General features: G+C 63.2%; 114 protein-coding genes (2 of these 114 cut by a window edge). 69 read left to right on the top strand and 45 right to left on the bottom strand.

Going from position 1 to position 113952, the window contains the following annotated elements; all coding sequences use genetic code 11:
* A protein-coding gene (locus tag SKZ59_RS04925) for a beta strand repeat-containing protein (protein ID WP_319990968.1) crosses the window boundary here: on the bottom strand, positions 1–1463 show its beginning. It extends 4045 nt beyond the left edge of the window; the window shows 1463 of its 5508 coding nt (coding positions 1–1463); it begins with the start codon at positions 1461–1463; its stop codon lies beyond the left edge, outside the window.
* 208 nt (positions 1464–1671) lie between these two features.
* The gene (gene kdsA, locus SKZ59_RS04920; RefSeq protein WP_128142254.1) at positions 1672–2517 is read right to left on the bottom strand and encodes a 3-deoxy-8-phosphooctulonate synthase; all 846 of its coding nucleotides are present in this window, start codon (positions 2515–2517) and stop codon (positions 1672–1674) included.
* 219 nt (positions 2518–2736) lie between these two features.
* Between kdsA and SKZ59_RS04915 the strand changes: the two genes are divergently transcribed.
* Both SKZ59_RS04915 and SKZ59_RS04910 read left to right on the top strand, forming a co-directional pair.
* Positions 2737–3009 carry an oxidative damage protection protein gene (locus tag SKZ59_RS04915; protein WP_034750797.1) on the top strand — a complete coding sequence of 91 codons (273 nt, stop codon included), beginning with the start codon at positions 2737–2739 and terminating at the stop codon, positions 3007–3009.
* A gap of 167 nt (positions 3010–3176) precedes the next feature.
* On the top strand, positions 3177–3701 hold the full coding sequence (locus tag SKZ59_RS04910; RefSeq protein WP_070303476.1) for a DUF6622 family protein: 525 nt from the start codon (positions 3177–3179) through the stop codon (positions 3699–3701).
* A 20-nt stretch (positions 3702–3721) separates the two neighbouring features.
* Here the strand turns inward: SKZ59_RS04910 and rpiA are convergent, their stop codons facing one another.
* Complete coding sequence (rpiA, locus tag SKZ59_RS04905; protein ID WP_034750801.1) at positions 3722–4399, bottom strand: ribose-5-phosphate isomerase RpiA; 678 nt, start codon at positions 4397–4399, stop codon at positions 3722–3724.
* Between the two features lie 207 nt (positions 4400–4606).
* Between rpiA and SKZ59_RS04900 the strand changes: the two genes are divergently transcribed.
* The 23 genes from SKZ59_RS04900 (at position 4607) to SKZ59_RS04790 (ending at position 24648) form a co-directional block, all read left to right on the top strand.
* Positions 4607–4975, top strand: coding sequence for a response regulator (locus SKZ59_RS04900; RefSeq protein WP_070303475.1), 369 nt, complete (start codon positions 4607–4609; stop codon positions 4973–4975).
* Between the two features lie 2 nt (positions 4976–4977).
* Entirely contained in the window at positions 4978–5604 is a 627-nt protein-coding gene (locus tag SKZ59_RS04895) for a chemotaxis protein CheC (protein ID WP_034750807.1), read from the top strand.
* Positions 5605–5609: 5 nt separating this feature from the next.
* Positions 5610–6569 (top strand): sensor domain-containing diguanylate cyclase, encoded by a 960-nt coding sequence (locus SKZ59_RS04890; protein ID WP_034750954.1) that lies wholly within the window; start codon positions 5610–5612, stop codon positions 6567–6569.
* A gap of 149 nt (positions 6570–6718) precedes the next feature.
* On the top strand, positions 6719–8386 hold the full coding sequence (locus tag SKZ59_RS04885) for a sensor histidine kinase (RefSeq protein WP_139143401.1): 1668 nt from the start codon (positions 6719–6721) through the stop codon (positions 8384–8386).
* On the top strand, positions 8383–9084 hold the full coding sequence (locus tag SKZ59_RS04880) for a response regulator (RefSeq protein ID WP_235194204.1): 702 nt from the start codon (positions 8383–8385) through the stop codon (positions 9082–9084). Before SKZ59_RS04885 ends, SKZ59_RS04880 begins: the two co-directional genes overlap by 4 nt.
* 251 nt (positions 9085–9335) lie before the next feature.
* Positions 9336–9482 (top strand): hypothetical protein, encoded by a 147-nt coding sequence (locus tag SKZ59_RS04875; RefSeq protein ID WP_161781479.1) that lies wholly within the window; start codon positions 9336–9338, stop codon positions 9480–9482.
* Between the two features lie 82 nt (positions 9483–9564).
* Positions 9565–9735, top strand: a complete 171-nt coding sequence (locus SKZ59_RS04870; protein ID WP_070303472.1) for a Flp family type IVb pilin — start codon at positions 9565–9567, stop codon at positions 9733–9735.
* 95 nt (positions 9736–9830) lie between these two features.
* Positions 9831–10004, top strand: a complete 174-nt coding sequence (locus SKZ59_RS04865; protein ID WP_080698528.1) for a Flp family type IVb pilin — start codon at positions 9831–9833, stop codon at positions 10002–10004.
* On the top strand, positions 10001–11071 hold the full coding sequence (locus SKZ59_RS04860; protein ID WP_319990967.1) for a phosphatase PAP2 family protein: 1071 nt from the start codon (positions 10001–10003) through the stop codon (positions 11069–11071). The genes SKZ59_RS04865 and SKZ59_RS04860 overlap by 4 nt, the downstream gene beginning before the upstream one ends.
* Positions 11068–11655 carry a prepilin peptidase gene (locus SKZ59_RS04855; protein ID WP_051991107.1) on the top strand — a complete coding sequence of 196 codons (588 nt, stop codon included), beginning with the start codon at positions 11068–11070 and terminating at the stop codon, positions 11653–11655. Before SKZ59_RS04860 ends, SKZ59_RS04855 begins: the two co-directional genes overlap by 4 nt.
* Positions 11656–11695: 40 nt before the next feature.
* On the top strand, positions 11696–12316 hold the full coding sequence (locus SKZ59_RS04850) for a methyltransferase family protein (RefSeq protein ID WP_034750813.1): 621 nt from the start codon (positions 11696–11698) through the stop codon (positions 12314–12316).
* A 31-nt stretch (positions 12317–12347) separates the two neighbouring features.
* The gene (locus SKZ59_RS04845; RefSeq protein WP_319990966.1) at positions 12348–13694 is read left to right on the top strand and encodes an ATP-binding protein; all 1347 of its coding nucleotides are present in this window, start codon (positions 12348–12350) and stop codon (positions 13692–13694) included.
* A complete protein-coding gene (gene cpaB, locus SKZ59_RS04840) occupies positions 13691–14539 on the top strand; it encodes a Flp pilus assembly protein CpaB (protein ID WP_319990965.1) in 849 nt (282 codons plus the stop codon). The genes SKZ59_RS04845 and cpaB overlap by 4 nt, the downstream gene beginning before the upstream one ends.
* A gap of 22 nt (positions 14540–14561) precedes the next feature.
* On the top strand, positions 14562–16157 hold the full coding sequence (locus SKZ59_RS04835) for a type II and III secretion system protein family protein (protein WP_319990964.1): 1596 nt from the start codon (positions 14562–14564) through the stop codon (positions 16155–16157).
* Positions 16158–16166: 9 nt separating this feature from the next.
* A complete protein-coding gene (locus tag SKZ59_RS04830; RefSeq protein ID WP_319990963.1) occupies positions 16167–16454 on the top strand; it encodes a hypothetical protein in 288 nt (95 codons plus the stop codon).
* Between the two features lie 46 nt (positions 16455–16500).
* Positions 16501–18051 (top strand): Tad domain-containing protein, encoded by a 1551-nt coding sequence (locus tag SKZ59_RS04825; protein ID WP_319990962.1) that lies wholly within the window; start codon positions 16501–16503, stop codon positions 18049–18051.
* Between the two features lie 7 nt (positions 18052–18058).
* A complete protein-coding gene (locus SKZ59_RS04820) occupies positions 18059–18526 on the top strand; it encodes a TadE/TadG family type IV pilus assembly protein (protein ID WP_034750833.1) in 468 nt (155 codons plus the stop codon).
* Between the two features lie 10 nt (positions 18527–18536).
* Entirely contained in the window at positions 18537–19055 is a 519-nt protein-coding gene (locus SKZ59_RS04815; RefSeq protein WP_219327606.1) for a TadE/TadG family type IV pilus assembly protein, read from the top strand.
* Positions 19056–19091: 36 nt separating this feature from the next.
* Positions 19092–20243, top strand: a complete 1152-nt coding sequence (locus SKZ59_RS04810) for an AAA family ATPase (RefSeq protein ID WP_034750836.1) — start codon at positions 19092–19094, stop codon at positions 20241–20243.
* A 46-nt stretch (positions 20244–20289) separates the two neighbouring features.
* On the top strand, positions 20290–21657 hold the full coding sequence (locus SKZ59_RS04805) for a CpaF family protein (protein WP_034750845.1): 1368 nt from the start codon (positions 20290–20292) through the stop codon (positions 21655–21657).
* A gap of 10 nt (positions 21658–21667) precedes the next feature.
* Positions 21668–22642 (top strand): type II secretion system F family protein, encoded by a 975-nt coding sequence (locus tag SKZ59_RS04800; RefSeq protein WP_072455317.1) that lies wholly within the window; start codon positions 21668–21670, stop codon positions 22640–22642.
* A gap of 19 nt (positions 22643–22661) precedes the next feature.
* The gene (locus SKZ59_RS04795) at positions 22662–23609 is read left to right on the top strand and encodes a type II secretion system F family protein (protein WP_319990961.1); all 948 of its coding nucleotides are present in this window, start codon (positions 22662–22664) and stop codon (positions 23607–23609) included.
* Positions 23610–23622: 13 nt separating this feature from the next.
* Positions 23623–24648 carry a tetratricopeptide repeat protein gene (locus SKZ59_RS04790; protein WP_319990960.1) on the top strand — a complete coding sequence of 342 codons (1026 nt, stop codon included), beginning with the start codon at positions 23623–23625 and terminating at the stop codon, positions 24646–24648.
* Between the two features lie 8 nt (positions 24649–24656).
* On the opposite strand, the gene SKZ59_RS04785 is transcribed toward SKZ59_RS04790, so the two are convergent.
* The 3 genes from SKZ59_RS04785 to edd all read right to left on the bottom strand — a co-directional run bounded on the left by SKZ59_RS04785 (position 24657) and on the right by edd (position 27906).
* Positions 24657–25178, bottom strand: a complete 522-nt coding sequence (locus SKZ59_RS04785) for a Rhs element Vgr protein (protein ID WP_319990959.1) — start codon at positions 25176–25178, stop codon at positions 24657–24659.
* Positions 25179–25359: 181 nt separating this feature from the next.
* A complete protein-coding gene (locus SKZ59_RS04780; RefSeq protein WP_128142236.1) occupies positions 25360–25989 on the bottom strand; it encodes a bifunctional 4-hydroxy-2-oxoglutarate aldolase/2-dehydro-3-deoxy-phosphogluconate aldolase in 630 nt (209 codons plus the stop codon).
* A gap of 3 nt (positions 25990–25992) precedes the next feature.
* Positions 25993–27906: a phosphogluconate dehydratase gene (edd, locus tag SKZ59_RS04775; RefSeq protein ID WP_319990958.1), complete on the bottom strand. Its 1914-nt coding sequence runs from the start codon at positions 27904–27906 to the stop codon at positions 25993–25995.
* A 336-nt stretch (positions 27907–28242) separates the two neighbouring features.
* Between edd and pgi the strand changes: the two genes are divergently transcribed.
* Together pgi and SKZ59_RS04765 are read left to right on the top strand one after the other, a co-directional pair.
* Complete coding sequence (gene pgi, locus SKZ59_RS04770; protein WP_319990957.1) at positions 28243–29907, top strand: glucose-6-phosphate isomerase; 1665 nt, start codon at positions 28243–28245, stop codon at positions 29905–29907.
* 14 nt (positions 29908–29921) lie between these two features.
* Positions 29922–30818: an SMP-30/gluconolactonase/LRE family protein gene (locus tag SKZ59_RS04765; RefSeq protein WP_319990956.1), complete on the top strand. Its 897-nt coding sequence runs from the start codon at positions 29922–29924 to the stop codon at positions 30816–30818.
* Between the two features lie 240 nt (positions 30819–31058).
* Here the strand turns inward: SKZ59_RS04765 and SKZ59_RS04760 are convergent, their stop codons facing one another.
* On the bottom strand, positions 31059–32012 hold the full coding sequence (locus SKZ59_RS04760) for a chemotaxis protein (protein WP_034750860.1): 954 nt from the start codon (positions 32010–32012) through the stop codon (positions 31059–31061).
* Between the two features lie 563 nt (positions 32013–32575).
* Between SKZ59_RS04760 and zwf the strand changes: the two genes are divergently transcribed.
* Together zwf and SKZ59_RS04750 are read left to right on the top strand one after the other, a co-directional pair.
* On the top strand, positions 32576–34048 hold the full coding sequence (gene zwf, locus SKZ59_RS04755) for a glucose-6-phosphate dehydrogenase (RefSeq protein WP_034750861.1): 1473 nt from the start codon (positions 32576–32578) through the stop codon (positions 34046–34048).
* A gap of 87 nt (positions 34049–34135) precedes the next feature.
* Positions 34136–34990 carry an SIS domain-containing protein gene (locus SKZ59_RS04750; protein ID WP_034750862.1) on the top strand — a complete coding sequence of 285 codons (855 nt, stop codon included), beginning with the start codon at positions 34136–34138 and terminating at the stop codon, positions 34988–34990.
* A gap of 178 nt (positions 34991–35168) precedes the next feature.
* Here SKZ59_RS04750 and SKZ59_RS04745 read toward each other — a convergent pair whose 3' ends face one another.
* From SKZ59_RS04745 to SKZ59_RS04730, 4 genes are read right to left on the bottom strand one after another with little or no spacing between them, the layout of a single operon-like run.
* Complete coding sequence (locus SKZ59_RS04745) at positions 35169–37271, bottom strand: T6SS phospholipase effector Tle1-like catalytic domain-containing protein (RefSeq protein WP_083292739.1); 2103 nt, start codon at positions 37269–37271, stop codon at positions 35169–35171.
* Positions 37268–37891 carry a DUF3304 domain-containing protein gene (locus tag SKZ59_RS04740; RefSeq protein ID WP_219327614.1) on the bottom strand — a complete coding sequence of 208 codons (624 nt, stop codon included), beginning with the start codon at positions 37889–37891 and terminating at the stop codon, positions 37268–37270. Before SKZ59_RS04740 ends, SKZ59_RS04745 begins: the two co-directional genes overlap by 4 nt.
* Entirely contained in the window at positions 37888–38799 is a 912-nt protein-coding gene (locus tag SKZ59_RS04735; RefSeq protein ID WP_319990955.1) for a DUF4123 domain-containing protein, read from the bottom strand. Before SKZ59_RS04735 ends, SKZ59_RS04740 begins: the two co-directional genes overlap by 4 nt.
* Before the next feature lie 35 nt (positions 38800–38834).
* The gene (locus tag SKZ59_RS04730) at positions 38835–41696 is read right to left on the bottom strand and encodes a type VI secretion system Vgr family protein (RefSeq protein WP_319990954.1); all 2862 of its coding nucleotides are present in this window, start codon (positions 41694–41696) and stop codon (positions 38835–38837) included.
* Positions 41697–41903: 207 nt separating this feature from the next.
* Between SKZ59_RS04730 and tal the strand changes: the two genes are divergently transcribed.
* Positions 41904–42839, top strand: coding sequence for a transaldolase (gene tal / locus SKZ59_RS04725; RefSeq protein ID WP_319990953.1), 936 nt, complete (start codon positions 41904–41906; stop codon positions 42837–42839).
* 68 nt (positions 42840–42907) lie between these two features.
* Here tal and SKZ59_RS04720 read toward each other — a convergent pair whose 3' ends face one another.
* Positions 42908–43777: a hypothetical protein gene (locus SKZ59_RS04720; RefSeq protein ID WP_319990952.1), complete on the bottom strand. Its 870-nt coding sequence runs from the start codon at positions 43775–43777 to the stop codon at positions 42908–42910.
* Positions 43778–43981: 204 nt separating this feature from the next.
* On the opposite strand from SKZ59_RS04720, the gene SKZ59_RS04715 reads away from it, so the two are divergent.
* The 3 genes from SKZ59_RS04715 to SKZ59_RS04705 all read left to right on the top strand — a co-directional run bounded on the left by SKZ59_RS04715 (position 43982) and on the right by SKZ59_RS04705 (position 48250).
* Positions 43982–45055 (top strand): patatin-like phospholipase family protein, encoded by a 1074-nt coding sequence (locus SKZ59_RS04715; RefSeq protein ID WP_319990951.1) that lies wholly within the window; start codon positions 43982–43984, stop codon positions 45053–45055.
* Between the two features lie 121 nt (positions 45056–45176).
* Positions 45177–46907: a methyl-accepting chemotaxis protein gene (locus SKZ59_RS04710; RefSeq protein ID WP_072455348.1), complete on the top strand. Its 1731-nt coding sequence runs from the start codon at positions 45177–45179 to the stop codon at positions 46905–46907.
* Positions 46908–47074: 167 nt separating this feature from the next.
* A complete protein-coding gene (locus tag SKZ59_RS04705) occupies positions 47075–48250 on the top strand; it encodes a tetratricopeptide repeat protein (RefSeq protein ID WP_319990950.1) in 1176 nt (391 codons plus the stop codon).
* Here the strand turns inward: SKZ59_RS04705 and hemW are convergent.
* The 3 genes from hemW to rph all read right to left on the bottom strand — a co-directional run bounded on the left by hemW (position 48247) and on the right by rph (position 50969).
* On the bottom strand, positions 48247–49521 hold the full coding sequence (gene hemW, locus SKZ59_RS04700) for a radical SAM family heme chaperone HemW (RefSeq protein WP_034753981.1): 1275 nt from the start codon (positions 49519–49521) through the stop codon (positions 48247–48249). The two genes, SKZ59_RS04705 and hemW, sit on opposite strands and share 4 nt — an antisense overlap.
* Positions 49518–50102 carry an RdgB/HAM1 family non-canonical purine NTP pyrophosphatase gene (gene rdgB, locus SKZ59_RS04695; RefSeq protein ID WP_034753983.1) on the bottom strand — a complete coding sequence of 195 codons (585 nt, stop codon included), beginning with the start codon at positions 50100–50102 and terminating at the stop codon, positions 49518–49520. Before rdgB ends, hemW begins: the two co-directional genes overlap by 4 nt.
* Positions 50103–50240: 138 nt before the next feature.
* Complete coding sequence (gene rph / locus SKZ59_RS04690; protein ID WP_034753984.1) at positions 50241–50969, bottom strand: ribonuclease PH; 729 nt, start codon at positions 50967–50969, stop codon at positions 50241–50243.
* A gap of 302 nt (positions 50970–51271) precedes the next feature.
* Here rph and SKZ59_RS04685 point away from each other — a divergent pair, with 302 nt between their 5' ends.
* The 4 genes from SKZ59_RS04685 to SKZ59_RS04670 all read left to right on the top strand — a co-directional run bounded on the left by SKZ59_RS04685 (position 51272) and on the right by SKZ59_RS04670 (position 55559).
* Positions 51272–52162, top strand: coding sequence for a YicC/YloC family endoribonuclease (locus tag SKZ59_RS04685; RefSeq protein WP_034753986.1), 891 nt, complete (start codon positions 51272–51274; stop codon positions 52160–52162).
* A 135-nt stretch (positions 52163–52297) separates the two neighbouring features.
* Entirely contained in the window at positions 52298–52936 is a 639-nt protein-coding gene (gene gmk / locus SKZ59_RS04680; protein WP_080753685.1) for a guanylate kinase, read from the top strand.
* A gap of 54 nt (positions 52937–52990) precedes the next feature.
* The gene (gene rpoZ, locus SKZ59_RS04675; RefSeq protein WP_010400723.1) at positions 52991–53194 is read left to right on the top strand and encodes a DNA-directed RNA polymerase subunit omega; all 204 of its coding nucleotides are present in this window, start codon (positions 52991–52993) and stop codon (positions 53192–53194) included.
* Between the two features lie 82 nt (positions 53195–53276).
* Positions 53277–55559, top strand: a complete 2283-nt coding sequence (locus SKZ59_RS04670; RefSeq protein WP_319990949.1) for a bifunctional (p)ppGpp synthetase/guanosine-3',5'-bis(diphosphate) 3'-pyrophosphohydrolase — start codon at positions 53277–53279, stop codon at positions 55557–55559.
* Positions 55560–55615: 56 nt separating this feature from the next.
* Here SKZ59_RS04670 and greB read toward each other — a convergent pair whose 3' ends face one another.
* Positions 55616–56182 carry a transcription elongation factor GreB gene (greB, locus tag SKZ59_RS04665; RefSeq protein ID WP_072455356.1) on the bottom strand — a complete coding sequence of 189 codons (567 nt, stop codon included), beginning with the start codon at positions 56180–56182 and terminating at the stop codon, positions 55616–55618.
* A gap of 115 nt (positions 56183–56297) precedes the next feature.
* Here greB and SKZ59_RS04660 point away from each other — a divergent pair, with 115 nt between their 5' ends.
* The 13 genes from SKZ59_RS04660 (at position 56298) to SKZ59_RS04600 (ending at position 70159) form a co-directional block, all read left to right on the top strand.
* The gene (locus SKZ59_RS04660; protein WP_034753995.1) at positions 56298–56885 is read left to right on the top strand and encodes a membrane protein; all 588 of its coding nucleotides are present in this window, start codon (positions 56298–56300) and stop codon (positions 56883–56885) included.
* Between the two features lie 17 nt (positions 56886–56902).
* Complete coding sequence (locus tag SKZ59_RS04655) at positions 56903–58405, top strand: sensor histidine kinase (RefSeq protein WP_319990948.1); 1503 nt, start codon at positions 56903–56905, stop codon at positions 58403–58405.
* A gap of 30 nt (positions 58406–58435) precedes the next feature.
* Positions 58436–59083 (top strand): response regulator transcription factor, encoded by a 648-nt coding sequence (locus tag SKZ59_RS04650; RefSeq protein ID WP_034753998.1) that lies wholly within the window; start codon positions 58436–58438, stop codon positions 59081–59083.
* 198 nt (positions 59084–59281) lie between these two features.
* On the top strand, positions 59282–60853 hold the full coding sequence (locus SKZ59_RS04645; RefSeq protein ID WP_070303640.1) for a diguanylate cyclase: 1572 nt from the start codon (positions 59282–59284) through the stop codon (positions 60851–60853).
* Between the two features lie 285 nt (positions 60854–61138).
* Positions 61139–61732, top strand: a complete 594-nt coding sequence (locus tag SKZ59_RS04640; RefSeq protein ID WP_219327623.1) for a PEP-CTERM sorting domain-containing protein — start codon at positions 61139–61141, stop codon at positions 61730–61732.
* A gap of 482 nt (positions 61733–62214) precedes the next feature.
* Entirely contained in the window at positions 62215–63699 is a 1485-nt protein-coding gene (locus SKZ59_RS04635) for a flagellin (RefSeq protein ID WP_072455362.1), read from the top strand.
* An 84-nt stretch (positions 63700–63783) separates the two neighbouring features.
* Positions 63784–64149, top strand: a complete 366-nt coding sequence (locus SKZ59_RS04630) for a flagellar protein FlaG (protein ID WP_070303638.1) — start codon at positions 63784–63786, stop codon at positions 64147–64149.
* A gap of 233 nt (positions 64150–64382) precedes the next feature.
* Positions 64383–67061 carry a flagellar filament capping protein FliD gene (gene fliD / locus SKZ59_RS04625; RefSeq protein ID WP_252867337.1) on the top strand — a complete coding sequence of 893 codons (2679 nt, stop codon included), beginning with the start codon at positions 64383–64385 and terminating at the stop codon, positions 67059–67061.
* A gap of 22 nt (positions 67062–67083) precedes the next feature.
* The gene (gene fliS, locus SKZ59_RS04620) at positions 67084–67530 is read left to right on the top strand and encodes a flagellar export chaperone FliS (RefSeq protein WP_034754008.1); all 447 of its coding nucleotides are present in this window, start codon (positions 67084–67086) and stop codon (positions 67528–67530) included.
* A 3-nt stretch (positions 67531–67533) separates the two neighbouring features.
* Entirely contained in the window at positions 67534–67860 is a 327-nt protein-coding gene (locus SKZ59_RS04615; protein WP_070303636.1) for a flagellar protein FliT, read from the top strand.
* Between the two features lie 26 nt (positions 67861–67886).
* Positions 67887–69068: a flagellar hook-length control protein FliK gene (locus tag SKZ59_RS04610; protein WP_319990947.1), complete on the top strand. Its 1182-nt coding sequence runs from the start codon at positions 67887–67889 to the stop codon at positions 69066–69068.
* On the top strand, positions 69061–69387 hold the full coding sequence (locus tag SKZ59_RS04605; RefSeq protein ID WP_034754014.1) for an EscU/YscU/HrcU family type III secretion system export apparatus switch protein: 327 nt from the start codon (positions 69061–69063) through the stop codon (positions 69385–69387). Before SKZ59_RS04610 ends, SKZ59_RS04605 begins: the two co-directional genes overlap by 8 nt.
* Positions 69388–69412: 25 nt before the next feature.
* A complete protein-coding gene (locus SKZ59_RS04600) occupies positions 69413–70159 on the top strand; it encodes a flagellar brake protein (RefSeq protein WP_080698661.1) in 747 nt (248 codons plus the stop codon).
* A gap of 41 nt (positions 70160–70200) precedes the next feature.
* Here SKZ59_RS04600 and fliE read toward each other — a convergent pair whose 3' ends face one another.
* Entirely contained in the window at positions 70201–70503 is a 303-nt protein-coding gene (gene fliE, locus SKZ59_RS04595; RefSeq protein WP_230517249.1) for a flagellar hook-basal body complex protein FliE, read from the bottom strand.
* Positions 70504–70831: 328 nt separating this feature from the next.
* Between fliE and fliF the strand changes: the two genes are divergently transcribed.
* The 13 genes from fliF (at position 70832) to fliR (ending at position 82247) form a co-directional block, all read left to right on the top strand.
* The gene (fliF, locus tag SKZ59_RS04590; RefSeq protein WP_034754020.1) at positions 70832–72547 is read left to right on the top strand and encodes a flagellar basal-body MS-ring/collar protein FliF; all 1716 of its coding nucleotides are present in this window, start codon (positions 70832–70834) and stop codon (positions 72545–72547) included.
* The gene (gene fliG, locus SKZ59_RS04585) at positions 72540–73538 is read left to right on the top strand and encodes a flagellar motor switch protein FliG (protein WP_034754023.1); all 999 of its coding nucleotides are present in this window, start codon (positions 72540–72542) and stop codon (positions 73536–73538) included. The genes fliF and fliG overlap by 8 nt, the downstream gene beginning before the upstream one ends.
* Positions 73539–73581: 43 nt before the next feature.
* Entirely contained in the window at positions 73582–74283 is a 702-nt protein-coding gene (locus tag SKZ59_RS04580) for a flagellar assembly protein FliH (RefSeq protein WP_070303646.1), read from the top strand.
* 89 nt (positions 74284–74372) lie between these two features.
* Positions 74373–75689, top strand: a complete 1317-nt coding sequence (fliI, locus tag SKZ59_RS04575) for a flagellar protein export ATPase FliI (protein ID WP_235194273.1) — start codon at positions 74373–74375, stop codon at positions 75687–75689.
* 32 nt (positions 75690–75721) lie between these two features.
* Positions 75722–76162 carry a flagellar export protein FliJ gene (gene fliJ / locus SKZ59_RS04570; protein WP_070303632.1) on the top strand — a complete coding sequence of 147 codons (441 nt, stop codon included), beginning with the start codon at positions 75722–75724 and terminating at the stop codon, positions 76160–76162.
* Positions 76163–76181: 19 nt separating this feature from the next.
* Positions 76182–77432: a flagellar hook-length control protein FliK gene (locus SKZ59_RS04565; protein WP_319990946.1), complete on the top strand. Its 1251-nt coding sequence runs from the start codon at positions 76182–76184 to the stop codon at positions 77430–77432.
* Positions 77433–77618: 186 nt separating this feature from the next.
* Positions 77619–78131 carry a flagellar basal body-associated protein FliL gene (gene fliL / locus SKZ59_RS04560; RefSeq protein WP_034754032.1) on the top strand — a complete coding sequence of 171 codons (513 nt, stop codon included), beginning with the start codon at positions 77619–77621 and terminating at the stop codon, positions 78129–78131.
* A gap of 6 nt (positions 78132–78137) precedes the next feature.
* Entirely contained in the window at positions 78138–79124 is a 987-nt protein-coding gene (fliM, locus tag SKZ59_RS04555) for a flagellar motor switch protein FliM (protein WP_034754035.1), read from the top strand.
* 176 nt (positions 79125–79300) lie between these two features.
* Positions 79301–79735: a flagellar motor switch protein FliN gene (fliN, locus tag SKZ59_RS04550; protein ID WP_034754038.1), complete on the top strand. Its 435-nt coding sequence runs from the start codon at positions 79301–79303 to the stop codon at positions 79733–79735.
* Complete coding sequence (gene fliO / locus SKZ59_RS04545) at positions 79732–80319, top strand: flagellar biosynthetic protein FliO (RefSeq protein ID WP_319990945.1); 588 nt, start codon at positions 79732–79734, stop codon at positions 80317–80319. The genes fliN and fliO overlap by 4 nt, the downstream gene beginning before the upstream one ends.
* The gene (fliP, locus tag SKZ59_RS04540) at positions 80309–81085 is read left to right on the top strand and encodes a flagellar type III secretion system pore protein FliP (protein ID WP_034754042.1); all 777 of its coding nucleotides are present in this window, start codon (positions 80309–80311) and stop codon (positions 81083–81085) included. The genes fliO and fliP overlap by 11 nt, the downstream gene beginning before the upstream one ends.
* 9 nt (positions 81086–81094) lie before the next feature.
* Positions 81095–81364 carry a flagellar biosynthesis protein FliQ gene (gene fliQ / locus SKZ59_RS04535; protein ID WP_034754044.1) on the top strand — a complete coding sequence of 90 codons (270 nt, stop codon included), beginning with the start codon at positions 81095–81097 and terminating at the stop codon, positions 81362–81364.
* 16 nt (positions 81365–81380) lie between these two features.
* Positions 81381–82247 carry a flagellar biosynthetic protein FliR gene (gene fliR / locus SKZ59_RS04530; protein ID WP_070303629.1) on the top strand — a complete coding sequence of 289 codons (867 nt, stop codon included), beginning with the start codon at positions 81381–81383 and terminating at the stop codon, positions 82245–82247.
* Between the two features lie 9 nt (positions 82248–82256).
* On the opposite strand, the gene SKZ59_RS04525 is transcribed toward fliR, so the two are convergent.
* A complete protein-coding gene (locus tag SKZ59_RS04525; RefSeq protein WP_319990944.1) occupies positions 82257–82901 on the bottom strand; it encodes a LysE/ArgO family amino acid transporter in 645 nt (214 codons plus the stop codon).
* A 73-nt stretch (positions 82902–82974) separates the two neighbouring features.
* Between SKZ59_RS04525 and SKZ59_RS04520 the strand changes: the two genes are divergently transcribed.
* Positions 82975–83871, top strand: a complete 897-nt coding sequence (locus SKZ59_RS04520) for a LysR family transcriptional regulator ArgP (RefSeq protein ID WP_319990943.1) — start codon at positions 82975–82977, stop codon at positions 83869–83871.
* 9 nt (positions 83872–83880) lie between these two features.
* Here SKZ59_RS04520 and SKZ59_RS04515 read toward each other — a convergent pair whose 3' ends face one another.
* From SKZ59_RS04515 to flgB, 13 genes are all read right to left on the bottom strand, one after another.
* Complete coding sequence (locus SKZ59_RS04515; protein WP_319990942.1) at positions 83881–85140, bottom strand: MFS transporter; 1260 nt, start codon at positions 85138–85140, stop codon at positions 83881–83883.
* A 48-nt stretch (positions 85141–85188) separates the two neighbouring features.
* Complete coding sequence (locus SKZ59_RS04510; protein WP_319990941.1) at positions 85189–85632, bottom strand: MarR family winged helix-turn-helix transcriptional regulator; 444 nt, start codon at positions 85630–85632, stop codon at positions 85189–85191.
* A gap of 166 nt (positions 85633–85798) precedes the next feature.
* Positions 85799–87040: a flagellar hook-associated protein FlgL gene (gene flgL, locus SKZ59_RS04505; protein ID WP_034754058.1), complete on the bottom strand. Its 1242-nt coding sequence runs from the start codon at positions 87038–87040 to the stop codon at positions 85799–85801.
* Positions 87041–87091: 51 nt separating this feature from the next.
* Entirely contained in the window at positions 87092–89059 is a 1968-nt protein-coding gene (gene flgK, locus SKZ59_RS04500; RefSeq protein WP_051991489.1) for a flagellar hook-associated protein FlgK, read from the bottom strand.
* An 88-nt stretch (positions 89060–89147) separates the two neighbouring features.
* Positions 89148–90074 (bottom strand): flagellar assembly peptidoglycan hydrolase FlgJ, encoded by a 927-nt coding sequence (gene flgJ / locus SKZ59_RS04495; protein ID WP_070303623.1) that lies wholly within the window; start codon positions 90072–90074, stop codon positions 89148–89150.
* 10 nt (positions 90075–90084) lie between these two features.
* Complete coding sequence (locus SKZ59_RS04490) at positions 90085–91200, bottom strand: flagellar basal body P-ring protein FlgI (protein ID WP_034754065.1); 1116 nt, start codon at positions 91198–91200, stop codon at positions 90085–90087.
* A 2-nt stretch (positions 91201–91202) separates the two neighbouring features.
* A complete protein-coding gene (locus SKZ59_RS04485) occupies positions 91203–91853 on the bottom strand; it encodes a flagellar basal body L-ring protein FlgH (RefSeq protein WP_319990940.1) in 651 nt (216 codons plus the stop codon).
* A gap of 50 nt (positions 91854–91903) precedes the next feature.
* Positions 91904–92686: a flagellar basal-body rod protein FlgG gene (gene flgG / locus SKZ59_RS04480; protein WP_034754070.1), complete on the bottom strand. Its 783-nt coding sequence runs from the start codon at positions 92684–92686 to the stop codon at positions 91904–91906.
* A gap of 72 nt (positions 92687–92758) precedes the next feature.
* Positions 92759–93502, bottom strand: coding sequence for a flagellar basal body rod protein FlgF (locus SKZ59_RS04475; protein WP_034787153.1), 744 nt, complete (start codon positions 93500–93502; stop codon positions 92759–92761).
* A 60-nt stretch (positions 93503–93562) separates the two neighbouring features.
* A complete protein-coding gene (locus SKZ59_RS04470; protein ID WP_034754076.1) occupies positions 93563–95110 on the bottom strand; it encodes a flagellar hook protein FlgE in 1548 nt (515 codons plus the stop codon).
* Between the two features lie 58 nt (positions 95111–95168).
* On the bottom strand, positions 95169–95867 hold the full coding sequence (locus tag SKZ59_RS04465; RefSeq protein ID WP_070303621.1) for a flagellar hook assembly protein FlgD: 699 nt from the start codon (positions 95865–95867) through the stop codon (positions 95169–95171).
* Between the two features lie 15 nt (positions 95868–95882).
* The gene (flgC, locus tag SKZ59_RS04460; RefSeq protein WP_034754081.1) at positions 95883–96284 is read right to left on the bottom strand and encodes a flagellar basal body rod protein FlgC; all 402 of its coding nucleotides are present in this window, start codon (positions 96282–96284) and stop codon (positions 95883–95885) included.
* Between the two features lie 2 nt (positions 96285–96286).
* The gene (flgB, locus tag SKZ59_RS04455) at positions 96287–96739 is read right to left on the bottom strand and encodes a flagellar basal body rod protein FlgB (protein WP_131687745.1); all 453 of its coding nucleotides are present in this window, start codon (positions 96737–96739) and stop codon (positions 96287–96289) included.
* A 191-nt stretch (positions 96740–96930) separates the two neighbouring features.
* On the opposite strand from flgB, the gene flgA reads away from it, so the two are divergent.
* From flgA to SKZ59_RS04435, 4 genes are all read left to right on the top strand, one after another.
* Entirely contained in the window at positions 96931–97626 is a 696-nt protein-coding gene (flgA, locus tag SKZ59_RS04450; protein ID WP_034754087.1) for a flagellar basal body P-ring formation chaperone FlgA, read from the top strand.
* A 111-nt stretch (positions 97627–97737) separates the two neighbouring features.
* Positions 97738–98046, top strand: a complete 309-nt coding sequence (gene flgM, locus SKZ59_RS04445) for a flagellar biosynthesis anti-sigma factor FlgM (RefSeq protein WP_034787161.1) — start codon at positions 97738–97740, stop codon at positions 98044–98046.
* A gap of 8 nt (positions 98047–98054) precedes the next feature.
* The gene (locus SKZ59_RS04440) at positions 98055–98522 is read left to right on the top strand and encodes a flagella synthesis protein FlgN (protein ID WP_070303619.1); all 468 of its coding nucleotides are present in this window, start codon (positions 98055–98057) and stop codon (positions 98520–98522) included.
* Positions 98523–98921: 399 nt separating this feature from the next.
* Complete coding sequence (locus SKZ59_RS04435) at positions 98922–99485, top strand: FxDxF family PEP-CTERM protein (protein WP_072455392.1); 564 nt, start codon at positions 98922–98924, stop codon at positions 99483–99485.
* Between the two features lie 118 nt (positions 99486–99603).
* Here SKZ59_RS04435 and SKZ59_RS04430 read toward each other — a convergent pair whose 3' ends face one another.
* From SKZ59_RS04430 to SKZ59_RS04380, 11 genes are all read right to left on the bottom strand, one after another.
* Positions 99604–100467 carry a hypothetical protein gene (locus tag SKZ59_RS04430; RefSeq protein WP_319990939.1) on the bottom strand — a complete coding sequence of 288 codons (864 nt, stop codon included), beginning with the start codon at positions 100465–100467 and terminating at the stop codon, positions 99604–99606.
* Between the two features lie 82 nt (positions 100468–100549).
* Positions 100550–100912: a translation initiation factor Sui1 gene (locus SKZ59_RS04425; RefSeq protein ID WP_319990938.1), complete on the bottom strand. Its 363-nt coding sequence runs from the start codon at positions 100910–100912 to the stop codon at positions 100550–100552.
* Between the two features lie 64 nt (positions 100913–100976).
* Entirely contained in the window at positions 100977–101771 is a 795-nt protein-coding gene (gene motD, locus SKZ59_RS04420; protein WP_072455728.1) for a flagellar motor protein MotD, read from the bottom strand.
* 5 nt (positions 101772–101776) lie between these two features.
* Positions 101777–102523, bottom strand: a complete 747-nt coding sequence (locus tag SKZ59_RS04415; RefSeq protein ID WP_034785295.1) for a flagellar motor protein — start codon at positions 102521–102523, stop codon at positions 101777–101779.
* Positions 102505–103236, bottom strand: a complete 732-nt coding sequence (locus tag SKZ59_RS04410) for an RNA polymerase sigma factor FliA (RefSeq protein WP_319990937.1) — start codon at positions 103234–103236, stop codon at positions 102505–102507. The genes SKZ59_RS04415 and SKZ59_RS04410 overlap by 19 nt, the downstream gene beginning before the upstream one ends.
* A gap of 45 nt (positions 103237–103281) precedes the next feature.
* Positions 103282–104145: a MinD/ParA family protein gene (locus SKZ59_RS04405; protein WP_034754231.1), complete on the bottom strand. Its 864-nt coding sequence runs from the start codon at positions 104143–104145 to the stop codon at positions 103282–103284.
* Positions 104138–105466 carry a flagellar biosynthesis protein FlhF gene (gene flhF / locus SKZ59_RS04400; protein WP_034754102.1) on the bottom strand — a complete coding sequence of 443 codons (1329 nt, stop codon included), beginning with the start codon at positions 105464–105466 and terminating at the stop codon, positions 104138–104140. The genes SKZ59_RS04405 and flhF overlap by 8 nt, the downstream gene beginning before the upstream one ends.
* Positions 105467–105771: 305 nt before the next feature.
* A complete protein-coding gene (gene flhA, locus SKZ59_RS04395) occupies positions 105772–107868 on the bottom strand; it encodes a flagellar biosynthesis protein FlhA (RefSeq protein WP_319990936.1) in 2097 nt (698 codons plus the stop codon).
* Complete coding sequence (gene flhB, locus SKZ59_RS04390; protein WP_034754106.1) at positions 107865–109058, bottom strand: flagellar biosynthesis protein FlhB; 1194 nt, start codon at positions 109056–109058, stop codon at positions 107865–107867. The genes flhA and flhB overlap by 4 nt, the downstream gene beginning before the upstream one ends.
* Before the next feature lie 259 nt (positions 109059–109317).
* Entirely contained in the window at positions 109318–110316 is a 999-nt protein-coding gene (locus tag SKZ59_RS04385; protein ID WP_319990935.1) for a fumarylacetoacetate hydrolase family protein, read from the bottom strand.
* Between the two features lie 88 nt (positions 110317–110404).
* Positions 110405–111115 carry a 16S rRNA pseudouridine(516) synthase gene (locus SKZ59_RS04380; protein ID WP_319990934.1) on the bottom strand — a complete coding sequence of 237 codons (711 nt, stop codon included), beginning with the start codon at positions 111113–111115 and terminating at the stop codon, positions 110405–110407.
* Positions 111116–111371: 256 nt separating this feature from the next.
* Here SKZ59_RS04380 and SKZ59_RS04375 point away from each other — a divergent pair, with 256 nt between their 5' ends.
* A complete protein-coding gene (locus SKZ59_RS04375) occupies positions 111372–111761 on the top strand; it encodes a hypothetical protein (protein WP_072455400.1) in 390 nt (129 codons plus the stop codon).
* Between the two features lie 380 nt (positions 111762–112141).
* On the opposite strand, the gene SKZ59_RS04370 is transcribed toward SKZ59_RS04375, so the two are convergent.
* The 3 genes in view from SKZ59_RS04370 to SKZ59_RS04360 are tightly spaced (at most 40 nt apart) and all read right to left on the bottom strand, a layout consistent with a single transcriptional unit that may run on beyond the window.
* Positions 112142–113143, bottom strand: a complete 1002-nt coding sequence (locus SKZ59_RS04370) for a S49 family peptidase (RefSeq protein WP_072455402.1) — start codon at positions 113141–113143, stop codon at positions 112142–112144.
* 40 nt (positions 113144–113183) lie between these two features.
* Positions 113184–113561, bottom strand: coding sequence for a Rieske (2Fe-2S) protein (locus SKZ59_RS04365; protein ID WP_319990933.1), 378 nt, complete (start codon positions 113559–113561; stop codon positions 113184–113186).
* Positions 113558–113952, bottom strand: the 3' portion of a protein-coding gene (locus SKZ59_RS04360; protein WP_046685951.1) for an HAD-IIIA family hydrolase. 265 nt of this gene lie beyond the right edge of the window; only the last 395 of its 660 coding nucleotides appear in the window; the start codon falls outside the window, past its right edge; it ends in the stop codon at positions 113558–113560. Before SKZ59_RS04360 ends, SKZ59_RS04365 begins: the two co-directional genes overlap by 4 nt.

Genomic DNA, 113952 nt, shown 5'->3' with positions numbered 1-113952 from the left:
AGGGTGTAGCCGGCGCCATTGATCGCCAGCAACCCCGTGCCGGCGCGGTCAAAATCGATGCGGCCCTTGAAGACGCCCGCGTCATCGATACCCACCAGCACATTCTTGGCGACGTTAAACGTCAGGCTGCCGGGATTGAAGTTGTAGCCTGTCTTCATGTCCAGGGTCGAAGTGCCGGTAGCGCTCATGACGGCGTTGACATGGATGTCGCCATGCGCTTCCAGGGTCAGCTGGTTGGCGTTCCACGCCAGCGGCGCGTTCACATGGATATCGCCTGCCTCGCTGCCGCCCGTTTGCGTCTGGATAGTGACATTGCCGGCGGCCAGCGCCGTTTGCAGGGTATCGACGCCGATGCCGCTCGCCCCTTGCGCGGCGCTGCCGCTGCCGATCGTGAAATCGATGGGGTCGATCAGCCAGGAACCGCTGCGGCCCGCTGCCGCGCCGGTGTCGACGTGCGTGCCGTCGGCCACGCGCAGCACCGGTCCCGAAGTTTCGATGAAGCCGCCATTGCCGCCCTGCGGCGCACTGGCGTCGAGCTTGCCGGCCACCTCGACGGCGCCGCCCTCGCCCAGCAGGAAAATCCTCCCGGCATGTTCCTGAATGGTGCGCGCGCGCACTTCGCCCGTATTGTTGACAACAGTATTGAGCAAGCCGTCGGCGCCTTTCGCCGTCAGCACCACCAGGCCGCCATCGGCATGCACGGCATTGCCATTGGCCACCAGCGCGGCCAGCGCCGCCTCGTCGATGGCCACGCCGACCAGCGCGCCGCCGTCGAAAGTCAGGCTGACCTTGTTGCCGGCCGCCAGCGCCACCGTGCCCAGCCTGGCGCTGATCACGCCCTCATTGCGCACTTGCGCTCCCAGCAGCGCGATGTACCCGCCATCGTTGGCGTTCAAGCTGCCCAGATTGGTGACGGCGCCGCCCTTGCCGCTGAAGCTGGTCTTGCCGGCCAGGAAATCGGCATCGCCGAGATTGAGCGTACTGGCCACCAGGCCCGCCGTATCGACCCTGGCGCCCTTGCCGAACAGCACACCGTTGGGATTCAGGATGAACACCTGGCCATTCGCTTTGAGCGCGCCGTCGATCACGGAGCCTTCATTGCCCTTGATCCTGTTGAGCGTGACGGAGGCGGCATTCGGTTGGACGAAATTGACCTTGGCATCCTTGCCGATCGAAAAACTATTCCACTCGATGGCCGCCTTGCCCGTGGCTTGGGTCACGGTCATCGCCGCACCGCTTTGTCCTATGTGCGCCTGGCCGGCCGTCACCACGGCGCCGCTGGGCAAGGCCGTTGCGGCAAGGTCTGCCGCCTGCGCCGCACCTCCCAGCATCACGCCAGTCAACACGCTGGCCAGCAGCGCCCCCGTGGTGCCGGAGCGCTTGCCCCCGCTGCCGGCATTTTCTGCCACGACCATGACCGCGTTGCGGCGGTGGTTCCATACTGTACGGTGAATTCGGTTCATGTGATGCTCCGGAGTGACGTGACGTCATGATGTGCTTGCCAACGTTTTTCAGCGCGAGCAGGACCTCCAGTATTCTAGGGCGGGATGAATAAGTCGTTTCTATGGAATTATCACAACGTGCAATAAAGCAACACATTTGTGCGAGCCCAAAAAAAACACCACCCGAAGAAAAGGTGGTGTTTTTTTACTGACAGCCTGCAAAAAGGCGCTACCGGATATTCAGCGGCGCAAACGATTTGACCAGGTCGTCGAGCGCCTTCAATTGCGCCAGGAATGGTTCCAGCTGGTCCAGCGGCAAGGCGCTGGGGCCATCGCAGCGAGCGTTGTCGGGGTCAGGATGAGCTTCCAGGAACAGGCCGGCGATGCCGACGGCCAGGCCGGCGCGGGCCAGATCCGCCACTTGCTGGCGGCGGCCGCCCGAAGCGGCGCCACCGGGGTCGCGCTGCTGCAGCGCGTGCGTGACGTCGAAGATGATGGGCAAGTCGTCGCACGTCTTCTTCATGACGCCAAAGCCCAGCATGTCGACCACCAGGTTGTCGTAGCCGAGGCAGGTGCCGCGGTCGCACAGGATCAGCTGATCGTTGCCCGCTTCCTTGAATTTCTCGACGATATTGGCCATCTGGCCAGGGCTCAAAAATTGCGGCTTCTTGATGTTGATGACTTTGCCTGTTTTCGCCAGGGCCACGACGAGGTCCGTCTGGCGCGCGAGGAAAGCGGGCAGTTGCAGCACGTCGACCACTTCGGCCACCTGCTGCGCCTGCCATGGTTCATGCACGTCGGTAATCACGGGCACGCCGAACGCCGCCTTGACGTCCTGGAAGATGCGCATGCCTTCTTCCAGGCCCGGGCCGCGGTAGGAATGGATCGATGAACGGTTGGCCTTGTCGAAGCTGGCCTTGAACACATAGGGAATGCCCAGTTTTTGCGTCACGCGCACATATTCTTCGCAGGCGCGCATGGCAAGATCGCGCGATTCGAGCACGTTGATGCCGCCAAACAGCGCAAAGCTGCCCGTATTGCTGACGTCGATGCCATGGACTTTCACTGAGGTCATAGGGATTCCATATTGGTTAATTGTTACTACTTGCTTGGAAGAGGCGCAGCCAGCGGCTGGCGCGATAAGGCATCTTACTAGCTGGGGCGGCGCAGATCAAATTTGATCCAGCGCAAGGGCGCGGCAAACGGCGTGTCGCCAGGCCGCGACGGCCCCGCGAGGGCAGGCGCAAAGTGCCTTATAATCACGCTTTATCTCTACACTGATTCAGGAGCACAGATGGCCCGCACGATCCACTGCATCAAACTCAACAAGGAAGCCGAAGGATTGGATTTCCCGCCGTACCCGGGCGAACTGGGCAAGAAGATTTACGAATCCGTGTCGAAGGAAGCATGGGCTGCCTGGCTCAAGCACCAGACCATGCTGGTCAATGAAAACCGGCTGAACCTGGCCGACGCGCGCGCCCGCAAATACCTGGCCACGCAGATGGAAAAGCATTTCTTCGGCGATGGCGCCGATGCCGCCATGGGCTACGTGCCGCCAACGGAATAAGTTTTATCGCTTGCCCGTGACCACGTCACGGGCAGTTTCGCCTGCGTTTCACGCCCGCCTCCGCCGTTTCACGGCACCGCCTCCCCGTTTCGTCGCACACCGCTCGCCGCCCATGCCGCCGGCTGGCACAGTACGTCCATCGACAACCTCATTCCAAGGCGGACACCATGTTGCAGCAAATCTTCAGCCACACTCCCCTCTACGTCTGGGCCATCCTGGGCTTTCTCGTCTACCGGGGCGTGCTGGCCAGCCGCGCGCGCGAAGTGACCTTGCGCAAGCTGTGCATCATTCCCATGGTGATGCTGGCGCTGTCGCTGAGCGGCGTGCATGGCAGTTTCGGCTTCGATGGCGTGGCGCCGTTCGCCTGGGCAATCGGCGCCCTGGCCGGTGCAGCGCTGGCGTGGACGCTGACCGATGCGCGCAAGATCGTCGCCATTCCCGAACGGAGCAGCGTGCAGCGTCCCGGCAGCTGGGTGCCGTTGATCTTGATGATGAGTATCTTCTGCATGAAATATGCGGTGGCCGTGACCCTGGCCATCGCGCCAGCCTATGCCCACGCGACCGGCTTCACCGCACCTGTGTGCCTCGCCTATGGCTGCTTCAGCGGCCTCTTCATCGGCGGCTTGCTGCGCACTGTGGCCGTGTACCGGGCGGTGCAAATGGAAGGCTGGGGTCAGACCCGGCGGGTCTGACCCCGGATTTCTGCTGCGTATCAGTAGGCCAAAGTACGCACGCCTTCCGGCATGCCCAGCAGGCAGACATTCGCGCCGCGCACGGCGAACAGGCCGACGGCGATGACGCCGACGATCTGGTTGATCTGCTGTTCCAGCGCCACCGGGTCGGCAATTTTCAAGCCCAGCACGTCGATGATCTCGCCGCCGTTATCCGTAATGAACGCTTGATCGCTGCCAGCCTTCAGGCGCAAGCGGGGCGTGCCGCCCAGCGCGGCCAGCTGACGCGAGACGGCGGCGCGCGCCATCGGCACCACTTCCACCGGCAGCGGGAAGGCGCCCAGGGTTTCCACCAGCTTGGAGCCGTCGGCGATGCAGACGAACTGTTTCGCGACGGAGGCAACGATCTTTTCACGCGTCAATGCCGCGCCGCCGCCCTTGATCATGGCGCCGCTGGCCGTGATTTCATCGGCGCCGTCGATGTAGACGGCGATCGATTCGACGTCGTTCAAGTCGAAGACGGGAATGCCATGGCCTGCCAGGCGCGCGGCCGTCGCTTCGGACGACGCGACCGTCCCCTTGATACGGTCCTTGATCTTGGCCAGTTCATCGATGAAAAAGTTGGCGGTGGAACCGGTGCCGACACCGATGATTTCACCGTCCACCACATAGTTAATGGCGGCGCGGGCTACGGCTTGCTTCAATTCGTCTTGGGTCATGGCAAAAAAAGGCTAAAGTGGGGAATGCCGCTATTTTAACGGATTGCCAGCCCGGCCAGCCGGCCATGATGACGGGCCATGCGATGGAATACAACAGCCAAGCTGGAAACCTTTGCCCCAGGGCAATTCCCAGCCAATTACTCTCTATGCACTCTAAAATATGCGAAAATGGCACGATTGCCCGATATGACGTTCCAGGAATAGCACATGAATCACAGTAAACAGGTACTTGTTGTCGATGACAGCCGGGTTTCACGTTTGATGTCGCATCAGTTCATCCTCAGCAAACATGCCGACTGGCAAGTGATTGAGGCGGCGACCGGTGAAGAAGCCCTGGAAAAAGTCAAGACCATCAGCCCTGTGCTGATATTACTGGATGTCAACATGCCCGGCATGGGCGGCGTGGCGGCGGCGGAACAATTGCGCGCGCTGTGCCCGCAAACGCACATCATTCTCGTCACGGCCAACGTGCAAAACGCCATCCGCAACCGCGCCACTGAGCTCGGCGTCGGCTTCATGGAAAAACCGATCACGGAAACGCGCATCCACCAGCTGATCGCGTCACTGGGACTGTGAGCATGGTCAATCTCTCCGAACTCGAAAACGATGCCCTCGTAGAGATATTCAACATCGGGGTGGGCCATGCGGCCGCCGCGATGAGCGAAATCGTCAATGAAGAAGTCACCATGTCGGTGCCGTCGATCACCTTCCTGAACCGTGCCGACGCGGCTGCGTTGCTGGGCAGCAAGAAGGATGGCGAACGCATCTGTGGCGTCAGCCAGCATTACGATGGCGCCTTCGCCACCGAAGCCATATTGATGTTCCCCGAGGACAAGAGCCTGGAAATCGTGCGCCTGATGGTGGGCGACGCCATGCCGCTGCAGGAACTGACGGAAATGGAACAGGAGGCGATGAGCGAAATCGGCAACATCATCCTCAATTCCTGCGTGGGAACTTTGGCCAACCTGTTCGACAGTGAACTGCATGGCTCGCTGCCCCTGTACCACGTGGGCACCAGCGCGGAAATCCTGTCCTCGTTCGGCGGCGACGATGACGACGCCGTCGTGCTGATGCTGCATATCGACTTCGTGCTGTCCAAGCACCAGATCCACGGTTATGTGGCATTCGTGCTCGACCTGTCCGCCTTGCACGACCTGAAGCAGCAGGTCAGCCGCTATCTGGCCAAGGTCCTGGGACAGGCGTGACGATCATGCCGGAGGCCTTGCACCGACTCGCCCTGCTCGAGAGCATACTCGGCGCCGTCAACCTGGGCGCCATCGTGCTCGACGAACAGCACCGCATCGTGCTGTGGAACCACTGGATGGCGCGCCACTCGGCGTGCCAGGCCGACGCCGTGCTGGGCCAGGATTTCTTTGCCGTCTATCCTGAACTGCGCCACAAGCGCATAGCCTCGGCCATCACCCAGGCCCTGCGCGACAATTTCCAGTCGCTGCTGTCGCAAACCCTGCACAAGGCGCCATTCCCCCTGTACACGCATGGCGCGGCCGAAGGCCGGGAGCGCATGCAGCAGGCGATTGCCGTCACGCCGATCAATTTGCCCGGTTCGCCGCGCCACTGCCTGATCCAGATCAATGATGTGACCATCGCCGTGGGCCGCGAAAAGCTGCTGCGCGAACAAACCATGGTGTTGCGTTCACAAACCTTTGCCGACGGCTTGACGGGCATCGCCAACCGCCGCCACTTCGACGTGGCGATCGAAAAGGAAATGCGGCGCGCCATGCGCACGGGCAGCCCCCTGTCGCTGCTGATGATCGACATCGACCATTTCAAGGATTACAACGACCATTACGGTCACCAGCAAGGTGATGATTGCCTGATACGAGTGGCGGCCGAACTGGCCGCCATGCTGCAGCGCCCCACCGACTTGCTGGCGCGCTATGGCGGCGAGGAATTTGCCGCCATCCTGCCCGACACGGACGCGGCGCAGGCGCTGCGCATGGCCGAGGCGATCCGCGAACGGGCGGCCGGGCTGCGCATTCCGCATGCCAAGACGGGCAATGAGGTCAAGCACATTACGGTCAGCATCGGCATCGCCACCCAGCACCCGCAGCAGCAGCCGACCATCGCCGCCCTGATCGGCGCCGCCGACCGCGCCCTGTACCTGGCCAAGGGCGCGGGGCGCAACCGCGTGATGGTGCAGCCGCTATAAAAAAAGCAACGCCGGACAAAGGATTCCAGTAGACATCTTTACGGCGTGTGCGTAGACTCGTCAGTGATTGCAGCAACAACAACAAGAATTTATCTGTGGTATCTATCCCTGCGCATGGCTCACCATGCGGGACACGGCCAGGAGCGCTTGTGAAACTCGATCCTCCCCTCAAATCCGGCTTGCCGGGTGCTGGCATGGATACGACCATGGTGAACGGCATGCGCCTGCTGCTGTCGAGCGCCACCTTGCTGACCCTGTTCATCGATCCCGAAAGCGCCGGCAAGCTGAGCAAGATTACCTGGCTGATCTTTTCCGCCTACACCATGCACAGCCTGCTGCTCTACGTGCTGGCCGTGCTGGGCCTCAGCCTGCCCCAGGATATCTTGCTGTACTGGCTCGACGTGGCCTGGTATGCGCTGATCGTGTTTTCCACCAGCAGCCACAACACTTTATTCTTCCTGTTTTTTTTCTTTGCCATCCTGACCTCGTCGTTCCAGCGTGGCTTCGAGGAAGGCGCGCGCGTCACCCTCGCTTCGGCCGGCCTGTTCGCCGCGACTGCCCTGTTCGGCGAAACGGATGCGGAACTGTCGCGCCTGCTGCTGCGCACCACCTTCCTGCTGGCGCTCGGCTACATGATCGCCTACTGGGGCGGTTCGGCCATCACGCAGCGCAGCCACCTGGCGCTGCTGCGCGATGTCAGCCAGCTGTCCAATCCGCGCTTCGGCGTCGACCAGACCATTACCTCGGTGCTGGAAAAAACCCGCAGTTATTTCAACGGCCGCAGCTGCCTGCTGATCATGCAGGACAAGGGCACGCGGGTCTGGTCGCTGCGCAGCGTGCTGCAAACGGCAACGGGCGTCGTACACACCAGCTCGCTCCTCAGCGACGACGCGGCCAGTCCCCTGCTCGCTTTCCCGCACGATAAAATCGCGCTGTACAACCAGCCCGCCGGCCCCTGGCTGCCGTGGATAGGCGGCGCGCGCATGCTCGAGCCCGACAGCGGACGCTGGCTGCGGCATGACGACGCGGCGGGCGCCCGCCTGGCCGAGCTGCTCGAAGCGCACGCCTTCATCAGCGCGCCGCTGCCCCTGCGCAATGGCAAAGGCCGCATCTTTATCGTCTCCGCCACCAGCATGAGCAAGACGGACGCCCTGTTTCTCAGCCATATCGGCGCGCAGGCGTTTCCCGTCATCGAAAACATCAACCTGCTCGACCGGCTGGCGTCGCAGGCGGCCTCGCGCGAACGCGAAAAGATCGCGCGCGACCTGCATGACACGGCCGTGCAGCCGTATATCGGCTTGCGCCACGGCCTGGCCGCCTTGCGCAACGAAGCCACGCCGGGCAATCCGCTGCTGCCGGAACTGGAAAAACTGATCATCATGTCGGGCCAGGTGATCGCCGACCTGCGCAGCTACGCGCGCACGTTCAAGAACGGGCAAGTGCAAAGCGAGCCGGAACTGCTGGTGGCGCTGCGCCGCCAGGCCACGCAGATCCGCGAATTCTATGGCATCGACATCGCCCTGCAGATCGAAGGCGACCTGCACATCAACGACCGCCTGGCGGCCGAGGTGTTCCAGATCGTCAACGAGGGCATGAGCAATATCCGCAAGCATACGTCGGCGCGCCACGGCGCCGTCAAGCTGACCTGCGTGCAGGGCGCGCTGCACATCAGCATCGACAACGAATGCGCCGCCGCGCACGTCCCCGATTTCCTGCCCGACTCGCTGGCCGAGCGCGCCGCCGCCCTCGGCGGCACGGCCCGCGTCACGCATGGCATGCTGGGCAACACCTCCGTGCAGATCGAGATCCCCATATGAATGACTTACGCCACATGCCACCGGCCAGCCATGTCATCAGCGTCATGCTGGTGGACGATCACAAGACCATGCTGTGGGGCCTGGAGCGGCTGATCGGCGGTGAGCACTCGGGCATGCGCGTGGTCGCCACGGCCTCCGACGGCACCGAGGCGCTGGAGCAGGCAAAAGCGTTGCAACCCGATGTGATCGTGCTGGACCTGGACCTGGGCGGCATCAGCTCGCTGTCCATCCTGCCCGCGCTGGCGCAGAGCGGCGGCACGCGCGTGCTGGTGCTGACGGCCAGCCACGACCAGGCCGTCCTGGACCAGACGGTGCTCAAGGGCGCGCGCGGCATCGTCAGCAAGGATGCGCCGGCGGAGATGGTCCTGAAGGCCATCGAAAAGGTCTACCAGGGCGAGCTGTGGCTGGAACACGCGATACTGGGACGCATGCTGACGCAGCTGACCCAGCCCGGTGGCGGCTCGGCGCAAGCGATCGCCATCGCCAGCCTGACCCTCAAGGAAAGAAAGATCATCGCCGCGCTGGTGCACGGCAGCGGCACGCCGGCCAAGCTGCTGGCGGACCAGCTGTTCATCTCCGAACACACCTTGCGCAATCACCTGACGTCGATCTACCGCAAGCTGGGCGTGTACAACCGCCTGGAACTGTACGCCTACGCCACCAAGCACCAGCTGGGCCAATTGCCGCCCGGCGCCTGAGTCCGCCGTCCCCCGCGCGGCCACGGCCGCGCACACCCTTCCCGCCTCCCCTGCGCCAGCCTTCGAAACGGCCTGCGCCCCTGCGCCCGCCTGCGCGCCAGACTCGACCATGACAATTGTCACGAAAAAAACAAGCAGTTCCTCCTTGCAATAAAAGGATGTTCTTCTGATGTAGATCAAGGTGCCAACTTCTATAGTGGATTTACCGGAGTGCAAATCACCGCACGGCCCACCACGACACGGAGCACAGCATGCGCCTTGACAAGTATCTTCCGACAGCCCTGATCACCTATTTGCAGGGCAAGGAAAAGGCTGCGTTCTACCGCTATGCCCTGGTGGCGGCCCTCATGGCGGTGGTATGCATCATCGGACTGCTGGCACTGGGCGAAAGCCCATGAGAACGCCAGGTCGTAGCAGCAGGAAGCAACACCGTCATGCCGTTTCATCCACCGCCGTACCTTAACCACACCAGGAGTTGTCATGAACCTCATCAAAAACTTTATCCGCGAAGAAGATGGCGTCACCGCAATCGAGTACGGCCTGATCGCTGCCCTGATTGCCGTCGTGATCATCGCCGCCATCACCATCGTCGGCACGCAGCTGAAAAAAACCTTCAGCACCATCGGCACCAAGCTCACCGCTGCGAACTGATGCGGTGCTGTCCGGACCGGCCCTGCGCCGGCCCGGACTACGCTTTCCAGTCTCCCCCGGCACACCCACCTTGACGACGCATAGCGAGGCCCATCGTGAAATCTCTCTTCAGCCGTGTATCCGACGAGTCCGCCGTCACAGCGATCGAATACGCGCTGCTGGCGGGCCTGATCGCGGTCGTGCTGGTCATCACGATCACCGTGCTTGGCGACCAGGTCAAGCTGCTGTTTGTCTACGTCAAGGACCAAGTGGTCCTGGCCCTGTCATGAATACCCTGCGCCTCTCGCTGCGCACCCACCGCGCCCTGCTGCTGATCGTGCTGCCGTACGCCGCCGCGGCGATGCTGCTGGCCGGCGGCCTGCCCAGCGCAGCGGACATCCTCAACGTGCTGGCCGGCTTCCTCGTGGCCATCCTCACGGGCCCCGTCTTCATCCTGTGCGGCTACACCATCCACGTCATGGTGATGAAACGCCCGCACCGCCTGTGCCATTATCTGTACCACGATCTGCGCCGCTACCTGAGCAACGAGCGCCTGCTGCACGCGCTGCCGGCCATGCTGCTGATCCCCGTCTTCGCGTCCAGCTTCACCGTCATCAAGGGCGCCATCCCGCGCCTGCACCCCTACACCTGGGATGCCACCCTGTCCGCCTGGGACGTCGCGCTGCATGGCGGCATGGCGCCGTGGGAAAGGCTGCAGCCGCTGCTGGGCCACCCGCTCGTCACGGGCTTGCTCAACTTCAGCTACCACTTCTGGTTCTTCCTGTTCTACGCCATCCTGTACTGGCTCATCCTCGACACCCGGCGCCCGCTGCTGCGCATGCAGTTCCTGCTCAGCTTTGCGCTGACGTGGATCGTCCTGGGCAGCATCATGGCCGTGCTGTTTGCCTCGGTCGGCCCCTGCTACTACGGCCACCTGCACGCCAGCGACCCGTATGCGCCGCTGATGGCTTACCTGCATGAGGCCAACGGGCACGTCCCCGTCTGGGCCCTGCAGGTGCAGGAGATGCTGTGGCAAGGCTATCAAAGCAAGGGCGCGAACGGTGAGCTGGGCATCTCCGCCATGCCCAGCATGCATGTGGCCACGGCCGTGCTGATGGCCATCGTGGGCTGGAACGTCAACCGCGCCGCCGGGATCGCCCTGTCCGCCTTCGCCGTGCTGATCCTGCTCGGCTCCATCCACCTGGGCTGGCACTATGCGCTCGACGGCTATGTCGGCGCGGCCGGCGCGGCGCTCGTGTGGCACCTGGTGGGACGGCTGCTGGGCAGCCAGGCCGCGGCGCCGGCCGTGCACATGGCCACGGCGCCCTGCATGGGCAAGGAAGGACTGACATCATGAACGCCCACCTGCCCATGCTGCTGTGCCTGGCCGTGCTGGCCACCCTGCTCGCTGCCGCCCTGTGGCACGACCTGCGCACGCGCCGCATCCCGAACCGGCTGGTGCTGTGGGGCACCCTGGCGGGACTGATCCTGAACAGCTTCGTGCCATCGGGCGCCGGCCTGTTCGACGCGGCCTTCGGCGGCCTGGGACTGCTGCAGGCGCTGGCCGGCGCCGCCGCCGGACTGGCCCTGCTGCTGCCCATGTATCTGCTGCGCGCCCTGGGCGCCGGCGACGTCAAGCTGATGGCCATGTGCGGCGCCTTCCTCGGCCCCGACGCCGTGCTCGAAGCGGCCCTGCTGACCTTCCTGTGCGGCGGCGTGCTGGCCCTGGCCGCCGCGCTGGTGGGACAGCGCCTGCGCCAGGTGCTGAAAAACACCTACCACATGATGCTGGGCGCGCTGCTGCACAGCCTTGCCGGCGGCGCCGCCACGATCGCCGAACCGCCGCCCGCCACCGGCAAGCTGGCCTACGCCTTCGCCATTGCCAGCGGCACCCTGCTGCAGGTATTCCTGCACTACACCCACCTGTGGAGCTTGCGCTGAAACGCGCCGCTCCGACGACCAGCCACCATAGGAACTGACCATGGACACCCTCGCCACCTTCTGCCACTCGCGCCACGCCAGCCTGCTCACCAGCATCGCCATGGCTTGCCTGTGGGCGTTCTTCGCCAGTGCCCACGTGGTCGGTTATCTGCACAGCGGCGACTGGAGCTATCTGCTGTTCTGCGTCGCCGAAACCCTGGCCGCCCTGTTCTTCATCGTGCGTTCGGCCCCCGTCAGCGTTTCCACCGATGCGGGCGACTGGCTGCTGGCCATCGGCGCCACCTTCGCCCCCTTCCTCTTCGCGCCAGCCGACATGGCCATCTGGCCAGGCGCGCGCTACCTGCTGGCCGTCGGCAGCCTGCTGCAGATCGCCGGCCTGCTGTCGCTGAACCGCAGCTTCGGCCTGGTGGCGGCGCAGCGCGAGATCAAGACGGGCGGCGTCTACCGCGTGGTACGCCATCCGCTGTATGCCAGCTACCTGATTTCCCTGAGCGGCTACCTGCTGGCCAATACCTCGCTCGCCAACACCATCATCTATGTGGCGACGATGACGATGATGGTGATGCGCCTGCTGCGCGAAGAGCGCTTCCTGTCCACCGACGTGCGCTATCGCGTCTACATGCGCCAGGTGAAGTACCGCCTGCTGCCCTTCATTTTCTGATATCCGGCCACCCGAGCGAGGAGCATCCATCATGCCTGACACCTATCCAGAACGCAGCGACGGCGGCGGCGTCGAACCGGCCGCCAAGCGCGCGCCACGCACGGTCGAGGAAACGGGATTGCCCTTCCTGTTCCTCGTCGAACTGCTGGTCAAGATACTCTTCCAGCGCGGCCAGATCGGCCTGCCCGCCCTGTCGACGCACGTGAAACTGGGCGCCGGCGTGCTCGAGCCGCTGCTCACTTTCATGCGCGCCGAAAAACTGTGCGAAGCGCGCCGCAACGGCGGCAGCGGCACCGACGCCGACCTGTCTTATCTGCTGGGCGACCAGGGCCGCCTGCGCGCCGCCGAGTACATGCGCCGCAATGCCTACAGCGGTCCCGCTCCCGTCACCCTGGCCGATTACAGCAACCAGGTGCTGGCGCAAAGCGTGGCGGACATGCAGGTCACCCGCGACGACGTGCAGCGCGAATTTCGCAACGTGGTGGCCAGTTCGGCCGTGCTCGACCAGCTGGGCGCGGCCATGAATTCCGGACGCGCCCTGTTCTTCCACGGCCCCGCCGGCAGCGGCAAGAGCTACCTGGCCGAGCGCCTGAACGGCCTGCTCAGCGGCGCCATCGCCCTGCCCCATGCCGTGATGGTCGACGGCGAAGTGCTGCCCTTCCTCGACCCCATGCTGCACACCGTGTCGCACGGCGGCCCCGTGCCATCCGACCCGCGCTGGGTGCGCGCCGAACGTCCCGCCGTGCTGACGGGCGGGGAGCTGACGCTCGACATGCTGGACCTGCAATTCGACCAGGGCACGCGTTTGTACCAGGCGCCGCCGCACCTGAAGGCCAACAACGGCATCTTCATCATCGACGACCTGGGCCGCCAGCGCTGCTCGCCCGTGGAGCTGATGAACCGCTGGATCGTGCCGATGGCGCGCCACATCGATTACCTGTCGCTGCACACGGGCTACAAGTTCCCCGTGCCCTTCGACGTCATCGTCGTGTTCTCGTCGAACCTGGCGCCGCAGCACCTGGCCGACGATTCCTTCCTGCGCCGCATCGGCTACAAGATCCATGTGGGACCCCTGACCGCCTACCACTACCTGGCCGTGTTCCGCAGCACCTGCGCCCAGCTGGGCATCAATTTCGACGAAGCCTCCTACACCTATCTGCTGCACCTGCACAGCCAGTACGGGCGGCCCTTGCTGGCCTGCTATCCACGCGACATCCTCGCGCAGATCTGCGACCAGGCGCGCTATGAAGACCACGCGGCGCAGCTGTCGCCGGAAGGGCTGCTGTGGGCATGGAAAAACTATTTCGGCAGCGATGACGACCTTGCAAGCACACATAACGGACCGGAAGCGGTCCAGCACAAAGGGGAAGCAAAATGAGAAACGCACGCGCTCTGACGATGATGGCCATTGCGGTCATCCTGGCGTTCGCCGCGGTCATCGTGGCCGCGCGCTGGATCAATGCCCAAGCCTCGGGCAACATCAACAAGGTGGCCGTGGCCCAGGTCGACATCAGCCTGGGCGCGCGCCTGACGCCCGACATGGTGCGCATGGTGGACTGGCCATCGAACGCGCTGCCGCCCGGCGCCATCAACGATCCGAAACTGCTGGAAACGCGCGTCACGCGCACCAGCATCCAGCACGGCGAACCGATCATGGAAGGCAAGCTGGCGCCTCCCGGCACGCAAGGCGGCCTGTCGGCCGTCGTCGCCGAGGGCAAGCGCGCCATGACCGTGCGCGTCAACGATGTGGTGGGCGTGGCCGGCTTCGCCCTGCCCGGCAACTTCGTCGACATCCTCGTCAATACCCAGGGCGAAGGAGCCCGCAAGACGCCGGACCGCGATCCGAACATTTCCAAGATCGTGCTCGAACGCATCCTCGTGCTGGCCATCGCCCAGGAATCGAGCCGCGACGACACCAAGCCCAAGGTGGTCAACGCCGTGACCCTGGAGCTGACGCCGGACCAGGCGGAAAAACTCGACCTGGCACGCAGCGTGGGCACCCTGTCGCTGGTGCTGCGCAACCAGATCGAGGACAAACCCGTCAACACGGAAGGCGCCACCAAGTCCAGCCTGCTCGATGAAAAAATCGCCATGGCAGCCCCCGCCGCCATGGTGCAAGCCAAGCCGCTGCCACGCCGCCGTCCCGCCGCCGCCCCCGCGCCAACGGCCGGTCCAAAGGTCGATGTCATCAAGGGGCTGGAACGCAGCTCCCAACAATTCTAACCTGCACCAGAGGAGTCACGCCATGAGCACATATTGCACAGCAAGCGGAAGCCGGGTACTCAGCCTGGCGCTTGCCCTCGCCATGATCGGCGCCCTGGCGCCCCAGGCACGCGGCGAACCCGTTGCCGCCACCGCCGCTGCCGCCGAAACGGGCACCGCCAGGAGCAGCCGCGCCACCACCCGCCCCAAGGCCACGCCGCCGCAAAGCGAATCGCGCGCCGGGCGCACCGAGATGGCGCCGCAAATGAGCCTGGCCGAAGGCAAGTCGACCCTGATGCGCCTGCCGTTCGCCGCCAGCCGCATGTCCGTCGGCGACCCGCGCATCGCCGACGTCATCCTGCTTAACCCCAACGAGGTCTACCTGCTGGGGCGTTCCGTCGGCACCACCAACCTGATCCTGTGGAACAAGAGCAATGACGCCACCATCATCGACCTGGCCGTCGGCATCGACAGCAGCAGCCTGCAGGCGCGCATGGCCGAACTGCTGCCGAACGAAAAGATCAACGTCACGGTGGCGGGCGACACCCTGATCCTGTCGGGCATGGTCAGCGATGTCGTCAAGGCCGACCAGGCCCTGTCGCTGGCCAACGCCTATGTGCAGCGCAGCGCCCGCAGCGGCGGCGCCGCCTCGGGCGCCGCACCCGCCGCAGCCGCAGGCGCCGCCGCTCCGGCCCCCGCCGCCACGCCCGATGCGAACATGCCGCGCGTGATCAACCTGCTGTCGATCGCCGCGCCGCAGCAGGTGATGCTGGAAGTGAAAGTGGCCGAAGTGTCGAAGGTGCTGGTCGACCAGCTGGGCGCCAGCCTGGGCATCAACAAGACCATCGGCAGCTGGTCGTATTCGCTGCTGTCGAGCCTGCTCAGCAACAATCCCAGCGGCTTGAGCGGCGCCAGCAAGAACAACTTCTTCAACCTCGACGCGCAAAAACGCGATGGCCTGATCAAGGTGCTGGCCGAACCGAACATCATGGCCATCAGCGGCCAGGAGGCCAGCTTCCTGGCCGGTGGCAAGATATTCATCCCCGTCAGCCAGAGCAACAATAACGGCGTGCCCACCATCACCCTGGAAGAGAAGGAGTTCGGCGTGGCCGTGAAATTCACGCCCACCGTGCTCGAAGGGGGACGCATCAACCTGAAGGTGGCGCCGGAAGTGTCGGACCTGAACAAGGACGGCATCGGCATCACCGCCACCGGCATCTCGGCCACGGCCATCCTGCCATCGTTTACGACGCGGCGCGCCACCACCACGGTGCAGCTGTTCGACGGCCAGAGCTTCGCCATCGGCGGCCTGATCAAGAACAACGTGACCAGCAATATCAAGGCCCTGCCAGGCCTGGGCGAAGTGCCCGTGCTGGGCGCCCTGTTCCGCAGCACGGACTTCCAGACGGACCGTTCGGAACTGGTCTTCATCATCACGCCGCACCTGGTCAAGCCGCTGCCGCCCGACTACAAGCTGCCCACCGACGGCTACATCCAGCCGACGCGCGGCGACATGTTCATGCAGGGAAAAATGGAAGGCAGCGCACCGGCGCGCGCCCCCGCAGCGGCACCGGCACCAGCGCCCATGCAGCCGCAAGCGGCCGCGTCCCAGCCTGCCGCCGGCTTCGACCTCAAATAGGAGAACACCATGAAAACCGCACATCGCCTGCCTTGCGCCGCCCTGCTTTCGCTGTTGGTCCTGCTGGCCGGCTGCGCCGCCACCACCACGCCCGTGCTCGATTCGCACTTCGGCGAATCGGTGGCCCTGCTCAAGGCGCAGCAGATCATGTATCCGGACGCCTACCGCAATGCCAACCCGGTCAGCGGCATCGACGGCAAGGCCGGCGTCAGCGCCTACCAGCGCTACCAGAAATCGTTCGCGGCGCCGGAACCGCAACCGAATGTCTTCACCATCGGCGTGGGCGGACGCCAGTAGGCGCCGGTCCCGCGATGCACTTCCCCCAGGCCACCAGGAGACAGCCATGAACACCGCATTTCGCAGGCACGACAAGCAGCAGGGCGCGATCGCCATCGTGCTGGGGCTGACCCTGGTGGTGCTGTTTGCCATGGGCGGCCTGGTGCTGGACCTGGGCCACCTGTACATCGCCAAGGCGGAACTGCAGAACGGCGCCGACAGCGCCGCCCTGGCCGGCGCCGTGGAACTCAATCAAAGCGCGGACGGCATCGACAACGCGCAGGCCAAGGCCATCGCCATCGCGCAAAAGAACCGCTACGACTTTTCCACGGCGCTGACCATCACGGCCGCCAACATCGAGTTCGGCCCCAGCCCGGACGGCCCCTGGTCGTCCGGCGCCAGCGCCCGCACCAGTCCCCAGGGCCAGACCTTCATCCGCGTCGACACGGGCAGCAAGACCTTCGCCACCTACCTGATGGGCATCGCCGGCATCGCCAGCACCAGCACCTCGGGCGTGGCCGTGGCGGGCCGCTTCGTCAACGACGTCACGCCGATCGGCGTGTGCGCCGTCGATCCGGCCAACAAGACGGCGCAATACACGTATCCGGCCGCGCCGGCCGGCACGGGCTTGACGGAACTGGTGGAATTCGGTTTCCGCCGCGGCGTCACCTACAACCTGTTCGGCCTCAATCCGCTGGGCGGCCCTTCCGATCCCTACCTGATCAATCCCGTCGACGCGCCGCCCGGCACCTGCAGCGCCTCGCACGCGAGCGCCGCCTCCACCGCGCCGTTCATGTGCACGGGCAGCAGCGCCGTCATCACCAGCGGCACGGGCCAGGTCTACACGAACACAGGGCTGACGGCGTCGCTGGCCGCCTCGCTCAATTCGCGCTTCGACGATTACGGCGGCCCCTCCGTGTGCGACCCCGCGACGGCGCCGCCCGACACCAACATCAAGGAATATCCGTGCGTGGGCGCCGCGTCGCCCTGCGCCGCCACCGCCGCCAGTTCGCCGCCCGCCAGCTGGATGGAACCGGGCGCCAGCACCTTGCCCAGCCAGCAGCCCGTCAGCCTGGCCGGCAACAAGCCGAATTACCAGCTGCCGTCGGCCGGCACGGTTCCCGCGCCATCGGCCACGTTCGCCCAGTTCTCGGGCTACGGCGTGCTGTGGTCCTACGGCCCCGCCTACCAAAGCAATGGCGCCACCCCGGCCAAGGCCGGCACGGCCTACAGCGTCGCGGACGGCAACGCCAACCCCATGTACAGCACGGCCAAGGCGAATTACTTCGACACGGCCAGCTACCCCGTCAGCCCCGGCGCGGGCTTTCCTGCCAGTACGCCGCCTTCGCCGTACAACCAGACCAGCGGGCCCACGTTCCAGGCGCCTTCGCCGGCCCATCCGGGCCAGCGCAACCGGCGCATCCTCAACGTGGTGCTGGTCGACTGCCGCACGGCGCCCGTGGGGCCCGCTTCGTGCGGCACCATGAACGCGGTCGGCATCGGCAAATTCTTCATGACGATGAAGGCCGATTTCAGCGGCGGCACCAAGCGCCTCGACGTCGAATTCGCGGGCCTGATCGAGCCCGTGCCGAATTCCGAAATCAAACTCTACAAGTGAGGCGGCCATGCGCATCCACCACTCCCCCCTCAGGCAGCGCGGCGGCGCCGCCGTCGAATTCGGCATCGTGCTGGCCCTGCTGATCACCCTGCTGGCAGGCATCTTCGGCTTCGGCCGCGCCTTCTGGTATTACGACGCGCTGACCAAGGCCACGCGCGACGCGGCGCGCAACATGTCCGTCAAGGCCAAGGCCGGCATCGCCTCGCAGGGCGTGCCGGCGGCCAGGCAGACGGTGGTCGATGCGGCCCTCAGCGCCGGCATCAGCGACTTCACCACGGCCAACGTGACGGTCACCTGCCTGGACGCGGCGTTCAACGACAGCAACTGCAACGATGGCACGGCGCCGGGCGGCATCCGCGTCGAAGTCGTCAACTACACGCTGTCCGTGGGCCAGTACCTGCCCTTCGTGATCGGCGCGGCCAGCAGCTATGCCACGCCGCTCTCGCCGCGCACCACCATGCGCTACATGCTGTAAGGGGAACGCCATGCGCCACCGCCTTTCATCACCTCCTCCAGCCGGGCGCCAGCGCGGCGCCGCCGCCGTCGAATTCGCCCTGGTGTCGCTGCTGTTTTTCACCTTGCTGTTCGGCATCCTCGAATTTGGCCGCATGCTGTACCTGTACAACACGGTGCAGGAAGTGAGCCGCCGCGCCGCGCGCGAAGCCGTGGTGCGCTGGGTCGACGAGACCGACGCCATCAAGACCCTGGCCCTGTTCGGCGGCACGGCACTGCCGGCCGCGCCGGAACTGACGGCCGCCAACATCACCATCCGTTACCTGAACAAGAGCGGCGCCGAAGTGACCTTGCCGCCGACGGACCCGGGCGACAACCTGTCGGCCTGCGGCGACATCACGCGCACGGCCAGCTGCATCGACAGCGTGCGCGTCTCGATCGACAACGTCAGCTACACGCCGATGGTCAGCCTGTTCGGTTTTCTCAATATCGCCGTACCAGCCTCGGTGGTGGTCATGCACGCCGAAAGCCTGGGCTTCCAGATCAACTGAACGCCTTTACCGAACACTTTTACCGGGGAGTACCAAGTGAATATCGTCATCGTCTCGAAGAATGAAGCCCAGCTCAAACGGCTGACCCGCTTGCTGCGCGAACGCAGCACGGCCGACCGCGTGACCCTGCTGGCGAGCATACCCGATGTATTCGACAACGGCGTCACGCCGGACTTGCTGCTGCTGGAGCAGGAGCAGACGGGCGAGGCGGAGCTGGAACAGCTCGAGCTGCTGGGCGGACGCCATCCGAGCCTGGCCATCATCGTGCAATGCCCGCAGCAAAGTCCGCAATTCCTGCTGCGCTCGATGCGCGCCGGCGTGCGCGAAGTGCTGCAGCCGGACGACGACGCGGCCCTGTGCGCCGCCTTGCGCCGCATCGAGGAAAAACTGCAGAAGCAGGTCACGCGCAAGGGCCAGGTGCTGGCCTTTGTCTCATGCAAGGGCGGCAGCGGCGCCACCTTCATCGCCGCCAACCTCGGCTACGCGCTGGCCGCCGGCGAACAGCGCAAGGTGGCGCTGTTCGACCTGAACCTGCAGTTCGGCGACGCCGCCCTGTTCGTCTCGGACCACAAGCCGGCCACCACCCTGTCGCAGCTGTCGCAGCAGATCGTGCGCCTCGACGCCTCGCTGCTGAGCGCCAGCATGATCCAGATCACGCCCGCCTACAGCGTGCTGGCCGCCGCCGACGACCCGGCCCACGCGGCCGACGTCGAAGCCGACCATATCGACCGCTTGCTGACCCTGGCGCGCAGCCAGTACGACTATATCCTGCTCGACGTGGGGCGCGGCCTCGACCCCGTCAGCGTGCGCGCGCTGGACCGGGCCGACCTGATCTTCCCCGTGCTGCAGGCAACGTTGCCGTATGTGCGCGACGGCAAGCGCCTGCTCGACGTGTTCCGCGGCCTCGGCTACCGCGAAGACAAGATCCGCCTGATCCTGAACCGCTATGCGAGCAGCGACAGCATCCGCGTGGCCGACCTGGAAGCCGCATATGGCAAGCACGTCTACAAATCCATCCCCAACCACTACGAAGCGGTGGCGGCCTCCGTCAGCCAGGGCGTGCCCATCCTCAAGCTGACGCCGCACAACGCCGTTTCGCGCGCCCTGCAGGAACTGGCCGCCAGCATGGCCGGCGAAACCCCGCCCGCCGCGCAAGGCTGGGTTTCGCGGCTGCTGGCGCGCGCCTGATTCCCTACAGCGCGCCTGATCCCCCTACATTTACCGGAGACCGATCATGACTGTCGAAAAACTCACCCTGCGGGACCGCCTGGGCTATGCCCAGGATGACGCCAGCCTGAATGACGATGCCGCGCACCAGGGCGCATCGAGCCAGAGCTACCAGCAGCTCAAGCACCGCACCCACCAGGCGCTGCTCGACCGCGTCGACCTGGAAGGCATGCAGCGCCTGTCGCGCGAACAGATCCGCGAAGAGCTGAAAATCCTCGTCAGCGACGTGCTCACGGAAGACAATGTGGTGATCAACGAGCTGGAACGGCGCTCGCTGATCCGCGACATCCAGGACGAGGTGCTCGGCTTCGGCCCGCTCGAACCGCTGCTGGCCGATCCCGGCGTCTCCGACATCCTCGTCAACACCTACCGCCAGGTGTATGTCGAGCGCCATGGCCGCCTGGAGCTGAGCGACGTCTGCTTCACCGACGATGCGCATTTGATGAAAATCATCGACAAGATCGTCTCGCGCGTGGGCCGCCGCATCGACGAATCGAGCCCCATGGTCGATGCGCGCCTGCCCGACGGTTCGCGCGTGAACGCCATCATCCCGCCGCTGGCCATCGACGGCCCCGTGATGTCGATCCGGCGCTTTTCGGCCCAGCCGCTGCGCCTGGCCGACCTGTTGCTCAAGCACAGCCTCACGGAGGAAATGAGCACCACGCTGCAGGCGCTGGGCAAGGCCAAGGTCAACATCCTGATCTCGGGCGGCACGGGCAGCGGCAAGACCACGATGCTCAATGCGATTTCCGGCTTCATCAGCACGGCCGAACGCATCGTCACCATCGAGGACGCGGCCGAACTGCAGATGCAGCAGCCGCACGTGGTGCGCCTGGAAACGCGCCCGCCGAATATCGAGGGCAAGGGCGAAGTGACGCAGCGGGCGCTGGTGCGCAACGCGCTGCGCATGCGCCCCGACCGCATCATCCTGGGCGAGGTGCGCGGCGCCGAGGCGCTCGACATGCTGGGCGCCATGAACACGGGCCATGAAGGCTCGATGGCCACCATCCACGCGAACACCCCGCGCGACGCGCTGACGCGGCTGGAAAACATGATCAGCATGGCTTCCGCGGCCCTGCCCGTGAAAGCCATGCGCCAGCAGATCAGTTCGGCCATCAGCGTGGTGGTGCAGGTGTCGCGCCTGACGGACGGCAAGCGCAAGGTCACGTCGATCCAGGAAATCACGGGCATGGAGGGCGAGATGATCACCATGCAGGAAATCTTCACCTTCCGCCAGACGGGCATCGGCGAGGACGGCACGGTGCAGGGGCATTTCCATGCCAGCGGCGTGCGGCCACGCTTCCTGGAACGCCTGCGCGCCTTCGGCATCAGCCTGCCGGAAACCCTGTTCGATCCCGCCCGCCAGTACCATTAAGGGGAGCATCATGGACTATCTCTATTACGTATTCGCCATCCTCACCTTCATCGCCGTGGTACTGCTGATCGAGGGCGTGTACCTGGCGTGGAACACCTCGCGCGGCCCGGAAGCGGAAAGGGTCGCGCGCCGCCTGCGCATCATGTCGGCCGGCGCGCATGGCGACGCGGGCAGCTCGATGATCAAGAAACGCCTGCTGAGCGACACCCCGTCCCTGCAGCGCGTGCTGCTCAGCGTGCCCCGCGTGCATGCGCTCGACCGCCTGCTGGAACAGTCGGGCCTGACCTGGAGCGTGGCCAGCTTCGCCGGCGTGATGCTGGCCTCGGCCGGCGCCGCGTTTTTGCTGCTCAGCTACTTCAGCGTGCCGTGGCTGCTGCTCCTGCCGCTGGTGGCCGGCGCGGCCCTGCTGCCGCTGCTGGTGGTCTTGCGCGCCAAGGCCAAGCGCCTGCAGCGCATCGAACAGCAATTGCCCGATGCGCTCGACCTGATGGCGCGCGCCCTGCGTGCCGGCCACGCCTTCCCCACGGCCCTGAAGATGGTCGGCGATGAAATGAACGCGCCGCTGGCCGTAGAATTTCGCGCCACCTTCGATGAAGTCAATTTCGGCATCGCCATGCAGGACGCGCTGATGAACCTGGCCACGCGCGTGCCCAGCACGGACTTGCGCTACTTCGTCATCGCCGTGCTGATCCAGCGCGAAACGGGCGGCAACCTGGCCGAGCTGCTCGACAGCATCAGCCGCATCATCCGCGAGCGCATCAAGCTGCTGGGACAGGTGCGCGTGCTGTCGGCCGAAGGCAAGCTGTCGGCCTGGATTTTGTCGCTGCTGCCCTTCGGCGCGGCGGCCATGATCCAGCTGACCAATCCGCAATTCCTGGAAATGCTGTTCGTCGATCCGGGCGGACGCAAGATGCTCGTCGGCGCACTGGTGATGATGGTGTGCGGCATCCTGGTCATGCGCAATATCATCCGCATCCGCGTCTGAGCCCGCAAGGAGAATCCTCATGAATCCCGTCCATTTCGCCTTTCTCGCCCTGCTCTTCATCGCCGTCTTCGGCACCGTGCTGGTGGCCATGCGCAGCTTTGCCCCCGATCCCCTGCGCCAGCGCATGGACAACGCCACCGGCAAGAGCGCGGCGGCGCCTGGCGCCTCCGCGCCCAGCCCCTGGCTGGCGCGCATGGTGCGCCTGAGCGGCCCGCTGGCCAAACTGTCGCTGCCCGACCAGGGCTGGGAAGGCTCCGTGATGCGCCGGCGCTTCATGAATGCCGGCCTGCGCCAGGCGTCCGCGCCCATCCTGTTCTTTTCCGCCAAGACCATGCTGGCCATCGGCCTGCCCCTGATGCTGTTCCTGGGGCTGAGCGCGTCGGGCAGCCAGATGGCGGGCAAAGCTCTCTTGTTCTGGCTGCTGATCGTGGCCGCCATCGGCTACTACCTGCCCAATATCGTCCTGGCGCAAATGATCAAGCGGCGCCAGCGCGACATCTTCGAGAGCTTTCCCGATGCGCTGGACTTGATGACGGTGTGCGTGGAAGCGGGCCTGGCCATGGATGCGGCGCTGGCCAGGGTAGCGGCCGAGATCGCCCTGAAAAGCGCCGTGCTGGCCGAGGAACTGCACCTGGTGATGCTGGAACTGCGCGCCGGCAACACCAAGGAGCGGGCGCTGCGCAACCTGGCCCTGCGCACGGGGGTCGAGGATGTCGACGCGCTGGTGGCCATGCTGATCCAGGCCGAGCGCTTCGGCACCAGCATCGCCGCCTCGCTGCGCGTGCAGTCGGACCAGCTGCGCACGAAGCGCCGCCAGCTGGCCGAGGAAGAAGCGGCGAAGATCGCCCTCAAGCTGCTGTTCCCGCTGATCTTTTTCATCTTCCCTTCGCTGCTGGTCGTCCTGATGGGACCAGCCTTCCTGCAAATCTACCGCGTGCTCCTGCCCAGCATGGGCAGCGGCAGCTGACCGGAGAACCGCCATGTCACAGCACACCACCCTGATGCTCTTGTTCGCCTGCACCGGCCTGTTGCCCGCCTGCGGCCACCTGCCCGGCCCGGCCACTCAGAGCAACCATGCTGCGCCGCCCCAGGCGCGCATCGACGACAGCCCCGCCACCCGCAGCGCCGCTTTCTGCAAGCTGGGCAAGCGCATGCAGGAACTGGGCGACCCACGCGCGGCGATGGAAGCCTACAGCGAAGCCCTGCTATTGGCGCCCGACTCGGCCGACGCGCGCAATGGCGCCGCCGTGCTGCACGCGCAGCTGGGCCAGCTGGAAACGGCGCGCAGCATGCTGCAGGCGCTGAGCAGCGAAGCGCCGACGGCCAGGACATACAACAACCTCGGCTACGTGCTGTACCTGCAGGGCGATTACGCGCAGGCGGCCACCGTGCTGCGCCAGTCGCTGCAGCTCGACAACGGCCAGCAGCCGGCGCGCGCCAATCTGGATCTCACCATCGCGGCGCTGGCGCGCAGCATCAGCACGGTCGATGCCACCGCGGAGACCATCGCGCCCGACCTGGCCCCGGCGCCAACGCCAGCGGCGCCTGCCAGCCGCCTGCAGCTGACGCAATCGCAGCCGAATATCTTCACGCTGAGCTGGCGCGACACTCCCGTGGCGGCGCACGCCGCCTTGCCAGCGCCGACAAAACAGGTGGCACCGGTGGCAACCCTGCCACGGCTGGAAGTCATCAACGGCCATGGAGAAACGGGGATGGCGGCGCGCATGCGCGGCATGCTGGGCGGCATGGGCGGCATGGGCATCAGCGTGCTGCGGCTGGGCAACCAGCGGCCGTACGGCGTCCAGGCCAGCAGCATCGTCTACCGGCCCGGCCACGCGCAGGCGGCCGCATCCCTGGCCCTGGCCTTGGGCGGCATGCCACAAATACAGGCGACGGACGACGGCGGCATCGGTACGGGCGCCGACCTGCGTTTATTGCTGGGCAAGGATGCGGCGGCCAGCCTGCGCGCGCCAGACGTGCGCCTGGCATCGAACCTGGCGCAGTAACGGTGAAATCAGCGCGGCAGCAGGCGCCGGTCGGCGGGGTTGATCAGGAAGCCTTGCAGGATCTCCTGCAACTGCGGCAGCTTGGCCACGTAGGCGGGAATGCCCAGCTGGCGCGCGCCGAAGTAATGGGCGATGATGTCGCCCTGCTGCTCCATGTTGAAGTTGGACAGGACGCCGCCCGCTTGCGCATCGTAGCGGTAGGCGCGCTGCCGGATATAGCCGCCGACCAGCGCCAGCAGCACGCCATGCAGCAGCACGCTGTAGCCAAGTTGGTACTGCCACACGTGCACCATTTCGTGGATGAAGAACAGCTTGCCGCTGTTGCCTTCGCGGGAAAAATCGTCGCGGTACTGGGCCGGCATGAAGTGCAGGCTGCCGCGCGGCGTCATCGCCGTGTTCTGGTCCTGCAAGCCAAACGGTAGAAAGGAGCCGCGCACGACGCGCACGCGCGCGTAGTCGATGGCGCCCTGGAAGACGCTGCGGGCCATGGCGGTTTCGCCGATGGTGAGGGGGCGGCGCAAGACGCGCATGGCACTCCGTCAGAAGAAAGAAGCGGCAAGCATGGGAGCTTGCCGAGTACTATAACTGCAAGTACCTGACAGAAGCGTAGCGAGCGGCAGCGATTTGTGGCTAAGAAGCGCAACCGTACTCTAGTACGGTGAGCATCGCAGGCCGCAAAGCGCGACGCGCAGTAGCTTATGTCAGGTACGATTAGGCGGAGCGTAAGCCGCTGGCCGCCTTGGCGATTTCAGTGATGCGGTCCCAGTTGCCGGCCGCGATCGCGTCTTTCGGTGTCAGCCAGGAGCCGCCCACGCAGGCGACGTTTTTCAGCGCCAGGAACTGCGACGCCGTCTCTTGCGAGATGCCGCCCGTCGGGCAGAACGTCACGTCTGGCAGCGGGCCGTAGATCGCGTTGAGCATGCCGATGCCGCCGGCCGGCACGGCCGGGAACAGTTTCAGCTGCTGGAAGCCGTTTTCACGCGCCGCCATCACTTCGCCTGGCGTCATCACGCCTGGCAGCAAGGGCAAGCCGCTGCTTTTCGCCGCCGCCACCAGGGCCGACGTCAGGCCTGGCGAGACGCCGAAGACGGCGCCCGCATCGCGCGCCTGCACGAATTCCTCGGGACGGGTCAAGGTGCCGACGCCGACGATGGCGCCCGGTACTTCCGACATGGCGCGGATCGCTTCCAGGCCATGCTTGGTGCGCAAGGTTACTTCCAGCACGCGGATGCCACCCGCCACCAGCGCGCGCGCCAGCGGTACGGCGTGTTCAGGATCGTCGATCGCAATCACGGGGATCACGCTCGATGTGCGCATAATTTCCAGTAGTGTCATGGTCATCTCTTATTTCCTAGCCAAAAAGTCTTCATCGGAACCCGGTACGGTATCACCGACATTGTCGGCGTCGTGCAAGGCGACGGTGGTGGGAATCGGCGACGGCAGGCCGAAGGTGGTGGCACCTTCTTCCGCCGCGCTGACGGTGGAACGGAACATGGAAAACAGCTCGCGGCCCATGCCGATGTGATTCGGCGACAGGTCGGCGGTCACCAGCGAACGCGCGTGCCAGACGTCGGCCGGCACCAGCGCCTCGAGCACGCCGGTAAAGGCGTCGAGACGGATGATGTCGCCGTCGCGCACGAGGCCCAGCGGGCCGCCGGCGAGAATCTCTGGCGACACGTGGATGGCGGCCGGCACCTTGCCCGACGCGCCCGACATGCGGCCATCGGTAACGAGCGCCACGTGGCGGCCCGCATCCTGCAGATTGGCCAGCGCCGGCGTCAGCGCATGCAGTTCCGGCATGCCGTTGGCGCGCGGGCCCTGGAAGCGCAGCACGGCGACAAAGTCGCGGTCCAGCGATCCCGCCTTGTAGGCGGCCATGAATTCTTCCTGCGAATTGAACACGAGGGCAGGCGCTTCGACCGTGCGGTGCTCCGGCTTGACGGCCGAGACCTTCATCACGGCGCGGCCCAGGTTACCTGCGACCAGGACCATGCCGCCGTCCGGTGCGAACGGATTCGAGGCCGGGCGCAGCACGTTTTCGTCGGCGCTGGCGGCTGGAGCATCCTTCCAGAAGACCTTGCCGTCTTCGCCGAGGAACGGCTCCATGCAGTGCGCGCGCAAGCCGTGGCCCAGGATGGTGTTGACGTCTTCGTGCAGCAAGCCCGCGTCCAGCAATTCGCGGATCAGGTAACCGGTGCCGCCGGCCGCGTGGAAATGGTTCACGTCGGCGTCGCCGTTCGGGTAGATGCGCGTGAGCATCGGCACGATGGCCGACAGTTCATTGAAATCGTTCCAGTCGATGACGATGCCGGCCGCCTTGGCGATTGCCACCAGGTGCAAGGTATGGTTGGTCGAACCGCCCGTGGCCAGCAAGCCCACGACGGCGTTGACGATACATTTTTCGTCGACGATATGGCCAACCGGCAAATAGCTGGCGCTTTGCGCCGTGATGGCGGCGGCGCGCTGGGAGGCGGCCACAGTCAGCGCATCGCGCAGCGGCGTGTTCGGCGTGATGAAGGCGGCGCCCGGCATGTGCAGGCCCATCACTTCCATCAGCATCTGATTGCTGTTCGCCGTGCCGTAGAAGGTACAGGTGCCGGCGCCATGGTAGGCTTTCGATTCGCCTTCGAGCAAGTCTTCACGCGTCGCCTTGCCTTGCGCATACAACTGGCGCACCTGGGCTTTTTCCTTGTTCGACAGGCCCGACGTCATCGGACCGGCCGGCACGAAGATGGCTGGCAAGTGACCGAAGTGCAGCGCGCCGATCAACAGGCCCGGCACGATCTTGTCGCACACGCCCAGGTACAGGGCGGCGTCGAACATATTGTGCGACAGCGCCACGGCCGTCGACATGGCGATGGTGTCACGCGAGAACAACGACAGTTCCATGCCCGGCTGACCTTGCGTCACGCCATCGCACATGGCGGGCACGCCACCGGCGAACTGGGCGACAGCGCCCACTTCGCGCACGGCTTGCTTGATGATCTGCGGGAAGCCTTCGAAAGGCTGGTGCGCCGACAGCATGTCGTTGTACGAGGAAACGATGGCCACGGACGGCTTCTTGTATTCCTTCAGCGACAGCTTGTCGTTGGCGGGAAAGGCGGCAAAGCCGTGCGCCAGGTTGGTGCACGACAGGGCGCCGCGCTGCACGCCCTGGATGCGGGCCGCATCCAAGTGCGCCAGGTAGGCGCCGCGCGATGGCCGGCTGCGCGCGATGATGCGCGCTGTTACGGATTCGACTACTGGATGCAGCGCCATATGGATTTCCTTAAAAATGAGTATTTCGTGAAATTTTACTACAAAATGGTGGGGAAGAAGCACTCTTGCATGGGCCAGCAACACAAATAAGCGACAGATTGCGGCGTATCAAGGCAAACCCGGGCAATATCGCGTAGCCGCGCCTGCCAACGTGGCTCTTATATGTCACGCGTGCCATCGCTAAAAAAAGCACAACAAAATCCGCTTCGCGTCACAAACTGTAGTGAAATTACGTTTTTCTGATGTATTATTCTCATACCAATGCCGGATCCGCTGTTCGCCACGACGAACGCGCCGCGCTCCTTTCAACCGAGACAAGCACCCAAGCCGACCGCCATGCGCCAGCCAGCACCTACTCCTGCCATCACCGCCACCGCCAGTTTCCAGTCCCTGCAAGCGCATAGCGCCAGCCTGCGCGACGTGCATCTGCGCCAGCTGTTCGCGGCCGACCCCGCCCGCTTTTCCAGCATGACCGTCGATGCGGCCGGCCTGCTGCTCGATTACTCGAAAAACAGGGTCGACGCCACCACCATGGCGCTGCTGATGGACCTGGCCCGCGAGCGCGGCGTGGAAGCGCAGCGCGAAGCCATGTTCACTGGCGAGAAAATCAATCTTACCGAACATCGGGCCGTTCTGCATACGGCTTTGCGCGCGCCACGCGGCACCAAGCTGGTCGTCGATGGCCAGGATATCGATGCCGACGTGCAAGATGTGCTGCAACGCGTCAAGGCATTTACAGACAAGGTGCGCAATGGCAGCTGGCTCGGCTACACGGGCAAGCCGATTTGCGACATCGTCAACATCGGCATCGGTGGCTCGGACCTGGGCCCGAAAATGGCGTGCCTCGCCCTGCGCTCGTACGCCAACCCGGGCCTGGAAATGCACTTTGTTTCCAACGTCGACGGTCACGACATGGAAGCGACCTTGTCCAAGGTCGATCCGGAAACGACCCTGTTCATCGTGGCTTCGAAAACTTTTGTTACGGCAGAAACCATGCTCAACGCCAACACGGCGCGCGCCTGGTTCCTGCTCGAAGGCGACGAAAAGGATCTGGCGCAGCATTTTGTGGCCGTCTCGACCAATACGCAAGCCATCGTCGACTTCGGCATTTCGCCAGACAATATGTTCCCGTTCTGGGACTGGGTCGGCGGCCGCTATTCCGTCTGGTCGTCGATCGGCCTGGCCGTGGCCCTGTCCGTCGGCTTTGAATACTTCAGCGATTTCCTCGCCGGCGCGCATGCGATGGACCAGCATTTCCGCCAGGCGCCGCTGGAACAGAACATGCCCGTCGTGCTGGCCATGGTCGGTTTCTGGAACCGCCAGTTCCTCGACTGCGGCTCCGTTTCCATCGCGCCGTATCACCAGGACTTGAGCCGCTTTGCCGCCTATCTGCAACAGCTGGACATGGAGAGCAACGGCAAGCGCGTCACCAAGGACGGCGTGCCCGTCGATGTGCCGACCGGCCCCGTCATCTGGGGCGATTGCGGCACGAATGCGCAGCACGCGTATTTCCAGCTGCTGCACCAGGGCACGGACATCACACCCATCGATTTCATCGCCGCCCTGCGTGCCACGCACGACTTGCCTGGCCACCACGACGCCCTGCTCGCCAACTGCTTCGCCCAGTCGGAAGCCTTCATGACGGGCAAGACGGGCGATGAAGTACGTCTTGATTTACAGGCGCAAGGCTTGCCGGAAAGCGAGATCGAAGCGCTGGTGCCGCACAAGACTTTCCCCGGCAACCGCCCCAGCAACACCATCCTGATGGACCAGCTGACCCCGACCACCCTGGGCGCCCTGATCGCGTTGTACGAACACAAGACCTTCGTGCAGGGCGTCTTGTGGAACGTCAACAGTTTCGACCAGTGGGGCGTGGAACTGGGCAAGGTGCTGGCCAAGAAAATCCAGGCCGAACTGACGGGCGAAGCCCGTCCCGACCACCACGACAGCTCGACCAATGGCTTGATTGCCTTGGCGAAAGCCGCCAAGGCGGCGTACTAACTTAATTGAGGTTTATGAATATTTACGAAATCAAAGTAGTGAGCGACAAGCCCATGCAAGTGGGCGAATGCCCGCTTTGGCATGGCAAGGAAGCGGCCCTGTACTGGGTCGATATCGATGGCCGCGCCGTGCACCGCTTGCACCCGGCCAGCGGCAAGCATGACCAATGGAGCATGCCGACGGAACCGTCGGCGCTGGCCATCAATGCGGGCGGCGGCCTGATCGTGGCCTTGCGCAGCGGCTTTGCCCACCTCGACACGAAGACGGGCAGCCTGGCGGAAATCGCCCCGGCGCCGTTCGACATGAGCACCACGCGCTTCAACGATGGCAAGGTCGATCCGGCAGGCCGCTTCTGGGTCGGCACGATTTTCGAGCCGCGCAACGCCGATGCGGCAGAGATGTTCGTGCTGGACAAGGGACAAGTACGCAAGGTCTGGTCGGGCGGCATGACCGTGTCGAACGGCCTGGGCTTCAGCCCGGACAAGCGCACCATGTACCATTCGGATACCACCACGCACCGCATCGACCGCTTCGATTTCGATGCGGCCACGGGTGCCATTTCCGCGCCACAACCGTTTCAGCGTTTCTCCACGGACAAGAAAGCGTTTGATTACGGCGGGCGCCCCGATGGCGCGGCCGTCGACAGCGAAGGCAATTACTGGTCGGCCATGTTTGAAGGCGGCAAGATCTTGCGCTTCGCCCCCGATGGCCATTTGCTGGGCGAAATCAGCGTGCCCGTGCGCTGCCCCACCATGGTGACATTCGGCGGCCCCGACCTGCGCACCCTGTACATCACCAGCGCCAGCCACAACCGTTCCGCCGCCGAAATCGCCGACTACCCGTTGACAGGCCACGTGCTGTCCGTGCGCGTGGACGTGGCGGGCCAGCCGGAAACAGCTTACCAGGCGTAATCCGACACCATTGTTGACCGTGGCGGCGTCGGATTACGCGCAGCTTCGCTGCGCTAATCCGACCTACCGGACTGCCACGTGCCCAGAGGCGTGGCGGACCAGCCGTAATCGTTTGCCAGCAAGAAAAAGCGCCGGCACCCGCAAGGGTCCGGCGCTTTTTCTTGCGCAACGGCGTAGGTCGGATTAGCGGGACGAAGGCCCGCGTAATCCGACAACAGTGTTGACCATGGCCGCGCCGGATTACCGCGACAATACCTTGCGTATCGTCTCGGCCAGTTCAGCCGCCACAAACTTCGCCACATAGCCATCGGCGCCCACGCCCTTGACGTGGTCTTCGTTGGTCGAGCCCGTCAGCGACGAGTGGATCACCACGGGGATGTTGGAGAAACGGCCATCGTTCTTGATGTTGCGCGTCAAGGTAAAGCCATCCATTTCCGGCATTTCCAGGTCGGTCAGCACCAGCGCGACCTTGTCTTTCGCCGTCTTGCCTTCCGTGGCCGCCTGGGCCGAGATGGCCTGCAGGCGTTCCCACGCTTCCTTGCCCGTCTTGGTCATGATGAAAGGCACGCCCATCGCTTCGAGGCCTTTTTCGATCAGCGAGCGGGCCAGCGAGGAATCGTCGGCCGCAAGGATCACGGCGCCGGCCGGCAAGCGCACTTGCGGGCCGATGCTGTTCTCGTCCACGTCCGGGTCGCCCGACGGCAGCACGTTGCGCAGGATTTGCTCCACGTCCAGCACTTGCGCCAGACGCGTCTTGTCCGTGTCACCATCGAGGCGCGCGATACTGGTGACGAGGCCGCCACCGACGCTCGACTCGGCCGACAGCACCTGGTTCCATTCCAGGCGCACGATTTCATCGACCTCTTCCACGGCAAACGCCTGTGTCGAGCGGGCAAATTCAGTCACCATCAGTATCTTCAAGCCGCTGCTCTTGCAGCCGACCGCCATCGGCAAGTCGATCACGGGCACGATCTGGCCACGGATGTTGACCACGCCCAGCATGTGCGGGTGCGAACCGGCCACGGCCGTGATGGCCGGCATTTCCATGATTTCACGGACTTTGAACACATTGATGCCGAACAGTTCGCGGCTGGTCGAGTGATCACTGGTACCGAGCTTGAACAGGAACAGTTCGAATTTGTTATTGCCTGTCAGGCTGGTGCGTTCATCGACATCTTGCTGCATTGAATTCATTGTGTCCCCTTGAGCCGTCTTGTAAAGTTAAGTCGCCTGCCCCTGATGCTGCGGACAATGCGGACTGCACGTCGCATGGACGTCGGATGGCGGGTTCGGGGCATGGCCGGCGCTAGCGGTGCAGTATGTATCGTACAATTTCTTACAACCAATAGTTGCTATCGATTCGAGCTTGAATTATACGGTTTTTTACTTTCTCCAAAGCTACTTTACGCTGCCAACGGCGATCCTGACAGCATTTCTTGCTTTGCCTGTTGCTACAGCGCAAATGATGACGTGGAGAACTAGAAATTTCCCTGGCAACCATGGTTACTTTGAAACGCCGCGTGCAAATCGCGATAGCCTACCCAGGCCAGCGAACGGCATATAATGGCCATGCCGGCATCGCAGCCATGCATAGCGGGCAAAATGGCGACGGCAGCGGCCGGAATGTAGTAAAATTTCTTGCAATTGCCTGTTCTACGTAGTAAATTTACACCACCGATTATAGTAGCGACAGACTGGCACTTCCGGTCGGCTTCCTCCCCGCTCCGGCCCTTTTACTTTTGCGACGACACTCACTTATGGCACTTACCGATTTTGACCTGGTCCTGTTTGGCGGCAGCGGCGATTTAGCAATGCGCAAGTTGCTGCCTGCAATGTATGCGCGCGACGTCGCGAACGATTTGCCGCCGACGGCGCGCATCATCTGTGTGGGCCGCCAGGACAGCGGCCAGGATGCCTTCCTGAAAATGGTGGAAACCAACTCGCGCCCGCATATCAAGGCCAGCACCCTGAATGCCGCCACCTGGAGCAAATTCTGCGCGCGCATCGTGTATGTGTCGCTCAACGCCAGCGATGCGGCCACGTACGCACCTCTGGTCGAAGCGCTGCGCGGCGATGCCGACCTGACGCGCGTGTACTACCTGGCGACGCCGCCGCACTTGTTCGCGCTGATCTGCGACAACCTCGAAGACAACGGCCTGGTGACGCCGAATTCGCGCGTGGTACTGGAAAAACCGCTGGGCCGCGACCTGGCCAGCGCCAAGCAGATCAACGCCGAAGTGGGCAAGGTGTTCCAGGAATCGCAGATCTACCGTATCGACCACTACCTGGGCAAGGAAACCGTGCAGAACTTGCTGGCCCTGCGCTTCGGCAATATCCTGTTCGAACCGCTGTGGCGCCGCGAATGGATTTCCGACGTGCAGATCACCATCGCCGAAAAGCTGGGCGTGGGCAACCGCATGGGTTACTACGACACGTCGGGCGCGCTGCGCGACATGCTGCAAAACCACTTGCTGCAACTGCTGTGCATCGTCGCCATGGAACCGCCGACCTCGATCGCGCCGGACGCCGTGCGCGATGAAAAGCTGCAAGTGCTGCGCTCGCTGAAAAAATTCACGCCCACCACCCTGGCGCAAAACATCGTGCGCGGCCAGTACCGCGCGGGCCACGTCGATGGCGCCACCGTGCCGAGCTACCGCGACGAGCCGGATGCGCCGGAACATTCGCGCACCGAAACCTTCGTGGCCCTGAAGGCGGAAATCGATACCTGGCGCTGGGCCGGCGTGCCGTTCTACCTGCGCACGGGCAAGCGCATGGCCGACAGCCTGGCCGAGATCGTCGTGCGCTTCAAGCAGATCCCGCACTCGATCTTCAACCAGCCCACGTCGAGCTTCCAGCCGAACTGTCTGGTGATCCGTTTGCAGCCGGACGAAGGCTTGCGCATGAACCTGATGGCGAAAACCCCGGGCGACGGCATGCGCCTGAAACCGGCGGAACTGGAACTCGATTTCCGCGAATCGTTCAAGACCCCGCGCATGGACGCCTACGAGCGTTTGCTGCTCGACGTCCTGCGCGGCCAGCTGACCCTGTTCATGCGCGGCGACGAACTGGAAGCGGCCTGGGAATGGGTCGAGCCGATTCTCGACAACTGGGAACAGAACGACAGCGCGCCAATTCCATACACGGCAGGCACCTGGGGCCCCGCGGCCGCCAGCGCCCTGATCGGCCGCGATGGCTTGCAGTGGCGTGAAGAAGCATTACCCGAGGATTAACAGGCAAAACAGGGGCCTGCCCGCAGATGGGCAGGCCCTTTACCTATTATCCCCACACTCCTGAACACCTACCAGAAAACTACCCTGATGCTGCTTGATTCCATCCGCACCCAGCTCGATTCGCTCTCCAAGTCGGAGAAAAAGGTCGCGCTGGCCGTGCTTGACCAGCCTAACCAGACGGTCAGCCAGAACATCACGGCGCTGGCGAAAAGCGCGCAGGTGTCGGAACCGACCGTGGTGCGCTTTTGCCGCACCCTGGGCTATGACGGCTGGCATGAATTCAAGCTGAAGCTGGCGCAGGGCTTGGCCCTGGCCATGCCCGGCGCGAACGAGCAGCCGGCGCAGGATGACCTGGCGGCCGACCTGGTGAACAAAATCTGCAGCCGCTCGATCAACACCCTGCTCGACCTGCGCAACAACCTGAATCCGGAAGCGATCCAGCGCGCGCTCGACATCCTGTCGCGCGCCAGCAAGATCGAATTCTATGGCCAGGGCACGTCGGGCATCGTGGCGGCAGACGCGCAGCACAAGTTCTTCCGTTCGGGCGTGCCGACAGTCGCCTACAGCGATCCGAATATCCACAGCATCGCCGCGGCCCTGCTGCGCGGCGGCGACTGCCTGGTGGCCATCTCGCAGCGCGGCAACAGCCCCGCCTTGGTCCGCTCCGTGAAACTGGCGCGCCGCGGCGGCGCCGACGTCGTCGTGCTGGCCCCATCGGGCACGCCGCTGGCCGACCTGGCGACCGTGCTGATCCCGATCGACCTGGTCTTCAACACCGACCCCTACACCCCAATTTCCGCGCGCCTGGCCTACCTGGTCGTGATCGACGTGCTGGCCGTGGGCCTGGCCCTGCAACGGGGACCGGAATTCCGAAAGAAGATGCAGAATGCGCAGAAAGCGCTGCAGGAATTCGACATGCAGTTCGATTCTTTCATCGGCTGATCCGGCTGATCCCCTGCCGGCTCCAGCCCTGCTGGGGCAGCTCCTTAGCCGGGGTGGCGGAATGAAATAGATCGGGCTCAGCAAATGCACGGACTGCGTTAGTCAAGGCTGCCAGCAAGGCCGGCAATGTGCGGCTATCGCCCAAGTGCACGGGTAGCTCAATGGATTGGCATTTGACTTACACCATCTTCAGCGACTCCACGGCATCGGCAGATATATGATGGGCCATCGCGATAATGCGCTGTTCCTTGTGCAAAACAGGCAGCATGCCCGCATACTGAGCGCCTGACGGCTTGAAGGTATCCGATCCCATGTAAATTGACCGGAAACGCAAATAGCCACCTCCCAAAAGTCTGTTCTCGCGGCCGCCCTTGTCCGGCTCGATCGCATCCATTTCGTTTTCGGTACCTTTGACAGCTTTGTATCGCAGCAATTGCTCTTTTTCCTTCTTGCTCAAACTATAGGGATTGGGCTTCCCAGGGTCTGCCTCCGGACCGTTCTCCCATTCACGGGCTCGCTCTTCCTGAGCCACAAGCAATTCCAGCGCGTACCACAAGTCAGGAATGTCTTTCCCCAACGGTTTGAACCACGCACGCGAGTCATGCACGAACTGTTCAAAAAAGTTGTTTACTTCGGCGGGTGGTACCGGCTTATCCCAAAATTCGGCGATAGGTCCCCATTCGGGATTACGGGGCCGCCCTCTACTGCCAGTCGTGCGCTGATCGGTGCGCCATTTTTCAAAGCTCGCAACCTCTTCCTCCAACTCCTTGTCCGCCATCGTGAGATCAGTAAAATCGAATTTCCCGCTTTTATAGGTGGCTGCCAAATTCTTGACATTCGGCAAATCTCCCATCTTGCCAAGCATTTTCTTGCGCCACTGTATGTACAGCATGTGCTGGAATTCCATAATCCTATGTAGCCGCAATGATGGCTCAGCTCCTTGCTGCGCATGGCAAAAGCCGATATAGGCATTGAAGGTGGCTATTGTGCGCGGATCGATGCGAAAGGCCCGCTTCGTCGCTTCACTGGCCTCTTCCAGCTTCAGCGGCACCCCAGCCAGGCGCGCCGCCCGGTACATCGTGGCCAAGGTAATGCGCGACATCAAGTCACCTCCGCTTGGATCTGTACCGCGCCCTTGTTCTTGCGGTAAATAGCCGCCTCCGATGTCCGAATGAACACCGGGGAAAACAATTTCAGTGCAATTAGGGGGAATATTGCCCAGGTGAGCAACGGAGTCCAAGGGAAAAGACCGGCGTACTTCATGCGCCGACACCAGATGCAGGCATTTGGTTGGCCCCGGTGATGTGGGTATTCTGAGCGACACTTCGGTGTCGGCCCAGCCACCATGTCCGTCCACCATCCTGTTCGGGAGGGGCACTGAAGCCGCCAAGCCAACCGAAGCGACGGTATCGAACAGGCCCATAAAGTCAAACGTCACCTCGATAGTGCCCATACTTAACTGGCGAGCCTTGACGCCTTTGCTAACGGTCAGTTGCGCATCGAGCTTGCATAACCAGATAAACCAGTTGGCAAACGAGCGCGCTTCGGCCGCGCCACGCGAGAAACCGAACATCGACACGAAGATATTGAGCACTCTGCCTTTATTAACGCTTTTCGCAGGCCCATCGGTTGGCACAAATGATCGCAAATTGCTGTGCAACTTTTGCAAGGCCTGCGTAAAAGCGTTCACCAGCGCCTGTGAAGGCCGCACTTTACTGGGTAAACTGAGCGTATTGAAGTCTTGTTTAAACGTCTTGTCATCCACCAAGGGAGCATCGGTATAATATCTGTGCACATTATTGAGTGCCTCCACCAATGCCCAGATGATGCGATTTTCTCCCTTGTAAGCGAAGGCCAGGCCGCGCGCCCGGTCGCTGGTGAGAGCGCTAAATCCCTCGCCCGTATCGCCAACCTCGTCGAAACGTGTTCCCACTCCGGGAACATAGGTGCGAAAGTAACTGTTGTGGTATTTTGTTTCCAAGTCCGGCCAGGCCTCGCTGCCATGCGTATCTTTACCGCCGGGAAATGCACGGTACAAGCGCGCCACGTTGCTGTGACAATGAAGCGGCACATCCCGCTTCATATTATTGTTGGTGCCGTCAAAGAAGAAACCGAAAAACAGATTGACATCACATGGTGGAGGAAAACCTGGAAGTGGGCATTCACGCTTCTTTATAAATTCTATAATTTCATCCATTTCATTAGCGCCGTCAAAAAAACGGTCTTTGTCAGATGGATCAGTTTTATCAACAGAATAGTTTTCGGCTAAAAAAGCTGTCATCTCACATCTCCCTCTAAACTCTGGACAATTTTTTTTTGAAATTCAATAATTTCTTTTTTCTCTTTTATCTTTTCATCTGATAATGTATAAAAGTCACGCAGTAATCTTTTCTCCAAAAAATCGAGCGTATTTCTCTCTCTCTTTAGTTTATCCTTGCGACGCTCATCCCGATACTCCTTCGTCGGTACCGGATACCCCTTGATTTTCCCCGGCCATTCCGGCCGACTTGGTCCGTAATGCGATACCACGGCCCCCACGCTGCCATCTTCATAGACGATCAGCCAGATATCGCCCGCCTTCCCATCCGGATACGGCGGGATGCTGACTGTCTCGCGATGCAGGGTCGGGTCTGGATAAAACTGATAGACCACCACGACCTTCAAATCCGCATGCCATTTTTCCGGCACGCTGAAACAGCATATCGTGCCGCCTTGGCCATAAGGATCGATCGCATCGCCACCGCCGCCGCTGTTGGTATTGCCCGGATTTTCAACCGCGATGTAATTGACTTCGCGCGAAGAATAATTCAGCGCCTGAATGCTCGCGGCCATGGCAACGCCGGGCAAACATGCGGCCAGCAAGATACCTCGCCACAGCCACTGCCTGAACAAGATAATCATGACTTTGCCTCCACTGATAAGGTCGGCACATCAGCAGAGGATTGCTCTGCCATCCAGAGTTCAAACAATGAATCGGGTGTTTGCGCCCTAGCAGGCTCTGCTAGCCAGGACGCAATTTGCGGCCGTGTTTGCAGACCTGGGTTTTCGAGGCCAAATATGCATACGTCAAATCGATCTGGCGGTGTTTCGAGCCGCGCATGATCGGCACAACCCAGCCAATATTCGATCAGGGCATGGGCATGTTCGGCAGTATGTGGTTCCAGCAAGCGAGGACTGGTTGCGCGCACTTGAAACAAGATGCCGTCGCCTTCCGCCGCCCGCATCAGTTGAGCGCATTGCTGCTCACTTAACGATATACCAAGCGCCGCCGGTAGCGCTTCACCAGGCAAGGTCAAATCACTCCAGTCGGCTTTGCGCGTGACGTATTGCCAATGGTGTGCCGGCCCGCAAAACTGGCCCAACTGCTGCGCCGTCAATATATTGAAAAGCTGCGGCAAAATGCGGGTATCGGCAAACGACAACGCCACCGTATAGTCTGCGGCATCGACGATGCACCATGATGCCAAACGGGCAGCCAGTTGTTGCAACGGCTCCGGCGTGACAATCAGGCTGAGCGCCGGATGACCATTGGTTTTTTCAAGTAGTCGTTCCCAAGTAAAACGAGCTGTATCGTCAAATTCAACAAGCAGCGGCGAGATGGACAAAGTTTCTTCATTCGCACCTGGCGCACCGGAAAACAGCGCCTCATATCGCAGATGCTGCGTGCGCTTAAGCAATGGATAACACGACTCGTCAAAAACACCATCGATCAACGCATAAATGTGCGCCTCGGGAAACTGACGGCGAAACGCCTGCAAGCGCGTGTGCAATGACACTTTCCAGCCAGAAGGAAACATATTAATATCCACTTAGTCATGCTCCTCTAACTGTTGTTTTTGGCTATTCACTCTTCCACCATGGAAAAAGGCGAACCTGATTCGGCTGCGCTACGCCTGCATCGTTTACATATGGAACGGGAGAATCTGGGCAACGGATAAGTCAGCCGCTCCGGCCCGATAAAACTTTTCTTGCCTGCAAACACGGTGATCTTGCCCGGGCACTGGATCGTGATGTTGCCGCCCTCGATCGTGATGTTGGCGCCGCCCGCCGTCGACAGGCGGATGCTTTTCGCCGCCGCCCAGTCGATGTGCGCGTTGGCGCTGATGACATTGACCTCTTCGCGCGCCTGGACCTTGATCTCGTCGGACTGGGCCTGCACCTCGATGGGCTGGCTGGCCGCCACCAGTTGGACGCCCAGCTCGCCCTCGCCCGGTTTGACGACACCGCCCAGCATGCCGATCGCCTGGCCCGTGTGCAGTCGCCATTGACCGCCGCTGGCGAACTGCGTATCGAGCCCGCTCATCAGTGTTGCCGTTTCGCCGTTGGCCAGTTGCATATCCTGGCCCGCCACCACGCCCAGGCCCGCCTTGGCCGCCACCGCGATGATGGCGTCGCTGCTGTGCGGCAGCTTGTCGTCGGCCGGCGCCGTGGGTTTGCCGGCCGCGTCGGTCCTGGCGGCGTCCACGCTGTCGCGGCTCAGCATGCCGGAGGCACTGGTCAAGAATGCCGACAACGGCGCGGCCTTGGCATCGAGCGTACTGCTGCCGGGCGCCGTCGCCCCCAGGTGCGCCGCATAGGCCACCCCCTGGTGCGTGACGGCCGCCTCGCTGAAAGTCTCGCCCAGCTTGGCCGCCTGTTTGAGCAGCGCCATGCCGGGCGCATTGTCGCCGGCCGGATCGCGCGCCCGCGCGTCGTGGTTGACGAGGTAGCTGGAAATCAGGAGCCCGGCGCCCGCCCGCACCGCGCCATACGCATCGGTGCGCAATTCGGCACCGGCGCCGCGCAGGCTGCCCCGGTAATTGTCGGCGCCATGGATCAGATGCCCCAGGCTCAGCTCGCTGGCCGCATGGCTGCTTTTCAGCTGCACCCGGCCCTGGCTGTCGGTGTCGTCGAACAACAGCTGGTTGTAGCCCGCCGCTCCTCCCGCCTTGCCGAACTCCTTGCTGCGGATGCCCCATTGCGCGCTGGCATTGCGATGCGCCGCGCTGGCGCCAGCGGCGCCATGCCACAGCGGACTGTTGCCGCCCGCCACATTGCCCTGGCCCGCTACCGCGTGATCGTGTGCCGGCTGGAACACGCCGGCGTCGCCAGACTCGCCGCCAACACCGCCCGGGGTCGGTTTGCTTCCGCCCTCGCCCTGGCCGTTGTACAGCGCGCCGATGATGACGGGCCGGTCGATATCGTTTTCCAAAAATTGCACCAGCACTTCCTGGCCGATGCGCGGCAGGAACTGGCTGCCCATGCCGCCGCCGGCCGCGCGCTGCGCCACGCGCACCCAGCAGGTCGCGGCCGTTTCCTGTTGCCAGTGAAAGCGGATGCGCACCCGGCCCAGCCTGTCGCAATAGATTTCATCGGCGCCGCTGGCCGCGTCCTGGCCATCGGCTCCCACGACGATGGCGCTCTGGCTGCCCAGGGCCGTCGGCGTGGCATGCTGGCGCGCATCGTTGCCATTTCGCAGCGGACGCCACGGCGTGCCTGCGCTGATCATCTCGATGCAGTTGGCGTAACCGCTGGCTTGTGCCTGCGCGATCGCGGCGGCGACATCAGGAAAACCGTCGCCCCACTGCGCCACGGTTTCCTCCAGCAATTCCGGTATCGGGCCGAACAGTTCCGCCAATCCCTCTAGTGCCGGCACCGGCAGGTTGTTGACGCCGATGCTGGCCACGCGCAGCACGACATACTCGGGTGCGGCGCCATCGGCGGGCGGCAATGGTCCCTGCGTCAGGGTAAAACGCGTGCCGGCGCGCAGGGTGCGCACGGTCGAGCGCGCCTGCCACAGCTGGGCGCGCGCTTCATGCGCCTGCATCTGCAACTGCGCATAGCGCTGCGCCTGGGCGGCGCTGGCGTACCAGTACTGGCCCGGCGTATCGTAGCTTTCCAGCATCGGCGCATGCTTGCCGCCGAGCACCGTGTTGGTCGGCACGCTGGCGGCCACGGCCTTTTTCGCCTTGTAGTCATAGCTGAGTACGCTGCTCAGGCCCACCTGCAGGCTGCGCCGCGCGCTCAAGGCCTGCACGCTGTCGCCCGGCTCGCCGACGCGGGCGCCATGAAAGCGCAAGCCGCCGCCTTGCGCGCTGCTGGCGTCCTCGGGCGTGGCGCACGCTTGGCTGCTATCGGCAAAGACGATCATGGTCTGACCGTCAAACCGCCAGGCCAGCCCCTCTTCCGTCAGCAGTCGGCGCACGAAATCGTAGTCCGATTCCCGGTACTGGCAGCAATAGCTGCGCTCGCCCGCCTCCTGCATGAATGACGCCACCTCGTCGCTCCAGCGCCACAGCGCGTACGGCGCATACGCCTGCAAGACCTCGTCGACGATGGCGCTCACGCTCCTGTCTTGCCAGACGCGGCTGTTACGCGCCTGGGTCAGCAGCCACAGCCATGGGGTGATGCGCAGCCGGTAGCGCGCCAGGCCGCCATTGCTGCCCAGCGTGGCGGCGGCGCTGATATAGCCGGAAAATGGGGTGCGCGTGCCGTCCGCCAGGCTGACGTGCAGGCTGGCAGGCTGGCCCAGCAGCGACGCCAGCGCCACATGGGCGCTGGTGGACAAGGCGATGATGTCGCGCGCGCCCACCTCCTGCAGCCGTTCGTCGGCGGCAAAGGCTTCGACCAGCAAGCCGCTGTCCTGTCCATCGTCGCCGATGGACAATGCATACAGGCGTGTCGCGCCGTTGAAGGCGGCTACCGCGCTAACGATATCTTGTGTCAAAAGATGCTCTTCATCTGGAGAGTGGCATCGCACATTGCTTATTAAAACAATGTACAAAATAAACAAGTCCAGGCAATTATGCGCGAGTTCTCAAAAAAGCAAGATTCAATTGAGTAAGTAGTGCGCGGGCAAACCAGTAGTCGATGCTTCAGGCAGTGAATTCGGTACAATAGCCCGGCAAGCCCATTCACTCTTTCCCGTGCAGCCATGAACCAACTCGAACAACTGAAGCAATTTACTACCGTGGTGGCCGACACCGGCGACTTCCAATCGATCCAGGCATACACGCCGCGCGATGCGACGACGAATCCGTCGCTGATCCTGAAGGCCGTGCAAAAGGATGAATACAAGCCGCTGCTGGAAAAGGCCGTGCGCGACCATCCGAACGCCTCGACCGCCGAAATCATCGACCGCCTGCTGATCGCCTTTGGCGTGGAAATCCTGCAAACCATCCCCGGCCGCGTCTCGACCGAAGTCGATGCGCGCCTGTCGTTCGACACGGAAGGCACGGTCGCCAAGGGCCGCGACCTGATCGCCCTGTATTCGAATGCCGGCATTCCGCGCGAGCGCGTGCTGATCAAGATCGCCTCCACCTGGGAAGGCATCCGCGCCGCCGCCATCCTGGAAAAGGAAGGCATCCGCTGCAACATGACCCTGCTGTTCTCGCTGGCCCAGGCGATTGCCTGCGCCGAAGCGGGCGCCCAGCTCATTTCGCCGTTCGTCGGCCGCATTTACGACTGGTACAAGAAATCGACGGGCATCGATTACATGGGCGCGGAAGACCCGGGCGTGCAATCGGTCCGCCGCATCTACAACTACTACCGCAAGTTCGGCTACAAGACCGAGGTGATGGGCGCGAGCTTCCGCAACACGTCGCAAATCCTCGAACTGGCCGGCTGCGACCTGCTCACCATCAGCCCCGACCTGCTGCAAAAACTGGCCGACAGCGATGCGCCGGTGGAACGCAAGCTGAGCGCCGAAGCGGCGCCATCGACCAGCATCGTGCAAATGTCGCTGAACGAAGAAGCCTTCCGCTTCATGATGAATGAAGACGCGATGGCGACGGAAAAACTGGCCGAAGGCATCCGCGCCTTCTGCGTCGATTCCGGCAAGCTGAAACAGATGATCGCGGCACTGCGTTAATTCCGGCTCACGAAAAAAAAGCGGCGTCCGTGCATTGCACGGACGCCGCTTTTTTCATGCCCGTGCGATCAGGAGCAGCGGAACGTGGCCACGCCCTGGTAATTGGCGCCATTCGCCAGCTGCGCCTTGTAGGCGGCGATCAGCAGATAGCGGCCGGCGCCGCCGTCGCCCAGCATCAGCTGCGCGCCCGTGCCATTCGACAGGTAGCCGCCGGTGATGCTGCTGGAACCTGGCGAAGCGATGGTCGTCGAAGCCGATACTTTGCCCGTGCTGCCGCCAGCGCTGGCGTCGATGGCCAGCGCTATTTTCGCGCCGGAGGCATCGAAGGACATGCTGGCAGTGCCGCTGGCAGTGCCGAAGTAGCCGCTCGACGAGATGTTCGTACCGCCCGTATAGCTTGGCGCCGTGAACGTGCCGGCATCGCAGGTGAACGTGCCGGTCGCTGGCAATGCGGCGAGCACGTTGTAGGCGACGTAATGCGCGCTGGCATTGTTGCCGGTCAACGTCGTGGCACCAGTACTGTTGCTGAACGAGCCCTTGAACCAGCGTCCCTGCGCAAAAGCCGCGTCGCCGCTGATTTCGCGCGTCACGGACGGGTTGCCCGTCAGCACGATGCTGCCGATATTGCTCAAGGCGCCGGACGTATCCTGGACCAGCAGGCTGGCCTTGCCACTGCTCTGCAAGCCGATAGCCGTAAAGATGAAGCGGCTGTTGTCGCCATTGACGAAACGGGCACTGACGCTACCCGTGTTTTCGCCGGTGGCCGCTGGCACCGTGGGAACGACAGGAACGACAGGAACGACGGGCGCCACCGGATCGGCAGGCTTGGCCGTGTTCACGGCAACCGCCGTATCGGATGGGGAAGAAGAACCGCCACCACCGCAAGCGGCGAGCGAAGCGGCGATCAGGGTCAGAACAAAAGCGTGATTCAGTTGCATACGATTCCAATAAAAAAAGCAAGACATAAGGAATCCTTGGCACATGCCAAAAATTCAACGTCCAATATTATGCAACATTTCTCAAGAGAATGGTTGCCTTAAAGAAATTTATTAATACTAACAATGGGACTATAGCGAGCGCGACTGTGTCGTGGCGCCACGCTGGCGGTAAAATACCTGGCTACAGGCCGCCAACGACTACTCATGCAATCACCGATCACTATCCGCCTGGGCCGCCGCGCCCGGGCGCGCATCGCCGACAACGGGGTGCGCGCCAGCGATATCGCCATCGTCCCTGCCGCCGCAGGCGGGCCGAAAGGCTTGATCCTGCACCAGCTCGATTGCTGGCTGTTCGGCCACTTCCTGCCGCAAGCGCCGCGTCCGCGCCAATTCGTCGGCGCCTCGATCGGCGCCTGGCGCATGGCCGCCGCCGTGTTCCCCGATCCGGTGGCCGCGCAGCGCCGCCTGGTGCGCGAATACGTGGGCCAGCGTTATCCCGACAAACCCGAGGCGGCGCACGTCAGCCGCACCTGCCGCGCCCTGCTCGACGCCGTCCTCGATGGCCAGGATGCGCAGCTGCTGCGGCACGAGCGCCACAGCCTGTCGGTGCTGGCCGTACGCGGCATTGGCGCGCTGGCGCAGCCGGGCAAATGGCGCGACCGGCGCGGCTTCCTGCTGGCGGCCGCCGGCAACGCCGTGGCGCGCGCGCGTCTGGCCGCCTCGCTGGAACGCACCGTGTTCCATGCCGGACCGGACGGCGCCAGCTGGCTGCGTTCGCGCTTCGACGCATTTCATTCCCACTTCGTGCCGCTGGCGCAAGACAACCTGCGCGACGCGCTGCTGGCCTCCGGCTCCATCCCGCTGGTGCTCGACGCGGTCACGGACATCGCCGGCGCGCCCCCCGGGCGCTACTGGGACGGCGGCCTGGTCGACTACCATTTGCACCTGCCCTACCAGCGCGAACCGGACCTCGTGCTGTATCCGCATTTTGCCGACCATATCGTACCGGGCTGGCTGGACAAAGCCATGCCCTGGCGCCGCGCGCGCAGCGGCGATAGCGCACTCGACAACATGATCCTCGTCTCGCCCTCGCCCGCCTTCGTGGCCAGCCTGCCCAATGGAAAACTGCCGGACCGGCGCGACTTCCCCCATTACGGGCAAGACCACGCGGCGCGCATGCGCGACTGGCGCCGCGCCATCGCGGAAAGCGAGCGCATGGCGGCCGCCTTCGCCCGCTGGGCCGAGCAGCCGGACTTGCGCCAGGCGGGCGATCTGTAGCACGGGCGTGGCTGCAACAGACGCCAAAACGAGCGCGCGTTTCGCTCGCCTCTTGGTCACTTCTCAGTGCATACTATGTCGCACAGGCAATTAAATCCCCTCTGCGACAGGAGCTCCAACCATGCACGCCCTCTCCCACCTTCGTATCGGCACGCGCCTGGCTGCAGGCTTCGCGCTGGTGCTGCTGCTGTCCGTGATCTCCACCTCGTACGCGCTGTACAGCGCCCACGTGAATGCCGAAGCGACGCGGCAAATGATGGAAAAACCGCTGGCCAAGGAACGCCTCGTATCGGACTGGTACGTGCTGATCTATTCGGCCATCGCGCGCACCTCGATGATCGCCAAAAGCACGGATGAAACCCTGTCCAGCGTGTTTGCCGACACCATCGCCGACAGCACCAAACAGGGCAGCGAACTGCTGAAGAAAATCGAGGCGCTGCTCGACAGCGACGAAGAAAAAGCCATCTTCAAATCGTCCATCGCCGAGCGCGTCAAGTACCAGGATGCCAAGACCCTGGTGATGAATGCGCGCAAGGCCGGCGACGCGGCGCAGGCGGAAAGCACCTACCGCGACAGCTTCGCGCCGGCCGCCGCCAAATACCAGAACAACGTCAAGGCCCTGCTGTCGCAGCAGCGCCAGGCCATCGACGCCACGGCGCAAGCGATCGAGGCGGCCAACCGGCGCAGCTTCACCCTGCTGCTGACCTTGTGCGTGCTGGTGGTGGCGCTGGGCAGCGTCTGCGCCTGGCTGATCACGCGCTCGATCACGCAGCCGTTGAAGGCCGCCGTGAAAGTGGCGGAAACGGTGGCCGACGGCGACTTGCGCACGCATTTCGGCAAGGCCGCCAGCGATGAAATCGGCGACCTGATGCGCGCGCTGCACGGCATGAACGAGGCGCTGCGCAAGGTGGTGTCGGAAGTGCAGACGGGCACCAACGCGATTGCCACGGCGTCGGGCGAAATCGCCGCCGGCAACCAGGATTTGTCGGCGCGCACGGAGCAGCAGGCCAGCTCGCTGGAAGAGACGGCGTCGTCGATGGAAGAACTGACCAGCACCGTCAAGCAGAATGCGGACAATGCGCGCCAGGCCAACCAGATGGCGGTGGCCGCGTCCGGCGTGGCCGAACGGGGCGGCAGCATCGTCAGCCAGGTGGTCGACACCATGGGCGCCATCGATACGGCATCGACGAAAATCGTCGACATCATCGGCGTCATCGACGGCATCGCCTTCCAGACGAATATCCTGGCCTTGAACGCGGCCGTCGAAGCGGCGCGCGCCGGCGAGCAGGGACGCGGCTTTGCCGTCGTCGCCACGGAAGTGCGCAGCCTGGCGCAGCGCTCGGCCGCGGCGGCGCGCGAAATCAAGACCCTGATCGGCGACTCGGTGGAACAGGTCAACAATGGCACGCGGCTGGTGCAGCAGGCGGGCAGCACCATGGGTGAAGTGGTCGACAGCGTACGCAGGGTGACCGACATCATGGCCGAGATCACCGCCGCCAGTGCCGAACAAAGCCTGGGCATCGACCAGGTCAACCAGGCCATCGCGCAGATGGACCAGGTGACGCAGCAAAATGCGGCCCTGGTGGAAGAAGCGGCGGCCGCGGCCGAAAGCATGCAGGACCAGGCCGCGCGCCTGGCGCAAGTGGCGGCCGGCTTCCAGCTCGAACACGTCGTCGCGGCGGCGCCCGTGCGCGCCGCGCGGCCAGCCAAGGCCGCCATTGCCAGCACGCAAAAACTCGCGCCACGCCAGTCCCAGGCCACGGCCGGCAAGCCGGCAGCACCCAAGGCGGCCGGTGCGGCGGCGCACAAAACGCCATCGCACATCGCCGGCGACGACTGGGAAGAATTTTAAGCCCGGGGGTTCAAGCCCGGTTTTCAAGCACAGTTTCAAGCGCCGTGCCGGCGGCGGCAAGGCGCTTGAAACTATTTGACAGCGGCGCCAGGCGCGCCGATACTGGTTTCAGGTGGGACTGGCGCGCCACCGCGACATGAGACAGCCGGCGCCTCCAGGGAGAGACCATGCGCCCCTATCTTGTTTCCGCCCCTTGCTTCAAGCACCTGGGCGCCGCCCTGCTCTGCTGTGTTTTGGCGGCCTGCAGCGTCGCACCGCCTGCCAGCCTGCCCCCCATCTTCAACGACAGCGATTTCGCCCCGGCCGCCGCCATCGACGCCAGCCAGGTCTTTGCCATCGACGAGCCCATGCGCCAGTATGTGCGCACACAAGTGCGGCGCGAGGCGCGCAACAAGAACGACCGCGCGGCCCTGTATGACGCCCTGTACGACAAGAGCAGGCTGAAACTCGAATACGATGCGGCCATGACGCGCAATGCGCGCGAAACGTTCGCGGCGCGCCAGGGCAACTGCCTGTCGCTGGTGATCATGACGGCGGCGCTGGCGCATGAAATGGGCTTGCAGGTGCGCTACCAAGAGGTGCTCGGTGAAGAAAGCTGGAGCCGCAGCGGCGACATGTATTTTGTCGCCGGCCACGTCAACCTGGTACTGGGCCAGCGGCTGGACGACAAATCCGGCAGGTACGATGCCAAGGGCATGATGGTGATCGATTTCCTGCCGTCCGCGGAGATGGGCAGCTATCGCACGCGGGAACTCGACGAAGCAACCGTGCTCGCCATGTACATGAACAACCGAGCCGCCGAAAGCATGAGCGAAGGCCAGCTGGACCAGGCGTATTGGTGGGCCCGGGCAGCGCTGCTGCAGGACCCCTCGTTCACCGGCGCCTACAACACCCTGGGCGTGGTCCAGTTCCGCCATGGCAACCTGGCGCAAGCGCGGCGCACGTTCGCCCATGCGCTGACGCGCGCGCCGGACAACACGGTGCTGCTGTCGAACCTGGCGCAGGCGCTGGAAGCGTCCGGCCTGCAGAATGAAGCGCTGCCGCTGCGCCGGCGCCTGCTGGCGCTGCAGCCGCAGCCGCCTTTCCACTACTTCAACCTGGGCAAGGCGGCCATGCAGCAAAACGATTACGTGCGGGCGATACAGCTGTTTTCACGTGAAATCGCGCGCGACCCGTACTACCACGAGTTCCACTTCTGGCTGGCGCAAGCCTATGCGCGCCTGGGCCAGCTGGAGCAGGCCGGCAAGCAGCTGGAACTGGCGATGAGCAGCAGCACCACGCGCGGCGACCACACGCTCTATGCGGCCAAGCTGCAGCGCCTGCGCGCCGTCACCACGCATTAATCTTCCAGGAACATCTGCTGCAGATCGTTCAGGAAGCACAATCCCCGTTCCGTCGGGCGGATGACCTGGTGGTCGCGGTACAGCAAGCCTTTCGCTTCGGCCGCATTGAGCGGCTGCTCGATGGCGTTGAGAGCCAGGCCCGTGCGCTCGGCGAACAGGTTTGGCGCAAAACCCTGCGTCAGGCGCAGGGTATTGAGCATGAATTCAAAACCCATTTCCTCGCGCGCCAGTTCGCGCTCTTCCTGCACCGGGTTGCCGGCCAGTACCGCATCCATGTAGGCGCGCGGCTGCTTGTAGCGGGCCTGGCGCAGCACGCGGTGCGGGAACGATATCTTCGAATGCGCGCCAGCGCCGATACCCAGGTAGTCGCCGAATTCCCAGTAATTGCGGTTGTGCTTTGCCTGGCGGCCCGGCTGCGCATAGGCCGACACTTCATAGCGGCCGTAGCCCGCCTGCGCCGCGCGCGCGGCCACCATGTCGGCAATGTCGGCACTCTCGTCGTCGTCCGGCAGCACGGGCGGATACTTGGCGAACAAGGTGTTCGGCTCCAGCGTCAGGTGGTACAGCGACAGGTGCGGCGGCGCGAACGACAGCGCCGTTTCCAGGTCCTGCCGCGCCTCGTCCAGCGTCTGCGTGGGCAGCGCGTACATCAGGTCGAGATTGAAATTGTCGAAATTGGCGTGCGCGATCTCCACCGCGCGGCGCGCCTCGTTGTCGTCGTGGATGCGGCCCAGCGCCTGCAAATGGCGGCCATTGAAGCTCTGGATGCCGATCGACAGGCGGTTGATGCCGCTGGCCCGGTAGGACTTGAATTTTTCCGCTTCAAAGGTGCCCGGATTGGCTTCCATGGTGATTTCGCAATCGGGCTCCAGTGGCAGCAGGGTGCGCACATCCGACATCAGCCGGTCCAGGCCCGCCGCCGACATCAGGCTGGGCGTGCCGCCGCCGATGAAAATCGTGTGGATCTTGCGGCCCCAGATCAGCGGCAGCGCCATTTCCAGGTCCAGCCGCAGGGCCGCCAGGTATTCGGCTTCCGGCAAGTCGCCGCGCACCTCGTGCGAATTGAAGTCGCAATACGGGCATTTTTTCACGCACCACGGGAAATGGATGTACAGCGACAGCGGCGGCAGGGCCGTCAGGTTCAGCGCGCCCGGCTGCAGGTATTTCAGGGCCGCCCCGGCCGCGCCGGAAATGCCTTCCTGCGGCGCGGGAGCGGCGCCGGGCTTGGCTGCCGACTTGGCAACGGCGCCCACCAGTTTGATCGGGATCATCGCAGCTTTTCCACCAGCGCGCGCAGGGCCTGGCCACGGTGCGACAGCGCGTTCTTTTCATCGGACGTCAGTTCGGCCGCGCACTTGCCCAGCGCGGGAAGGAAGAAATGCGGATCGTAGCCGAAGCCGCCGTTACCGCGCGGCGTGGCGATCATCTCGCCATTCCAGCGGCCGTCGGCGATCACCGGCTGCGGGTCGTCCGCATGGCGCACGTACACCAGCACGCAGTAGTAATACGCGGATTTGTCGGCATGCGCCTCGAGGTCGGCGATCAGCTTGGCGCTATTGGCCGCGTCCGACTTCGGCTCGCCCGCATAGCGCGCCGAGTACACGCCCGGCGCGCCGCCGAGCGCATTGACGCACACGCCGGAATCGTCGGCCAGCGCCGGCAAGCCCGTCAGGCGCGACGCGTGGCGTGCCTTCTGCAGAGCGTTTTCAACGAAGGTGTGGAACGGCTCGTCGCTTTCCGGGACGTCATACTCGCCCTGGGCGTGGACGGAAAAACCGATGGTCGAAAGCAGCTCGTTGAATTCCTTGAGCTTGCCGGCGTTGTTGGAGGCGAGGATGAGGCGTTGAGTCATGTCAGTAGTCCGGTTGAAGTGCCGACATTGTAAACCTTTTGCGCTCCCCTCACCTTGGCCCACCGCCGCGCTCAACGGCGGCAAAAGCGGGCTTGTTGCCCGGCGCGGCGGGCGGCGATGTGTAAATCTGTGTAAAGATTAAATGCCGAGGGCTTGCTTCTGCATGGCGATCAGATCGGCGATGCCGCCCTGTGCCAGGTCCAGCAAGCGGTTCATGCCGGCGCGGTCGAAAGCGGCGCCTTCTGCCGTGCCCTGCACTTCGATGAAGTGGCCCGCTTCCGTCATCACCACGTTCATGTCCGTGTCGCAGCCCGAGTCTTCCACGTAGTCGAGGTCCAGCACCGGCATGCCCTGGTAGACGCCCACCGAGATGGCGGCGACAAAGCTTTTCACGGGAATGGCGGTGATCGCGCCGCGTGCCTGCAACTGGGCAAACGCGTCATACGCGGCCACCATGGCGCCCGTGATCGAGGCCGTGCGCGTGCCGCCGTCGGCCTGGATCACGTCGCAATCGAGGTGCAGGGTGCGTTCGCCGAATGCCTGCAAATCGAAGGCGGCGCGCAGCGAGCGGCCGATCAGGCGCTGGATTTCCTGCGTCCGGCCCGACTGCTTGCCGCGCGCCGCTTCGCGGTCCATGCGCGTGTGCGTCGAGCGGGGCAGCATGCCGTACTCGGCCGTCAACCAGCCCTGGCCCTTGCCCTTCAGGAAGCCCGGCACCTTGTCTTCGATGCTGGCGGTGCAGATGACCTTGGTGTCGCCGCACTCGATCAGCACCGAGCCTTCGGCATGCTTGGTGTACTGGCGGGTGATGCGGATGGCGCGCAGCGCATCGACGGCGCGGCCGCTCGGGCGGGATTCGAATGTCATGGGGATGTCCTGTGTGATTGGGGTTGCGGCAGCGATTCTACCACCGCGCGCCCGTCTATTTGCGGCCATGCAACAGCGCAAGGCGCAATGGCGGGCGGCGCACACATGATCCATACAATCCTGCCCCGCCAAACACAATTTTCTTTACAATGCCGTAAAACGCACACTATTCAGCAATTTCCAGGCCATCGAGCACTTCGGTCCTGTTTTGCGGCGCGGGCGGTATTGCCTGCGCTGGCTGATTAAGTGTATAAGTGACTGTATACAAGACCAAATCGGGGAATCCTTTGAGCATTTCAAGCATGACAGGCTACGCGGTTGCCACCAGCGAAGGTGCTGCAGGCACACTGACAATTGAAATCAAGAGCGTCAACTCGCGCTTTCTCGACCTGCAATTCCGGATCAACGACGATCTGCGGGCTCTGGAGCCTGATTTGCGCGCCGCCGTCATGTCCGCCATCACGCGCGGCAAAGTCGAGGTACGCCTGAGCTTTGGCCGCAAGGCCGCGACGGCCGGCACGCAGGCGCTGAACCTGCCCCTGCTGACCGAACTGGCGCGCCTGCAAAACGAAGTGGGCCAGCATTTTGTCTCCGCGCCCGTCATGACGGTGGCCGAACTGCTGCGCTGGCCTGGCGTCATCGAAGAAGCGCAAGTGGGACAGGAATCCTTGCAGGCGGACGTGGGCGCGCTGACCAAGCGCACCGTGGCCGCTTTCGTCGACAGCCGCAAGCGCGAAGGCGCGGCGCTCGAAGCCGTGCTCGTGTCGCGCATCGAAGCGATGGAAGCCATCGTCAAGCGCATCACGCCATTGATACCGCAAGTGGTGGCGGCCTTCCAGCAAAAAGCCATCGAGCGCATGCAGGACGCGCTGGGTCTGGCCAGCCAGGGTTCGAATTCGGCCCTGTCGCGCCAGGACGCCATGGAGCGCATCCGCCAGGAAGTGATCTTGTACGGCATCCGCATCGACGTATCGGAAGAACTGGCGCGCCTGTCGGCCCACCTGGGCGAAACGCGCCACATCCTCACCAAGGGCGGGCAAGTGGGCAAGCGCCTCGACTTCATGATGCAGGAACTGAACCGCGAAGCCAATACCCTGGGCGCCAAGGCGTCCGTCAAGGAACTGGCCGACGCCTCGATGGACTTGAAGCTGCTGATCGAGCAGATGCGCGAACAGGTGCAGAACCTGGAATAAGGGCCAGCCTGGCCAGGCATCCTCCATGCCGGCCGCTTTGGGACTGGCTCGCCGCCTTGCCTCTTGGTAAAATAGCGGATTGGGCGCCGCTTGCGCGAGCACCGGCGCCAACAACACGATTATTGAAAGATCCGCATGAGCCACCCTACCGCCTTCTCCGGCAGCCTGTTCGTGGTTGCCGCGCCATCGGGCGCCGGCAAATCGACACTGGTCAATGCATTGCTGGCGCAAGAGCCCGGCATCAAATTGTCGATCTCAACCACCACGCGCGCGCCCCGTCCGGGCGAGCAGCATGGCCGCGAGTACTATTTCACGACGGCGGAAGACTTTGTCGCGCGCGCCGACCAGGGCGAGTTCCTGGAATGGGCGGAAGTGCATGGCAATTACTACGGCACCTCGCGCATCATGGTGGAACAGCAAATGGCCGCCGGCACCGACATCCTGCTGGAAATCGACTGGCAGGGCGCGCGCCAGGTGCGCAAGCAATTCCCCCGCGCGGCCGGCATTTTCATCCTGCCGCCGTCGATCGATGCGCTGGAAGAACGCTTGAACAAGCGCGGCCAGGACGAGCCGCACGTGATCACGCGCCGCCTGCTGGCGGCCGGCGGCGAAATCGCACACGCTCCCGAGTTCGAGTATGTTATTATCAATGAAGAGTTTACGGTCGCTTTGTCCGAACTGAGCGCGATCGTGAGAGCGGCCCGTTGCCGGTTTGCGCAACAAGCGGCCCGCAACGCATCGCTATTCGCCCAGCTGGGCCTGCACGCAGAATAATCGTCTCTGCACGCCAGTTCACACAGCACCACGCACACAAATTTAGGAGTTACTATGGCCCGTATCACAATCGAAGATTGCCTGAAGCAGATCCCTAACCGTTTCCAGCTGACCCTGGCTGCGACCTATCGCGCACGCCAGTTGTTGCAAGGCCACACCCCGAAGGTGGAAGCCAAGGACAAGCCTACCGTTGTCGCACTGCGTGAAATCGCTGCCGGTAAAGTCGGCATCGAAATGCTGAAAAAGGTCCCGATGTAATTGGGAACCCGCGTGCCGGAACAGTGCTGACCCCTGGTTCTACCGTATCCTTTATTCACACTGTGAAGCAACGCGACGTTTTATGAGTCTGACCCCAGCCGACACGACTTCCGCAGCACTGCCGCCCCTGGCCCCGCGCCAGGCGGCAAAATCGCAGGGCGCTTCCGCGCCCGGCACCGGCACGTCCGGCAGCAATACCCCCGCAGTACCGCCAGCACCCGCCCTCGGCGTGGCCTCCGTCAGCCATCTGGCCGACAAGCTGGCCGAATACCTGTCTCCCGCCGACCTGAAGAAAGTCAAGGAAGCCTACCGCTTCTCCGACGAAATGCACCTGGGCCAGATGCGCCGCTCGGGCGAGCCGTATATCTCGCATCCGATCGCCGTCGCCGAAATCTGCGCCGACTGGAAGCTCGACGCGCAAGCCATCATGGCCGCCCTGCTGCATGACGTGATGGAAGACCAGGACGTCAAGAAGGATGAATTGATCGAGCGCTTCGGCGCACCGGTGGCGCACCTGGTCGATGGCCTGTCGAAGCTGGAAAAGATCGAATTCCAGAGCCAGATCGAAGCGCAGGCGGAAAACTTCCGCAAGATGCTGCTGGCCATGGCGTCCGACGTGCGCGTGATCCTGATCAAGCTGGCCGACCGCCTGCACAATATGCGCACGCTGGACTTCATGACGGCGGCGAAAAAGCGCCGCATCGCCAGCGAGACCATGGAAGTGTACGTGCCGATCGCGCATCGCCTCGGCCTGAACAACATCTACCACGAGCTGCAGGACCTGTCGTTCTCGCACCTGTACCCGATGCGCTACCGCACCCTGGCGAAAGCTGTCAAGGCGGCGCGCGGCAACCGGCGCGAAGTGGTCAACAAGATCATGGAAGCGGTGAAAAGCACCTTGTCCATGGCCGAGCTCGAGGCCGACGTCACGGGCCGCGAAAAGACCCTGTACGACATCTATAAAAAGATGCGCAGCAAGCATTTGTCGTTCTCGCAAGTGCTGGACGTGTACGGCTTCCGCGTGGTGGTGGGCAGTTTTGCCGACTGTTACGTGACCTTGGGCACCCTGCACAGCCTGTACAAGCCCATGCCGGGCAAGTTCAAGGATTACATCGCGATCCGCAAGCTGAACGGCTACCAGTCGCTGCACACGACCGTCATCGGCCCCTACGGCACGCCCGTGGAATTCCAGATCCGCACGCAGGAAATGCACCGCACGGCCGAATCGGGCGTGGCGGCGCATTGGCTCTACAAGAGCGGAGAATCGAACCCGTCCGACCTGCAGCAGCGCACCCATGCGTGGCTGCAATCCTTGCTCGACATCCAGCAGCAGACGGGCGACTCGGCCGAATTCCTTGAACACGTCAAGGTCGACCTGTTCCCCGATTCCGTCTACGTGTTTACGCCGAAGTCGAAGATCATCGCCCTGCCGCGCGGCGCCACGGCCATCGACTTCGCCTACTCGATCCACACGGGCATCGGTGACCAGACCGTGGCCGTCAAGATCAACAACGAAACCTCGCCCCTGCGCACCGAGCTGCACAATGGCGACATCGTGGAAATCATCACCGATTCTTCGTCGCGCCCCAGCCCGACGTGGCTGTCGTTCGTGCGCACCGGCAAGGCCCGTTCAGCCATTCGCCACCATCTGCGCACGATCAACCTGCCCGAATCGATCGCCCTGGGCCAGCAACTGCTGTCGCAGGCGCTGCACACCCTGAACATCGACGCCGACCTGCAAGCGCCACTGGTCGAACGCCTGCTCAACGAATCGAGCGCCAATTCCATGGACGAGCTGTACGCGGACATCGGCATCGGCAAGCGCATGGCCACCTTGGTGGCGCGCCATATCTTCGGTTTGATCGGCGGCGAAGCGGCCAGCATGCCCGTGGAACACAACAGCGGCAGCGAACTCGACCCTGTCACCATTTGCGGCAGCGAAGGCGTCTCCGTGCAACTGGCGCCATGCTGTTTGCCGATCCCTGGCGACCAGATCATCGGCCAGCTGCGCCGCGACCAGGGCTTGCTCGTGCACACGAGCGACTGCTCGCAAGCGAAACGCCAGCGCGCCAAGGAACCGGACCGCTGGATCGCCGTGCGCTGGGGAACCGAACTGAACCGCCGCTTCGACTGCCGCATCAAGGTGCTGATCAACAGCGAACGGGGCATCCTGGCCAGAGTCGCCGCCGAAATCGGCGAATCCGACGCCAACATCATCTATGTCGGCATGGACGAAGACAAGGACAACGTCCTAGACCAGCTGCGCTTCACCGTGCAAGTCAAGGACAGGGTCCACCTGGCCGCCCTGCTGCGCAATGTGCGCAGAGTGGCCGGCGTGAACCGCATCCTGCGCGAACGCAATTAAAAAAACGGCTGGCCAGATTCTCCGCCCAGCCGTTTTTTCATGCTGCCCCCATCACTTCAAGCTTCCCCCGGCGCCGGATACGTCACTTCCAGCAATTCCAGTTCCTGCTCGCCCAGCGGCGTGGTGAGGGTGATCACGTCGCCTTCGCGCGCCTTGGTGATGGTGCGGGCCATGGGCGAGACCCAGCTGATCTTGCCGTTCAGGGGATCGAACTCGTCGATGCCGACGATGGTGATGGTGTGCGTTTCGCCATCTTCCGTGCGATATTTGACGGTGGCGCCAAAGAACACCTGGTCGTTGCCATGGTGCACGCTGGGATCGACGATAGCGGCCAGGTCCATGCGCTTGGTGAGGAAGCGGATGCGGCGGTCGATTTCGCGCAGGCGGCGTTTGCCGTAGATATAGTCGCCATTTTCCGAACGGTCGCCATTCGACGCCGCCCAATGGACGATGCGCACCACTTCCGGACGGTCGACGTCGATCAGCTGCAGCAGCTCTTCCTTGATGCGCTGGTAACCGGCCGGCGTGATGTAGTTCTTGGCACCGGCGGGAATGGCCAGCGCCAGCGCGGCCGCTTCTTCATCGTCGTCGTTGTCGGATTCTTTTACAAAGGCTTTATTCATCTGTCTATTGTAGCCCCGCCAGGGAGCCGCGGGCACACGGGATACGGGGGCAAGCGGGCTTTTTTGACGTATCATCGTGGCAATCGCGGCAAACCTGCGCCGCACACGGAGACGGATGAAAAAATTCTACAGAGTCAGGCGCTGGCTGTTCGCGCCGCTGGTCTACCTGGCCGCCATCTTCCTGCTGATCGAGGAATGGCTGTGGGCGACCGGGGCCCGCATCATGCAGGTGATCGCGCAATTTCCGCCCCTGCATGCACTCGAAGCGTGGATCAAGCGCCTGCCGCCTTACTGGGCACTGGCCATCTTCGTGCTGCCGGCCGTGCTGCTGTTTCCCGTCAAGCTGCTGGCCCTGCTGGCGATCGCGCGCGGCCATGCGTTTTCCGGCATCGGCGTGATTGTCATCGCCAAGCTGGGCGGCGCGGCCGCCGTCGCGCGCCTGTACAGCCTGACGCGCCCTACCCTGTTGAGTTTGCCATGGTTTGCGCGCTGGCATGGATTGTTCATGGAAACCAAGGACCGCTGGATCGCCCGCCTGCGCGCCACGCGTCCATGGCGCCGAGTCAGCCGGCTGTCGGCCGCGCTGGGCCGCGCCCGCCGTGCCTGGTGGCAGCGCTTGCGCAAAGGTACGCCAGGACGCCATAATTCCCGCCCGGCCAGGGTCCTGCGCCGCTTCGCCGCCTTCTGGCGCGCCCGCCGCTGATGAAGAAAGCCAACTCCATGCACGACACTCCCCGGCTGGCCCCCGCCATGCGCGCGGCGGCGCCGGAAATCTACCTGTACGACGCGGCCAGCTTGCAATTGCTGGACGCCAACGATGCCGCCTGCGACAACTTGCAGTACGCACGCAAGGAATTGCTGGCGATGACACCCTTCACGCTGGCGCCGCAGCTCGATGCGCAGCAACTGGCCGCCGTGCTGGCTACCCTGGACGACAGCATCGGCGCGCAAGCCCGGCTGCACGTGCAGCAGCGCCGCCGCGACGGCAGCCTGTATTCGCTCAGCCTGCAGTTGTCGCGCGCCCACCGCCACGGCCGCGCCCTGCTGCTGGCCGAAGGCGAAGACTTGCGCACGCCGCAGGCGACGGCCGCCGCCCTGGCGCAGGTGCAGTCGCGCTTCAACGCCATCGTCTCGAATACGCCGGGCCTCGTGTACCAGTTCTGCCTGCATGCGGATGGACGGGCTTCCTTTGCCTACCTGAGCGACGGCTGCCAGGCCCTGCTGGGCCTGAGCCCGGCACTGCTGCACGCGCGCCCGGAACTGTTCTATCAATTGATCCTCGCCGACGACCGCGCCTCGTATCTGGAATCGATGCAGACGTCGAAGACGGCTTTGTGGAGCTGGAACTGGGAAGGCCGCATCTGGATCGACGCCTGGAAGGACGTCAAATGGATCAACCTGCGCTCCACGCCGCGCGCGCTGGCCGACGGCACGGTGCAATGGGAGGGCATCATGACGAATATCACGGAAAGCCGGCTCGAACAGATCGAAGTGCGCCAGTCGCGCGCCCGCCTGGCCGAGCTGACTGCGCATATCGACAAGGTCAAGGAACACGAACGCACGCGCCTGGCGCGCGAACTGCACGATGACTTGGGCGGCAACTTGACGGCCATCAAGATGGCCTTGGCCATGCTGGCGCGCCGCCTGCCGCCGGACGACCCGCAATTGCAGGAAAAGGCCGACTATGTCGACGCCCTGGTCGACCGCAGCATCGACGCCGTGCACCGCATTTCGCTGGACTTGCGCCCCTCCATGCTGGACCTGGGCCTGGTCGCCGCGCTGGACTGGCAAGTCAAGGAATTCGCGCGCCAGGCAGGCATCGAATGCCAGTTCATTTCGAACCGCCAACACATCGACCTCGAGCTGGACCAGGCGACGAGCCTGTTCCGCATCGCCCAGGAGGCGCTGACGAATATCGCCAAGCATGCGCAGGCGAGCAAGGTCAGCGTGCGCCTGGCCCGGCAGCGCCAGCATATCAGCCTGTCGATCGCCGACAATGGCGTCGGCATGCGCCTGTCCGACCGCGCCAAGCCGCAGTCGTTCGGCATCCGCGGCATGGCCGAACGGGCCAGCGCGCTGGGCGGTACCTTGAGCCTGATGGATGGGCCGGATGGCGGCACCATCCTGAGCATAAAAATCCGGCTGACCACGGCGCGAGAGGCGATAATAGCGGCTGCAGCCAGTGCGCCAGCGCACAGCGGGCCGCCGCCAGACGCGGCCTAGTGGGTGAATCAGATAGGAAACAATGCAGTCATGAAAGAAAAAGCCACCATCCGGGTATTCATCGCCGACGATCACGCGATCGTGCGCGAAGGCTTGAAGCAAATCCTCGCCGACACGAAGGACATCATCGTGGCCGGCGAAGCCGAAAATGGCCACGACGCCATCAAGCTGTTCCGTGGCTCGAAATGCCAGGTATTGCTGCTCGACATATCCCTGCCCGACCGCAGCGGCATCGAGGTACTCAAGCAGATCAAGAAGGAAAAGCCGGAACTGGCCGTGCTGATGCTGTCCATGCACCGCGAAGACCAGTACGCCATCCGTTCGCTCAAGGCGGGCGCGGCCGGCTACCTGACGAAACAGAGCGCGCCGCGCGAGCTGGTCACGGCCATCCGCCAGGTGGCGCAGGGCTTGAAATACATCAGCGCCTCGCTGGCGCAGGAACTGGCCAACACGGTGGGTGAAGACCACGAAACCGCCTTGCACGACACCTTGTCGGACCGCGAATACCAGACCCTGGTGATGATTGCCTCGGGCAAGGCCGTGGGCGCCATCGCCGAAGAGCTGAAATTGTCCGTGAAAACCGTCAGCGAATACCGCGCCCGCTTGCTGGTCAAGATGAAACTCAAGAATAGCGCGGAACTGACGCACTACGCGATCCGCAACCAGCTGGTGGATTGACGGCAAAGCGGCATGCCCGCTGGCATCGGGCGAATTGACAGGACTTCTCCTTGCTTCTCGCACAATAAGTTCTTTGCCAACTCGCATATCATGGGGATAATGAGAAATATCTGAAAAGGCTGTGCCTACATGTCCAGTAAATTGCCATCTTCACCAGCAAGCGCTCCCGCTGGCGCCACGAATACCGCCGCCGCGGCGATGAACCCGGCCGATATCGCCCGCGAAGCGTTTCGCCGCCTGGCCACGCGCCGCATCGCCCCCACGCCGAGCGCCTACCGCGATATCTACAATGAAATCGCCGGCATCAGCGAACCGGCGGACAGCCCTGCGGCGCCTGGTGCCGTGCTGGCCGCCAGCGCACCCACGGAGAGCGGCGCGGAAAACGTCCTGACGCAATTTGCCGCCAAGATGAGCGAATCCGCGGGCGAACTGGGCGACTTTGGCAAGCGTTTCCAGCGCGCACTGAAAGCGCGCGACTGGGACAGCTATGCGCGCACCCTGGCGCAGCTGGCGGAGAAACAGGTCAAGAAAGGCGGCGGCATCGAATTGCCGCCCCTGCCGGACGGCGAACAGACGCGCACCCTGCGTGAATTGCTCAGCCGTACCTTGGGCTTTGCCGTCGCCACCTTGCTGACGGGCACGCCCGCGCTGGTGGAAGAGGCCGAATCGCTGGGCGCGGCCATCAAGCAAGCCCATACGGAAGAAGCGCTAAACGAAGCGGCCCTGCGCCTGAAACAGCTGTGCTACCAGATCGAATTGAAAAGCGGCGACACGGCCGAGCAGCAGGAATTGCTGCTGCGCCTGTTCAAGCTGCTGCTCGACAACGTCAGCCAGTTGCTCGACGACGACAGCTGGCTGCGCGGCCAGGTCGATGCCGTGCAAAACCTGATCGCCGGCCCGCTCGACCAGCGCGCGCTGGAAGACGCCACGCGCAGCCTGAAGGAAGTCATCTACAAGCAAAGCCAGCTCAAGCACAGCCTGTCCGACGTCAAGCTGACGGTCAAGAACATGATGATGACCTTCATCGACCGCCTGGGCCAAGTGGCGGCCAGTACGGGCGACTTCCATGAAAAGATCGGCGGCTATTCGGAAAAGATCAGCCAGGCGGAAAATATCAGCGAACTGAACAGCGTTCTCGACGAAGTCCTGCGCGAAACGCGCATGGTGCAGAACGAGGCCTTGCGCGCACGTGACAAGATGGTACTGGCGCGCCAGGAAGTGCAGGATGCGGAACAGCGCATCCACACCCTGGAAGCGAAACTCCAGCATATGAGCGAACTGGTGCGGGAAGATCAGCTGACGGGCAGCCTGAACCGCCGTGGCCTGGACGACGTGTTCGAACGCGAGACGGCCCGTTCCGACCGCCGCGGCACGCCGCTGTGCATCGCCATGCTGGACCTTGACGACTTCAAGCGCCTGAACGATACCTACGGCCACCTGGCCGGAGATGCCGCCTTGAAACACCTGGTGAAAATCGTCAAGGAAACCCTGCGCTCGATGGACGTCATCGCCCGCTTCGGCGGCGAGGAATTCCTCATCCTGCTGCCGGAAACGACGGTCGAGGCGGCCTCGTCGACGATGACGCGCTTGCAGCGCGAGCTGACCCGGCATTTCTTCCTGCACGATAACGAAAAAGTCTTGATCACCTTTTCCGCCGGCGTGGCCCTGCGCCTGCCCAACGAAGACCAGGCCGAGCTGGTCAAGCGCGCCGACCGTGCCATGTACCAGGCCAAGCAGACGGGCAAGAACCGGGTGGTGGTGGCGGAGTGAACCCATGTGGTGCGAAGCAACACACAGCACCTCAATCACTTTGCCTCGGGGCATTACCGAAAAAAAATCACTCGGCGAATTACTAAAAAATTAACCTGGATCGTTTTAATGACTTAATTGGCAATGTAACATGGTTGTGTGCTTTTTTTTAAGAAAAGGCTACACACACCAGTTATGCCAATAATTTTATTAAATCAACCTTTCAGGGCATGCCATATGAAAAGAAGTCCACTTAAGTGCATTAAAAATATATCCTCAAATACTTTATTCGCGCTCGCAATCTTCATGGCTGCAATCATGCCTGCGGTCTCCCAGGCGGCTGTCAAAGAAATTTCCATCACAAGCAGCCAGCACCTATCAACTTTTTACAATACCCGCAACGGCAACACAAACACCTTAGATAGAGGTGAAGTAGGGGCTATTTTTGGCGAAGGATATAGCCGCCTGTATGAAAAGTTCATCTTGCCAGCCTATGATCCCTCCGTCACGCTGACATCGGGGCTTTTATGGACACCGATAACTGCCCGTAGCATGGAGGTTTATCTTACCGATGGAACCTGGGTATCCTTTAATTACTATACCGCTCCGAATCCCATCGGGGGATTGGTAGCAAAGACAGCAACCAATATAAGCCAAAAAAAACCCATCGACCTGACAGAATATCTGAACAAGGCTTATAAAAATGGTACGCCTGTGGGATTCATGATGAAATCCTCTATAGAAGGACAAAACTGGACTGACTTCACCGGTTTTCCATCTGGCGCTCAAACATTGTCCCTGACATTTACCTCCGCAGTTCCCGAACCCGAAACTTATGCCATGTTACTCACAGGTTTAGGCTTGATGGGTTTCATTGTTCGACGTAAACGGAAATCGTGAACACAACAACTGGCGAATAATATGCTATCGCTTGTCGGGCACGAACGATCCGTCCGCCATATGACCTCACCAAAAAGTCCTGATCCACTTTTTCCTCGCCTATCCTGGCTCCTGCCAACGAGGGCGAGGATGCTGGCCGCCTGAGTCCGTCCGGCCTACGCCATGCCGTCCCGCTGCCCAGCTGGACGGCAACTTCATGGCAAAACCAATAACACCCCCCTGCCTCCAGCACGCCGCCAGCATGCGCACCATATAAAAATAAAATTATTTTCACCCTAAAGTTTCCAAAAAGCATGTCGTCTAGCGCGCGGCATGCGACAAACTGAAGGGCTAAAAATTAAAATTTAAAGCACTTTTCGCCATAAATTTTCCCGCAGAGCAACCGTTACCCTAAACAACAGCGGCTTGATTGTCCCGGAACAGCGGGGCAGGCCAAAGTGACTAGCACATAGCGCAATGTAGTACCTGTCTGGAGAATTAACATGGCTGCAGTAATTAACACCAACATCGCTTCCCTGAACTCGCAACGCAACCTGGGCTCCTCGCAAGCATCCCTGAGCACCTCGCTGCAACGCTTGTCCTCTGGCTTGCGCATCAACAGCGCCAAGGATGATGCTGCTGGTCTGGCGATTTCCGACCGTATGACGTCGCAAATCCGCGGCATGACCCAAGCAACCCGCAATGCAAACGACGGCGTCTCGCTGGCCCAAACGGCCGAGGGTGCACTGTCGAGCTCGGGCGACATCCTGCAACGTATCCGCGAACTGGCCGTACAGTCGTCGAACTCGACCAACTCGTCGAGCGACCGCCAGGCGCTGCAAACCGAGGTGACGCAGCTGAACTCGGAACTGAACCGTATCGCCACGACCACCTCGTTCAACGGCCAGGCACTGCTCGATGGCACCATGGGTACGGCCAACTTCCAGGTCGGCGCCGATGCGAACCAGCTGATTTCCGCCAACGGCGCGAACTTCCTGACGAACACATATGGCAACAACCGCGTTGAAAACAACGCTGTTGCAGCCAAACTGACCACGACCAACGTCGTTGCAGCCAAAGATGTCACCGTCAACGGCAAGCTGGGTACCGACAAGTACACCACCGTTGCAGGCGACACCGCCAAATCGATCGCTGCCGCATTGAATGCCAAAACGGCAAGCACCGGCGTCACCGCCACGGCAAAAACCGAAGCCAACCTGGGCTTGGGTGCGGAATCGTACTCGTTCAAATTGAACGGCGATAATTCTGCACCTGCTGATGCCGTGACTGTTTCGTTCACCGTCACCGGCGCCGCCAATCAGGCGGCCGACTTTGCCGCCGGCATCAACGCGATCAATGCACAAACCGCCAAAACGGGCATCACGGCAAGTTTTGACGCCAAAAATCCTGGCATCAAGCTGAGTAATGCCAATGGTGCCGACATCCAGGTGACGAATGGCGCCACGGCTGCTGTCAAGCTGGACGTCAAAACCTACAACTTGGATAACACGTTGTCGGCGGCTGCTGATACCAAAGGTGCAGCTGCAGTTGGTATCGCCAACGGCAGCGTGACGTTCGATTCGGACAGCAGCTTCTCCGTGACCGATGCGGGTTCCGGCCTGGGCCTGGGTGCGGCGGCCGCTGGAACCACGAATGCTGGTTCGCAGCTGAAATCGGTTGCATCGCTGGACGTCACGACGTTTGCGGGCGCGCAATTGGCCCTGAAGATCACCGATGCGGCACTGTCGACGGTCAACAGCCAACGCGCTCAGTACGGTGCTTTGCAATCGCGCTTCTCCTCGGCGATTTCGAACCTGCAATCGACGACGGAAAACCTGTCCGCATCGCGCAGCCGCATCGTCGATACCGACTTCGCAGCAGAAACAGCCAGCCTGACCCGCGGCCAGATCCTGCAACAAGCTGGTACCGCCATGCTGGCGCAAGCAAACTCGCTGCCTAACGGCGTGCTGAGCCTGCTGCGCGGCTAATCTTCGATTAGTCTCGTCACATCGCCAGACCCAGGTTCCCCTGCCGGATTTTTTCGGCAGGGGAATTTTCACTAGGAGAGCACCATGACTATAGACACGATATCAGCCGCCTCGGCCAGCCGGATCGAGAAGAGTTACACTCCGGCAGACATCGCGCCGGCGCGTGCCGCGGCATCTCGCAGCACCACTGACGCCGTGACAACGCAGCAAAATGAGCAGGAACCCAGCCGCGCCCAATTGGACCAGGCGGTATCTGAACTGAACCAGTCATCGCAAATCAAGACCCAGGGCCTGGAATTTTCCGTCGATGAGGACAGTCAGCGCACGGTCGTCATGGTGATCGACCAGGAAACCAAGGAAGTCTTGCGGCAGATCCCGACCAAGGAAGCCCTGGCGCTGGCCAAGGCCTTCGAGTCAGCCAAAGGCGCGCTCATCAGCCAAAGCGCCTGACGGATGCCATGCAAAACCGTCCGCGCTGCCATGTTTCGCCATGCATCAGCACGACACCGGGGTCCGCCAGCCAGCCTGCCGGCCCCCGTATTCTTATTACCACAAGAGCAACCCTTTACGCACACCAGGCCGCTTTTTTCCCCGAAATGAAAACAGCGCGGTAAATCCCCCTCTCAAGTCCTGATTGATTCTGCCGATAACAGCTTATATTAGTGTTTTCCTAGGAGCATGCAGTGGCCATCACACCAACCTTATCCTCTCCGGGCATCGGCAATAGCATGCTGGACGTCAATGCCATCATCGAGAAGCTGATGACGGCTGAGTCGGCGCCGCTGAATCTCTACGACAAGAAAACGGCTTCCTACCAGGCCAAGCTCAGCGCCCTGGGTACACTGGGCGGTTCGATCAGCACCTTCCAGAGCTCGCTGTCGTCACTGACCAACTCGAACAATTTTCGCGCCGTCAGCGCCACGCCATCGGATCCGCTGGTGCTGTCCGCCAGCGCTGGCGCCAAGGCCGTGGCCGGCACTTACAATATCAATGTCTCGCAGCTGGCGCAGGCGCAGACCCTGACGTCAGGTGGCATGGCCAGCAAGCTGTCGACCATCGGCCTGGGCGCCAAGACGACGATTTCCTTCCAGCTCGGCTCGGCAAGCGGCGGCACCTTTGGCACCAAAGGCACGGCCCTGAGCGGCAGCACACTGCTGAACGGCGTGAGCAACGGTTCGCTGAGCCTCAACGGCACGGCCATCCCGACGGACGCCAGCACGAAAAGCGCACGCGCGCTGGCCGATGCCATCAATGCCAAGAGCAGCACCACGGGCGTCACGGCGACAGCCCAGCCAGCAAGCAGTGATGCCGCCATGTTCGGCACGTATGGCAATGTCGCCACCAGCGGCGCGGGCAGCAGCTATTCCCTGTCCGTTGGCGGCATTGAAATCGTCTCGCAAGGCGAGAACGTGGCCGCCGGCGCCGGTATCACCGCCGCCAGCCTCGATGCGAAGCTGGAAGGGCCGAATGCCGTCTCGAATGCGCTGGCCGCAGCCAATATCACGGTCACGGGCAAGGCTGCCGATGGCACCTTGCAATTTACGCGCGCCGATGGCTCCAACATCAATATTGAAGAGGTCGTCACGGGTGGCGTCAGCGGTGGCATCGGCAAGGCAGCGGGCGCAAGCAACGATGGCTCGAATGTGACAATTGCCAGCGCCATCACCCTGACATCGGGCAATGCCAGCCCCATCATCATCGCTGGCAGCAATCCGGCCGCGGCCGGCCTGACGGCGGGCACCGTCGGCAGCTACATGGGTGCCGGCTTTACCCAGGATGCGACGCAGGCAACGGGGTCGGTCGTCATTGATTCGACAAACAATACCTTGCAAGGCATCCGCGACGCCATCAACAACGCCGGTCTGGGCGTCACGGCCAGCATCGTTTCCGACGGCACGGATAAACCGTTCCACCTGGTGCTCAGCTCAAGCAAGACGGGCGCCAATTCGGCCATGAAAATCTCGCTGAGCGGCAGTGACGGCCAGCCTGCGGACAGTGCCCTGGAATCCTTGCTGGCCTACGACGTTGGCGGCGCGCAGAATCTGAAGCAGAACAGCGCGGCACAGAACACCATGTTCAGTGTTAACGGCATTCCCATCACCAGCAGCTCGAACAGCGTCGATACGGCAATCGAAGGCATTACCCTGAACATCGCCAAGGTCGGCAGCAGCAGCCTGTCCGTTGCCAAAGACACCACCACCGTCAAGACCAGCATCAACTCCTTCGTCAAGGCATACAACGAACTGAACACGGCGATCGGTAAAATGACGGCGTACAATCCCGACACCAAGACTGGCGGCGTCCTGCTGGGCGACTCGACCGTGCAATCGATCCAGAGCCAGCTGCGCCGACAGCTGGGCGCGCCGATCACCGGCTTGAACAGCACTATGAGTACCCTCAGCCAGGTGGGTATTTCTTTCCAGAAAGACGGCAGCCTGGCGCTGGATTCCAGCAAACTCGACAAGGCCATCAGTGCCAATTTCAGCGATATCGCTGGCCTGTTCTCGGCCATCGGCAAGACCAGCGACAGCAACGTCTCCTTTACCAGCTCGACGGCGGCAACCAAGCCCGGCACGTATGAACTGAGCATCACCACCATGGCCAGCCAGGGTTCGCTCACCTCGACCGGCGTGCTGGGCGCCAGCACGACCATCGCCAGCGATACCACCTGGAACGTGACCCTGAACGATACGGATCCTTCATCCGCCAAGAACACGGCCCAGGTGACGATACCGGCCGGCACCTACACACCGGCCCAGCTGGCGGCGCTGGTGCAATCGTCGATCAATGGCGTGAAAGCCTTCTCGGACAATGGCGCCACCGTGTCCGCCTCGATCGATGGCACGGGCAAGCTGGTGCTGGCCTCGAGCCGCTATGGTTCCGTGTCGAACCTGGCCCTGAGCAACGGCACGGGAACCACCATTGAAACCTTGTTTGGCACGGCCAAGCCCGTCAAGGGTGCCGACGTGGCTGGCACCCTGGGCGGACAACCGGTCATCGGCTCCGGTCAGACGCTGACGGGCGCGCCCGGTTCGTCGTCGGAAGGCTTGAAAATCGAGGTAACTGGCGGCACGATCGGCCCGCGCGGCACCGTCAGCTTCTCGCAAGGCTATGCCTACCAGCTGAACAATCTGGCCACCTCCTTCCTGGGGACGGACGGCATGATCACCGGCCGCACGAATGGCATCAACGAAACCCTGAAATCGGTGGCGGCGCAGCGCGACAAGTTCAGCGAAAAACTGACCGCCATCGAAGCGCGCTATCGCGCCCAGTTCTCGCGCCTCGACGTGTCGCTGAGTGCCATGCAGACCACGCAGACCTATCTGACCCAGCAGCTGGCCGCCATCGCCGCCAACCGTTAAGCGCTATCATCAGGAGAATTACATGTTTGGAACCCAACAACGCGGCGTCAACGCCTATGCCAAGGTCGGCCTGGAGACGGGCATCGTCTCGGCCTCGCCGCACAAGCTGATCGTGATGCTGTACGACGGCGCCCTGGTGGCAGTGCTCAGCGCACAGATGCACATGAAATCGGGCAATGTGCCGGAAAAAGGCAAGTCCATCTCGAAAGCCATCCAGATCATCGACAATGGCTTGCGCGCCAGCCTGGACAAGGACGCTGGCGGCCAAATCGCCGAAGGCCTCGACGCCCTGTACGAATACATGAGCGCGCGCCTGCTGATGGCCAACCTGAAAAACGACATCAGCCTGTTGGAAGAAGTGCAGCGCCTGCTGACCGACCTGCGCGAAACCTGGAACGCCATCGGCGCCACGCCGGCCGCCATTCCCGGCGCCGATTTGAAACGTATGCCCAGCCTTGCGAGCGCCTGACCCATGATGACCAATCAAGAAGTATTGACCACCTACGAAGCCATGCAGACCCTGACGGGCCGGATGGTGACCGCCGCCAGCAATGCCGACTGGGACGAGCTCGAAGCGCTGGAACAGCAAGTGAGCGCGCATGTGGCTGCGCTGAAGGCGAATGAAGAAAAAGTCGTGCTGGAAAGCGCCGGCCGCCAGCGCAAGGTCGCCCTGATCAAGCAGATCCTCGAAGACGACCGCAAGATCCGCGATTTGACCATGCCGTGGATGGCCCACTTGTCCAAGCTGATCAACAGCACCGGCACCGAGCGGCGCCTGGCCAACGCCTACGGCGTCTAAACGCCCACGGGGCAAGGTCAGCTATCATGTTGCCGAAGATGGATGCGATCGGCATGACGCCCCTGACCCCGGTCAAGGCCACGCGCCAGGCCGACAGCGTCGCCGACCCGCGCCAGGCCGAGTTCCAGCGCTCGCTGCAGGGACTGATCGGCAAATCCATGCAGGGACAGGTGCTGGCCCGCATGGGCGACGGCAGCTTCCTTGTGCGCGTGGCCGGCACGCCGGCCCGCATGCAGCTGCCCGCTGGCGCGCAGCCGGGCACGGAAATCCCGCTGACCCTGATCGGCATCAATCCCCGCCCCTCTTTTCAAATCGGCAATAACCGCGACCAGCCCGCCAGCGCCCTGCTGACATATGCGGACGCGGAAGCCGAGCCGGAAGCAGCCGACCTGCGCGGCCCCCAGGCCGGTGCCGCCCAGGCGGGCACGCGCGCCAGCAGCACGGCCGCCACCCTGCTCAGCCGTGCACCCCTGACACCCGCCAATCTGCTGCCCGCCCTGGCCGGCGACACGCCCGCGCCCGAGCTGAGCACCACCGCGCGCGCCATCAGCACGGTGCTCAGCCAGGCCGAAAGCGTGCCCGGCGCACCCCTGTCGCTGGTCGGCAAGACGCCGCTGATGGCCACGCCGGGCGCCGCTCCGGCCCAGGTGGCCCAGAACCTGCGCGATGCCGTCGGCAGCAGCGGCCTGTTCTATGAATCGCACGTGGCCGAATGGGCCGAAGGCAAGCGGCCGCTGGCCTCGCTGCTGCTGGAGCCGCAAATGCAGAAGGCGGCACAGGGCGACATGGCCAGAACGGGCACCGACCTCGCTTCGGCGCAACTGATCAATTTGCAGCTGCATACGCACGAACAGGCGCGTGTGCAGTGGCAGGGCGAAGCCTGGCCCGGCCAGAAGATGCAGTGGGATATCAGCAAGGATGCGCCGGAAGGGCAGCAGCACGAAGGACGCGATGGCGACGAGGAAGCGACGGCCTGGCGCAGCAATGTGCGCTTCCAGTTCCCCCTTCTGGGCGACCTGGCCGCGCATGTGGTCCTGCAGGGCGGCCGCGTATCCATCCAGTTGCAGGCGGGCAGCGAAGGCAGCGCCGACACCTTGCGCCAGCATGCGGCGCGGCTGGAAGCGTCGCTCGATGCGGCCGGCTGGCCATTGTCGTCGCTGACGATCGCCGGCAAGCCGGAGGCGGCGGCTGGAGAAGACGATGCTTGACGACAGCAGACGCAAGGTGCCGCAGACGGCCGTCGCGCTGGCCTACCAGAGCGGCACGCCGGCGCCCAAGGTGGTAGCCAAGGGCAGCGGCCTGATCGCGGACCAGATCATCAGCACGGCGCGCGAACACGGCGTGTTCGTGCATGAATCGAAGGAATTGGTGGCACTGCTGATGGATGTCGACCTGGACCGCCAGATTCCGCCCGGCCTGTATCGGGCGATTGCGGAACTGCTGGCCTGGTTATATCATATTGAATCTGCGAATGGCGGGCCGATCCCGCCGCCGCCCGACACCAGCGTCAACCTCACCGATACATAGACAGGCATCAATGCAAGCACATATTATGGATTCCGGCCTCGAAAACTGGCATGATTTTGAAGTGGAATCGCGGCGGGAAATCATTGCCTTGCTGCGCGGCATCAGCGAAAAAAACCAGCTGATCCGCATGCTGATCCACGGTGAATCCGATGTGTGCGTCACTTCCATCCTGGAAGTCGATGCCGACCACAATACCGTCATCCTCGACCGTTCCGTGAACGCCGACCAGAACCGGCGCATGCTGGCCGCCACGGGCATTTCATTTGAAACCTCGCTCGACAAGATCCGCATCCTGTTTGCCAGCGCCCAGGTGGAAGAGTGTAATTACGGCGGCACGCCCGCCTTGAAAATTGCCATTCCAGAAACACTGATCCGTTTGCAGCGGCGCGAGTACTACCGCATGACGACGCCCGTGAGCAATCCCGTGCGCGTCTCGATTCCCCTGCCGCCCTCGCTCGGTGGCGCCGATACCCTGTTCCCGCTGGCCGACATCAGCTGCGGCGGCATCGCCATCCTGGACAATAAACTGATGCTGGGCGAAACGATCGGCAGGGACTATCCCGGTTGCCGCATCGACTTGCCCGACGTCGGCATCGTCACCGCGACTTTGCAAATTCGCAACTCGCTGGACATGACCCTGCTGAACAACAAACTGAACCGCCGCCTCGGCTGCCAGTTCGTCGACCTGCCGCGCAGCATGCTGGCGCACGTGCAGCGCTACATCACGCGACTGGAGCGCGAGCGCAATGCCAGGATGGCGGGGTTGGGCTAAGCGTCAGTTGCCCCAGCCCTTGCGTTTTGGGTCATCAACAGTTAAACCTGCATATTCATGATCTCATGATACGCAGCAACTAACTTATTGCGCACCTGCACTGTCGCCTGGAATTCGATGCTCGACTTTTGCATCGCTACCATCACGTCCGACAGGCTGACCTTTTCATCGCCCATGGTAAAGCGCTGGCCCAGCGCCGAAGAAGCCTTTTGCGCGCCGCTCACGGAGTCCAGCGCGCTCTTGAAGGCATCGGCAAAATTCACCTTCGCCGCCGGCATCTCGGTCTGGATCGCCGGTATTTTCGCCTCCGGCCGCGTGGCCGCCGACTTCAGTTGCGCGATCATCGCCTCGATCCTGCTGCTATCGATACCGCCTGTTTTCACTTTGCCTCCCGATTCTGGTCTGCTTCATATCTGTTCCATGCCTGTTGCACCCAGAGAACAAAACCCTGGCTTGCAAGGCAACGACGGGTACAATAACTTCCGTCACATGTTGCCAGGGTTCCACAATACCAGCGCCAACGCCAGCCGCTCGGCCGAGCAGGCGGCAAAAGCGCCTTCTATTTGGACGATTGAAGCGCGTGACAGTGGCGGATAATTCTGCATATCGCCCCCTCCTCCAGTGGAAGCGGCCCCCACTCAATACCAAACATACGCGCCCCGGAAGGCAATCATGGCTGTAGCCGAAGAAATCGATGTGAACCGCATACCGCCGGAACCGGCGCCTGCCCGCTCGCCCGTGGAGTCCGTGCAAGCGTTCGCCAAGACGCCGATGGGCAAGAATTTCCTGCGCGGCCTGGGCGTGGCGGCACTGATCGCCATCGGCGTGGCCCTGTACATGTGGAACCAGCCGCCTGAATACAAAGTCCTGTTCTCGAACTACACGGACCGCGACGGCGGCGCCATCACCGCTTCGCTGGACCAGCTGGGCATCAAGCACAAGTTTTCCGAAGGCGGCGGCGCCATTCTCGTGCCATCCGAGCAAGTCCACGACGCGCGCCTGAAACTGGCCGCGCAAGGCTTGCCGAAGGGCGGCAACGTGGGCTTCGAGCTGATGGAAAACCAGAAGCTGGGCGTGTCGCAATTCCTGGAGCAGGTCAATTTCCAGCGCGCACTGGAAGGCGAACTGGCCAAATCGATCGAATCCGTCTCCGCCGTCGACACGGCGCGTGTCCACCTGGCCCTGCCGAAACCGTCCGTCTTCGTGCGCGAACAGCAAAAACCGACGGCTTCCGTGCTGCTGAACCTGCATCCGGGCCGCGGCCTGGACCAGCTGCAGGTGAGCGCCATCGTCCACCTGGTGGCGTCCAGCGTACCGGAATTGCTGCCGATCAATGTCACCGTGGTCGACCAGGCCGGCACCTTGCTGTCGAACCAGGAAAAGGATAAGGACCGCGCCAACGGCATCAAGAGCCTGGACCCGAACCAGCTGAAGTACGTGCAGCAGTTGCAGCAAAGCGTGATCAAGCAGGTCGAATCGATCTTGCTGCCCATCGTCGGCGAAGGCAATGTGCGCGCCGAAGCGACGGCCGATGTCGATTTCTCGCAAAGCGAGCAGGCGGCCGAAACCTACAAGCCGAATTCGCCGCCGGAAGCGTCCACCATCCGCAGCCAGCAAACGAGCGAGTCGACGGGCGCCGGCAATGCCAACCCATCCGGCGTGCCGGGTGCGCTATCGAACCAGCCGCCTGGCGTGGCGACGGCGCCATTGACGGCCGAGGCGCCAGGCGCCCCGGGCGGCGCGCCGACGGCGCCGACACAGAAGGAATCGACGACGAATTATGAAGTCGACAAGACCGTGCGCTACGAGCAGAAGTCCATGGGCGGCTTGCGCCGCCTGTCGGTGGCCGTCGTCGTCAACTATCGCCGTACTTTCGACAAGGATGGCAAGGTCACGGTCAAGCCGATTTCCCCTGCCGAAATGGTCCAGATCAATAATCTGGTCAAGGAAGCGATGGGCTACAACAAGGAGCGCGGCGACAGCTTCAGCGTGGCCAACTCGCCGTTCGACGGCATCGACCGTGCGCCGGAAGGCAAGCTCGAGTGGTGGCGCGACCCGGCCAACTTGCCGCTGGCTAAGGAATTGGCGAAATTCCTCATCACGGCCCTGATCCTGCTGTATATCTTCATCAAGATCGTGCGCCCGATGCTGCGCCCCGTGATGCGCAAGATCGACGATTTCGGCGCACCGCCGCCCGTCATCGAGCCGGAACTGGAGAAAACGGACGAAGAAAACGAAGTCCTGCTCAGCGAAGCGGAACTGGAAGAACTGGAAGAAGACACTGCCCGCGGTTATCGCGAAAACCTGGCGATGGCCAGAAAACTGGCGCAGGAAGACCCGCGCGTGGTGGCCAACGTGATCAAAGCATGGATAGGCAATAATGACTGAGACAACGGGACTGCAAAAAGCATCGATCCTGATGCTGGCACTGGGCGAGAGCGAAGCGGCCGAAGTGATGAAATTCCTCGGCCCGCGCGAAGTGCTGAAACTGGGCGCCGCCATGGCCACCATGAAGGGCATCGCGCACGAGCAGGTGGTCGAGGTGCTCGGCGACTTCCGCGCGCAGACGGAACTCAATTCCACGGTCGGCCTCGATTCGGACGAATATATCCGCCAGGTGCTGACCAAGGCGCTGGGCGACGACAAGGCGTCCGTGCTGCTGTCGCGCATCCTGGGCGGCAAGGATGCGTCCGGCATCGAATCGCTGAAATGGATGGATTCGCAATCCGTGTCCGAGCTGATCCGCAACGAACACCCGCAGATCATCGCGACCATCCTCGTCCACCTGGAACGCGACCAGGCTTGCGAAATCCTCGGCCATTTCACGGACCGTTTGCGCAACGACGTGGTCTTGCGCATCGCCACCCTGGACGGCGTGCAGCCGGCCGCCTTGCGCGAACTCAACGACGTACTGACGAAACTGCTGTCGGGTAACGAAAATATCAAGAAATCGTCGCTGGGCGGCGTGCGCGCGGCAGCCGAGATCCTGAACTTCATGAGCGGCGAGCAAGAAGGCTCCGTCATGGACAACATCAAGAACTACGACAACGACATGGCGCAAAAGATCATGGACGAAATGTTCGTGTTCGACAACGTGATCGACATCGACGACCGCGGCATCCAGTTGCTGCTGCGCGAAGTACAGTCGGAAATGCTGATCATCGCCCTGAAAGGCGCCTCGCAAGAGCTGCGCGACAAGATCTTCAAGAACATGTCGCAGCGCGCCGGCGAGATGATGCGCGAAGACCTCGAGTCGAAAGGCCCCGTGCGCCTGTCGGAAGTGGAATCGCAGCAGAAACAGATCCTGCAGATCGTGCGCCGCCTGGCGGACGAAGGGCAGATTGTCCTAGGCGGAAAAGGCGAGGATTCGTTTGTCTAATTTGATTCCCAAAGAGCAGCAAACCGCCTACCAGCGCTGGGAAATGACCTCGTTTGGCGACGAGCGTCCCAGCGTGGTGGCGGCGCGCAAGCTGCTGGAACCGGATCCCGAGCCCGAGCTCGATCCGTTTGCCGAACTGCACGAGGAAGAGCTGGCCCCGCCGCTCGAATACCCGACGCAGGAAGAACTCGACGCCATCCGCGAGGAAGCGCGCGCCACGGCCTTCGAGGAAGGCCGCGCGGCCGGCTATGCGGAAGGCCATGCGGCCGGACATGCCGACGGCCATGCCGAATCGTATGCGCAAGGCAAGGCGGCCTCCGCCGTGGAACTGGCGCACCTGCAAACCATCGCCGTCGACTTCGGCACGGCCGTGCACCAGGCAGACGAACTGATCGCCAACGACGTGATGGAACTGGCCCTGCAGCTGGCCAAGGGCATGCTGAAAACTGCCTTGCCCGTGCGCCCCGAACTGATGCTGCCCGTGGTGCGCGAAGCCATTGAATACTTGCCAGTGCTGCAACAACCGGCCTTGCTGATGCTCAATCCGGAAGACGCGCAAGTGGTGCGCGACGGCATCGGCGATGAGCTCGACAAGGGCGGCTGGCGTGTCATCGAAGACCCCAGCGTGGAACGCGGCGGTTGCAAGATCGACACGGCCAGCAACCAGATCGACGCGCAGACATCCACCCGCTGGCAGCGCCTGACGCATGCGCTGGGCAAAGACCTGGACTGGCTGGCGCCGTGAGCGAGCCCGTCAAAGGCCCCACTGCCCATGCGGCGCGCTGGCGCGCCTACCTGAGCGACTGTTCGGCCGTCGTCGGCTTTGTCGAACCGATGCAAATTTCAGGCCGGGTCACGCGCGTGGCCGGTCTCGTGATGGAAGCCGTAGGCTTGCGCCTGGCCGTCGGCGCCGCCTGCACCGTGCCGCTGCCGAATGGCGGCCGGGTCGAGGCGGAAGTGGTGGGCTTTGAAGGCGAACGCCTGTTTCTGATGCCGCAAAGCGACGTCGAGGGCATCGTGCCCGGCACGCGCGTGTTTTCCGTCGAACCGGCCATCCCCCGCCCCGGCAGCGTGGCGCACCCGCGCCGCCGCCCCAGCGACCGCGCGCGCCACTTGCCCGTGGGGCCGCAACTGCTGGGCCGCGTGCTCGATGGCGCGGGACGGCCGCTCGACCAGCTCGGTCCCCTGCACACGGTCGACAGCGCCCCCATCAATGTACGTCCCGCCAATCCGCTGGGGCGCGCGCCCATCGTCGACACCTTGGACGTGGGCGTGCGCTCGATCAACGCCATGCTGACCGTGGGCCGTGGCCAGCGCATGGGCCTGTTCGCCGGTTCCGGCGTCGGTAAAAGCGTGCTGTTGGGCATGATGGCCCGCTACACGGAAGCGGACGTGATCGTCGTCGGCCTGATCGGCGAACGGGGCCGCGAGGTAAAGGAATTCATCGAGCAAATCCTGGGCGCCGAAGGCCTGGCCCGCTCCGTCGTCGTGGCCGCGCCGGCCGACACGCCGCCGCTGATGCGCCTGCAAGGCGCCGCGTATGCGACGGCCATTGCCGAGTATTTCCGCGACCAGGGGCAGAACGTGCTGTTGATCATGGATTCGCTGACCCGCTACGCCATGGCGCAACGCGAAATCGCCCTGGCCATCGGCGAACCGCCCGCCACCAAGGGCTATCCGCCGTCCGTCTTCGCCAAGCTGCCCGTGCTGGTGGAGCGGGCCGGCAATGGCGAGGAAGGCGGCGGCTCGATCACGGCCTTCTACACCGTGCTGACCGAGGGCGACGACCAGCAGGATCCGATCGCCGACTCGGCGCGCGCCATCCTGGACGGCCATATCGTGCTCAACCGGCGCCTGGCCGAGGCGGGCCATTATCCGGCCATCGACATCGAACAATCGATTTCGCGCGCCGCCCACTCGATCACCACGCACGAGCACCAGCAGCAGGCGCGCAAGCTGAAACAGCTGTATTCGCGCTATGAACGCAGCCGCGACCTGATCAGCGTGGGCGCCTACAGCGCCGGCACCGACCCCGTGCTGGACCAGGCCATCGCCCTGCATGAAAAGATCGAGGCGTTTTTGCAACAGCAAATCACGGAGCGGGTCAGCATGGACGAGAGCTTGGGGCAACTTACCGCTCTATTCGACTGATTAGGACTTGCATAGCGGGAATATAATCAGCCATGGCTTCTCCTTCCCAACTTGCAACCCTGATCGACCTTGCCCAGCGCGAAACGGACGACTGCGCCAAGCGCCTGGGCGCGGCCCTGAAAGCCCTCGACGATTGCCGCCAGAAGCTCGACATGCTGTCCGGCTACCGCGACGACTATGCCAAGCGCTTCGAGGCGAGCATGAGCAGCGGCATCACGCCGATGGCTTACCGCAATTTCCAGGCTTTCATGGGCAAGCTCGACAGCGCCATCATGGGCCAGCAGCAAGTGGTCGAGCATGCGCAAGCGCGCAGCGACAATGAAAAGATGCGCTGGCAGCTGGCCGAACGCAAGCGCATGTCGTACACCACCCTGAACAACCGGGCGCAGGAACAGGCGCTGAAGCTGGAAAACAAGCGCGACCAGAAAGCAATGGATGAGCACGCGGCGCGACAAGCCTATTACAAACGCTAAGCAACACTAAGGCAGCATCATGCAAACCCAGCCAACCCCGATTTCCCAGATTATCTCGCCGAACGCCACGCCGGGTGCCGCCAACCGCAGCCAGCCGTCCACCAACGGCACGGCGGGCGACTTCCAGCGCACCCTGAACCGCCAAATCGAGCAACGCCAGGCCAGCCGAAATATGGCGCAAACGCAAGCGGCAGCACCGGCGGCGCGTCCTGCCAGCCCCGCCGCCACGCCAGCGCCCGCCAATGAAGCGAAGCCGGCGCAAGCGGGCACAGAACAGGCCGCCAGCAGCGAACAACCGCCAGCACAGTCCACCGAAGCGGCGGCCCCCCCCGCCACAGACAGCACCGTCGCCGAGGCCAACGTTCCCGCCGAAACAGCGCCGCCAGCCGATCCGGCCGCCGCGATGCTGGCCCTCGTGGGCAACATCCAGCTGGCCATCCAGCCGCCAGCGGCCAAGGCCATGCCGGAACTGCCCGCGCGTTCCAGCGTCAAGGCCGACGGCAAGGGCCTGGCAACGGGACCATTGCTGGCAGCCGGCCAGGGCAGCGGCAAGGCCGCCGTCATCGCGCAAGCGGACAGCGGCGACTTTGCCGACAGCCTGGGCCAGGCCCAGGGCAAGGCGGCCGCCACACCAGGCACCGGCGTGCCGGCAGGCAAGGCCGAACCGGGCAAGCTGGCCATCGACGCCCAGCTGGCAGCCACCGCCAAGGCGGGCGCCGCCGTGGCCGAACCGATCCGCAAGGAAACACCAGCCGACCTGAGCCGCCTGGCGGCCCAGTTGCAGCCAGGCGCGCTGCAGCAGGCTGCCGCCGCCTTGGCCGTGCCGGCCGACAAGCTGACGGGCCGGGTCGGCTCGCCAGCCTGGGACCAGCAACTGGGGCAGAAAGTCGTGTGGATGGCGGCCGGTGGCGACCAGAGCGCCACCCTGACCCTGAATCCGCCCGACCTGGGTCCCGTGCAAGTGGTCTTGACGGTGACCAATGACCAGGCCGACGCCGCCTTCATGTCGGCCCAGCCGGAAGTACGCCAGGCGCTGGAAGCGGCCATGCCGCGCCTGCGCGAAATGATGAGCGAAGCGGGCATCGCCTTCGGCAGCGCCACCGTCTCGGCCGGCACGCCGGAACAGCAAAACAATGGCGAACGCGCCGCCTCGGGCGAACGCCGTGGCAATGGCCAGGGCGGCGGCACTTCCGGTGGCGAGATCGCCATCGCCCCAGCGACGGGCGGACGCAGCCGGGCCAGCCTGAGTGCCGTGGATACCTTTGCCTGAGGACAATTCGTCGTCCGCAGGCCACAGGCGCGCCCCACGGCATAACTTTTCGTATAAAAACAGCGAGTTGAGGGCGCTTCCGCCCTCTTTTCACTGCATCCTTCTGCGCAGAATTTGCCGATAATGACATAATGGCGTCGTGATCCACTTCCATGCACCCGAGTACCATTGAAAGCAAATCCAAAAATGAAAGCAGATCCGAAAGCAGATGCAGGCCTGGCTCCCGCCGGCGCCTCGAAAAAGAAGCTTCTGATCATTGTGCTGGCCTCGGTGCTGGTGGCCGGCGGCATCGGTGGCGGTGCCGCCTGGTACTTCCTGCATGGCAAGGCCGATAAAGAAGAATCGGCGCCCAGCAAGAAAAAACATGCCGCTTCCAAGGCAGGTCCACCCGTATTCGTGCCCGTCGATGCGTTCACCGTCAACTTGCAGCCGGAAAATGGCGAGCAATACCTGCAGATCGCGTTTACCCTGCAAGTGGGCAGCCCGGAAGAAATGGATTCCATCAAGCTGAACATGCCGAAAGTGCGCAGCCGCTTGCTGTTGCTGCTGTCGGGCAAGAAGGCGTCCGAACTCAATACCGTGGAAGGCAAGCAGCAACTGGCGGCCGAAATCATCAATCAGGTGAACCAGCCGTTCGAGGACAAAGGGCCGGAGCAGGACGTGACGGACGTATTATTTACCGCATTCATCATTCAATAAGCAGCCATGGCCGATAATTTCCTCTCCCAGGAAGAAGTCGATGCCCTTCTGAAGGGCGTCAACGGAGACCAGGACGACGCACAGGCGCCGGAAGATGTCACGGGAGTTCGTACCTACAACCTGGCAACCCAGGAGCGCATCGTGCGCGGCCGGATGCCAACGTTGGAAATTATCAACGAGCGTTTCGCCCGGCTGCTGCGCGTGGGCCTGTTCAACTTCCTGCGCCGCAGCGCCGAAGTGTCGGTCGGTTCCGTGCGCGTGTCGAAATACAGCGAGTTCATCCGCAACCTGGTGGTGCCGACCAATCTGAACCTGGTGCACATGAAGCCGCTGCGCGGCACGGCCCTGATGGTCTTCGATCCGGGCCTCGTCTTCCTGCTGGTCGACAACCTGTTCGGCGGCGACGGGCGCTTCCATACGCGCGTCGAAGGACGCGACTTTACGCAGACGGAGCAGCGCATCATCCTGCGCATCCTCGACATCGTCTTCGAAGCCTATACCAAGTCGTGGGAACCGGTCTTCCCCGTCGAATTCGAATATATCCGTTCGGAAATGAACACGCAGTTCGCCAACATCGCCACGCCGAACGAGGTAGTGGTGGCATCCACGTTTACGGTGGAACTGGGCTCCGTTTCCGGACAAATTCACTTCTGCATGCCGTATTCGATGATCGAGCCGATCCGCGATTCGCTGACCTCGAGCCTGCAGGGCGAGGCGCTGGAAGTGGACAAGCGCTGGATCCGCCTGATGACGCAGCAGATCCAGATCGCCGAAGTCGAGCTGGTGGCCTCGCTGGGCACGGCGCGCGTCTCGTTCGATGAAATCCTGAACATGAAGGTGGGCGACATCATCCCCCTGAATATTCCGGAACTGATCGCCGCCACCGTCGATGGCGTGCCCGTGATGGATTGCACGTACGGCGTGCTGAACGGACAATATGCATTGAAGGTGGAGAAACTCCTCGCCAATGCCGATAACATGAACAACCACTAAACACCTGACCAAACCTACTGCGCGTCGCGCTTTGCGGCCTGCGATGCTCACCGTGCTCCAGCACGGTTGCGCTTCTTAGCCACAAATCACTGCCGCTCGCTACGGTTTTGCCAGGCGTTACAATTAATATATACACTGGTCGCTTGGCGGCCAACTCTGTACAACAGGAGAAACACATGTCTGACAACCAAGACGACCAAAGCGCGGAAGACGATTGGGGCGCGGCCATTGCCGAGCAGGCCAAGGCGGAAGCCGAAGCGCTGCAGAACCAGGCCGCCAATACGGCCAGCGCGGCCAGCGCCGCCGTGTTCAAGGACTTTTCCAAGCAGGCGTCGAAGTCGGAAACGCACAACGATATCGATTTCATCCTCGATATCCCCGTGCAGCTGACGGTCGAACTGGGCCGCACCAAGATCGCCATCAAGAACCTGCTGCAACTGGCGCAGGGTTCCGTGGTCGAGCTCGACGGCCTGGCCGGCGAACCGATGGACGTGCTGGTCAACGGCTGCCTGATCGCCCAGGGCGAAGTGGTGGTGGTCAATGACAAGTTCGGCATCCGCCTGACCGACATCATCACGCCTTCCGAACGCATCCGAAAATTGAATAAATGAAGCCTGGCCTGTTGATTTCCACCATGCTGCCGCTCATGGCGGCATGCAGCATTGCGCTGGCTGAAGCGCCAGCCGCATCCACGCCGGCGGCCAGCGCCGCCAGCGCTTCCGCCGCAGTGGCAAGCGAGACGCCGCCTGCCGCCGCAGCGGCGCCAGCAGCTTCTCCGGCTACCTCGCCTGCCGCCGCCCTGCCCGCCATGCCGCCTGGCGCACCGGCGACGATGGCGCCGGCAAGCTCGGCCGGCAGCTTGCTGCAAACCATCTTCGCGCTGATGTTCGTGCTGGCCCTCTTGATCGGCCTGGCCTGGTTCATGAAGCGCTATGGCCCCAAGGTCATGGGCGGCAACAACAAGATGCGCGTCGTCAGCTCGCTCAACCTGGGCGGACGCGAACGCATCGTCCTCGTCGAAGTGGCCGACCAGTGGATCGTCGTCGGCGCCTCGCCAGGCCGGATCAACGCGCTGGCCACCATGCCGCGCCAGGAAGGCGATCTGCCGCAACTGGCCACGGCGCAAAACGGCCCCGCGGCCGCCAATTTTTCCGAGTGGCTGAAACAGACCATCGAAAAACGCAATGGGAAATAAGCAGCAGATGGCGTGGTCCACCTTGAAGACTCCCCTGACCTGGCTGCTGGCGGCCGTTGCCCTGGCCTTGCCGCTGTGGGCGATGGCCCAGCCTGGCATCCCTGCCTTCAACAGCACGCCGGCGCCGGGCGGCGGCCAGAATTACTCGCTGCCGGTGCAGACGCTCATCCTGATGACGTCGCTCACCTTTTTGCCGGCGGCCCTGTTGATGATGACCTGCTTTACGCGCATCATCATCGTGCTGTCCTTGCTGCGCCAGGCCATCGGCACGCAATCGGCGCCGCCGAACCAGGTGCTGGTGGGCCTGGCCCTGTTCCTGACCCTGTTCGTCATGGGGCCCGTGTTCGACAAGATCTATACGGATGCCTACCAGCCCTACCAGGAAAACAAGATCACCATGCAGCAGGCGATGGACAAGGGCGTCGATCCCCTGAAAACCTTCATGCTCAAGCAGACGCGCCAGGCCGACCTGGCCCTGTTTGCCAAGATGTCGCGCTCACCGGCCCTGCAAGGTCCGGAAGACGTGCCGCTGCGCATCCTCGTGCCCGCCTTCGTCACCAGTGAACTGAAGACGGCGTTCCAGATCGGCTTTGCCATCTTCATCCCGTTTTTGATCATCGACATGGTGGTCGCCAGCGTGCTGATGTCGATGGGTATGATGATGATGTCGCCCGCCACGATCTCGCTGCCGTTCAAGCTGATGCTGTTCGTGCTCGTCGATGGCTGGCAGTTACTGCTGGGCTCGTTGTCTCAGAGTTTTTACTAGGGGAAGCAGATGACACCCGAAAGCGTCATGACCCTGGGCCGCCATGCGATGGAAATCACGCTGATGGTGGCCGCGCCCATGCTGCTCGTCGCCCTCATCATCGGCCTGATCGTCAGTATCTTCCAGGCGGCCACGCAGATCAACGAGGCGACCCTCTCCTTCATTCCCAAGCTGGTCGGCATCTTTGTCGCCATCGTCGTGGCCGGTCCGTGGATGCTGTCCGTCATGCTCGACTACATGCGCCAGGTGTTTACGGGCATCCCGAACCTGGTGGGTTAGTGCAGCCACTGTTGCCATGCTGACCCTGTCCAGCATCGAACTCAATACGTGGATCGCAGCATTGCTGTGGCCGCTTAGCCGCATCCTCGGCCTGATCGCGGCCGCCCCCCTGTTCGGCAATGCGGCCCTGCCGGCCACCGTCAAGGTGACCCTGGGCGCGCTGCTGGCCATGATCATCGCCCCCACCGTGCCGGCCTTGCCGGCCGTCAACCCGATGTCCCTGCCCGGTTTGCTGATTCTCACGCAAGAGATGCTGGTGGGGCTGGCCATGGGCTTTTCCATCCGCATCGTGTTTTCCGCCATCGAAATGGCCGGCGAACTCAGCAGTCTCACCATGGGCCTGGGCTTTGCCTCGTTCTTTGATCCGCAAACCAAGGGCAGGTCGTCCGCCATCAGCCAGTTCCTCGTCATGCTGGCCACCTTGATGTTTTTGACCGTCAATGGCCACCTGGTCTTGCTGGCGGCGCTGGCGGAAAGCTTTGTCAGCCTGCCCATTTCGGCTAGCCCCATCAGCGGCGGCGGTTTCCAGCAATTGGCTGCCTGGGGCGGGGAAATCTTCCGTTCCGGCCTGCAAATTTCGCTGCCCATCATCGCCGCCCTGCTGCTGACCAACGTGGCCCTGGGCATCTTGACGCGCGCCGCGCCGCAGCTGAACATTTTCGGTATCGGTTTTCCCGTCACCCTGGGCGTGGGCTTGCTGGTGATCGGCATGGTCCTGCCTTACCTGGCCACGCCCTTCCAGAACATGTTCCTGCGCGGCATAGAAACGGCGCGTTTGCTGCCGCGCGGCTTTGCCATGCGCGACCGGCCACCACCGCCGGCGCCGCCGAACCCCTTGCGTCCCGCACTGCCTGCGCCGGCGCCGCTGCCGCCCGCGCGCTGATCAGACCTATCAGCCCAGCGCGTGGCGCAGCAGCAGCGCCGACAGTACGAACATGGTCACGCCGATCAAACCATCGAGCACTTGCCAGGCCCGCGGCCGCGCAAACCACGGCGCCAGCCAGCGCGCGCCATAGCCGAGCGAGGCAAACCACAGCAGGCTGGCCGTGCTGGCGCCAGCAATAAACCAGGCGCGCAGCGCCCCCGGCTGCTGGGCGCCGATACTTCCCACCAGCAATACCGTATCCAGATAGACATGGGGATTGAGTAAGGTAAATGCTGCCGCCTGCGCCAGGATGGCAGCCAGGCCCAGTCCGGTACCGCCCTCGGCGGCGTGCAGCTGCTGGGGACGGCGGGCACGCCGCAGCGCTTGCCAACCATAGACGGCCAGAAAAATGGCGCCGCCCAGCGCCAGCGCGCTGGCCAGCATGGGACGCTGCCCCAGCGCCCGGGACATGCCCAGGACGCCGGCGGCAATCAGCGCCGCGTCGGCCAGCGCGCAAAACAGCACGATGGCGCCCACGTGTTCGCGGCGCAAGCCTTGCCGCAAGACAAAGGCATTTTGCGAGCCGATGGCAACGATGAGTCCCAGACCCAGGGTCAAGCCCTGGAGAAAGACGGAAAAAACGAGTGGTGTGGTGGCGGTCGGGAGTGTCATGCGGCGATCTTGCCAGCCGCATGGAATGAAGGCAAACTACCTTTTCTACAGTCAGTTAAGGAGAACTTCATTCATGCTCGATTATGCCGCCCTCGCCGCACTGGCCGCCGTCATCCGCGAAGGCAGTTTCGAGCGCGCGGCGCGCGCCTTGCACGTGACGCCATCAGCCATTTCGCAGCGCATCCGCCTGCTGGAAGAGCGCGTCGGTTGCGCGCTGGTCATCCGCGACCAGCCCTGCCGCGCGACGGAAACGGGCCGGCGCTTGTGCCAGCACGTGGACCAGGTACAACTGCTGGAACAGGATTTGCAGGGCACCTTGCCGGCGCTGGCAGCGCAGGGCATGTCGCGCGCCAGCGTGCCCATCGCAGTGAATGCCGACAGCCTGGCCACCTGGCTGGCGCCCGCCATCGCCGCCTTCGGGGCCGCGCATCCGGTGCTGCTGCAAGTGGCCGTCGACGATCAGGACCATACGGCCGAATGGCTGCGCAGCGGCGCCGTGCTGGCCGCCGTCAGCGCCACGGCCCGGCCAGCTTCCGGCTGCAACAGCCGTCCGCTGGGCGCCATGCGCTACCTGGCGGCCGCCAGTCCCGCCTTCCTGCGGCGGTATTTTCCCCATGGCGTGGGCGCCGCCAGCCTGGCGCTGGCGCCCAGCCTCGTGTTCAATGCCAAGGATGAGCTGCAGGCGCGCTGGGTACGGCGCCTGTGCCACCGGCACGTGGAACTGCCGCGCCACACCCTGCCCTCGTCGCATGCTTTCGTCACGGCCGCCCTGGCCGGCATGGGCTGGGGCTTACATCCGCAGGCGCTGATCCAGTCCCATCTCGATAATGGCAGCCTGGTCGAACTGCTGCCCGCCGCGCCATTGGACGTGCCCCTGCACTGGCATACGGCGCGCGCCGCGTCGAGCCTGCTTGATGGCTTGAGCGACGCCATCCTGGCCGCCGCCCGCACGGATCTGCTGCCGCTCTGACCGCTGGAGTCAGCGCTGGTCGCTGCTGAGTGCGAAGCGCCAGCGCCGCAGGTCGACGTTCAAGCGCAACTGGTGATGCTTGACCAGATAGCGCACGCCGACGAGGGCCGCCGCCAGACCGGACAAAGCGCCGATGCCCAGCGCCCAGCGCGGGCCGAAGGTGTCGGCCACCCAGCCCACTATGGGTGCGCCCAGTGGCGTGCCGCCTGCCGAAATGGCCAGCACGATGGCCATCACGCGGCCCCGCATGGCGGGCGCCGTCGACAGTTGCACGCTGCTGTTGACGCTGGTGGTAAACGTTTGCGCGGCAATGCCGATGACCACCAGCATCATGCCGAACAGCCAGTAATTGGGCATCACGGCCGCCAGCGCGCACGCCAGGCCGAACAGTGCGGCCGCGCCCAGCAGCAAGGCCAGGGTGGGCTGGCCGCGCCCCGCCGCCAGCAAGGCGCCGGCCACGGAGCCGCAAGCCATCACGGAACTGAGCACGCCATACTGGCCCGCGCCCGCATGGAAAGCCGTCACAGACATGGTCGACAGGAAAATCGGAAAATTCAGGCCGAAGGTGCCGATCAGGAACAGCATCAGCAGGATGGCCATCAGGTCGGGCCGCTGGCGCACGTAGCGGAAACCCTCGCCCAGGCTGGCGCGCGTGGCCTTCAGGCGCGGCGCGCGGCGCAGCAATTCCACGCGCAGCAGCAACAGCGAACCGATCACGGCGGCAAACGAGACGGCGTTGATGATGAAGACCCAGCCGCTGCCGACGCTGCTGATGAGCAAGCCGGCCACGGCCGGGCCCAGCATGCGCGCCGCATTGAACGACGTGGAATTGAGCGCCACGGCATTGGTCAAGTCTTCCTCGCCGACGATTTCGGCAACGAAGGTCTGGCGCACGGGTGAATCGAAGGCCGTCACGCAACCGAGCAGGAAAGCAAACACATACACATGCCACAGTTCCACGAGGCCGCTGATGCACAGCAAACCCAGGCCCAGCGCCAGCAATCCCATGGCCGCCTGCGTGCACAGCAGCAGCTTGCGCCGGTCCAGCAAGTCGGCCGCCATGCCCGTCAGGGGCAGCAACAGCAGCTGCGGGCCGAATTGCAAGGCCATGACGATGCCGACGGCGCTGGCATTGTGCTGCGTCAATTCGCTGAGCACCAGCCAATCCTGCGCCGTGCGCTGCATCCAGGTGCCGATATTCGACACGAGGGCGCCGCCGGCCCAGATACGGTAATTGGGAATGCGTAGCGAACGGAATGTGTTGTTCATCTGGGCGTGCGGGCTCCTTGCCGGGGTCGTGGTGAAAAATTCAGCGGATCACTCCGCCAAGCGTTTGAGTAATGCCACCGCCTTGTCCAGTTCGGTGACTTCGTCCGGCGTGAGCCGGGTTTCGATGGTGCGCGCCAGCCAGTCTTCGCGCGCGGCGCGGCTCGCTGCGATCCACGCGCGGCAGTTGTCCGTCAGGGTCAATATCGTTTGCCGGCCGTCAGCTGGATCGGGCGAACCCGTCACCATCCGCGCTTCCGTCAAGGCTTGCACGGTGGCGGCCATCGACTGGGGCCGCATGCCTTCGGCACGGGCCAGGCTGCTGGCCGTGGCGGGGCCGTCGCGCTCCAAACGGCTCAGCACGGATGCCTGCGACATGCTGACATCCCCCAGGTGCGCCTCTTCGCGCAGGCGGCGGCGCAATTTGCCGATCAGGATGCGCAATTCGCCGGCCAGTTGCAGGACTTGTTCGTGGTCTTCTTGTGTCGTGTGCATGGGGAGCGAAAGTGGATCAACGGCCCCTACTATAACAGATATACAGGAAGACTGCACAGTTTGCCTGCATATCTTGCCGAAGTGACCAGAATACGGACGCAAAAAAGCCGGGGCGGGAGATATCCTCCCTGCCCCGGCTTGCCGGTCATCCTGCCGATGCCCGTTCTTAGCTGATGTAGTTAAACAGCGACAAGCCCGAGATCGAGGTGAACGTTTTTTGCGCCGCCTGCAGGGTTACCTGTTGCTGGCTGAAGGTGGAAATGGCTTTCACCATGTCCAGGTCCTGCAGGTCCGACAGGGTGGTGGCGTACTGGATGTCGAGGTCGTCACCGGCGCTGTCGAGGTAATCGAGTTCCTTCATGCGGGAACCGACGTCGGCGCGCACGGACAGCACGTTGTCGTAGGCCGTGTCGAGAATATTATGCGCGGCGTTCAAGCCGTTCGTCAGGCGCGCCTGGGCCGCATCGCCACTGCCCGTCTGGCGCAGTACGCCGATCAGGTTTTTCACGGTGGTAAACAACGATTCCTTGGCGCTCGGCTCCAGGGTAAAGCTGTCCTGGTCGGCCGGCTTGCCCGTGATGTTCACTTGCTGGCCGTCGAAGGTGATGGCGTCGCCCGCCTTGTAGGGGATGGGCACGGCAGGATTGGGTACCGTCTGGCCCAGGGTGGCGTCGGTGACGGTATAGGTGGTGACGGCGTCCGTCCCCGTGCCCGTGACCTTGAAGTCGATCGAATATTTATGCCCCGTCAATGCCGACGGGTCCGTCACCGTGCCGCCCGAGACCACGCCCGAGCCGCCGCGCGTGAAGTTGGCGGCGGCGGCGGCCGTGGTGAACTTGCCGTTGCCCGTCAGGTTGTTTTCAAACACGGTGGCGCCGGAATCGCTGGTGGCCAGGTAGCGCGCCGAACCCACCTGCAGTTCGCGCTGGCCCTGGTCGCCCACGTAGCTGGCGCCCGTCGGCGTCTGGCTGAATGGCTGGGTCGTGGATTTATAGCCGGAAAACAGGTAGCCGCCCGCGCCATCGGCCGTGTTCGCGATGCCCAGCAAGTCGGTCAGCCGGCCTTCCAGTTCCCTGGCCAGGGTATCGCGGTCGACGTCCTTCAGGGCAGGATTACCGGCTTTCAGGACCAGGTCCTTCACGTCGGCGATCAGCGAGGTGGTGCTGCCCAGCGCCAGCTCTTCCTGCGACAGGAAGTTCTTCGCGTTCGAACGGTTCGTCACGAACTGGGTATTGATCGATTGCGACTGCGTCACTTCCAGTGCGCGCGCCGAGGCGATCGGATCGTCGGCCGGCGTCAGATTGCGGCGGTTCGACGACAGCTGCATCTGCGTACGGTTCAAGGCGCCCTGCAGATTGTTCAGCTGCGAGCTGCCCTGGTCATAAATCATTCGTGTGCTGATGCGCATGATGCTGCCCTTCCAGAAAGCCGCCGCGCGCTACGTCGCGGCAAAAATTGATTAACGTCCCAGGCCGATCACCACGTCGAACAAGGTACTGGCAATCTGCATGACCTTGCCGCACGCCTGGTAGGACTGCTGGTAACGCAGCAGGTTGGCCGCCTCTTCGTCGAGGTTGACGCCGGAGACGGCCTGCTGCTGGGTGCTAACCTGCTGCAGCAACGCCAGACTGGCCAGGCCGCTGACCTGCACTTCGCGCGTCTTGTTGCCCACGAAGCTGACGGTTTGCGCATACGAACCCTGGAACGTGGCATTGCCGCCATCGAGGATGTTCTTCGTCTGCAAGCCCGCCAGCAGCGCGGCGTTGCGGTTGTCGCCCACGCCGCCCGTATTGGGCTTGATGGTAAAGGTGTCGCCCTGCGCCGGCGCGCCCGTCATGCTGACATTGATGCCGCCAAAGCTGAAGTTGTCGCCTTCCGTATACGGGATGTTCGCCGTGCCGGCCGGATACGTCGTGGTGGCGCCATTCAAGCCCTTGACCGTCACCGCCTGGCCCGCCGGGAAACCCGTCAGCGAGGTGGTCGCCTTGTCATACGTCAAGGTCACGGGACCCGTCAGGGCATTGCCCGGGGTCAGGTAGGCCTTGTCGACGGAACCGGCGCTGAGTTTGCCCGAGCCCGTATTGGCCACGGGCGCCGACGTGGCGATCGGCGCGGCGGCGGCGATCTTGTTGCGGTCGGTGATCAGCACGTTCAGGCCGGCCGCGCCATTCGCCGTCGGCCGGATGACGTAGTTGTCGCCCTGGGCGGCCGTGCCCGAGATCGAGAAATCGACGCCGTCGATGGTTTGCGGCCCCGTTTGCGGATACGGATTGATGATGGTGTGCGCGCCGTCGGACTCGCGCGTCACCACATAGTTGCTGCCGTCATATTTCAGGCTGTAATCGCTGGCCGTCAGCTTGGTCGGGTCGCTGACCTTGGCCGATAGCACGGTGGTGCTGCTGGTGTTGTTGCCACGGTCGGCGCCGATCACGGGATCGGGAATCTTGAAAAAATCGCCGCCCATGGCGCCATTCAAGTCCTGGCCCAGCTTGTGCTGGTCGTTGAAGGTGCTGGCCAGCGCGATGGCCACCTTGCCCAGCGAGTTCTGGACATTGTCCAGGGTGCCGCTACGAAATTCCAGCAAGCCGCCCAGCGAGCCACCGGTCAGGGAGTTGTCCGGCAGCACGGTCACGGTATTGCCCGTGACATAGCCCACCTCGATGCGGTTCGGGTCCGTGCGCGAAGGCGTGGCCGCCAGCTCGAAGCTGCGGTCGGCCACCACCAGGGGCTGCCCCGCGCCGATGGAAATGGTGACGGTATTGTTGGCAGCGGGCTGCACCGTCGCCTTCACGTATTTGTTCAATTCCGTGATCAGCTGGTCGCGCTGGTCGAGCAGATCGTTGGGCTGGTTGCTGGCGTCGACCGACAACTGGGAAATCGACTTGTTCAACTCGGCGAGCTGCTTGGCGTAGGTATTGATGACCGTCACATTCGACGTGATCTGCGAATTGACGCCGTCGCCGATCTCCGTCAGGCGCGCGCTCAGCCCCTGGAAACGCGAAGCGAGCGAGCCGGCGCTCGACAGCAGCGCCTGGCGCGACGCCACCGACGAAGGATTGGCGCTGAAATCCTGCACGCCCTTGAAGAAATCCTGCATGGCTGGCGACAGGCCCGCCGTGGGATCGGCCAGCAAGTTATCGATCTGGCTGATCTGCGTGTAATAGGCGTCGAGTGAGCTGGTCGCGCTTTGCGCGGCATTGACCTGTGTGGCCATGAAGCTGTCGTACTGGCGCTTGATCTGCGACACTTCCGTGCCCGTGCCAACGAAGCCATAGCCAGCATAGTTGGACTGCGAAGTCTGCTGCAGCACCACCTGGCGGTTGTAGCCGGCCACGTTGGCATTGGTGATGTTATGCCCGGTCGTCGACAGGCCCACCTGCGCTGCAAGCAAACCGCTCTTACCGATGCTGAGTAGATTCGAAGTCATGGTGTCTTATTGGTTACTGTCATGAGTATTTACGGCAGCCGCGGCGAAAACTTGAAGCGCGCGGCCTGCACGGGAGCACGGCGAGTTACTAGCCGACCAGCGAATTCTTGATAATTTTTGTCAATTTGGCAGCGTAATTCGGGTCCGTGGCGTAGCCGGCCTTTTGCAAGCCGTGGGCGAACGTACTGGCGTCGCCCGCGCTGGCCAGTACTTTTTCGTAGCGCTTATTGTTGGTAATCAACTGCGCATAATCCTTGAAGCTGTCCGCATAGCTGTCGTAGGCGCGGAATTTCTCCACCTTGCGCTGCGCCTTGCCATTCACATATTCCGTGGTGACGGCTTCCGTGACCTTGCCCTTCCAGTCGCTGGACGCCTTGATGCCGAACAGGTTGTGGCTGCTGCTGCCGTCGCGGGCGATGATTTCGCGCTTGCCCCAGCCCGTTTCCAGCGCCGCCTGGCCCAGCATGAACTTGGCCGGGATACCGGTGGCGCGGCTCGCTTCTTCCGCATGCACGCCCAGCTTTTCCTGGAAGGCGCGCACATGGGGCGCCTGCGTGGCGTTGGCCTTGTCGCTCAGGGTCTTGCCGGTGCCGGTGGCGCCGGTCGCGCCCTCGGTGAGGGCGCCCTGCTGCTGGCGGAAGGCGGCCAGCGCCTGCGCCATGCTCGACGAACGGGGCGACGGCGCTTCGGCGCCATCGGCGGCCAGTGCCTGGTTCGACGACGACAACTGGCGGATCAGCACGTCCGCCAGGCCCGTGCCGCGCTTGGCCAGGTTCTGGCTCGTCTGCTGGTCCAGCATCGAGGTGTACATCTTGCTTTGCTGGCTATCCATGATGCCGTCCTGCGGCGTCGCTTCGCGCATGCTTTTCATCATCATGTTGATGAACATGGCTTCGAATTGCGTGGCCGCCTCTTTCAGGGCGGCGGGGTCCTTCGCCTTGGCGGACTGGCGCAAGCCATCCATGCCCTTGACGTCATAGGCGGCGGTATTGCTGAGGTCGGTTTGGCTGATCATGGCGTATCCATCAAATGATTTCAAGTTCGGCGCGCAGCGAACCGGCCGCCTTCATCGCCTGCAGGATGGCCAGCAAGTCTTGCGGCGAGGCGCCGATGGCATTCAAGGCTTTCACCACCTCGGACAGCGAGGCGCCGCCCTTGACCAGCATGACCTTGCCCGGTTCCTTCTTGATATCGATCTGCGCCGTCTGCGTGACCACCGTGCGTCCGCCCGACAAGGGGGCCGGCTGGCTCACTTGCGGCTCGACATTGATGGTGACGGACAGGTTGCCGTGCGAAATGGCGCACGTTTCCAGGGTCACGGACTGGTTCATCACGACGGAACCGGTGCGCGCATTCATGATGACCTTGGCCGCCAGGCGGGCCGGATTGACTTCGATGCTTTCCAGCTGGCCCAGGAAGGACACGCGCTGGTCGCTGCCGCCCGGCGACTGCACCTGGATCACGCGGCCATCGAGCGCGGCGGCCGTGCCGGCGCCGTAGCGGCTGTTGATGGCGTCGACCACGCGGCTGGCAGTGGCGAAATCGGTGGCGTTCAATTCCAGGCGGATCGTGTTGTTGGCGCCCAGCGCCGAAGGCACGGTGCGCTCGACGGTGGCGCCGCCCGAAATGCGTCCCACGCTCAGGTGGTTGATGACGACGGAGCTGCCGGCTGCCTGCGCGCCCACGCCGCCCACCAGCACGTTGCCCTGCGCCATGCCGTACACCTGGCCATCGGCGCCCTTCAACGGGGTCATCAATAAAGTACCGCCGCGCAAGCTTTTCGCATTGCCCATCGACGATACCGTCACGTCGAGCAACTGGCCCGGCTGGGCAAACGCGGGCAAGGCCGTCGTCACCATCACGGCGGCCACGTTTTTCAGCTGCAAACTGGTGCCTTGCGGCAAGTTGATACCTTGCTGCTGCAGCATGGCCGCCACGCTCTGGATGGTAAATGGCGTTTGCGTGGTCTGGTCGCCGCTGCCGTCGAGGCCGACGACGAGGCCATAGCCCATCAGCTGATTCTGGCGCACGCCGGCGATGCTGGCCAGGTCCTTGATACGCTCGGCCTGCGCCACGGGCGCCAGCAGGGAAGCAGCCAGGCCGCAGATGACTAAAAAGCGGGGGAAAGTAATCGTTGCCATGATCAGAAAGGCAGCAGGCTGAGGAAGAAGCGCGACGCCATCGAGGCCATTTCAGCGCGGTCGATCTGGCTGTTGGTGCGGTATTCGACGCGCGCGTCGGCCACCTGGGTCGACGGCACGACGTTGCCCGTGCCGATGGTGTCCGGATTGACCATGCCCGAGAAGCGGATGAATTCCGTGCCCTTGTTCATGGCGATCTGTTTTTCGCCGGCGACGATCAGATTGCCGTTCGGCAGCACTTCAATCACCGTCACGCCGATCACGCCGGAAAACGTGTTGCTGGCGGACTGGTTGTCGCCATCGGCAAATTTCGTCGCGCCATTCGCCGAGACGGTGCCGCCCAGGCGGCCCTGCAGCATGCCCGGCGTGCTGAAGCCCACGCTGCCCGACTTGTTGCCGGAACTGGCGCCCGCCTTGACGGCATTCGTGCGCTCGGTGATGGCGATCGTCATGGTATCGCCCACGTGGCGCGCGCGGCGGTCTTCGAAGGCGGGACGGTAGGTCGACGGCTGGTAGATGGAGCCATTGTTGGCAACCACGGGTTCCGGCATCGGTGCGCGCGTGGTGGTCGGATATTGCACGATGGACGTAGGCGTGATGGCGCAGCCTGACAGCAGGACTGCGGACAACAGGGTGATGATGGGGTATTGCATGGCGAACCTCCGCTGCCATCCGGCGGCGGATGGCATGACGACTATGAAAATTAAAGTTGCGACAATTTCTGCAGCATTTGATCGGATGTGGTGATGGCCTTGCTGTTGATCTCATAGGCGCGCTGCGTCTGGATCATGTTGACCATTTCCTCGGCCACGTTGACGTTCGACGTCTCGATATAGCCCTGCATCAGCACGCCGGCACCGTTGGTGCCCGGGGTATTGGTTTGCGCTACGCCCGAGGCGCCCGTTTCCATGTACAGGTTTTCGCCCTTCGATTCCAGGCCGGCCGGATTGACGAAGGTGGTCAGTTGCAGCGAGCCGATCTGCGATGGCGCCACGGTGTCGGGCAAGGTGACGGACACGGTGCCGTCGCGCGCCACGGTCAGGCTCAGCGCATTGGTCGGCACGGTGATGGCGGGCTGGATGACGAAACCTTCGGAGGTGACGAGCTGGCCGTTGGCGTCTGTCTGGAACGAGCCGTCGCGCGTGTAGGCCGTAGCGCCGTCCGGCATCAGCACCTGGAAGAAACCCGTGCCGTTGACCATCACGTCGCGCGAATTGCCCGATGCCTGGGGATTGCCCTGCGTATGGATGCGTTCGGTGGCCACGGTGCGTACGCCCGTGCCGATCTGCAAGCCCGATGGCAGCTGGGTTTGCTGCGACGATTGCGCGCCCGGCTGGCGCACATTTTGATACAGCAAGTCTTCAAACACGGCGCGCGACTTCTTGAAGCCCGTGGTGCTGACGTTGGCCAGGTTATTGGCGATCACGTCCATCTGCGTCTGCTGCGCTTCCAGGCCGGTTTTGGCAATCCAAAGGGAACGAATCATGATTTTTCTCCAATAACAGCGCTAGTCAGCTCTGTAGACTATTTCTATGTGACCATTATGCGGTGGCCCCCATCAATTCAAAGCGAGGATCTGGGTGGCTTTCGCCGCGTTATTCTCGGCATTCTTCAACAAGCTCATTTGCGTTTCGAACTGGCGCGCCAGGGCAATCATGCTGACCATGGAGTCGACGGGGCTGACATTGCTGCCTTCCAGCGCACCGGTGGTCAGCTTGACGGCCTGGTCGGCCTGCGCCACCGTGCCATCCTTGAGGCGGAACAGGCCGTCGTCGCCGCGCACCAGCTGCTGCTCGGGCGGGTTGACCAGCTTGATGCGTCCCAGCACTGTCGACGGGCCTGGCGGCACGTCCGTGGAAATCGTGCCCACCGTGCCGTCGCTGGCGATGGCCACCGTCACGCCGGGCGGAATGGCCATGGGGCCCGTATCGCCCTGCACCATCAGGCCCGACTGCGTTTGCAGCATGCCGTTTTCATTGAGCTTCAAGGCGCCGTTGCGCGTGTAGGCTTCGGAACCGTCGGCCGACTGCACCGCGATCCAGCCGCCGTTTTCCACAGCCACGTCGAGCGCGCGGCCCGTGTGCTGCATCGGCCCTTGCGTGAAATCGGAACCGACCGTCGAATCGACGACAAAGGCGCGCGTCGGCATCATGCCGTCGGCCACCACGGGCACGGCGCGGAACGAGTCGAGCTGGGCACGGAAACCCGTGCTGGTGGCGTTCGCCAGATTGTTCGCCGTGGTCGCCTGCTTGTCCAGGATGTGCTTGGCGCCCGAGCCGGCGGTGTAGATGAGACGGTCCATGTGTTTCTCCGTGCAAAACGAAAGCTGGGGTCAGACCCGGCGGGTCTGACCCCGGTACCATTAACGCAGGTTAACCAAAGTCTGCAGGACCGAGTCCTGCGTCTTGATGGTTTGCGCATTCGCCTGGTAGGCGCGCTGGGCCGTGATCATGTTGACCAGTTCCGCCGTCAAGTCCACGTTCGACACTTCCACGGCCGAGGCGCGCAAGTCGCCCAGGTTGCCCGAGCTCGGCTCGCCCGTCATGGGGCTGCCCGAGGTCGAGCTTTCCGCCCACGCATTGTTACCCAGCGGTTCGAGGCCATTCGGATTGGAAAAGTTGGTCAGCACCACCTGGCCCAGGTCGCGCGTCTTGCCATTGTTGTACTGGCCCTGGATCACGCCATCGGAGCCCACGACGAAACGGCTCAGCTGGCCGGCAGCGTAGCCATCGGCCACGGTGCGCTTTTCGCTGGTGGACGAGCTGAGCTGGGTGGAATTGGTGAAGTCGACCTTGATCGCCAGGTTCGCATTTGCGCCCGTGGCGGGGAAGACGGGCAGGTTTACCGTCACCGGCAAGGTTTGCGGCGGCGTCAGGCCCAGCATGGCGGCCTTGTCCAGGCTGCCGACGCTGTTGAACACCAGCGAAGCCGACTTCACGGCGGGCACCTCCGTCACCGAGGAAATATTGGTGTCGATCTGGTCTGGCGTCAGGCTGGAATTGACGCCATTGGGCACGGCGCTGCCAAAGGTGGCGCTGATGGCGGCCAGCTGAGCGGGGCTGGCGCCGGCCGCGGCGGCGGCGGTGCGCACGGCGGCGCCGGCCGCATTGCCGTAGGCGACGGCGGCGGCCGTGATATTGGCCGGCACCAGCGGCACGGCCGTGACGGCGGCCTGGTAGGCGGCGCGCGCAGCCAGCGAGGCGGCATCGGTCTGCGCCGCGGACGCCACTTTCGCGCTGGTGATTTCCTTGCCGTCAGTGGCCGTGTAGACATCCCACGTATTAGTGCCCGTCTTGACGTAGAAATTGGACATGGTGTGCGCATTGCCCAGCGAATCGAAGACGGGCACGGGGAATTGCTTGGTCCACGACTTTTGCTCGCCCACACTGAACGGCACCACGGTCGGCATGGCCGAGTTGGAATCGAGGTTGACCTGGGTATCGACCTTGGTGGTCGCCTGCGGCGCCATGTCGGACGGGTCGATCTGCAGCGGCACGGTGGCGCCGGCCAGGATCTTGCCGTTCGCATCGGCCGGATAGCCGGTCAGCTGGGCTTTCTGCGCATTGATGATGAAGCCGCTCTTGTCGACCTGGAACTGGCCGTTGCGCGAATATTGGATGGCGCCGTTCACGCTGGTGCGGAAGAAACCGCCGCCATTGATGGCGATGTCGAGCGGATTGGACGAGCTCTCCAGGTTACCCTGGTTGAACAGCTGCGCCACTTGCGACACGGATACGCCGATACCGGGCTGGTTGCCGCCCACGCCATACAGCGAGTTGGCATAGATGTCGGCGAACTGCGCCTGCGATTGCTTGAAACCCACGGTGGCCGAGTTGGCGATATTGTTGCCGATGACGTCCAGCGATTTGGCGGCGCCATTCAAGCCGCTCAGGCCTTGTTGGAAAGACATTGTGTTCTCCTGGTAGAAATTAGGGGTAGAGGGTCTACGCTACAAATGAGCGGCTTGCTTACAAAATCTGTTTCACGTCGGCCATGGTGATGCTGCCCACACCCGGCACGTTCAATTTCACGCCACCCGCGCCCGTCGACACGCTGGCAACCGAGCCGAACATCAGCGCCGCCGCGTCGGTCAGCTTGGCGCCGCCGCGCGTGGCTTCCACCGAGAAGGTGTAGGCGCCGTCAGGCAGCACGATGTTCTTGCCATCCTTGTCGAGCTCGGCCGTGGAGCCGTTCCAGCCCAGCGGCAAGGTACCCGCGTCCTGCGGGCCCAGGTCGATGGAATGGACTTCCTTGCCCGTACTGTTGTAGATGATGACCTTGACCTTGTCGGCCGGCGTCGCCAGATCCACGCCCAGCAGAGCCGCGCTCTTGGTCAAGGTGATGTTCTTGCCTGCCGTCAACACGCCGTGGCCGATGATATTGGCCGCCTGCATGGATTCGGCTTGCTGGTAGCTGGTCTTGAGCGTTTCCAGGGTGGTATTGAGCTTATTGACGCCCGTCACCGTGGACAGCTGGGCGAGCTGGCTCGTCAGCTGTGCATTGTCCAGCGGGTTCATCGGATCCTGGTTTTGCAGCTGGGTCACCAGCAGGGTCAGGAATTTGTTCGTTTCTTCCTCGACGCTGCCTTTCGCGGCCGTGTTCTTCTTCGGATTCATCGTCGCCATCAGGTCGGTGACGGTGGCGGTGCTGGTATCGATGGTTGCCATAATGATCAGTCAGCCTTATTGGCCGATGGTGAGGGTTTTCAGGAGCAGCGACTTGGCCGCGTTCATGGTTTCCACGTTGGTCTGGTACGAACGCGAAGCCGACAGCATGTTGACCATCTCGTCGACCGTATTCACGTTGGGCATGGTGACGTAGCCCTTTTCATCGGCCAGCGGGTTCTTCGGGTCGTAGACCAGCTTCATCGGCGACGGGTCTTCGATCACCTTCTGCACCTTGACGGCCGTGGCGCCGTTGGCCATGGGTACGGCTTCGAACACCACCTGCTTGGCGCGGTAGGCTTCGCCCGTGGCGCTGGTGGCGCTGTCGGCATTGGCCAGGTTGCTGGCCACCGTGTTCAGGCGCTGCGCCTGGGCGCTCATGGCCGAACCGGAAACATTGAAGATATTAAATAGCGACATGATTATTGTCCTCCCTGGATGGCCGTCAGCATGCCCTTGATCTGCGAGTTGAGGAACGTCACGGCCGCCTCGTAGCGGATGGCGTTGTCGGCAAAGGCATTGCGCTCGAGGTCCATGTCGACCGTATTGCCATCGACGGCGCCCTGGGCAGGCGCGCGGTACAGCAGCGGCGTGCCGTCGGCCAGGGTCTCGACCTTGCCGCCACCGGTCGCGCCCGCAGCCGCGGCCACGCCCTTGCCCGGCATATGCTGCGGCGCCGTGCCCTTCAACGCTGGCGGCACGCCGTCCTTGCGCGCCATCGCGCCCTTCAGCGCGGCGGCGAAATCGACATCGCGCGCCTTGTAGTTGGGCGTGTCGGCATTGGCGATATTCGAGGCGAGCAATTCCTGGCGCGTCGAGCGCAGGCTCAGCGCCGTCTCGTTGAAGCGCATGTAATCGTCGAGTTTCCCTATCATGTCAGGCTCCGGAAAGATCTGCCACTGGCGCCCAAGATGGCGGAAGGATGGCGGTATAGTGATGACAGGAAACATAGTACGGTGCCCACCTGCAAGACCATCGCCGGATCAGACCGTACTTTTACCCCTTAATCGGCGCTTCGAACGGGGCCTCGCCCACTATCATGGCAGTATTCCAGAGGCCTATCACCATGAAAACACCGCTTGCTTTCCTCTTCGCTCTTGCCGCCCTGCCACTGCTGGCCCAGGCGCAAAACGCCGGCCGGCAAACGCCGGAAGCGCTGCGCAACAGCGTGGAACAATTCCTGCAAGTGCAAAGCAATGGCTTGCCGGGCAAGGTGACCATCACCGTCGGCGCCGTCGATCCGCGCCTGAACCTGGCCGCCTGCCCCGCGCCGCAAGCGTTCATGGCACCGGGCGCGCGCGCCTGGGGCAAGACCACCGTCGGCGTGCGCTGCACGGCGCCCTCCAGCTGGACTATCTATCTGCAGGCGAACGTGGCCGTCGTGGGCGACTACGTGGCCAGCGCCGTGCCGCTGGCGCAAGGACAAGCCATCGACGCCAGCCAGCTGGTGACGATGCAGGGCGACCTGGCCGCATTGCCGGCAGGTATAGCCACAGACATGGCCCAGGTAGTAGGGGCGAGCACGAATATTTCCTTGCCACCAGGCACGCCGATGCGCCTCGACACCCTGCGCCGCAAGCCGGTGGTGATGCAGGGCCAGCTGGTGCGTGTAGTTTCCAGTGGCAACGGTTTCCAGGTGGCATCAGAAGGACGCGCCATCGGCAGCGCAGGCGATGGCCAGACGGTGCAGGTGCGCACGCAGAGCGGGCAGCAGATCAGCGGCGTGGCGCGCGCGGGCGGCTTGGTGGAGGTCGCCTTTTAAACCCGGATGGACAGCGATATTGTGGTCTGGCGCACTAAAGTTTCGGAAGAAGGTGCCGATAATGACACATATCCCGGAGTTTTTTGACTTCGACCAGACGAGGATCACGCTGTGAAAATTACCGATAACACCATTAAAAGCAATCCCGGCCTGCCGGTGGCGCCCGCGAGCACCTCCGGCGCCCGGAATGCCGAGAAAGCCCAGGCAACACCGACGACGTCGGACAATGTACGCCTGTCGCCACAAGGACAGGCATTAGCGGCCAGTGCAACTGCCGGCAGCGGCGCCGTGTTCGACACGAAAAAAGTCGAACGCATCAAGCTGGCGATCGCCGACGGCCAGTTCCAGGTCAACTCTGAAAAAGTGGCGGACGGTCTCCTCGACACAGTCAAGGACTTGCTGCACTCACGAAATAGATAGGTTCCCTCATGCAATCAGTGACTCCGTTTTCCAGCCTGCGCGACGAGCAACAGCTCATGACCACATTGCTGGCATTGATGAAAGAAGAACAGCGGCATCTGGTTGCCGCTGACATCGATGCAATCACGGAGCTCACGGTGCGCAAGACGGCACTCGTAGGACAATTGAGCCAATTGGCGGCGCAACGCCACCAGGCGCTGGCGGCAGCAGGTTTTACCGCCGCCGAAGCGGGCATGGAAGACTGGCTGGTCAGCGCCAGCGAAGCCGAGGCGGCGCCCCTGTGGAAAGCCCTGCTCGAGACGACGCGCGAAGCGAAGGAACAGAACCGGCTGAACAGCCTGCTGGTCAACAAACACATGCTGCACACGCAAGGCGCCCTGAACGCCATGCGCCCCACGGCCCAAAGCGGCAATTTCTACGGCCCCAGTGGCCAACCGATGTCGAACCCGGCCAGCCGGCGCGTCGTGATCGGCTAAGCGTCTTCCCGTTTCGCCCCAGCAAGAAGCCATTGCTGCACGCCTGACGCCGTCCCGAGCAGCGGCACCCATACGGCTGCCATCGAGAACATCATCGCCGTGTCGCTCCCTCCAGGGAGACTGCGGCGGTGCCAGCGCGTCCGCATCCCCCCACAACACCGCACGCAGAAACAACACAAGCCCTTTTTGACGCCGCACGTTTGAGCATGCTCAAACTTGAGACAGGTGATGACTATATGCTAATCCCTGGCGTACGCCGTACATCTCCAGGTGGGACTTTCCTCGCCGACACGAACTTCGTTCCCGCAGGCATAGCTGATCCATTTCACGCCCCAGCCTGCGCTTTTGCGCTGCGCCACGACGCACACCACCTCAATCGCAAGTACACAGGAGCATGATATGAACTCTCTCTCAGTAAGCAAGGCTGGCGCGGCGCTGCTGCTCGGCTGCACCCTGCTGGCGCCGGTCGCGCAGGCCGAAACGCAAGCCGTGTTCTATAACCACCTCGTATCGACCGCCGTGGTGGCCACGCCGCTGCTGGCGCAAGACACCTTGTTCGTCGACACCTTCACGACGGAGCGCGGCTCGCTGCTGCAAACGACCACGTTTACGGTCGGCGCCGGCGTGCAGTCGTTCACGGGCAACGCGGCCTGGCTGGTCACGGGCGCCAACGACTTCGGTCCCCGCCTGACTGGCGTCAACATTGACCTGTTCGACTCCAGCAATAACCTGGTGCAATCGGATACCTTCACCGGCGTGCTGGGCGCGTTTGCCCATTCGACCTTCGACGGCCTGCTGGGACCTGGCACCTACACCTTGGTGGCAAGCGGCATCGGCGTGCGTGATTCCGTGCTGGACATTTCCATCACCACGGCCGTACCGGAACCGGAAACCTATGGCATGCTGCTGGCGGGACTGGGCCTGATCGGGTATAGCATACGGCGCCGCAAGATGGCTGCCTGACCGGCATCGGGGCGCCTGCAAGCACTGCCGTAGCTGGCAGACACGGGGCAGGCGCGGCGGTTCCACGCACGGGCAGGCCTCTGCACGGGCCAGCCCACGTAGGGGCAGGCCTACGCACTCAACCGTGCGCGGGCCGGCCCGTATGCTGGCGGAATTTCGCGGCGATGCCATTCGCCTTGGTGAGGGCGGCGGCCTGCTGTTCCGGCGTCAGCTCGTTTTGCAGCCAGTGCCAGTATTCATCCTGGTAAGGGTTCGTCGTGCCTGGCGTGAGGATGTCGTTGTAGACCATGCGCAGGGCCAGCAGGTAGCCATACGCTTGCGGCGCGTCCTTCTGCACCACGTCGCCATCGCGCAGATAGGCCATCATCAGGGTCGACACGCTGGTCAGTTCCGCCGCGTCCGCCTGTGTTGTCAGCTGGGCGATCGCTTGCCGCTTCCAGGCCTGCACCAGCGGATCGTCGGGACGGTTGCGCAGCGCGCTGCGGTCGCCGAACGGACCTTCCGACAGGAACAGGGTGGCCGCGCCCGGCACGCCGCCTTGCGCGGCAGTGGCCAGGTAGCCAAGGCGATCCTCGCGCTGGCGCTGCGTCATGCCCGCGCACAACTGCTGCTGGGCTGCTTTTTCTTCCGCCGTCATCTCGCGTCCCAGCTCGAATTCCATCCCCGGCAAGCGGCTTTCGCGCTGGAAGACGATGCAGTCGTCGATCAGGTTATAGGCCGCATACGCGTCTTCCGGCTTGCCGCTGGAGGCCAGGCGCTCGAGCCGCTGCGCCAGGGACACGACAACAGGCGCGGCATCGGCGGCCGGGGTGGCATCGATATTCAAATACGATGCCAGGCTGCGCCCCGGCGGCCCGCTGGCGGCAGCGGTAGCGGTAGCGGTAGTGTCCGGTGCGCCGCCATCGGGCGCGGGCCAATACACGACCGCCAGCACTGCCGCGATGGCAGCGGCGATGGCGATACCGGTCAGTTTGTTATTCATATGAGGTGGCGCATAAAAGGAAATGCACGTTACCACAGGCGCACGGCAGCGGGCCGCACGCCTCCGCACGCACGCGCCCCGGCTAGCCGCCCGCCTTTTTCGGCTGGTGGCCCAGCCTGGTCAGCGCGGCAAGAATGGTGTCGACATGGTCGCCCTGCACTTCGATCACGCCATCCTTGACCGTGCCGCCCGAGCCGCACTGCGTGCGCAGCTGCTTGCCCAGCAGGGCCAGCGCGATGGCGTCCAGCGGCAAGCCCTTGACCACGGTGACGCTCTTGCCGCCGCGGCCCTTGGTCTGGCGCGACACGCGCACCACGCCGTCGCCCGCCGGCGCCGCCTTGGCTTGCGCCTTGCACGCACATTGCGCCAGCGGCTGGCGGCAGGCCGGACACATGCGGCCCGTTTCAGTGGAATAGACGAGACCGCCCAAGGAGCTGCTTTTCATGATGGAGAAATAAAAAGAAAGAAGGCCGCGATTGTACCAAGCGGCGGCCAGCAGTTGACGACCGTCAGTTGGCCGGAGCAGGTGCCGGTGCCGGCGCCACGGGCGCCGTCGGCACTTCCGTCACCGTTTCCGGGATGCCCGAGAGGATCGTCACGGCGACCCGGCGGTTGCGCGCGCGCCCTTCCGCCGTTTCATTGGGCGCCACGGGGATATTGTCGGCGTGACCGACGGCCGTCAGGCGCGACGCCTTGACGCCGCTGGCAATGAACAGGCGCACCACGGCGCTGGCGCGCGCGGCCGACAATTCCCAGTTCGAGGCAAAGTTGGAATTGCTGATCGGCTGCACGTCCGTATGCCCTTCCACCTGCACGTCGTGCGTATCGTCCTTGAGCAGCACGGCGACGGCGCGCAGGGCCTGGTCCGACTCAGCCGTCAGGCGCGCCGCGCCCGGGTCGAACAGCACGCTGGCATTGATTTCCACGCTCACGCCGCGGCTCGTCTGCGTGACCCGCACCTTGCCTTCCTTGACCAGCGGCGCCAAGGTCGACGTCAAGTCCTGCGCCAGGCGCGTCATGTGTTCACGCTCGCGGCGGATGGCTTCCGTGCGGCGTTTCAGGGCGGGATTCGGCAGCGGGATCGCTTGCGGCGCTTCCATGATGATGGGCGGCGCGCCCTTTTCCAGGCTGAAGGCCTGGCCGATGGCGTTCTGGAAGACGCGGTACTTGCCTTCGTTGACTTGCGAAATGGCGTACATGACGACAAAGAACGCGAACAGCAGGGTGATGAAGTCGGCGTACGAGATCAGCCAGCGGTCCTGGTTGTCCGGTTCCTCGTCATACTTCCTGCGCGCGCGCCGCATCATGGTCAGTGCTCGTGCAGCAGGCTGGAAACGCGCTCTTCGATGATGCGCGTGTGGTCGCCCGTGGCGATGTCGTACAGCACGGCGGCCGTGATTTCGTATTGCAGCACGCGGCGCGAAACGATGGCCTTGAGTTTATTCGCCACCGGCAGGAACAGCAGGTTGGCCAGGCCGACGCCGTAGATGGTCGAGACAAACGCCACAGCGATGCCGCCGCCTAATTTACTTGGGTCGGTGAGGTTTTCCATCACGTGTATCAGGCCCAGCACGGCGCCCAGAATACCGATGGTGGGCGAATAGCCGGCCGCCGACTCCCACACCTTGACGGCCTGGCGCTCGGCCATTTCGTAGGCGGAGATTTCCACGTCGAGCAGCTGGCGCAGCTTGTCCGGCGCGATGCCGTCGACGATCATCCGCAAGCCCTTGGCGTTGAAGCGGTCGGCCGTGTTTTCCATCAGGCGCTCGAGCGCCAGCGGGCCGTCGCGGCGCGCCGTCAAGCTCCATTGCCCGATGTCGCGCGCCAGCGCGGCACGCGTGTCGGCTGGCGGCAGGAAGACCCAGCGCAGCATTTCCAGGCCGCGCACGAAAGTGCGCAGCCGCGTTTGCAGCAGCACGGCGCCGAAAGTGCCGATGACCACGATGGCAAAGGCGGCCGGCTGCAGCAGGGAGGCCATCTTGCCGCCTTCCAGTGCCTGGCCGACCAACAGGCCCGCCAGCGCCAGCGCCAGCCCGATTACACTGGACCAGTCCACGCCTGCTCCCTCAAGGTTGCGCGCAGGCGCGCGACGGCCTGGGTATGCAGCTGCGAGACGCGCGATTCGGATACGCCCATCACCGCGCCGATCTCCTTCAGGTTCAGCTCTTCTTCGTAATACAGGCCCATGAGTATTTTCTCGCGTGGTGGCAGCGCGTCGATGGCATCGATCACGGATTGCCGGAAATCGGTATCGAGCAGGGAACGCAAGGGGTCGCTGTCCTCGTCCACGCAATGGCGGTCGAGAAAGCTGTCATTGCCGTCCGGGTCATGAAAGTCTTCGTAGTACACGAGCTGGTGGCCGCCGCCGTCGCCCAGCATTTCCTGGTAGTCGGCCAGCGACATCTTGAGCAGTTTCGCCACTTCCGACTCTGTCGGTGGATGGCCGAGGCGCTGCTGCAAGGTGCTCATCGCCTCTTCGATCTTGCGCATGTTCTGGCGCATGCTGCGCGGCAGCCAGTCGCTGGTGCGCAATTCGTCGAGCATGGCGCCGCGGATGCGCAGCACGGCATACGTCTCGAACTGCGCGCCATGCGTCTCTTCATAGCGGCTGATGGCATCGAGCAGGCCGATCATGCCGGCCTGGATCAGGTCATCGACCTCGACCGAAGGCGGCAATTTCGCCTTCATATGGTGCGCCAGACGCTTCACCAGCGGAATATGCTCCGTCAGCAAATAGTCCTTGTTCGATTTCCCTTTGACCGTGTACATAGGCTGCTTATTGTTTTCTCATCTTATCTGGTGCTACGGTTGGCTTCAGGCGCTGAACTGGTGCGGGCTCCCCGTCTGGTACAAGGTGCCGCCGAGCACGGGCGCCGCCGAACGGGCCAGCCGCTCGGCCAGTCCGCGAAACGCCACCGAGGCGCCGGCCAGCGGAAACGCATCGACCACGCTGCGGCCCAGGCGCGCCGCGCGGTGCAGATACTCATCGGCAGGCACCGAACCCATCGACGTCAGCTTCACGGCCAGGTAACGGCTCGCCGCCTGTGCCATATTATCGTATACCACTTTTGCTTCGGATTCGGAAGCGCCGGTGACGAGAATACCGAACGGACGGCGTCCCAGTTCCTGGCTCAGGCGCTTGATCAGGCAGTACGCCGCCTTGATCGAGGTGGCGCTGGTGGAGACTTGCACGACGATATCGGACGACGCCATCAAGGGCACGGGGAAACAGGCGCCCTCGTCTGCCACGACGCCGTCGACCAGCACGATGCCGCTCCGGCGCGCCAGCACGTCGAAAGTCTTGCCCAGGCGGCGCAACTCCTCCTCGCCCGCATAGTCCATGCTGTCCATCAAATGGTTGCGCGCGCCCAGGCTGGCCACGCCAAAGCCTTGCGGCACCTGGTGGATGACCTGGTTCAAGCCGCACTGCTGGCGCGCCACGTCGCGCAGGCTGGCGCCGTGCGCCAGTCCCAGGCGCGCGGCCACACCATCGCTGCCGCCGCTGGCGTCGAGCAGCAGCACGTCATTGCCGCCATAGACGAGCGAAGCACCCAGGTTAACCAGCATGGCGCCCTTGTCGTCCTGCGGCGTGGCCGAGAGGAACGTCATGACGCGCGGCTGCGGGCCGGCCAGCATGCGGCGCAAGCCTTCAGCCTGGTCGAAATCAAAATTAGCCAAGGTGCACCCCGCGCGCTTCATTGTTGCGGGCGGCGGCCTGCGCCATCAGGAGCGGCAGTTCGGCATCGGAAAACTGCGTGGCCGCCGAGTCGCGCTTGAGCTTGAAGGCGCGGTCGATCAGGTAGCCACGGTCGGCCAGGTACAGGTCTTCCGGCACGCGCTGGCCGTTCGACACATAGAACAGGTTCAGCTTCTGGCGGATCACCACGTCGAGCACGTTGCCGATCGACGCCGCTTCATCGAGCTTGGTCATGATGCAGCCGGCCAGGCCGCTGCCCTGATAGGCGCGCACCACTTCGTTGAGGGTTTCCTGGGTCGCCGTGGAGTTCAGGCACAGCAGGCGTTTCACGTCGGCGCCGGCGCCCGACAGCATGGCCACCTGTTCCGTCACCATCTGGTCGCGCTGGCTCACGCCCACCGTATCGATCAGCACCGTGTGCTTGTTCTTCAATTCTTTCAAGGCGATGCGCAAATCCGCTTCATCTTTCACGGAATGCACCATCACGCCGAGGATCTTGCCATAGATGCGCAGCTGCTCATGCGCGCCGATACGATAGGCGTCCGTGGTGATCAGGGCCAGCTTTTCCGGGCCGTGGCGCATCACGCAGCGGGCCGCCAGCTTGGCCGTGCTGGTGGTCTTGCCGACACCGGTCGGGCCGACCAGGGCAAACACGCCGCCCTGCTCGAGCATGGCGTCTTCATTGGCCACCGTGTTCAGGTTGCGGCTGAGGACGGTCTTGATCCAGCGCATGCTTTGCGCACCGTCGAGGCCGGCGGGCAGCTTGTCGATCAGGTAGCGCGCCAGGCTGGCGGAAAAGCCGGCGGCCAGCATTTCGCGCAGCACGACGGCTTTTTGCGGCTCGCGCTGCTGCGTCGAGCCCCACGAAATTTCCGCCAGCTGGGTTTCCATCATGCCGCGCATGGCGCGGATTTCATTCATCATGCCGCTCATCTCGGCGGCGGCGTTCTCTTTGACGTGCGCCAGCGCGCTGGCCATCATCTGCTGCATGCGGGCCATGTCCACTGGCTCGGAGGCAGCCTGGCGCGGCGCGGCAGGACGTGGCGCAGCCGGGCGCTGGGCCGGGGCGGCCGGACGCTGCGGCGTGGCGAACTGGGTCTGCAACTGGGGACGGGGCTGGGCCATTTCGGACGCGGCCGGCGGCGAAGCCAGCGAAGCGGCATCGTCATTGGCCAGCGCGAGGATTTCCACCACGCCATCGGCCTGGCGGTTCGACAGGATCACGGCATCGGGTCCCAGCGCTTCGCGCACCTTGCGCAGCGCATCGCGCGACGAGGCGCCCGTAAATTTCTTCACATTCATGACCGGCCTCCCAAGGCGGGGGTGGCGCAATATTGGCTGAACTGTGTGACCATCATCGACTCCTGTTGCTTGAGTGCTGTCTTCCACATGGACACAGATCACTCGGACAGTTTCCATTATTAGCGATGCTTGCAGGAAACGATCGAAGGAACAGGACGGGAAAGTACCCGTTATTCAGTTTGCCGGGAGGAAATTGATGTTTTTTTTGACCAAAAGCAACTGCTGGGGTCAGACCCCCACTGACGCTAACGCAAAGCTCCGCGCTAACGCTAGCGGGGGTCTGACCCCGATGCTAATGAAGATAACTACTGCGCACCCACCAGCGCCGTGACGCGGATCGTCTTGGTTTCCGGCACTTCCGCATGCGACAGTACTTTGAGTTGCGGCAAGGCGCGGCGCAGGAAGCGCGACAGCAGGGCGCGCAGCGGCGCCGGCACCAGCAGCACCGGCGTCAGGCCCAGCGCTTCCTGCTGCTGGGCAGCCAGGCCCGCCTGGTGGGCGATGGTGTCGGCCAGGCCCGGCTCGATGCCGGCGCCGTCGCCGCCATTGCCCATCGCCTGCATCAGCAGGCGCTCCAGGCGGCTGTCGAGCGTCATCACGGACAGCTCGGCCGCGCCGGGGAACAGTTGCTGCACGATGGCGCGGCCCAGGGACACGCGCACCAGCGCCGTCAGCTCGTTCGGTTCTTGCGTGCTGACCGTGTACTCGGCCAGGGTTTCGATGATGGTGCGCATGTCGCGGATGTGCACGCCCTCGGCCAGCAGGTTCTGCAGCACTTTTTGCAGGGCCGACAGCGACAGCATCTTCGGCACCAGGTCTTCCACCAGGCGCGGCGCATCCTTGCCCAGGTGGTCGAGCAGCGACTGCACTTCCGCGCGGCCCAGCAGCTCGGACGCATGCGAGGTGATCAAATGGTTCAAGTGCGTGGCCACCACGGTGCCCGCATCGACGACCGTGTAGCCCATCGATTGGGCCTGGTCGCGCAGGCTGGCGTCGATCCACGTAGCCGGCAAGCCGAAAGCGGGGTCGCTCGTGGCCAGGCCCGGCAAGGTGCCGCTGGCCATGCCGGGGTTGATCGCCAGAAACTGGCCGTTGAACGCTTCGCCCACGCCCACTTCCACGCCCTTCAAGGTGATGCGGTAGGCGGACGGCTTCAATTCCAGGTTGTCGCGGATATGCACGGGCGGCGCCAGGAAGCCCACTTCCTGGGCGAATTTCTTGCGGATGCCCTTGATACGCTTGAGCAATTCGCCGCCCTGCGTCTTGTCGACTAGGGGAATCAAGCGGTAGCCCACTTCCAGGCCCAGGGTGTCGACGGGCATGATGTCTTGCCAGCTGGCTTCTTCCTGCTCGGGCGCCACGGTCGCCTGCGGCGCTTCGGCCGGTTTCTCGGCCGCTTCTTTTTCCTGCGTGCGCTTCTTGCTGATCAAATAGGCGGAGCCGGCCAGCAGCGAGGCCAGCAGGATGAAGACCATGTTTGGCATGCCGGGGATCAAGCCCATGCCGCCGATGATGCCGGCGGTAATATACAGCACTTGCGGTTTCGCAAACAGCTGGCCCACCAGCTGGGTGCCGATGTCCTGTTCGCTGGCCACGCGCGAGACGACGATACCGGCCGCCGTGGAAATGATCAGCGAAGGAATCTGCGCCACCAGGCCGTCACCGATGGCCAGCAAGGTGTAGTTCTTGAGTGCGTCGGCAAAGCCCATGTCGTGCTGCAGCAAGCCCACCAGCAAGCCGCCGACGATATTGATGACGGTCACCATGATGCCGGCGATGGCGTCGCCGCGCACGTATTTGCTGGCACCGTCCATGGCGCCATAAAATTCCGCTTCCTGCGCCACTTCCGTGCGGCGGCGGCGCGCTTCGTCTTCGCCGATCAGGCCGGCGTTCAGGTCGGCATCAATGGCCATCTGTTTACCAGGCATCGCGTCCAGCGCGAAGCGGGCGCCCACCTCGGCGATACGCCCCGCACCCTTGGTCACGACGGTAAAGTTGATGATCGTCAAAATAATGAAGACCACGATACCGACCGTGAAGTTGCCGCCGATCAGGAAGTGACCGAACGCTTCAATCACTTTACCGGCCGCGTCGGCGCCCGTATGGCCTTCCGTCAGCACCACGCGCGTGGACGCCACGTTCAGCGACAGGCGCAGCATGGTCGACACGAGCAAAATGGTCGGGAACGCCATGAAGTCGAGCGGCTTGACCGTGTACAGCGCCGTCAGCAGCACGATGATGGACAGTGCGATATTGAAGCTGAAGAAGATGTCGAGGATGAAGGCGGGCAGCGGCAGCACCATCATCGCCAGCAGCATGATGATGATGATCGGCGCGGCGAGGCCCTTGCTGGCGTTGCCTTTCAATCCGCTGAGCCAGGCTGGCATGGTCAGGCCGTTCATGGTGTGCTTCCTTTATTCTTGTCTGCCGCGTCTGCTGCGGGTTTGGTCTGCGATGCGGGGTCGAGCGGGTCGAGCTCGGGCGGGACATCGAGTTTTTTCGGCTTGTCGGGGCGCTCGCCGTGGCCGCTGCCGTAGCTGCGCAGCTGGAACACGTAGGCCAGCACTTCGGCCACGGCGCCATACAGCGCCTCGGGAATCTCGTCGCCGATGTCCGTGTGCTTGTACAGCGCGCGCGCCAGCGCTGGCGCTTCGAGGATGGCGACCTTGTGTTCGCCGGCCAGTTCGCGGATCTTCGCCGCCACTTCGTCGATGCCCTTGGCCACCACCTGCGGTGCGCCGCGCGAATTCTCGCCATACTTCAAGGCCACGGCGTAGTGCGTAGGATTGGTTACCACCACGTCGGCCGTCGGCACGTCGGCCATCATGCGGCGGCGCGACATTTCATGCTGCATCTGGCGTATCTTCGCCTTGATCTGCGGATTGCCGTCCGACTCCTTCGACTCTTGCTTGACTTCCTGCAAGGTCATTTTCATCTTGTTAGCGTAGTGCCACATCTGGTACGGACCGTCGATGGCGGCGATCAGGCCCAGGGCGCCGACGATCAGCAAAAAGGCCGTGATCAGCAGGCTGATCAGATGGGCCGAACCGGCGCGCAAGGATTCCACCGACAGGCCCAGCACGGCGTCCTTTTGATGCTGCATCACCATCCAGGCGACGACGCCAACGACGAGGGTCTTGGCAATGGCCTTGAGCAGCTCCACCAGCGCATTCTTTGAAAACATATTGCCCAGGCCACGAATCGGGTTGAGCTTGCCAAAATTGGGAGTAAACGCCTTGGAGCTGAACAGCCAGCCGCCCACCAGCACGGGCGAGGCCAGGGCGACGAGCATGATGGCCGCGGCGTACGGCAGGCAGGTCAGCAAGACCGAACCCACGTCATAGCCGATGCGCAACATCATCGCGTCGGGATTGAGTATCTGCTCCCGGTCCAGGGTCAGCCCGGAAACCATAACGGCCGTCAGCCGCCGCACGATGGCGTCGCCGGCAAACCACAGGCAGCAGCCGGACGCCATCAGCACCGTAAACGTGGCCACTTCACGCGATCGCGGAACGTCGCCTTCCTCACGCGCCTGCTCGAGGCGCTTCGGTGACGCGGCTTCGGTCTTTTCTGCGTCGCTGTCTTCCGACATCAATCAACTCCGGTGAAGTCCTGCAGCCTGGCTAGGCGCAATACGGACTGGGCATGGAGCATTATCGGTTCAATCAACACAACGCCATCAAGGGAAAAGGGGGGCAATTGCCCTCCTTTTCCCTTGCCTACATTAAAGGCGCCGCAGGCGCCCATTTCAGAGGGGACCGAAAAATGGTCAGGACAAGGCGCAGCTCCGAAGACAGTACGAATAGTACGGCGAGGGGCTGCAACGCAGTCATGGCCATTTTCTCGGGTCACTAACGATTTTTCCGCGCTTCCGCCTGCTTCACCGTCTGTTCGATCGCCCCAAACAAGGATTTCCCGTCGTCACCCAGCATTTCCAGGCGAACAACATCACCAAACAGCAGATACGGCGTGCTGGCGACGCCATCGGCGATCATCTCCTGGTTACGTCGCTCAACGATACTGGAAAATCCCTTCTTGACTTCCTTGTTGGCGACGCCGCCCGCACTGACCACGCTGCCGGCACGCGCGTTGCGCGTCTGGCACAGATGGGCGAGCAATTGCGGGTAATTGAACGCCATGTCGGCGCCCGCGTTCGGCTGGCCCGTCAATTTGCCATTCAGGCTGCAGCGCAGGGCGTAATGCACCTTGCCGCCGCGCCAGGCGTCACCGAGTTCGTCGGGCGTGATGGCGACAGGCGAGCAAGCCATGGCCGGCTTCGCTTGCAGGAAGCCGTAGCCGCTGGCCTGTTCGTCGGGCGCCAGGTTGCGCAGGGTGATGTCGTTGACCAGCATCAACAGCTTGATGTTCAGGTGGGCCTGGTCCGGCGTCGAGCCCATGGCCACGTCGTCCGTGATGGCGGCGATGCCGGCCTCGTAATCGATGCCCCACTGCTCGTGCGCCAGGGTGATGGCATCGTGGGCGCCAAGGAAATCGTCGCTGGCGCCCTGGTACATCCTTGGCGCATCGCGCAGATTGGCGGGCGCTTCAAGTCCCGCCGCCTTGCAGGCCCGCTCGATCTGCTGCAGGTAGGACGCCCCCGCCACCCGCAGGCTGCTGCGCGGCAAGGGCGCCATGCAGTTGGCCGGGTCGAACTCGAAGGCGCGATGGCCGCGGCCGCTATTGATGGTCTGGTACAGCAAGTCGAGCTGGGGCGCGATGAAGCTCCAGTCGTCGAGCGCCTTTTGCAGGGTCGAGGCGATGCCATCGGCCAGGTGGGCCGTTTTCAGGTCGCGCGAGACGACAGCGAGCTGGCCATCGCGCGTGCCATCGTTCAGGGTAGCTAATTTCATGTGCGGGAAATTTCGTCAAATGCAGGCAATAGGGGGCTAAAGACGCCAAAAAGCCGGGACATCCCCGGCTTTGACGGTCTGGAGGGATTTACGCCAGCAGCGCGACCTGCTCGGGAGTCAGGTAACACCACTCGCCTTCGGCGATGCCCAGCGATTCCAGGGTCAGGCTGCCGATGGCGGAACGGTGCAGCGCGCTGCAATGGTTGCCGGCGGCGGCCAGCATGCGCTTGACCTGGTGGTACTTGCCCTGCTCGAGCACGATTTCCAGCTGGTGTTCGCCGCGCTTGACGCAGACGAGGGCCGCCAGCGGGGCCGGCTCGTCGTGCAATTGCACGCCGGCCAGCAACAGGGCCACCAGTTCATCGGTCACGGGCTCTTGCGTGGTAGCCTGGTAAATCTTGGGAACGTGGCGCTTCGGCGACGATTGTGCATGGATAAACGGCCCATCGTCGGACATCAGCAGCATGCCGGTCGTATCGTGGTCGAGCCGGCCGACGGGCTGGACTTCGCGCCAGGTGAACTGCTCCGGCAGCAGGGTCAGCACGCCAGGATGATGGCTGGGCTTGCGCGAGCATTCGAAGTTGGCGGGCTTGTTCAGCGCCAGGTACAGGTGCGCGCGGTAGACCCACTCTTCTTCGAACACGTGCAGCACCAGGCCTTCGGTCTCGACGGTGGTGCGGTAATTGGTCTGGGTGACGCCATCGATGACGACATCGCCATCTTCGATGAGGGAACGGCAATATTTACGGGTGCCAAAACCCTGCGATTGCAGGATGCGGTCTAGGGATAATTTACTCATGGGCGTGACTTTACCAGAAGCGGCTGGCAGCGTGAAGCGGCCGCGCGCGCGGCCTGCGCAAGGCCGCCGAGGGCGCACCAGCCTTGCGCATGCACAGATGAGCTGAAGTACAAGGTGAGATTTCGATATAAATGGCCAATTCCTTTGAGCAATATCAAGCGCTCGGAATATCGCATTGATAGACTGAAACTTCGTTAGGAATCCGCCTAACGAGCTTTAGGAATAATAACCAAGCAACGATTCACAAGGACATTGTATGAAGCATACCGATACCATCGCCTTACAAGGCAGCATCGCCGACATGCGCCTGCGCATCGCTACGGAACAGGCGGCCATGCACAAGGTCAGACTCGGCGTGGCGCGCTGGAGCAGCGCCCCGGCGCCGCAGGATGCGGACGCAACGCCATCGCCAGCGAGCCAGACGCATTGGCATGCCGAGGCGCAATGCCATTTCATGTGCTGGCTGGAGCTCGGCGGTTTTGCCCACGCGGATGCGGACGCAAACGCGGAAACCGACAACGTGACGGCGCCCGTCATGGTGGACACGGCGCCCGAGATCAGTTCCGGCGCCAACGCCAGTGCCGGCGCAGCGCAGTCCCGGCAGGCAACCGCCCTGCCCGCGCACTGCAACGGCTGCGCCGTCTGAGCGCCCCCCATCCGACCACCGGCCATGCCCCGCCCTCGCATGCCTGCCTTGCCAGCACGCCCAGCTACAACCTCGAGCAACACTCACCCGTCCGGCACGAACGACGCACAAAAGGAAACGGCGGCATTGCGCCGCCGTTCCCAAGCCCCATCGGGACTTTAGTGAGGAATGTAAATTCACTCAAAACCACATCTGCGATGCGGCGAGTAGTTCCATGACCTGCCAATCAAGTTAGTACTGACAACATAGTTGATATATCGCCCCTCCTTGAAAAGAACTACGCTTTCACTATAGCCCAAGCAGCCCCATTTTCAAGCCAATTTACCACCTTATTGAAAATCATTCTCGATTGGCTTGCCTGCCAGCCAAGAGTGATGTCCTCAGCGCAACGCCGGTTGTGACTGCTGCACGGCTGCCTTCATGGCGCCCGCGCCCATGGCGGCGCCAAACTTTTTCAGCACCCGTTCCGGCAAGCCTTCATGCTGCGTGTAGTCGACGATGTCTTCCGCCTTGACGACGTCGCGCGCCACGCTGTCGACCGTGCCGAAATCGTCGGCCAGGCCCATTTCCACGGCTTTCGCGCCCGTCCAGTACAAACCGGAGAAGGTATCGGCCGTTTCCTTCAGGCGCTTGCCCCGTCCCGCCCGCACCACCTCGATGAACTGCTGGTGGATTTCATTGAGCATGCCTTGCGCATACGCCTTGTGCTTTTCCGTCAGGGGGCTGAACGGGTCCATAAAGCCCTTGTTCTCGCCCGCCGTCAGCAAACGGCGCTCGACGCCGACCTTTTCCATCACGCCCGTAAAGCCGAAGCCATCCATCAGCACGCCGATGGAGCCGACCACGCTGGCCTTGTTGACATAGATGCGGTCGGCGGCGGCCGCGATGTAATAGCCGCCCGAAGCGCACATTTCATCGACCACTACATATAAAGGCTTGTCCGGATAGCCCTTGCGCAGGCGCTGCATCTCGTCGACGATCATGCCGGCCTGCACGGGACTGCCGCCCGGACTATTAATATGCAGCACCACGGCCACGGAGCCGCTATCGGAAAACGCCTTGTCCAGCGCGGGGATGACGACGGCGGCCGAGCCGCTGCCTTCGGACTCGATGGCGCCGTTGATGTCGATCAGGGCCGTGTGGCGGCCCAGGGTTTCGCTGTCGTCGGCCGTGTTGTAGTCATAAAACACCCACAGGGCGAACAGCACGATCAGCAGGCCGAAGACCTTGAAAAAGATGCTCCAGCGGCGGTGCGCGCGTTGTTCTTGCAAAGTGGCAAATACCAGCTTTTCCAGCACGTCGCGCTCCCAGTTCCCCGCAGGGACGCCGTGGCCGGCGGCTGGCGCGCTACTGTCCAGCTTGTCATTCGTGTTATCGCTCATGATTCACTTTGTTTAAATTGCAATAAAGCCTGCCCCGGCCTCAGGCCGGCAGCGGCTGGACATACTCGTCGGGTTGCCAGTACAGCCGGCCATCGCGTTCGGCCACGGCGATCGGACGCAGGCGCCCTCCCTTGCAGGGGCCGCCCGCGCACAAGCCGCTTTCCGGCACATAGATGGCGCCATGCGTCGAACACATCAGGTACAAGCCGCTGGACTCGAAAAACTCGCCTTCGGCCCAGTCCAGTTCGATCGGCACGTGGGCACAGCGGTTCAGGTAGCCATACGCCTTGCCGCCATGGCGCACGACAAAGCCCGTAGTCGCTTCGCCGCCGGCAGCGACGGGAAAGCGCACGCCCTTGCCACCATCGGCCACGGCATCGGCCGCACAAATCAACACTTCCGCAACATCAGTCATCATGCGTGCTCGCTCAGCCATTGATGCAGGTCGGCCACCGTGGCGGCCGAATACAGGGGATTGCAAGCTTGCAACTGCGCCACCGGATGCGCTCCATACTCTACGGCAATACCTGCCGCGCCTGCATTGCTTGCCATCAATAAATCATGGCTGGTGTCGCCGATCATCACGGTACGGCGCATATCCTGCCCCAACTCGCGCGTCAGTTCCTGCAGCATGGCCGGATGGGGCTTGGAAAACGTTTCATCGGCGCAGCGTGTGGCATCGAACAGGGACAGCAGCTTGACGGCATTCAGGGAGCGGTTCAGGCCGACACGGCTCTTGCCCGTGGCCACCGCCAGGAAATACGCCTGCTGCGACAGTTCCTGCAGCATCTCGTGTACGCCAGGAAACA

The organism is Janthinobacterium sp. GMG2 (assembly GCF_033949445.1).
In the GTDB taxonomy this organism is placed as follows: Bacteria; Pseudomonadota; Gammaproteobacteria; order Burkholderiales; family Burkholderiaceae_D; genus Janthinobacterium; species Janthinobacterium aestuarii.
This window is presented reverse-complemented; position numbering and strand designations above follow the sequence as displayed.

Coding starts and splice junctions, on each gene's coding strand:
- flgK (WP_051991489.1), bottom strand. CDS start 89,059: ATGACTTCGAATCTACTCAGCATCGGTAAGAGCGGTTTGCTTGCAGCG.
- SKZ59_RS04385 (WP_319990935.1), bottom strand. CDS start 110,316: ATGAAATTAGCTACCCTGAACGATGGCACGCGCGATGGCCAGCTCGCT.
- SKZ59_RS04410 (WP_319990937.1), bottom strand. CDS start 103,236: ATGTACACGGTCAAAGGGAAATCGAACAAGGACTATTTGCTGACGGAG.
- SKZ59_RS04475 (WP_034787153.1), bottom strand. CDS start 93,502: ATGGACCGTCTCATCTACACCGCCGGCTCGGGCGCCAAGCACATCCTG.
- tal (WP_319990953.1), top strand. CDS start 41,904: ATGAACCAACTCGAACAACTGAAGCAATTTACTACCGTGGTGGCCGAC.
- SKZ59_RS04740 (WP_219327614.1), bottom strand. CDS start 37,891: ATGATTATCTTGTTCAGGCAGTGGCTGTGGCGAGGTATCTTGCTGGCC.
- SKZ59_RS04670 (WP_319990949.1), top strand. CDS start 53,277: ATGAGTCTGACCCCAGCCGACACGACTTCCGCAGCACTGCCGCCCCTG.
- SKZ59_RS04745 (WP_083292739.1), bottom strand. CDS start 37,271: ATGACAGCTTTTTTAGCCGAAAACTATTCTGTTGATAAAACTGATCCA.
- SKZ59_RS04880 (WP_235194204.1), top strand. CDS start 8,383: ATGAATGACTTACGCCACATGCCACCGGCCAGCCATGTCATCAGCGTC.
- SKZ59_RS04440 (WP_070303619.1), top strand. CDS start 98,055: ATGCAATCAGTGACTCCGTTTTCCAGCCTGCGCGACGAGCAACAGCTC.
- SKZ59_RS04565 (WP_319990946.1), top strand. CDS start 76,182: ATGCAAACCCAGCCAACCCCGATTTCCCAGATTATCTCGCCGAACGCC.
- SKZ59_RS04895 (WP_034750807.1), top strand. CDS start 4,978: ATGGTCAATCTCTCCGAACTCGAAAACGATGCCCTCGTAGAGATATTC.
- fliN (WP_034754038.1), top strand. CDS start 79,301: ATGTCTGACAACCAAGACGACCAAAGCGCGGAAGACGATTGGGGCGCG.
- flgJ (WP_070303623.1), bottom strand. CDS start 90,074: ATGATCAGCCAAACCGACCTCAGCAATACCGCCGCCTATGACGTCAAG.
- flgB (WP_131687745.1), bottom strand. CDS start 96,739: ATGATAGGGAAACTCGACGATTACATGCGCTTCAACGAGACGGCGCTG.
- SKZ59_RS04780 (WP_128142236.1), bottom strand. CDS start 25,989: ATGACCATGACACTACTGGAAATTATGCGCACATCGAGCGTGATCCCC.
- SKZ59_RS04380 (WP_319990934.1), bottom strand. CDS start 111,115: ATGAGTAAATTATCCCTAGACCGCATCCTGCAATCGCAGGGTTTTGGC.
- SKZ59_RS04520 (WP_319990943.1), top strand. CDS start 82,975: ATGCTCGATTATGCCGCCCTCGCCGCACTGGCCGCCGTCATCCGCGAA.
- SKZ59_RS04490 (WP_034754065.1), bottom strand. CDS start 91,200: ATGGCAACGATTACTTTCCCCCGCTTTTTAGTCATCTGCGGCCTGGCT.
- SKZ59_RS04805 (WP_034750845.1), top strand. CDS start 20,290: ATGACTGTCGAAAAACTCACCCTGCGGGACCGCCTGGGCTATGCCCAG.
- SKZ59_RS04750 (WP_034750862.1), top strand. CDS start 34,136: ATGCTGCTTGATTCCATCCGCACCCAGCTCGATTCGCTCTCCAAGTCG.
- greB (WP_072455356.1), bottom strand. CDS start 56,182: ATGAATAAAGCCTTTGTAAAAGAATCCGACAACGACGACGATGAAGAA.
- SKZ59_RS04720 (WP_319990952.1), bottom strand. CDS start 43,777: ATGCAACTGAATCACGCTTTTGTTCTGACCCTGATCGCCGCTTCGCTC.
- flgG (WP_034754070.1), bottom strand. CDS start 92,686: ATGATTCGTTCCCTTTGGATTGCCAAAACCGGCCTGGAAGCGCAGCAG.
- SKZ59_RS04600 (WP_080698661.1), top strand. CDS start 69,413: ATGGATTCCGGCCTCGAAAACTGGCATGATTTTGAAGTGGAATCGCGG.
- flhF (WP_034754102.1), bottom strand. CDS start 105,466: ATGAATGTGAAGAAATTTACGGGCGCCTCGTCGCGCGATGCGCTGCGC.
- SKZ59_RS04845 (WP_319990966.1), top strand. CDS start 12,348: ATGCCTGACACCTATCCAGAACGCAGCGACGGCGGCGGCGTCGAACCG.
- kdsA (WP_128142254.1), bottom strand. CDS start 2,517: ATGACCTCAGTGAAAGTCCATGGCATCGACGTCAGCAATACGGGCAGC.
- SKZ59_RS04605 (WP_034754014.1), top strand. CDS start 69,061: ATGCTTGACGACAGCAGACGCAAGGTGCCGCAGACGGCCGTCGCGCTG.
- SKZ59_RS04425 (WP_319990938.1), bottom strand. CDS start 100,912: ATGAAAAGCAGCTCCTTGGGCGGTCTCGTCTATTCCACTGAAACGGGC.
- SKZ59_RS04835 (WP_319990964.1), top strand. CDS start 14,562: ATGAGCACATATTGCACAGCAAGCGGAAGCCGGGTACTCAGCCTGGCG.
- cpaB (WP_319990965.1), top strand. CDS start 13,691: ATGAGAAACGCACGCGCTCTGACGATGATGGCCATTGCGGTCATCCTG.
- SKZ59_RS04640 (WP_219327623.1), top strand. CDS start 61,139: ATGGCTGCAATCATGCCTGCGGTCTCCCAGGCGGCTGTCAAAGAAATT.
- SKZ59_RS04890 (WP_034750954.1), top strand. CDS start 5,610: ATGCCGGAGGCCTTGCACCGACTCGCCCTGCTCGAGAGCATACTCGGC.
- fliQ (WP_034754044.1), top strand. CDS start 81,095: ATGACACCCGAAAGCGTCATGACCCTGGGCCGCCATGCGATGGAAATC.
- SKZ59_RS04370 (WP_072455402.1), bottom strand. CDS start 113,143: ATGAGCGATAACACGAATGACAAGCTGGACAGTAGCGCGCCAGCCGCC.
- SKZ59_RS04855 (WP_051991107.1), top strand. CDS start 11,068: ATGAACGCCCACCTGCCCATGCTGCTGTGCCTGGCCGTGCTGGCCACC.
- SKZ59_RS04655 (WP_319990948.1), top strand. CDS start 56,903: ATGCACGACACTCCCCGGCTGGCCCCCGCCATGCGCGCGGCGGCGCCG.
- SKZ59_RS04510 (WP_319990941.1), bottom strand. CDS start 85,632: ATGCACACGACACAAGAAGACCACGAACAAGTCCTGCAACTGGCCGGC.
- fliM (WP_034754035.1), top strand. CDS start 78,138: ATGGCCGATAATTTCCTCTCCCAGGAAGAAGTCGATGCCCTTCTGAAG.
- SKZ59_RS04850 (WP_034750813.1), top strand. CDS start 11,696: ATGGACACCCTCGCCACCTTCTGCCACTCGCGCCACGCCAGCCTGCTC.
- fliG (WP_034754023.1), top strand. CDS start 72,540: ATGACTGAGACAACGGGACTGCAAAAAGCATCGATCCTGATGCTGGCA.
- SKZ59_RS04580 (WP_070303646.1), top strand. CDS start 73,582: ATGACCTCGTTTGGCGACGAGCGTCCCAGCGTGGTGGCGGCGCGCAAG.
- SKZ59_RS04795 (WP_319990961.1), top strand. CDS start 22,662: ATGAATCCCGTCCATTTCGCCTTTCTCGCCCTGCTCTTCATCGCCGTC.
- SKZ59_RS04660 (WP_034753995.1), top strand. CDS start 56,298: ATGAAAAAATTCTACAGAGTCAGGCGCTGGCTGTTCGCGCCGCTGGTC.
- SKZ59_RS04435 (WP_072455392.1), top strand. CDS start 98,922: ATGAACTCTCTCTCAGTAAGCAAGGCTGGCGCGGCGCTGCTGCTCGGC.
- fliF (WP_034754020.1), top strand. CDS start 70,832: ATGGCTGTAGCCGAAGAAATCGATGTGAACCGCATACCGCCGGAACCG.
- SKZ59_RS04465 (WP_070303621.1), bottom strand. CDS start 95,867: ATGGCAACCATCGATACCAGCACCGCCACCGTCACCGACCTGATGGCG.
- SKZ59_RS04610 (WP_319990947.1), top strand. CDS start 67,887: ATGTTGCCGAAGATGGATGCGATCGGCATGACGCCCCTGACCCCGGTC.
- flhA (WP_319990936.1), bottom strand. CDS start 107,868: ATGAACGGCCTGACCATGCCAGCCTGGCTCAGCGGATTGAAAGGCAAC.
- SKZ59_RS04875 (WP_161781479.1), top strand. CDS start 9,336: ATGCGCCTTGACAAGTATCTTCCGACAGCCCTGATCACCTATTTGCAG.
- SKZ59_RS04715 (WP_319990951.1), top strand. CDS start 43,982: ATGCAATCACCGATCACTATCCGCCTGGGCCGCCGCGCCCGGGCGCGC.
- SKZ59_RS04485 (WP_319990940.1), bottom strand. CDS start 91,853: ATGCAATACCCCATCATCACCCTGTTGTCCGCAGTCCTGCTGTCAGGC.
- SKZ59_RS04870 (WP_070303472.1), top strand. CDS start 9,565: ATGAACCTCATCAAAAACTTTATCCGCGAAGAAGATGGCGTCACCGCA.
- SKZ59_RS04915 (WP_034750797.1), top strand. CDS start 2,737: ATGGCCCGCACGATCCACTGCATCAAACTCAACAAGGAAGCCGAAGGA.
- fliP (WP_034754042.1), top strand. CDS start 80,309: ATGGGAAATAAGCAGCAGATGGCGTGGTCCACCTTGAAGACTCCCCTG.
- flgC (WP_034754081.1), bottom strand. CDS start 96,284: ATGTCGCTATTTAATATCTTCAATGTTTCCGGTTCGGCCATGAGCGCC.
- SKZ59_RS04430 (WP_319990939.1), bottom strand. CDS start 100,467: ATGAATAACAAACTGACCGGTATCGCCATCGCCGCTGCCATCGCGGCA.
- SKZ59_RS04830 (WP_319990963.1), top strand. CDS start 16,167: ATGAAAACCGCACATCGCCTGCCTTGCGCCGCCCTGCTTTCGCTGTTG.
- SKZ59_RS04900 (WP_070303475.1), top strand. CDS start 4,607: ATGAATCACAGTAAACAGGTACTTGTTGTCGATGACAGCCGGGTTTCA.
- SKZ59_RS04785 (WP_319990959.1), bottom strand. CDS start 25,178: ATGCGCGTCTTGCGCCGCCCCCTCACCATCGGCGAAACCGCCATGGCC.
- SKZ59_RS04515 (WP_319990942.1), bottom strand. CDS start 85,140: ATGAACAACACATTCCGTTCGCTACGCATTCCCAATTACCGTATCTGG.
- SKZ59_RS04710 (WP_072455348.1), top strand. CDS start 45,177: ATGCACGCCCTCTCCCACCTTCGTATCGGCACGCGCCTGGCTGCAGGC.
- SKZ59_RS04765 (WP_319990956.1), top strand. CDS start 29,922: ATGAATATTTACGAAATCAAAGTAGTGAGCGACAAGCCCATGCAAGTG.
- SKZ59_RS04645 (WP_070303640.1), top strand. CDS start 59,282: ATGAACCCGGCCGATATCGCCCGCGAAGCGTTTCGCCGCCTGGCCACG.
- SKZ59_RS04760 (WP_034750860.1), bottom strand. CDS start 32,012: ATGAATTCAATGCAGCAAGATGTCGATGAACGCACCAGCCTGACAGGC.
- SKZ59_RS04825 (WP_319990962.1), top strand. CDS start 16,501: ATGAACACCGCATTTCGCAGGCACGACAAGCAGCAGGGCGCGATCGCC.
- SKZ59_RS04470 (WP_034754076.1), bottom strand. CDS start 95,110: ATGTCTTTCCAACAAGGCCTGAGCGGCTTGAATGGCGCCGCCAAATCG.
- SKZ59_RS04365 (WP_319990933.1), bottom strand. CDS start 113,561: ATGATGACTGATGTTGCGGAAGTGTTGATTTGTGCGGCCGATGCCGTG.
- fliL (WP_034754032.1), top strand. CDS start 77,619: ATGAAAGCAGATCCGAAAGCAGATGCAGGCCTGGCTCCCGCCGGCGCC.
- SKZ59_RS04820 (WP_034750833.1), top strand. CDS start 18,059: ATGCGCATCCACCACTCCCCCCTCAGGCAGCGCGGCGGCGCCGCCGTC.
- fliJ (WP_070303632.1), top strand. CDS start 75,722: ATGGCTTCTCCTTCCCAACTTGCAACCCTGATCGACCTTGCCCAGCGC.
- rpoZ (WP_010400723.1), top strand. CDS start 52,991: ATGGCCCGTATCACAATCGAAGATTGCCTGAAGCAGATCCCTAACCGT.
- flgA (WP_034754087.1), top strand. CDS start 96,931: ATGAAAACACCGCTTGCTTTCCTCTTCGCTCTTGCCGCCCTGCCACTG.
- SKZ59_RS04685 (WP_034753986.1), top strand. CDS start 51,272: ATGACAGGCTACGCGGTTGCCACCAGCGAAGGTGCTGCAGGCACACTG.
- fliO (WP_319990945.1), top strand. CDS start 79,732: ATGAAGCCTGGCCTGTTGATTTCCACCATGCTGCCGCTCATGGCGGCA.
- SKZ59_RS04705 (WP_319990950.1), top strand. CDS start 47,075: ATGCGCCCCTATCTTGTTTCCGCCCCTTGCTTCAAGCACCTGGGCGCC.
- rph (WP_034753984.1), bottom strand. CDS start 50,969: ATGACATTCGAATCCCGCCCGAGCGGCCGCGCCGTCGATGCGCTGCGC.
- SKZ59_RS04910 (WP_070303476.1), top strand. CDS start 3,177: ATGTTGCAGCAAATCTTCAGCCACACTCCCCTCTACGTCTGGGCCATC.
- SKZ59_RS04635 (WP_072455362.1), top strand. CDS start 62,215: ATGGCTGCAGTAATTAACACCAACATCGCTTCCCTGAACTCGCAACGC.
- SKZ59_RS04525 (WP_319990944.1), bottom strand. CDS start 82,901: ATGACACTCCCGACCGCCACCACACCACTCGTTTTTTCCGTCTTTCTC.
- rdgB (WP_034753983.1), bottom strand. CDS start 50,102: ATGACTCAACGCCTCATCCTCGCCTCCAACAACGCCGGCAAGCTCAAG.
- fliR (WP_070303629.1), top strand. CDS start 81,381: ATGCTGACCCTGTCCAGCATCGAACTCAATACGTGGATCGCAGCATTG.
- SKZ59_RS04650 (WP_034753998.1), top strand. CDS start 58,436: ATGAAAGAAAAAGCCACCATCCGGGTATTCATCGCCGACGATCACGCG.
- SKZ59_RS04815 (WP_219327606.1), top strand. CDS start 18,537: ATGCGCCACCGCCTTTCATCACCTCCTCCAGCCGGGCGCCAGCGCGGC.
- SKZ59_RS04630 (WP_070303638.1), top strand. CDS start 63,784: ATGACTATAGACACGATATCAGCCGCCTCGGCCAGCCGGATCGAGAAG.
- flgL (WP_034754058.1), bottom strand. CDS start 87,040: ATGCGCATCAGCACACGAATGATTTATGACCAGGGCAGCTCGCAGCTG.
- gmk (WP_080753685.1), top strand. CDS start 52,298: ATGAGCCACCCTACCGCCTTCTCCGGCAGCCTGTTCGTGGTTGCCGCG.
- hemW (WP_034753981.1), bottom strand. CDS start 49,521: ATGATCCCGATCAAACTGGTGGGCGCCGTTGCCAAGTCGGCAGCCAAG.
- SKZ59_RS04860 (WP_319990967.1), top strand. CDS start 10,001: ATGAATACCCTGCGCCTCTCGCTGCGCACCCACCGCGCCCTGCTGCTG.
- fliS (WP_034754008.1), top strand. CDS start 67,084: ATGTTTGGAACCCAACAACGCGGCGTCAACGCCTATGCCAAGGTCGGC.
- rpiA (WP_034750801.1), bottom strand. CDS start 4,399: ATGACCCAAGACGAATTGAAGCAAGCCGTAGCCCGCGCCGCCATTAAC.
- motD (WP_072455728.1), bottom strand. CDS start 101,771: ATGCGGCGCGCGCGCAGGAAGTATGACGAGGAACCGGACAACCAGGAC.
- zwf (WP_034750861.1), top strand. CDS start 32,576: ATGGCACTTACCGATTTTGACCTGGTCCTGTTTGGCGGCAGCGGCGAT.
- fliE (WP_230517249.1), bottom strand. CDS start 70,503: ATGATCGCGCAACTGAAGTCGGCGGCCACGCGGCCGGAGGCGAAAATA.
- flhB (WP_034754106.1), bottom strand. CDS start 109,058: ATGTCGGAAGACAGCGACGCAGAAAAGACCGAAGCCGCGTCACCGAAG.
- SKZ59_RS04800 (WP_072455317.1), top strand. CDS start 21,668: ATGGACTATCTCTATTACGTATTCGCCATCCTCACCTTCATCGCCGTG.
- SKZ59_RS04615 (WP_070303636.1), top strand. CDS start 67,534: ATGATGACCAATCAAGAAGTATTGACCACCTACGAAGCCATGCAGACC.
- edd (WP_319990958.1), bottom strand. CDS start 27,906: ATGGCGCTGCATCCAGTAGTCGAATCCGTAACAGCGCGCATCATCGCG.
- SKZ59_RS04375 (WP_072455400.1), top strand. CDS start 111,372: ATGAAGCATACCGATACCATCGCCTTACAAGGCAGCATCGCCGACATG.
- fliI (WP_235194273.1), top strand. CDS start 74,373: ATGCAAATTTCAGGCCGGGTCACGCGCGTGGCCGGTCTCGTGATGGAA.
- pgi (WP_319990957.1), top strand. CDS start 28,243: ATGCGCCAGCCAGCACCTACTCCTGCCATCACCGCCACCGCCAGTTTC.
- SKZ59_RS04790 (WP_319990960.1), top strand. CDS start 23,623: ATGTCACAGCACACCACCCTGATGCTCTTGTTCGCCTGCACCGGCCTG.